Source organism: Streptomyces sp. SP17BM10 (assembly GCF_036322405.1).
Classification (GTDB): domain Bacteria; phylum Actinomycetota; class Actinomycetes; order Streptomycetales; family Streptomycetaceae; genus Kitasatospora.
This window is the reverse complement of the sequence record NZ_JAQYXB010000680.1, coordinates 55,931-168,373: the sequence shown is the minus strand read 5'-3', so window position 1 is coordinate 168,373 and position 112,443 is coordinate 55,931. Positions and strand designations below refer to the sequence as shown.

At 74.1% G+C, this 112,443-nt stretch carries 98 protein-coding genes and 3 pseudogenes (2 of these 101 only partly in view); 60 read left to right on the top strand and 41 right to left on the bottom strand.

The features are described 5' to 3' along the window. From PUR71_RS38890 to PUR71_RS38870, 5 genes are all read right to left on the bottom strand, one after another. Positions 1-799: the 5' portion of a serine/threonine dehydratase gene (locus PUR71_RS38890; RefSeq protein WP_329932005.1), read on the bottom strand. The gene continues 128 nt to the left of window position 1, outside the view; only the first 799 of its 927 coding nucleotides appear in the window; the start codon lies at positions 797-799; the stop codon falls past the left edge of the window. A gap of 324 nt (positions 800-1,123) precedes the next feature. Continuing rightward, positions 1,124-1,708, bottom strand: a complete 585-nt coding sequence (locus PUR71_RS38885) for a hypothetical protein (protein ID WP_329932004.1) — start codon at positions 1,706-1,708, stop codon at positions 1,124-1,126. Positions 1,709-1,737: 29 nt separating this feature from the next. Continuing rightward, entirely contained in the window at positions 1,738-2,481 is a 744-nt protein-coding gene (locus PUR71_RS38880) for a hypothetical protein (RefSeq protein ID WP_329932003.1), read from the bottom strand. A gap of 142 nt (positions 2,482-2,623) precedes the next feature. Then, a complete protein-coding gene (locus PUR71_RS38875) occupies positions 2,624-2,950 on the bottom strand; it encodes a hypothetical protein (RefSeq protein ID WP_329932002.1) in 327 nt (108 codons plus the stop codon). Continuing rightward, on the bottom strand, positions 2,947-3,264 hold the full coding sequence (locus PUR71_RS38870; RefSeq protein ID WP_329932001.1) for an SAV_915 family protein: 318 nt from the start codon (positions 3,262-3,264) through the stop codon (positions 2,947-2,949). The genes PUR71_RS38875 and PUR71_RS38870 overlap by 4 nt, the downstream gene beginning before the upstream one ends. A gap of 237 nt (positions 3,265-3,501) precedes the next feature. Here PUR71_RS38870 and PUR71_RS38865 point away from each other — a divergent pair, with 237 nt between their 5' ends. The 3 genes from PUR71_RS38865 (at position 3,502) to PUR71_RS38855 (ending at position 6,652) form a co-directional block, all read left to right on the top strand. Continuing rightward, positions 3,502-3,921 (top strand): helix-turn-helix domain-containing protein, encoded by a 420-nt coding sequence (locus PUR71_RS38865; RefSeq protein WP_329932051.1) that lies wholly within the window; start codon positions 3,502-3,504, stop codon positions 3,919-3,921. 1 nt (position 3,922) lies between these two features. Then, positions 3,923-4,267, top strand: a complete 345-nt coding sequence (locus PUR71_RS38860) for a DUF4180 domain-containing protein (RefSeq protein WP_329932000.1) — start codon at positions 3,923-3,925, stop codon at positions 4,265-4,267. 165 nt (positions 4,268-4,432) lie between these two features. Further along, on the top strand, positions 4,433-6,652 hold the full coding sequence (locus PUR71_RS38855; protein WP_329931999.1) for an NADP-dependent isocitrate dehydrogenase: 2,220 nt from the start codon (positions 4,433-4,435) through the stop codon (positions 6,650-6,652). A 104-nt stretch (positions 6,653-6,756) separates the two neighbouring features. Here PUR71_RS38855 and PUR71_RS38850 read toward each other — a convergent pair whose 3' ends face one another. Both PUR71_RS38850 and PUR71_RS38845 read right to left on the bottom strand, forming a co-directional pair. After that, a complete protein-coding gene (locus PUR71_RS38850) occupies positions 6,757-7,389 on the bottom strand; it encodes a YdcF family protein (protein ID WP_329931998.1) in 633 nt (210 codons plus the stop codon). Positions 7,390-7,481: 92 nt separating this feature from the next. After that, on the bottom strand, positions 7,482-8,450 hold the full coding sequence (locus PUR71_RS38845) for a cytochrome c oxidase assembly protein (protein ID WP_329931997.1): 969 nt from the start codon (positions 8,448-8,450) through the stop codon (positions 7,482-7,484). Between the two features lie 183 nt (positions 8,451-8,633). Between PUR71_RS38845 and PUR71_RS38840 the strand changes: the two genes are divergently transcribed. Both PUR71_RS38840 and PUR71_RS38835 read left to right on the top strand, forming a co-directional pair. Then, the gene (locus PUR71_RS38840; protein ID WP_329931996.1) at positions 8,634-9,575 is read left to right on the top strand and encodes an NAD-dependent epimerase/dehydratase family protein; all 942 of its coding nucleotides are present in this window, start codon (positions 8,634-8,636) and stop codon (positions 9,573-9,575) included. Positions 9,576-9,681: 106 nt separating this feature from the next. Continuing rightward, the gene (locus tag PUR71_RS38835) at positions 9,682-9,942 is read left to right on the top strand and encodes an amphi-Trp domain-containing protein (RefSeq protein WP_329931995.1); all 261 of its coding nucleotides are present in this window, start codon (positions 9,682-9,684) and stop codon (positions 9,940-9,942) included. 54 nt (positions 9,943-9,996) lie between these two features. Here the strand turns inward: PUR71_RS38835 and PUR71_RS38830 are convergent, their stop codons facing one another. The 5 genes from PUR71_RS38830 to PUR71_RS38810 all read right to left on the bottom strand — a co-directional run bounded on the left by PUR71_RS38830 (position 9,997) and on the right by PUR71_RS38810 (position 15,483). Next, positions 9,997-10,992 carry a 2-hydroxyacid dehydrogenase gene (locus tag PUR71_RS38830; protein ID WP_329931994.1) on the bottom strand — a complete coding sequence of 332 codons (996 nt, stop codon included), beginning with the start codon at positions 10,990-10,992 and terminating at the stop codon, positions 9,997-9,999. Between the two features lie 130 nt (positions 10,993-11,122). Then, positions 11,123-12,148, bottom strand: a complete 1,026-nt coding sequence (locus PUR71_RS38825; protein ID WP_329931993.1) for a 6-phosphofructokinase — start codon at positions 12,146-12,148, stop codon at positions 11,123-11,125. A 341-nt stretch (positions 12,149-12,489) separates the two neighbouring features. Then, entirely contained in the window at positions 12,490-13,218 is a 729-nt protein-coding gene (locus tag PUR71_RS38820; protein ID WP_329931992.1) for a type 1 glutamine amidotransferase, read from the bottom strand. Between the two features lie 46 nt (positions 13,219-13,264). Then, a complete protein-coding gene (locus PUR71_RS38815; RefSeq protein ID WP_329931991.1) occupies positions 13,265-14,527 on the bottom strand; it encodes a MurT ligase domain-containing protein in 1,263 nt (420 codons plus the stop codon). 263 nt (positions 14,528-14,790) lie between these two features. Further along, on the bottom strand, positions 14,791-15,483 hold the full coding sequence (locus PUR71_RS38810; RefSeq protein ID WP_443077727.1) for a GNAT family N-acetyltransferase: 693 nt from the start codon (positions 15,481-15,483) through the stop codon (positions 14,791-14,793). Positions 15,484-15,761: 278 nt separating this feature from the next. Between PUR71_RS38810 and PUR71_RS38805 the strand changes: the two genes are divergently transcribed. The 3 genes from PUR71_RS38805 to PUR71_RS38795 all read left to right on the top strand — a co-directional run bounded on the left by PUR71_RS38805 (position 15,762) and on the right by PUR71_RS38795 (position 23,785). Continuing rightward, positions 15,762-19,646, top strand: a complete 3,885-nt coding sequence (locus tag PUR71_RS38805) for a non-ribosomal peptide synthetase family protein (protein ID WP_329931990.1) — start codon at positions 15,762-15,764, stop codon at positions 19,644-19,646. 112 nt (positions 19,647-19,758) lie between these two features. After that, positions 19,759-19,971: a hypothetical protein gene (locus PUR71_RS38800; protein ID WP_329931989.1), complete on the top strand. Its 213-nt coding sequence runs from the start codon at positions 19,759-19,761 to the stop codon at positions 19,969-19,971. 163 nt (positions 19,972-20,134) lie between these two features. Further along, entirely contained in the window at positions 20,135-23,785 is a 3,651-nt protein-coding gene (locus tag PUR71_RS38795; protein ID WP_329931988.1) for a hypothetical protein, read from the top strand. Positions 23,786-23,800: 15 nt separating this feature from the next. Here the strand turns inward: PUR71_RS38795 and PUR71_RS38790 are convergent, their stop codons facing one another. The 3 genes from PUR71_RS38790 to PUR71_RS38780 all read right to left on the bottom strand — a co-directional run bounded on the left by PUR71_RS38790 (position 23,801) and on the right by PUR71_RS38780 (position 27,106). Further along, positions 23,801-24,349, bottom strand: a complete 549-nt coding sequence (locus tag PUR71_RS38790) for a hypothetical protein (protein WP_329931987.1) — start codon at positions 24,347-24,349, stop codon at positions 23,801-23,803. Between the two features lie 76 nt (positions 24,350-24,425). Continuing rightward, positions 24,426-25,865: a pyridoxal phosphate-dependent decarboxylase family protein gene (locus tag PUR71_RS38785; RefSeq protein WP_329931986.1), complete on the bottom strand. Its 1,440-nt coding sequence runs from the start codon at positions 25,863-25,865 to the stop codon at positions 24,426-24,428. 119 nt (positions 25,866-25,984) lie between these two features. Then, complete coding sequence (locus PUR71_RS38780; protein ID WP_329931985.1) at positions 25,985-27,106, bottom strand: hypothetical protein; 1,122 nt, start codon at positions 27,104-27,106, stop codon at positions 25,985-25,987. 527 nt (positions 27,107-27,633) lie between these two features. On the opposite strand from PUR71_RS38780, the gene PUR71_RS38775 reads away from it, so the two are divergent. Both PUR71_RS38775 and glmS read left to right on the top strand, forming a co-directional pair. Next, positions 27,634-27,921 (top strand): hypothetical protein, encoded by a 288-nt coding sequence (locus tag PUR71_RS38775; protein WP_329931984.1) that lies wholly within the window; start codon positions 27,634-27,636, stop codon positions 27,919-27,921. Positions 27,922-27,958: 37 nt separating this feature from the next. Next, positions 27,959-29,785, top strand: a complete 1,827-nt coding sequence (glmS, locus tag PUR71_RS38770) for a glutamine--fructose-6-phosphate transaminase (isomerizing) (RefSeq protein ID WP_329931983.1) — start codon at positions 27,959-27,961, stop codon at positions 29,783-29,785. A 113-nt stretch (positions 29,786-29,898) separates the two neighbouring features. Here the strand turns inward: glmS and PUR71_RS38765 are convergent, their stop codons facing one another. After that, the gene (locus PUR71_RS38765) at positions 29,899-31,233 is read right to left on the bottom strand and encodes an amino acid permease (RefSeq protein ID WP_329932050.1); all 1,335 of its coding nucleotides are present in this window, start codon (positions 31,231-31,233) and stop codon (positions 29,899-29,901) included. Between the two features lie 213 nt (positions 31,234-31,446). Between PUR71_RS38765 and PUR71_RS38760 the strand changes: the two genes are divergently transcribed. The 9 genes from PUR71_RS38760 to PUR71_RS38720 all read left to right on the top strand — a co-directional run bounded on the left by PUR71_RS38760 (position 31,447) and on the right by PUR71_RS38720 (position 40,203). Then, positions 31,447-31,965, top strand: coding sequence for a flavin reductase family protein (locus tag PUR71_RS38760; RefSeq protein ID WP_329931982.1), 519 nt, complete (start codon positions 31,447-31,449; stop codon positions 31,963-31,965). After that, a complete protein-coding gene (locus PUR71_RS38755) occupies positions 31,962-32,438 on the top strand; it encodes a chorismate mutase (protein ID WP_329931981.1) in 477 nt (158 codons plus the stop codon). Before PUR71_RS38760 ends, PUR71_RS38755 begins: the two co-directional genes overlap by 4 nt. 63 nt (positions 32,439-32,501) lie before the next feature. After that, the gene (locus PUR71_RS38750) at positions 32,502-33,983 is read left to right on the top strand and encodes an FAD-binding oxidoreductase (protein WP_329931980.1); all 1,482 of its coding nucleotides are present in this window, start codon (positions 32,502-32,504) and stop codon (positions 33,981-33,983) included. 58 nt (positions 33,984-34,041) lie between these two features. Next, positions 34,042-35,238 carry an acyl-CoA dehydrogenase family protein gene (locus PUR71_RS38745; protein WP_329931979.1) on the top strand — a complete coding sequence of 399 codons (1,197 nt, stop codon included), beginning with the start codon at positions 34,042-34,044 and terminating at the stop codon, positions 35,236-35,238. Positions 35,239-35,309: 71 nt separating this feature from the next. Beyond that, the gene (locus tag PUR71_RS38740; protein ID WP_329931978.1) at positions 35,310-36,335 is read left to right on the top strand and encodes a methionyl-tRNA formyltransferase; all 1,026 of its coding nucleotides are present in this window, start codon (positions 35,310-35,312) and stop codon (positions 36,333-36,335) included. Positions 36,336-36,349: 14 nt separating this feature from the next. After that, positions 36,350-36,943, top strand: a complete 594-nt coding sequence (locus tag PUR71_RS38735; RefSeq protein ID WP_329931977.1) for a quercetin 2,3-dioxygenase — start codon at positions 36,350-36,352, stop codon at positions 36,941-36,943. A gap of 3 nt (positions 36,944-36,946) precedes the next feature. Then, a complete protein-coding gene (locus PUR71_RS38730; protein ID WP_329931976.1) occupies positions 36,947-38,155 on the top strand; it encodes an MFS transporter in 1,209 nt (402 codons plus the stop codon). Continuing rightward, entirely contained in the window at positions 38,148-38,909 is a 762-nt protein-coding gene (locus PUR71_RS38725; RefSeq protein ID WP_329931975.1) for an SDR family NAD(P)-dependent oxidoreductase, read from the top strand. The genes PUR71_RS38730 and PUR71_RS38725 overlap by 8 nt, the downstream gene beginning before the upstream one ends. A gap of 151 nt (positions 38,910-39,060) precedes the next feature. Continuing rightward, complete coding sequence (locus tag PUR71_RS38720) at positions 39,061-40,203, top strand: acyltransferase family protein (protein ID WP_329931974.1); 1,143 nt, start codon at positions 39,061-39,063, stop codon at positions 40,201-40,203. A 206-nt stretch (positions 40,204-40,409) separates the two neighbouring features. Here the strand turns inward: PUR71_RS38720 and PUR71_RS38715 are convergent, their stop codons facing one another. Beyond that, positions 40,410-41,108, bottom strand: coding sequence for a TetR/AcrR family transcriptional regulator (locus PUR71_RS38715; RefSeq protein WP_329931973.1), 699 nt, complete (start codon positions 41,106-41,108; stop codon positions 40,410-40,412). 212 nt (positions 41,109-41,320) lie between these two features. Here PUR71_RS38715 and PUR71_RS38710 point away from each other — a divergent pair, with 212 nt between their 5' ends. Continuing rightward, positions 41,321-42,784, top strand: a complete 1,464-nt coding sequence (locus PUR71_RS38710) for an MFS transporter (RefSeq protein WP_329931972.1) — start codon at positions 41,321-41,323, stop codon at positions 42,782-42,784. Between the two features lie 94 nt (positions 42,785-42,878). Here PUR71_RS38710 and PUR71_RS38705 read toward each other — a convergent pair whose 3' ends face one another. The 3 genes from PUR71_RS38705 to PUR71_RS38695 form a co-directional block, all read right to left on the bottom strand. After that, positions 42,879-43,280: an Imm7 family immunity protein gene (locus PUR71_RS38705; RefSeq protein WP_329931971.1), complete on the bottom strand. Its 402-nt coding sequence runs from the start codon at positions 43,278-43,280 to the stop codon at positions 42,879-42,881. 40 nt (positions 43,281-43,320) lie between these two features. Beyond that, positions 43,321-43,866 carry a hypothetical protein gene (locus tag PUR71_RS38700; protein ID WP_329931970.1) on the bottom strand — a complete coding sequence of 182 codons (546 nt, stop codon included), beginning with the start codon at positions 43,864-43,866 and terminating at the stop codon, positions 43,321-43,323. Between the two features lie 112 nt (positions 43,867-43,978). Further along, positions 43,979-44,152 carry a hypothetical protein gene (locus tag PUR71_RS38695; protein WP_329931969.1) on the bottom strand — a complete coding sequence of 58 codons (174 nt, stop codon included), beginning with the start codon at positions 44,150-44,152 and terminating at the stop codon, positions 43,979-43,981. Positions 44,153-44,531: 379 nt separating this feature from the next. Here PUR71_RS38695 and PUR71_RS38690 point away from each other — a divergent pair, with 379 nt between their 5' ends. Then, on the top strand, positions 44,532-45,716 hold the full coding sequence (locus PUR71_RS38690) for a M20 metallopeptidase family protein (protein WP_329931968.1): 1,185 nt from the start codon (positions 44,532-44,534) through the stop codon (positions 45,714-45,716). Positions 45,717-45,851: 135 nt separating this feature from the next. On the opposite strand, the gene PUR71_RS38685 is transcribed toward PUR71_RS38690, so the two are convergent. Next, on the bottom strand, positions 45,852-46,733 hold the full coding sequence (locus tag PUR71_RS38685) for a lipase family alpha/beta hydrolase (protein WP_329931967.1): 882 nt from the start codon (positions 46,731-46,733) through the stop codon (positions 45,852-45,854). A 157-nt stretch (positions 46,734-46,890) separates the two neighbouring features. On the opposite strand from PUR71_RS38685, the gene PUR71_RS38680 reads away from it, so the two are divergent. Further along, positions 46,891-47,520 carry a TetR/AcrR family transcriptional regulator gene (locus PUR71_RS38680; protein WP_329931966.1) on the top strand — a complete coding sequence of 210 codons (630 nt, stop codon included), beginning with the start codon at positions 46,891-46,893 and terminating at the stop codon, positions 47,518-47,520. A gap of 106 nt (positions 47,521-47,626) precedes the next feature. Here PUR71_RS38680 and PUR71_RS38675 read toward each other — a convergent pair whose 3' ends face one another. The 5 genes from PUR71_RS38675 to PUR71_RS38655 form a co-directional block, all read right to left on the bottom strand. Continuing rightward, a complete protein-coding gene (locus PUR71_RS38675; RefSeq protein WP_329931965.1) occupies positions 47,627-48,076 on the bottom strand; it encodes a DUF6299 family protein in 450 nt (149 codons plus the stop codon). A gap of 191 nt (positions 48,077-48,267) precedes the next feature. Continuing rightward, positions 48,268-49,173 carry a glycoside hydrolase family 16 protein gene (locus PUR71_RS38670; protein ID WP_329931964.1) on the bottom strand — a complete coding sequence of 302 codons (906 nt, stop codon included), beginning with the start codon at positions 49,171-49,173 and terminating at the stop codon, positions 48,268-48,270. Between the two features lie 751 nt (positions 49,174-49,924). Then, on the bottom strand, positions 49,925-50,653 hold the full coding sequence (locus PUR71_RS38665; protein WP_329932049.1) for a methionyl-tRNA formyltransferase: 729 nt from the start codon (positions 50,651-50,653) through the stop codon (positions 49,925-49,927). Between the two features lie 21 nt (positions 50,654-50,674). Beyond that, entirely contained in the window at positions 50,675-51,847 is a 1,173-nt protein-coding gene (locus PUR71_RS38660; protein ID WP_329931963.1) for an alpha/beta fold hydrolase, read from the bottom strand. Between the two features lie 143 nt (positions 51,848-51,990). Next, positions 51,991-52,536, bottom strand: a complete 546-nt coding sequence (locus PUR71_RS38655; RefSeq protein WP_329931962.1) for an Lrp/AsnC family transcriptional regulator — start codon at positions 52,534-52,536, stop codon at positions 51,991-51,993. Positions 52,537-52,581: 45 nt separating this feature from the next. Here PUR71_RS38655 and PUR71_RS38650 point away from each other — a divergent pair, with 45 nt between their 5' ends. The 3 genes from PUR71_RS38650 (at position 52,582) to PUR71_RS38640 (ending at position 55,916) form a co-directional block, all read left to right on the top strand. Further along, complete coding sequence (locus PUR71_RS38650) at positions 52,582-53,490, top strand: NAD-dependent epimerase/dehydratase family protein (protein WP_329931961.1); 909 nt, start codon at positions 52,582-52,584, stop codon at positions 53,488-53,490. Next, on the top strand, positions 53,487-54,380 hold the full coding sequence (locus tag PUR71_RS38645; RefSeq protein ID WP_329931960.1) for an aldo/keto reductase: 894 nt from the start codon (positions 53,487-53,489) through the stop codon (positions 54,378-54,380). The genes PUR71_RS38650 and PUR71_RS38645 overlap by 4 nt, the downstream gene beginning before the upstream one ends. A gap of 354 nt (positions 54,381-54,734) precedes the next feature. Continuing rightward, entirely contained in the window at positions 54,735-55,916 is a 1,182-nt protein-coding gene (locus PUR71_RS38640) for a lanthionine synthetase C family protein (protein WP_329931959.1), read from the top strand. An 80-nt stretch (positions 55,917-55,996) separates the two neighbouring features. On the opposite strand, the gene PUR71_RS38635 is transcribed toward PUR71_RS38640, so the two are convergent. The 4 genes from PUR71_RS38635 to trpD form a co-directional block, all read right to left on the bottom strand. Then, positions 55,997-58,903: a helix-turn-helix transcriptional regulator gene (locus PUR71_RS38635; protein WP_329931958.1), complete on the bottom strand. Its 2,907-nt coding sequence runs from the start codon at positions 58,901-58,903 to the stop codon at positions 55,997-55,999. A gap of 209 nt (positions 58,904-59,112) precedes the next feature. Next, positions 59,113-59,295 carry a hypothetical protein gene (locus tag PUR71_RS38630; RefSeq protein WP_329931957.1) on the bottom strand — a complete coding sequence of 61 codons (183 nt, stop codon included), beginning with the start codon at positions 59,293-59,295 and terminating at the stop codon, positions 59,113-59,115. Positions 59,296-59,317: 22 nt separating this feature from the next. Continuing rightward, a complete protein-coding gene (locus PUR71_RS38625) occupies positions 59,318-62,260 on the bottom strand; it encodes a type 2 lanthipeptide synthetase LanM family protein (RefSeq protein ID WP_329931956.1) in 2,943 nt (980 codons plus the stop codon). A gap of 360 nt (positions 62,261-62,620) precedes the next feature. Continuing rightward, positions 62,621-63,691: an anthranilate phosphoribosyltransferase gene (gene trpD, locus PUR71_RS38620; RefSeq protein WP_329931955.1), complete on the bottom strand. Its 1,071-nt coding sequence runs from the start codon at positions 63,689-63,691 to the stop codon at positions 62,621-62,623. 259 nt (positions 63,692-63,950) lie between these two features. Here trpD and PUR71_RS38615 point away from each other — a divergent pair, with 259 nt between their 5' ends. Then, positions 63,951-65,339, top strand: a complete 1,389-nt coding sequence (locus tag PUR71_RS38615) for a pyridoxal phosphate-dependent decarboxylase family protein (RefSeq protein WP_329931954.1) — start codon at positions 63,951-63,953, stop codon at positions 65,337-65,339. A gap of 135 nt (positions 65,340-65,474) precedes the next feature. On the opposite strand, the gene PUR71_RS38610 is transcribed toward PUR71_RS38615, so the two are convergent. Beyond that, positions 65,475-66,014, bottom strand: coding sequence for a DinB family protein (locus PUR71_RS38610; RefSeq protein WP_329931953.1), 540 nt, complete (start codon positions 66,012-66,014; stop codon positions 65,475-65,477). 101 nt (positions 66,015-66,115) lie between these two features. Here PUR71_RS38610 and PUR71_RS38605 point away from each other — a divergent pair, with 101 nt between their 5' ends. From PUR71_RS38605 to PUR71_RS38575, 7 genes and pseudogenes are all read left to right on the top strand, one after another. Then, a complete protein-coding gene (locus PUR71_RS38605; RefSeq protein ID WP_329931952.1) occupies positions 66,116-67,084 on the top strand; it encodes a helix-turn-helix transcriptional regulator in 969 nt (322 codons plus the stop codon). A gap of 179 nt (positions 67,085-67,263) precedes the next feature. Continuing rightward, the gene (locus PUR71_RS38600; RefSeq protein WP_329931951.1) at positions 67,264-68,343 is read left to right on the top strand and encodes a TlpA disulfide reductase family protein; all 1,080 of its coding nucleotides are present in this window, start codon (positions 67,264-67,266) and stop codon (positions 68,341-68,343) included. Positions 68,344-68,365: 22 nt separating this feature from the next. Further along, the gene (locus PUR71_RS38595) at positions 68,366-68,986 is read left to right on the top strand and encodes a TetR/AcrR family transcriptional regulator (RefSeq protein WP_329931950.1); all 621 of its coding nucleotides are present in this window, start codon (positions 68,366-68,368) and stop codon (positions 68,984-68,986) included. Positions 68,987-69,026: 40 nt separating this feature from the next. Then, positions 69,027-69,209, top strand: a pseudogene (locus tag PUR71_RS38590) (AAA family ATPase); the annotation flags it as partial. 95 nt (positions 69,210-69,304) lie between these two features. Further along, positions 69,305-71,455 carry a CHAT domain-containing protein gene (locus tag PUR71_RS38585; protein WP_329931949.1) on the top strand — a complete coding sequence of 717 codons (2,151 nt, stop codon included), beginning with the start codon at positions 69,305-69,307 and terminating at the stop codon, positions 71,453-71,455. Between the two features lie 26 nt (positions 71,456-71,481). Further along, a complete protein-coding gene (locus PUR71_RS38580) occupies positions 71,482-71,976 on the top strand; it encodes a hypothetical protein (protein ID WP_329931948.1) in 495 nt (164 codons plus the stop codon). Then, on the top strand, positions 71,969-72,385 hold the full coding sequence (locus tag PUR71_RS38575; protein WP_329931947.1) for a CD225/dispanin family protein: 417 nt from the start codon (positions 71,969-71,971) through the stop codon (positions 72,383-72,385). Before PUR71_RS38580 ends, PUR71_RS38575 begins: the two co-directional genes overlap by 8 nt. 32 nt (positions 72,386-72,417) lie before the next feature. Here PUR71_RS38575 and PUR71_RS38570 read toward each other — a convergent pair whose 3' ends face one another. After that, positions 72,418-73,305 (bottom strand): LysR family transcriptional regulator, encoded by an 888-nt coding sequence (locus tag PUR71_RS38570; RefSeq protein ID WP_329931946.1) that lies wholly within the window; start codon positions 73,303-73,305, stop codon positions 72,418-72,420. Here PUR71_RS38570 and PUR71_RS41430 point away from each other — a divergent pair. Beyond that, a pseudogene (locus PUR71_RS41430) lies at positions 73,223-73,789 on the top strand (DUF6817 domain-containing protein); the annotation flags it as partial. The gene PUR71_RS38570 and the pseudogene PUR71_RS41430 sit on opposite strands and share 83 nt — an antisense overlap. A gap of 219 nt (positions 73,790-74,008) precedes the next feature. Beyond that, positions 74,009-74,923 (top strand): ketopantoate reductase family protein, encoded by a 915-nt coding sequence (locus PUR71_RS38560; protein WP_443077729.1) that lies wholly within the window; start codon positions 74,009-74,011, stop codon positions 74,921-74,923. A 3-nt stretch (positions 74,924-74,926) separates the two neighbouring features. Here the strand turns inward: PUR71_RS38560 and PUR71_RS38555 are convergent, their stop codons facing one another. Further along, positions 74,927-75,835, bottom strand: coding sequence for an EamA family transporter (locus tag PUR71_RS38555; RefSeq protein WP_329931945.1), 909 nt, complete (start codon positions 75,833-75,835; stop codon positions 74,927-74,929). Between the two features lie 68 nt (positions 75,836-75,903). Here PUR71_RS38555 and PUR71_RS38550 point away from each other — a divergent pair, with 68 nt between their 5' ends. The 7 genes from PUR71_RS38550 to PUR71_RS38520 all read left to right on the top strand — a co-directional run bounded on the left by PUR71_RS38550 (position 75,904) and on the right by PUR71_RS38520 (position 81,539). Beyond that, positions 75,904-76,764 carry a LysR family transcriptional regulator gene (locus tag PUR71_RS38550; RefSeq protein WP_329931944.1) on the top strand — a complete coding sequence of 287 codons (861 nt, stop codon included), beginning with the start codon at positions 75,904-75,906 and terminating at the stop codon, positions 76,762-76,764. Positions 76,765-76,942: 178 nt separating this feature from the next. Next, positions 76,943-77,473, top strand: coding sequence for an SRPBCC family protein (locus PUR71_RS38545; RefSeq protein WP_329931943.1), 531 nt, complete (start codon positions 76,943-76,945; stop codon positions 77,471-77,473). A 304-nt stretch (positions 77,474-77,777) separates the two neighbouring features. Next, complete coding sequence (locus PUR71_RS38540; protein ID WP_329931942.1) at positions 77,778-78,203, top strand: hypothetical protein; 426 nt, start codon at positions 77,778-77,780, stop codon at positions 78,201-78,203. A 27-nt stretch (positions 78,204-78,230) separates the two neighbouring features. After that, complete coding sequence (locus PUR71_RS38535) at positions 78,231-79,379, top strand: sensor histidine kinase (RefSeq protein ID WP_329931941.1); 1,149 nt, start codon at positions 78,231-78,233, stop codon at positions 79,377-79,379. Then, on the top strand, positions 79,376-79,984 hold the full coding sequence (locus tag PUR71_RS38530) for a response regulator transcription factor (RefSeq protein WP_329931940.1): 609 nt from the start codon (positions 79,376-79,378) through the stop codon (positions 79,982-79,984). The genes PUR71_RS38535 and PUR71_RS38530 overlap by 4 nt, the downstream gene beginning before the upstream one ends. A gap of 237 nt (positions 79,985-80,221) precedes the next feature. Continuing rightward, a complete protein-coding gene (gene nadE, locus PUR71_RS38525) occupies positions 80,222-81,055 on the top strand; it encodes an ammonia-dependent NAD(+) synthetase (protein WP_329931939.1) in 834 nt (277 codons plus the stop codon). Positions 81,056-81,122: 67 nt separating this feature from the next. Beyond that, positions 81,123-81,539, top strand: a complete 417-nt coding sequence (locus PUR71_RS38520) for a DUF2267 domain-containing protein (protein WP_329931938.1) — start codon at positions 81,123-81,125, stop codon at positions 81,537-81,539. On the opposite strand, the gene PUR71_RS38515 is transcribed toward PUR71_RS38520, so the two are convergent. Next, entirely contained in the window at positions 81,532-82,020 is a 489-nt protein-coding gene (locus tag PUR71_RS38515) for a MarR family winged helix-turn-helix transcriptional regulator (protein WP_329931937.1), read from the bottom strand. The two genes, PUR71_RS38520 and PUR71_RS38515, sit on opposite strands and share 8 nt — an antisense overlap. Positions 82,021-82,143: 123 nt before the next feature. Between PUR71_RS38515 and PUR71_RS38510 the strand changes: the two genes are divergently transcribed. Beyond that, positions 82,144-82,992, top strand: coding sequence for an NAD(P)H-binding protein (locus PUR71_RS38510; RefSeq protein WP_329931936.1), 849 nt, complete (start codon positions 82,144-82,146; stop codon positions 82,990-82,992). Between the two features lie 7 nt (positions 82,993-82,999). Beyond that, entirely contained in the window at positions 83,000-83,404 is a 405-nt protein-coding gene (locus PUR71_RS38505) for a MarR family winged helix-turn-helix transcriptional regulator (RefSeq protein WP_329931935.1), read from the top strand. Between the two features lie 175 nt (positions 83,405-83,579). Here PUR71_RS38505 and PUR71_RS38500 read toward each other — a convergent pair whose 3' ends face one another. After that, a complete protein-coding gene (locus PUR71_RS38500; protein WP_443077725.1) occupies positions 83,580-84,800 on the bottom strand; it encodes a helix-turn-helix domain-containing protein in 1,221 nt (406 codons plus the stop codon). Between the two features lie 260 nt (positions 84,801-85,060). Here PUR71_RS38500 and PUR71_RS38495 point away from each other — a divergent pair, with 260 nt between their 5' ends. The 5 genes from PUR71_RS38495 (at position 85,061) to PUR71_RS38475 (ending at position 92,059) form a co-directional block, all read left to right on the top strand. Further along, on the top strand, positions 85,061-85,270 hold the full coding sequence (locus PUR71_RS38495; protein WP_329931933.1) for a hypothetical protein: 210 nt from the start codon (positions 85,061-85,063) through the stop codon (positions 85,268-85,270). Beyond that, positions 85,234-85,488 carry a hypothetical protein gene (locus tag PUR71_RS38490; RefSeq protein ID WP_329931932.1) on the top strand — a complete coding sequence of 85 codons (255 nt, stop codon included), beginning with the start codon at positions 85,234-85,236 and terminating at the stop codon, positions 85,486-85,488. The genes PUR71_RS38495 and PUR71_RS38490 overlap by 37 nt, the downstream gene beginning before the upstream one ends. Positions 85,489-85,916: 428 nt before the next feature. After that, positions 85,917-88,874, top strand: a complete 2,958-nt coding sequence (locus tag PUR71_RS38485) for an ATP-binding protein (protein ID WP_329931931.1) — start codon at positions 85,917-85,919, stop codon at positions 88,872-88,874. A 270-nt stretch (positions 88,875-89,144) separates the two neighbouring features. Then, on the top strand, positions 89,145-89,564 hold the full coding sequence (locus PUR71_RS38480) for a VOC family protein (protein WP_329931930.1): 420 nt from the start codon (positions 89,145-89,147) through the stop codon (positions 89,562-89,564). Between the two features lie 101 nt (positions 89,565-89,665). Beyond that, positions 89,666-92,059 carry an excinuclease ABC subunit UvrA gene (locus PUR71_RS38475; protein ID WP_329931929.1) on the top strand — a complete coding sequence of 798 codons (2,394 nt, stop codon included), beginning with the start codon at positions 89,666-89,668 and terminating at the stop codon, positions 92,057-92,059. 29 nt (positions 92,060-92,088) lie between these two features. Here the strand turns inward: PUR71_RS38475 and PUR71_RS38470 are convergent, their stop codons facing one another. Further along, entirely contained in the window at positions 92,089-92,589 is a 501-nt protein-coding gene (locus tag PUR71_RS38470; protein WP_329931928.1) for an HPP family protein, read from the bottom strand. A 128-nt stretch (positions 92,590-92,717) separates the two neighbouring features. Next, on the bottom strand, positions 92,718-93,191 hold the full coding sequence (locus PUR71_RS38465) for an SsgA family sporulation/cell division regulator (RefSeq protein ID WP_329931927.1): 474 nt from the start codon (positions 93,189-93,191) through the stop codon (positions 92,718-92,720). Between the two features lie 334 nt (positions 93,192-93,525). Here PUR71_RS38465 and PUR71_RS38460 point away from each other — a divergent pair, with 334 nt between their 5' ends. The 3 genes from PUR71_RS38460 to PUR71_RS38450 all read left to right on the top strand — a co-directional run bounded on the left by PUR71_RS38460 (position 93,526) and on the right by PUR71_RS38450 (position 96,048). Next, positions 93,526-94,557 carry a hypothetical protein gene (locus PUR71_RS38460; protein WP_329931926.1) on the top strand — a complete coding sequence of 344 codons (1,032 nt, stop codon included), beginning with the start codon at positions 93,526-93,528 and terminating at the stop codon, positions 94,555-94,557. Positions 94,558-95,000: 443 nt separating this feature from the next. Then, positions 95,001-95,246 carry a hypothetical protein gene (locus PUR71_RS38455; protein ID WP_329931925.1) on the top strand — a complete coding sequence of 82 codons (246 nt, stop codon included), beginning with the start codon at positions 95,001-95,003 and terminating at the stop codon, positions 95,244-95,246. A gap of 169 nt (positions 95,247-95,415) precedes the next feature. Continuing rightward, positions 95,416-96,048: a DUF6461 domain-containing protein gene (locus PUR71_RS38450; protein WP_329931924.1), complete on the top strand. Its 633-nt coding sequence runs from the start codon at positions 95,416-95,418 to the stop codon at positions 96,046-96,048. 17 nt (positions 96,049-96,065) lie between these two features. Here the strand turns inward: PUR71_RS38450 and PUR71_RS38445 are convergent, their stop codons facing one another. Further along, entirely contained in the window at positions 96,066-96,575 is a 510-nt protein-coding gene (locus PUR71_RS38445; RefSeq protein WP_329932047.1) for a carboxymuconolactone decarboxylase family protein, read from the bottom strand. A gap of 795 nt (positions 96,576-97,370) precedes the next feature. On the opposite strand from PUR71_RS38445, the gene PUR71_RS38440 reads away from it, so the two are divergent. After that, positions 97,371-100,313, top strand: a complete 2,943-nt coding sequence (locus PUR71_RS38440; protein ID WP_329931923.1) for an AfsR/SARP family transcriptional regulator — start codon at positions 97,371-97,373, stop codon at positions 100,311-100,313. 81 nt (positions 100,314-100,394) lie between these two features. Here the strand turns inward: PUR71_RS38440 and PUR71_RS38435 are convergent, their stop codons facing one another. Continuing rightward, the gene (locus PUR71_RS38435) at positions 100,395-102,437 is read right to left on the bottom strand and encodes a serine/threonine protein kinase (RefSeq protein WP_329931922.1); all 2,043 of its coding nucleotides are present in this window, start codon (positions 102,435-102,437) and stop codon (positions 100,395-100,397) included. Positions 102,438-102,824: 387 nt separating this feature from the next. Here PUR71_RS38435 and PUR71_RS38430 point away from each other — a divergent pair, with 387 nt between their 5' ends. The 7 genes and pseudogenes from PUR71_RS38430 to PUR71_RS38400 all read left to right on the top strand — a co-directional run bounded on the left by PUR71_RS38430 (position 102,825) and on the right by PUR71_RS38400 (position 110,100). Then, entirely contained in the window at positions 102,825-103,943 is a 1,119-nt protein-coding gene (locus PUR71_RS38430) for a basic secretory protein-like protein (protein WP_329931921.1), read from the top strand. Between the two features lie 259 nt (positions 103,944-104,202). Then, on the top strand, positions 104,203-105,771 hold the full coding sequence (locus tag PUR71_RS38425) for an alpha/beta hydrolase (protein ID WP_329931920.1): 1,569 nt from the start codon (positions 104,203-104,205) through the stop codon (positions 105,769-105,771). A 68-nt stretch (positions 105,772-105,839) separates the two neighbouring features. After that, entirely contained in the window at positions 105,840-106,445 is a 606-nt protein-coding gene (locus PUR71_RS38420) for a mycothiol-dependent nitroreductase Rv2466c family protein (RefSeq protein WP_329931919.1), read from the top strand. 112 nt (positions 106,446-106,557) lie between these two features. Beyond that, positions 106,558-108,603, top strand: coding sequence for an ATP-dependent zinc metalloprotease FtsH (gene ftsH / locus PUR71_RS38415; protein ID WP_329931918.1), 2,046 nt, complete (start codon positions 106,558-106,560; stop codon positions 108,601-108,603). Between the two features lie 47 nt (positions 108,604-108,650). Beyond that, positions 108,651-108,831, top strand: a pseudogene (locus PUR71_RS38410) (ADP-ribosylglycohydrolase family protein); the annotation flags it as partial. 22 nt (positions 108,832-108,853) lie between these two features. Beyond that, a complete protein-coding gene (locus tag PUR71_RS38405; RefSeq protein ID WP_329931917.1) occupies positions 108,854-109,330 on the top strand; it encodes an SAM-dependent methyltransferase in 477 nt (158 codons plus the stop codon). Continuing rightward, positions 109,330-110,100: an SDR family NAD(P)-dependent oxidoreductase gene (locus PUR71_RS38400; protein WP_329931916.1), complete on the top strand. Its 771-nt coding sequence runs from the start codon at positions 109,330-109,332 to the stop codon at positions 110,098-110,100. The genes PUR71_RS38405 and PUR71_RS38400 overlap by 1 nt, the downstream gene beginning before the upstream one ends. A 64-nt stretch (positions 110,101-110,164) precedes the next feature. On the opposite strand, the gene PUR71_RS38395 is transcribed toward PUR71_RS38400, so the two are convergent. Together PUR71_RS38395 and PUR71_RS38390 are read right to left on the bottom strand one after the other, a co-directional pair. Next, entirely contained in the window at positions 110,165-111,622 is a 1,458-nt protein-coding gene (locus PUR71_RS38395) for a phytoene desaturase family protein (protein ID WP_329931915.1), read from the bottom strand. Beyond that, a protein-coding gene (locus tag PUR71_RS38390; RefSeq protein ID WP_329931914.1) for an ABC transporter ATP-binding protein crosses the window boundary here: on the bottom strand, positions 111,619-112,443 show its 3' portion. The gene runs 330 nt beyond the window's last position; the window shows 825 of its 1,155 coding nt (coding positions 331-1,155); its start codon lies off the right edge, out of view; its stop codon occupies positions 111,619-111,621. Before PUR71_RS38390 ends, PUR71_RS38395 begins: the two co-directional genes overlap by 4 nt.

The following is a 112,443-nucleotide window of genomic DNA, read 5'->3' as shown; positions in this document are numbered from 1 at the left end:
GCTCGTCCCACAGCCGCCGCCGGGCCCGGACGATCGCCTCGTCGGGCACCAGCACCGACCGCACGCCCTCGTGCGCCGCGGCTGCTACGGCGAGGGCGGTCGCCCGGCGGGCGCCGAGCGCGTCCTGGGCCACCGACGCCACCGGGACGTCCACCGGACGGCCCGCCTCCAGCGCCGCGTTGAGCGCCCGGCTGCCCTCCGGCTCCACCGCCACCACGCGGACGCCGTGCTCGCGCGCCGCCACGGCGACTCCGGCGAACAGGCCCCCGCCGCCCACCGAGACCACCACCGCGTCCAGGCCCGGCACCTGGGCGCGGATCTCCTCCAGCACGGTGCCGGCACCGGCGGCGATCAGCGGGTGGTCGTACGCGTGCGAGGCCAGCGCCCCACTGGTCGCCGCGAAGTCCTCGCACGCGGCGAGCGCCTCCGCGTACTCCCGCCCGGCCAGCCGCACCTCGGCGCCGTACGAACGCAGCCGGCCGAGCTTCACCGGCGAGGCCGTCTCGGGCAGGAACACCGTGGCCCGGACGCCGAGTTCGCGGGCCGCCCAGGCGCAGGCGAGGCCGGCGTTGCCGCCCGAGGCGATGGTGACGCCGGAGTCGGGGAGGGTGCCGGCCTCGGCGTGGGCGAGGAGGAAGTTCTGCGCGCCACGGGCCTTGAAGCTCCCGGTGTGCTGCAGGAACTCCAAAGCCAGCCACGTCCGTTCGCCCTCGTCCCCGCGCGCCACGACCACCGGCCGCACCCGCCCGGCGATCCGCTCCCCGGCCGCCTTCACCGCGTCGTACGTCAACTGCTCCATCGCGCCCGTTCCTTCGCATCCGCCATTGCTGCCGGGCACGACGGTACGGCCCGGCGGCGGGCGAGGAAAGATCACGATCATCCGGAGCGAAGGGTTCACGGGGCCGGGCCGGCTTGGCCCCGTGCGTCTCGTGAACCTCCCGCCGCCCGTCCGCTGGCGGGCGGCCCTCTCCACTGATCCACCGCCCGGTGGCCCTCTGCGCGCCGCGGGTCGGTCGGCGTCGCCCGCGTCACCCGCGGACATCGTTCCGGCGCTTCGCCGTCGCGGCGCTCTGCCTCCTGCTCCTGCCGCGCGATCGCGGCCCTCGCCCGGGAGTGACGGGTCCTACCGGGCCGCGACGGGGTACTCCCACTCGGTCGCGGCCGCCCCGTCGACGGTCAGCAGGTGTTCGGCGATCTCCAGGGGGACGGCCACCAGGGGGACGCCGGAGTCCAGGGGGATGCGCACCCGGTGGGCCGTGCCGAGGGCGGTCAGCTCTGCCGCGGCGGTCGTCGCGTCGGTGAGCGACACGGCGTCGAGGCGGGGCGCGAGGTCGGGGCGGCCGACGTCGGCGGGATAGCCGGTGAGCGTGAAGAGGAGGTCGCCGAGGTCGTCCAGGAGGTCGGCCCAGACCAGGAGCGGCGGGGCCGGGGCGACGACCGGGAGCCGGGCGAGGGGCCCGGGGTCCGGTGCGGCCCAGCCGCCCTCGGCGGCGAGGGCGGCGTACAGGTCGTCGCGGCCGGCGGTCACCGGCAGACGCACGGGGGCGCCGGGGCCCGCGGTCGTGACCAGGGCGCAGGGCACCGCGCCGTCGTCGGCCGGGAAGGCGATCCGGGTCAGCCTGCGGGGCCCGTCGGTGTTGGCGCGCTGGAGCGCGGCGGCCTCGCGCAGGAAGCCGCCGCACCGCAGCTGTGATCGGTCGGTCGTCATGGGGGCGATCAGAGCAGGGGAACTGGTCGTCAGGCGCCGTTGACCGCGTTCTTCACCCAGTCCGGGCAGCGGTCGGCGTAGCCGATGCAGTACGCGGTGATGACGCCCTTGACGTTGCCGTAGTTCACCGTCACCTGCACGTGGGTGAAGTCGACGACCTTGCAGGTGCGCCACCAGAGCCAGCCGGAGCACCGGACGTGGTTGACCAGGGTGAGGTAGTTCCACGTGGTCGCCGACTGCTGCTTCGGCCAGCCGGGCTCGGGGTAACGGGTAGTGGCGCGGACCGCGCCGACGTTGAGGTTGTGCTTCTGCTGGATCTTGGTGTAGCCCCAGGTGGCGGTGCCCCGGCGGAGGTTGACCGTGCGGTGGTCCTTGGAGGTCCAGCTGGCCACCAGGTCGTAGGCGGGGTCGCCGGCGAGCTGCGGGGAGAGCGCGGCGGCGCCGTCCGGTGCGTCGTCCGAAGCGGAGTCGTCGGAGGCGGGTTCGTCGGAGGCCGGGTCATCGGCGCCAGAGTCGTCCGGCGTGGTGCCCCGGGCGTACGCCTGGAGGAGGCCGGGGTCGACGCCGTGGTCGCGGGTCAGCTCGTCGACGGTCAGTTGCTGGCCCTCGGCCAGGGTGTCGTCGCCGAAGACCGCGACGGACACGCCGGCGTCGTGGGCCCGGTCCGGCGCCGGTGCGGACGGGGAGGCGGCGAGAGCGGAGGGGGTGGTCAGGATCAGGGCGGCCAGGGCGGCCGCCGTACCGAGGGCGGGGCGCAGCGCGGAGCGGGACAAGTCCTCACCTGTTTCCTTGGGAGACGGTCCTTGGCTGTGTCCATGGCGGACGGTCGCACACTAGGCGCGGTGGACGGCCGCCCGCTACTGGAATTTCTCCCAACTTCCCTTCAGGTGAATGGAATTGACGCCTCCGGTGGCCTCACGTCACCGATCGCAGGGTCGGCGGTCCCGGGGTGAGGGCGCGCAGGACCAGCTCGATGCGGACGCGGGCCGCGCCGGCCCGCTGGAGGGCGGCGGCGACGGCCCGCAGCTCCTCCGGTCCGGTGCAGGCGAGGCGGAGTTCGAGGTCGGCGTCGCCGGCCAGGGCGAGGCCGCTCTGGACGGCCGGGTGTTCGGCCGCGAGGCGGTCGAAGTCGAGGGGGACGGGCCCGAAGCTGACCCGGGCGAGCGCGTGCAGGGCCCGGGTCGGTTCGGGCCGTCCTGCGGCGGGCTCCTCGTCGCCCGGGACCAGTTGGAGGGCGGTCACCGGTGCTGGAGCTGTGCGGTCGGGGCCGGGGCGGGTCGGGTGTCGGGGGCGGCGACGGGCGGGGCCACCAGCCGCGGGTCCAGGACGAGGGCGTCGACGCCGAGCGGGGCGGTGAGCTCGCGCAGGGCGCTCTCGCCGAGCTCGGTGTAGGCCTGGTCCGGTCCGAGGAGGGCGGTGAGCGCCTCGGGGGTGGAGAATCCGACGGCGCAGCGGCGGCCGTCGCGCAGGCGGAAGAGGCGGAGGGCGTTCGTGCTTCCGGTGCCGTGTCCGAGGTGGTGGACGGTGACCGGAACGAGCCAGACGACGCGGGCCATGCGGGTGCTCCCCAATGGAGTGGTGGTGCCTGCCGGAACTGCTTCCTTCGAAGCTAGGCCGGGATCGGCCGGGCGTCGCCGGTCCTGACGCAGCGTTGACCGAATGAGGTGGCGTGTTGACGCACTCCTGACGGGCGACTCACTCAACTGGACTACACCACTCCGTACCCTTCCCCAAAGGCCCCTATCGGGTGATATCTTGCGTGATGATAGGGAAGTCGGGAGGGATGGTTGCAGGTGGCGCAGTACTACTCGGTGGAACAGGTGGCCGAACTGCTGGGCCTCCACGTGCGCACGGTCCGCGGCTACATCCGCGACGGCCGCCTCGCGGCCACCAGGATCGGCAAGCAGTACCGGATCGCCCGCGCCGACCTGGAGGCCCTCACCGGCGCCCCCGTCGTGCCGGAGAACGCCGGGGGGCGCAGCGCCGAGGTGTCGTCCGTCGTCCGGATCGAGGAGATCGACCGCGCGCGGGCGGACCGGCTGACCACCACCGTGCTCGCGGCCATCGCCGGCCCGCGCGAGGACGGCAGGCCGCTGCACGTGGAGACCGTCCTCGACGAGGAGGCGCGGACCCTGCGGCTGGTCATCCTCGGGGATCCGGCCGACACCGCCGCGCTGCTCACCATCGTCCACACGCTGACCAGGGAGCTGTGACATGTCCGACCCGACGTTCCTCCGGCTGACCGCCGACGGCGCCCCGCTGCGCAGCGAGCAGGACGCGATGGACGCGATCGCCGACGCCTGGGGCCGCGAGGCGACCTGGGTGGTCGTGCCCGTGTCCCGGCTGCACCCGGACTTCTTCGCACTGAGCACCCGCGTCGCCGGCGGCATCGTCCAGAAGTTCGTCAACTACCGGATGGGCCTCGTCGTCCTCGGCGACATCGCCCACCACGTGGCCGCGAGCAACGCCCTGCGCGACTTCGTCCGCGAGAGCAACCGCGGCACCCAGCTGTGGTTCCTGGCCGACGAGACCGAGCTGGCGGCCAGGTTTCCGGCGTAGGGCCGCTCCGGTTGCCGCGCGGGCGCCCCGGGACGACGGTGGAACCGACCGCCGGCGCGCCCCCGGGGTGACCGGCGCGCGCTCCGGGGCGGGGGGAGGTGGAGCGAGGGGGCCGGGACGAGATATCTTGACGTCAAGACGTTGGAGACGTGAAGCGGAGTACCGATGACTGACTCGACCATCATCTATACGCACACCGACGAGGCTCCGGCCCTGGCGACCTACTCGTTCCTGCCGGTCGTCCAGGCCTACGCCTCGACTGCGGGCGTGCGCGTGGAGACCCGCGACATCTCCCTGGCCGGGCGGATCATCGCGAGCTTCCCGGAGCGTCTGGCCGAGGGCCAGCGGATCGGCGACGCCCTCGCCGAGCTGGGCGAGCTGGCCAAGACCCCGGACGCCAACATCATCAAGCTGCCGAACATCTCGGCCTCCGTGCCGCAGCTGAAGGCCGCCATCGCCGAGCTGCAGGCCCAGGGCTACGCCCTGCCGGACTACCCGGACGACCCGCGGACCGACGAGGACAAGGACGTCCGCGCGCGCTACGACAAGGTCAAGGGCAGCGCCGTCAACCCGGTCCTGCGCGAGGGCAACTCCGACCGCCGCGCCCCGCTGTCGGTCAAGAACTACGCCAAGACCCACCCGCACCGCATGGGCGCCTGGTCGGCCGACTCCAAGACCAACGTCGCCACCATGGGCGAGGACGACTTCCGCTCCACCGAGAAGTCGGCCGTGATCGCCGCCGACGGTGCCCTGCGCATCGAGCTGGTCGGCCAGGACGGCACCACCACCGTCCTGCGCGAGAAGGTCCCGGTGCTGGCCGGCGAGGTCGTCGACGCCTCGGTGATGCGCGCCGCCGCCCTGAACACGTTCCTGGCCGCCCAGGTGGCCCGCGCCAAGGCCGAGGGCGTCCTGTTCTCGGTGCACCTCAAGGCCACCATGATGAAGGTCTCCGACCCGATCGTGTTCGGCCACGTCGTGCGCACCTTCTTCCCGAAGACCTTCGCCCGGTACGGCGAGGCGCTGGCCGCGGCCGGCCTGAACCCGAACAACGGCCTCGGCGGCATCCTGGCCGGCCTCGACGCGCTGGCGAACGGCGCCGAGATCAAGGCCTCCTTCGACGCCGAGCTCGCCGAGGGCCCGGCCCTGGCCATGGTCGACTCGGACAAGGGCATCACCAACCTGCACGTCCCGAGCGACGTCATCGTCGACGCCTCGATGCCGGCCATGATCCGCACCTCCGGCCACATGTGGGGCCCGGACGGCCAGGAGGCCGACACCCTGGCCGTGCTGCCGGACAGCAGCTACGCCGGCGTGTACCAGGCCGTCATCGACGACTGCCGCGCCCACGGCGCCCTGGACCCGGCCACCATCGGCTCGGTCCCGAACGTCGGCCTGATGGCCCAGAAGGCCGAGGAGTACGGCAGCCACGACAAGACCTTCGAGATCGCCGAGGCCGGCACCGTCCGCCTGGTCGACGCCGAGGGCAACGTCGTGCTGGAGCAGGCCGTGCAGCCGGGCGACATCTTCCGCGCCTGCCAGACCAAGGACCTGCCGATCCAGGACTGGGTCAAGCTGGCCGTCACCCGCGCCCGCGCCACCGGCGACCCGGCGGTGTTCTGGCTGGACGAGGACCGCGCCCACGACGCCGTGCTGATCGAGAAGGTCAACACCTACCTGCCGGAGCACGACACCACCGGCCTGACCATCGAGATCAAGTCCCCGGTGGAGGCCACCAAGTACTCGCTGGAGCGCATCCGCCGCGGCGAGAACACCATCTCGGTCACCGGCAACGTGCTGCGCGACTACCTGACCGACCTGTTCCCGATCCTGGAGCTGGGCACCAGCGCCAAGATGCTGTCGGTCGTCCCGCTGATGGCGGGCGGCGGCCTGTTCGAGACCGGCGCCGGCGGCTCCGCCCCGAAGCACGTCCAGCAGCTGGTCAAGGAGAACTACCTGCGCTGGGACAGCCTGGGCGAGTTCTTCGCGCTGGCCGCGAGCTTCGAGCACCTGGCCGCCAGCACCGGCAACGCCCGGGCCAAGGTGCTGGCCGACACCCTGGACCGCGCCACCGGCACCTTCCTCAACGAGGACAAGTCGCCGAGCCGCCGCCTCGGTGGCATCGACAACCGCGGCAGCCACTTCTACCTGGCCATGTACTGGGCCAAGGAGCTCGCGAAGCAGACCGAGGACGCCGAGCTGGCCCACGCGTTCGAGGGCCTCGCCAAGGCGCTGACCGAGCAGGAGCAGACCATCGTCGAGGAGCTCGTCGCCGTGCAGGGCTCGGCCGTCGACCTCGGTGGCTACTACCAGCCCGACCCGGCCAAGGCCGCGGCCGTGATGCGCCCGTCGAAGACCTTCAACGACGCGCTGGCCAACCTCGGCTGACGACGGCCGAGTCGAACCACCGGGTGGCCCCCGGGTCCCACGCGGACCCGGGGGCCACCCGTCGTCTCACCACCGGTCCGCCGTCCCCCCACCAACCCGTCGTCTCACCACCAGCAGAGGCCGATCAGTGCCAGGAGCGCGACGGCGGTCGCGTGGAGCCGCGGGTACGCCAGAGCCGTCGCCACCGCCTCCCGCAGCAGCAGGTACGGCCCGTGGGCGAGCAGCGCGTCCGCCGCCGCGACCCGGCCCGGCGCACCGGCCCGGCGGGCGGCGGTGGCCGCGCGCAGGACGTGGAAGCCGCTGGTGACGACGGTGCACCGGTAGCCGGGCCGCTCCGCGGCCATCAGCGCCGCGCTGAAGCGCAGGTTCTCGACGGTGTCGGTGGCCCGCTCCTCGCGGCGGATCCGCCCGTCCGGGACGCCCCGGGCGAGCAGGTAGCGGGCCATCGCGGCGGCCTCGGTGCACTCCTCGTGGGGGCCCTTGCCGCCGGTGACCAGCAGCAGGGGCGCGCGCCCGGCGGCCTCCTCGGCGGCGAACCGTCCCAGCGCCGCGTCCAGCCGGGCCGCGAGCAGCGGCGAGACGTCGCAGCCGTGCAGCCCGGCGCCGAGCACGACGACGTAGTCGGCGCCGTCCGGGACGGGCTGCCGGCGGTAGTGCAGCGCCCGGCCGAGGAAGCCGAGCAGCCACAGCAGGGCGTACCCGCCGAGCAGGACGGCGACGATCAGGAGGGCGTGCATACCTCCTCGAACGCGTACGACGGAACCCCCGTTCCGGACGGTGGACCGGGACGGGGGTTCCGTGGTGTGATCCGCGCCGCGCGGCGGGGGCCTCAGCCCGCGTCGGTGGCCGGGCGCTTCCCGCGCTGGTTGAGCGAGGCCAGGTACGCGTTGTACGCCTCCAGCTCGGCGTCGCCGCTGCGCTCCTCGGCGCGGTCGGCGCGGCGGGCCTTGCGCTGCTCGGAGCCCATCCACTGGTAGACCAGCGCGATCAGCACGATCGCGGTCGGGATCTCGCCGAACGCCCAGGTGATGCCGCCGGCGAGCTTCTGGTCCGCCAGCAGGTCGGTGCCGGGCGGGGCGCCCGCCGTGGTGAAGGTGGTGACCAGCTGGTGGTTGGCCATCATCACCGCGACGCCGAAGAAGGCGTGGAACGGCATGCCCATGAACAGCTCGATGATCCGCATCACGTGGCCGGGGCGGTTCGGGCCCGGGTCCACGCCCATGATCGGCCAGAAGAACACCAGCCCGGTGGCCAGGAAGTGCACCATCATGAAGATGTGCCCGGCGCGGTACTGCATCAGGAAGTCGAACAGCGGGGTGAAGTAGACCCCGTACAGGCTCGCGATGAACAGCGGGATGGTGAACGCCGGGTGCGAGATCACCTTGACGTAGCGGCTGTGCAGCAGCGCCACCAGCAGTTCGCGCGGGCCGCGCGGGCGCCCCTTGCCGGCCGGGCGAAGGGCGCGCAGGGCAAGCGTGATCGGGGCGCCGAGGAGCAGCAGGATGGGCGACAGCATGGACAGCACCATGTGTTGGATCATGTGTGCGCTGAACAGCGCCATCCCGTAGTCGTTGAGCCCGCTGCAGGTGACGAGGATCACCGAGCCGACGCCCAGGGCCCAGCCGACGGTGCGGCCGACCGGCCAGCGGTCGCCGCGCCGACGCAGGCGCACGACGCCGACCGCGTAGAGGCCGAGGGCGATCAGGCTGCCGGCCAGGAAGACCCAGTCGGGGGACCAGGTCCACACGGTGGAGAGGGTGAACGGGCCTGGCTGGGTCATCCCGCCGTGGTGGTGCATGCCTGACATTCCGTCGCCCATCGGCGGGTCCCGCTTTCCGTCCTGGTGGCCCCTGGAGGGGTCCGGTTCGCCCGTTTTGCTTGGCATACAGCCTAGGCGGGCCTTACCGCGGCCCGTGCCCCGCCCCCTCCGTCCGGGTGAGGTCGGCTCGTTACAATGAGCGGCCGACGGAGGGGGTGGGCGGTGACCTCGAACACGGGGCCCCGGATCGCGATGACGGGGGCGACGGGCTTCATCGGCTCGGCGGTCCTGGACGCCCTTCGCGGTTTCGAGGTCCGCGCCCTGGCGCGTGCCGTCCCCGACGTGAGCGGCCCGTCCTGGGTGGCGGGTGACCTCGCCGACGGGGAGGCCCTCGCCGAGCTGTGCGACGGCGCCGACGTCCTGCTCCACCTCGCGTCCCGGATCTCCGGCACCGCCGAGGAGTGCGAGGAGGTCAACGTCCGCGGCACCGCGGCCGTCATGGCCGCCGCCCGCCGGGCCGGGGTCGCCCGGATCGTCCACCTGTCGACCGCGGCCGTGTACGGGCGGGGCCCGCACGCGGGCATCGAGGTGGACGGCGTGCCCGCCGCGCCCGTCTCGGAGGCCGGCCGCACCCGGCTGCTCGGGGAGCGGGCCGCGCTGGCCGCCGGGGCCGTCGTGCTGCGGCCCGGCGTGGTGACCGGACCCGGGGACCGCTGGGTGGTGCCCGCCGTGGCCGAGCTGGTCCGCCGGGTGCCGGTGCGCTGGGCGGGCGGCGAGGCCCGGCTCTCGGTGGTCGACCGCGCCGACCTGGCCCGTCTGGTCGTCGCCGTGGCGACCACTGAGCCCGCCGTGCCGCCGGGCGTCCACCACGCGAGCCACCCGCAGCCCGTCCGCGCCGGGGACCTCCTCGACGCGCTGGACGCCCTCGGGCTGGTCCCCGCGCCGGCCGGCCCGGCCGTCCCGTGGGAGGAGTGCCGCCGGCTGCTGGCCGCCGCACCGGGCCGGGTCTCGGAGCGGCAGTTCGCGATGATCGCCCTCGACCACTGGTACCGCAGCGACGCCATCTGGTCCCTGGCCGCCTGCCCGCCCGGCCCGGGACCGCTCGCCCGGCTCGCCGCCGCCGCCGGCTGGTACCGCGCGGCGCTCGGCGGCGCGGCGGGCTGACACCCGCGTGCCCGCGGCCGTCACGACGCCCGCCGGGCCGACGGCGGGCATCGGCGCGAGAATGGGTGGAGCCCACTGTTCCCATCCGCCGGGCCGGGAGGCATCAGTGAAAGACCTTGAGTTCGAACAGAAGCGCACACTCTCACGCACCGAGGTCGCCGATCAGCTCGACGCGCTGGCGGCGGCACTCAGGCGCGGTGGCCAGGCCGAGCTGGACCTCGGCCCCGGGAAGCTGACGTTGCGGATCCCCGACGAACTCCGTACCGAGATCGAGGTCGAGCTGGAGGACGGCGAGATCGAGCTGGAGATCGAGTTGTCGTGGCGCACCGGACAGCCGGAGCGGGCCCCGGACGACGCCGGCGGCTGACGGCCACGCCGCCCCCGGGCGGGGCCGACCGGCGGCCGCGTGGCCCGGAGCCGGTCAGGCCTTCGGCACCAGGACGTTCTCGCTGTGGCGCCCCGCGGCGAAGTCGTCGACGTTGCGAGCGGTGGCGTCGACGATCTGGAGCACGGCGGTGCGGGTGAAGTACGCCTGGTGGCCGGTGACCACGACGTGGGGGAAGGTCACCAGCCGGGCCAGGACGTCGTCGGCGATGCCCTCGATGGAGCGGTCCGTGAAGAAGACGCCGGTCTCCTCCTCGTACACGTCCAGGCCCACGCCCGACAGCCGGCCCGCCCGCAGCGTCTCGACCAGGGCCGCGCTGTCCACCAGCCCGCCGCGGCTGGAGTTCACCAGGATCGCGTCGTCCTTCATGCGCGCCAGTGCCGCAGCGTCGATCAGGTGATGGGTCGACGGGACGAGCGGCACGTGCAGGCTCACCAGGTCGGCGCGGGCCAGAAGGTCGGGCAACTCCGTGTAGGACATGCCGAGTTCGACGCACGCCGGGTTCGGCGCGAGGTCCCAGCCGAGCAGTTCGGTGCCGAAGCCGGCGGCGATCCGGGCGAAGCATCCGCCGATCTTGCCGGTGCCGATCACCCCGACCGTCATCCCGTGCACGTCCCGTCCGAGCAGCCCGTCCAGGCGGAAGTCGAACTCCCGGCTGCGCCCGGCGGCCCGCACGATCCGCCGGTTCACGGCGAGCGCGAGCGTCCACGCGTGCTCGGCGACGGCGTACGGGCTGTAGTGGGACACCCGGGCGACGGTCAGGCCGAGGTCGGCGGCGGCGTCGAGGTCGATGTTGTTGAAGCCGGTGGAGCGTTGGGCGATCAGTTCGGTGCCGCCCGCGGCGAGGACGGCGAGGGTCTCGGCGTCGAGGACGGCGTTGACGCTGCTGCTGACCGCGGGGTGGCCGGCGGCGAGCGGGGCGGTGTCGCGGTTGAGGAAGACGTCCAGGCAGCGCAGCCCGTGGCGCCCGGCGAAGGCCTCCTCCAGCAGCGGCCGTTCGTCGGCCTGTACCCCGTACGCGAGGATCTCCATCGGCGGTCCTTCCCACGCTCGGCTGCGGCCAGGCCACGCTAACCCGGGCCCGCGGTGGAACGCCCGCCGGACGCACGCAGCCCCCGGCGCCGCGGTGGGCTCCGGGGGCTGCGTCAGGACGCCGGGGAGGTCAGAGGACCGTCTCCGCCTCCAGGTAGCGCTCCTGCGGGACGGTCTTCAGCTCGGCGACCGCCTCGGCGAGCGGCACCAGGTTGATGTTGGTGCCCTGCAGCGCCGTGATGTGCCCGAACGCGCCCTTGTGGACGGCCTCGACGGCGTGCCAGCCGAAGCGGGTGGCGAGCACCCGGTCGTAGGCCGTCGGGGTGCCGCCGCGCTGGGTGTGGCCGAGGATCACCGGACGGGCCTCCTTGCCGAGCCGGTGCTCCAGCTCGCGGGAGAGCTGGGTCGCGATGCCGGTGAACCGCTCGTGGCCGTAGATGTCCTTGACGCCCTCCTCCCAGTGCATGGTGCCGGGCTCGGGCTTGGCGCCCTCGGCGCAGACCACGATGGCGAACTTCTTCTGCCGGTCGAAGCGTTCGCGGACGACGGCGGTCAGCTGCTCGATGTGGAACGGCCGCTCGGGGACGACGATCGCGTGCGCGCCCGCCGCCATGCCCGCGTTGAGGGCGATCCAGCCGGTGTGCCGGCCCATGACCTCGACGACCATGACCCGCTGGTGGGACTCGGCGGTGGTCTTCAGCCGGTCCAGCGCCTCGGTGGCGACCGAGACGGCGGTGTCGAAGCCGAAGGTCACGTCGGTGGCGGCGATGTCGTTGTCGATGGTCTTCGGCACGCCGACGATCGGCAGGCCCGCGTCGCTCATCAGCTTGGCGGCCTTGAGGGTGCCCTCGCCGCCGATCGGGATGACGGCGTCCAGGCCGAGGTCCGAGCAGTACTTCTTGGCGCGCTCGACGCCGTCGCGCAGGTGGCTGGGCTGCACCCGCGAGGAACCGAGGATCGTGCCGCCCTGGGCGAGGATGCCGCTCACCGAGTCCAGGGTGAGGGGGCGGTGGTGGCCCTCCAGGAAGCCGCGCCACCCGTCCTCGAACCCGATGATCTCGTCGCCGTGGTCGACCACCCCACGGTGGACCACGGAGCGGATCACCGCGTTCAGGCCGGGGCAGTCACCGCCGCTGGTCAGCACTCCGATACGCATTAGCTTTGCAACTCCCGAGCAGAACCGAGGAACGGCCGGACTACAGGCTGGGACGACGAGCCGTCACCGTAACGAGGCGTTCCCACGGGGAGGTGGCCACGGGGTGAAGGACCGGCCCGAATCGGGCAGAACGCCCGAAAAGGCCGTGGTGTCGAGCATACGACCCCTGGTCCGGCCGGGCAGGAGCCGACGCGGGAGCGGCGCCGTCGGCGCCCCCGCGTGGAAGTGCAGCCTGCTGCCGAGGAGGGTGTGCAGCCGGCAGCCCCCATTGTCGTACGTTCCGGGCCGCCCGTGGACCGGGTGACCGCATGGCGGGCACCCGGCCGGGGCGTACGGGTGTACTACTGGGGGCGCGTCGTGGCGGCGATGCGCTCGGCGCGCAGCGCGTCGTACCAAGTGGTGTCGGCCGGCGGCAGGGCGTTGACGTCCAGCGCCAGCTTGATCAGCATGTCCGCGACCGCGGGGTTGCGGGCCAGCACCGGGCCGTGCAGGTAGGTGCCGAAGACGGTGTCGCGCCAGGCGCCCTCGGTGCCGTCACCGGTGCCGTTGCCCCGGCCAACGGCGACGTTGGCGAAGGGCTGGACGCCCTGGCCGAGGTGGGTGACGCCCTGGTGGTTCTCGAAGCCGGTCAGCTGCGGCAGGCCGAGCCGCGGGTCGACGTCGGCGAGCACGTCGCCGACGCACCGGGCGCCCTCGCCGCGGGTGGTCCAGACGTCGAGCAGGCCCAGGCCCGGCTCGCGCTCGCCGAGGTCGTTGACGAACTCGTGGCCCATGATCTGGAAGCCGGCGCAGACGCCGAAGATGATCGCGCCGTTCTCGGCGGCCCGCACCAGGCCGCTGTCGGCGCGCAGCCGCTCGGCGGCCAGGCGCTGCGGCCGGTCCTCGCCGCCGCCGATCAGGTAGATGTCCCCGCTGGTGGGGACCGCCTGGTCGGAGCGGACGTCGATCCGGGTCACGTTGAGATGGCGCTGGCGGGCCCGGCGCTCCACGACCAGGGCGTTGCCGCGGTCGCCGTAGGTGCTGAGCAGGTCCGGGTAGACCCAGACCACGCGCAGGCTGCTCTCACTCATCCTCGAAGGCCTTCCGTCACGAAAAGAGGGGCGTGGGGGCGCGGCATCAGCCGGCCACGACCTTCCGCAGCTGCTGGAAGGCGGTGTAGTTGGCGATGGCCTCGATCCGGCCGGGCGGGGCCATCCGGACGGCCTGCTCCAGCGTGTCCACCACGTGGAACTGCAGCCCGGCGACCTCCAGGCGGACGGCCAGGTCGAGCTTGCGCTGGCCCATCACGAAGACCGGGTGCCCGGCGAGGCGCTCGTAGTCGACGTCCCACAGCCAGGAGGTGTCGGTGCCGTCGGCGTCGAGGGCGTTGACGGACAGGACGACCGGGGCGGGCGGGCCGTCGATCAGCGAGAAGGTCTCCAGCCAGCCGGCCGGGTTCTTCGCGAGCAGCAGCCGGATGTCGCGGCCCTGGTACTGGACGACGTCGTAGCGGCCGGCGACGGCCGCCACCGAGCGCATCCGCTCCAGCGCGACCTGCGGCGAGACACCGAACACGGCGGCGACGGCGGCCGAGCTGGTGGCGTTGGCCAGGTTGGCCCGGCCGGGCAGCTGGAGCTGGATCGGCCAGGCGCCGCGCTGCGGGTCGATGACGTGGGTGCCCTGGAGCGCCCAGTGCGGGTTGGGGCGCCGGAAGCCGCACTCCTGGCAGAACCAGTCGTCGCCGGGGCGCTGCATGACGCCGCCGCACGCGGGGCAGGACCAGGCGTCCTCCTTCCACGCCTGCCCGGCGGCCACCCAGACCACCTTCTTGCAGGAGGAGGCGGCCCAGGTCACCAGCGGGTCGTCGGCGTTGGCGATGACCACGGCCTCGGTGTCCTGGAGGCCCTCGCGCCACTTCTCGGCCATCATCCGGGTCTCGGCGGCGCGGTCGAGCTGGTCGCGGGAGAGGTTGAGCAGGGCGATCGCCTTGGGGCGGGTGTCGCGGGCGACCCCGGCCAGGTACTTCTCGTCGACCTCGATCACGCCGAAGCGGGCGTCCGAGCCGCCGGCCAGGGCGGAGGTGATGCCGGCCGGCATGTTGGCGCCGAGGGCGTTGGAGACCACCGGGCCGGCGGCGCGCAGCGCCTCGGCGATCAGGCGGGTGGTCGTGGTCTTGCCGTTGGTGGCGCTGACCAGCACGACGTCGAGGTGGTCGGCGAGGGTGGCGAGGAGGTCGGGGTCGAGCCTGAGGGCGACCTTGCCGCCGATCACCGAGCCGCTGCCGCGACCGGCCTTGCGCGACACGGCGGCCGCGACCTTGCCGGCGGTGACCGCGATCTTGGCGCGGGCCGGCAGGGAGGCGTCGCGCGCGCCTGTGGGCTCCGATTCGGTGCCTGCCATGCTCAGTGGTTCCTCCTTGCTGCGGCACCGCCCGGGGGCCGGTTAACGGGCCGTCGGGCGGCGGGGACGGGGCCAGCCTACCGACTCCGCCACCCGGCCCCGCGATCCGGACCCCGCGCCGCCTGCTGCGACGCGCCCGCGCGGCCGGTCCCGGGCGTCCTGACGTGTCGTCAGGGAAGGCGGTGTACGGACGGAGCTCCCGCGGGAAGGAGGACGCCTGCGGGGGCCGGACGGTTCCCGGTGAGAATGTGGTGAAGAAATGATCAGCGGACCGGATGGTGCGGCGCCGGCTCAGCGCCCGCCAGGGTGGCGGTGATCACGAGGGTGCCGTCCTCGGCGCGGAAGTCCAGCGGCACGGACAGCCGCCGCATCGCCGCGATCAGGCCCGCGTTCGAGGCGTGCGTCACCGCGTACACGGTGGCGATCCCGGCCTCCCGGGCCATCGCGACCAGGCGGCGCAACAGGGTCAGGCCGAGCCCGTGCCGCTGCCAGGCGTCCTCCACGAGGAGGGCGAGCTCGGCCTCGCCGTCGTCCCACATCAGGTGCCCGAGGGCGACGATCCGCCCGTCGGCGTCCTCCACCGCGAGGCTGCGCCCGTGCCGCCCGTCCAGCAGGTGGTCCAGGTGGCGGTCGGAGTCGCGCACCGGACCGTGGTAGCGCAGCCGCAGCGAGGCGGGGGAGCAACGCTGGTGCATCGCGCGGGCCTCGGCCTTGTCGCCGGGACCGGCCGGGCGGACGACCAGCTCGGCCGTGCCCACCACGGGGAGCCGGACGGGAAGGGCCTCCTCCACCGCGTGCGCCCGGCCCGTGGCGGGGTGCGCCCGGGCGACCCGGAACGGCCCGCCGACGAGCGCCGGCAGCTTGGCGACCGGTCCGTCGGGCACCGCGCACCTGCGGTCCGACCTGCGGAAGGACCGGTTCCAGAGCCGTTCGGGGCGCGTGTGCGATGCCGTCATGGAGGCGACGCTACCGATACCGCGCTTCGGCGCGGTTACGCGATCGTGAACGCACGACTGCCCGGGACGGACCCGGGACGAGCCCGTGACGGAACCAGGACCGGACCGGGGACGGTCCCGGCGGTAGTCCCCGCCGGGACCGGGACGGATCCGGCAGAGGTCCAGACCGGTGCCTCATGTGACCGGGACGACGGGCGGCCGACGGTGGAGCACGTGCCCGGCGCTCCTGACGACCCCAGGGCGCGGGGACGTGTCAGTCCACGAACGAAGGCTCTCCCATGCGTACCACCCCGTCCGTCCCCGTCACCGCGACCACCGTCCTGCCCCACGCCCGGCGCGCCCCCGCCGCCACCGCGCTGACCGGCCTGCTCGACCACCAGGCGCGCACCCGGCCCGACGCGGTGGCCGTCGTCGGCGAGGGCCGCGACCTCACCTTCCTCGAGCTGCGCGAGGACGCCCGCCGCCTCGCCGCCGCGCTGCGCCGCCCGGACGCCGGGGCCGACACCCCCGTCGGCCTGTTCATCGAGCCGTCGGCCGAGCTGATAGCCGCGGCCTGGGGCGTCCTGTACGCCGGGGCCGGCTACCTGCCGCTGTCGCCCGAGTACCCCGAGGACCGGCTGCGCTACATGATCGAGGACAGCCGCACCCGGATCGTCGTCACCCAGGAGCACCTGCGCGAGCGGCTGGCCGCGCTGGCGCCCGCCGGGACCGAGGTCGTCACCTTCGCCGACGCCCCGGCCGTCCATCCGGACGACGGCGGCCACCCGGCGCCGGAGTCCCTGGCCTACGTCATCTACACCTCCGGCAGCACCGGCCGGCCCAAGGGCGTCGTGATCGAGCACGGCTCCGTCGTCTCCCAGCTGCGCTGGATGCACTCCGCCGGCCACCTCGGCCCGGACGTCACCGTGCTGCAGAAGACGCCGACGAGCTTCGACGCCGCCCAGTGGGAGGTCCTCGCCCCGGCCGTCGGCGCCCGCGTCGTCGCCGGCGCGCCCGACCTCCACCGCGACCCCGAGGCGCTCGTCGCCACCGTCCACCGGTACGGCGTGAGCGCGCTGCAGTGCGTGCCGACCCTGCTCCAGGCGCTGCTCGACACCGACGGCTTCGCCGACAGCCACAGCCTGACCGGCATCTTCTCCGGCGGCGAGGCGCTCTCGCAGCGCCTCGCCCGCGACCTCACGACCGCCCTGCCCCGGGCGACGCTGGTCAACCTGTACGGGCCGACCGAGTGCACGATCAACGCGACCGCGCACGTCGTCGACCCGGCCGCGCTCGGCGACGGCGCCGGGTCGGTGCCGATCGGCCGGCCGGTCGACGGCACCCGGTGCCACGTCCTCGACGCCGGCCTCGCCCCGGTGGGCGAGGGGGAGACCGGCGAGCTGTACATCGGCGGCGTCCAGCTGGCCCGCGGCTACCTGCGCCGCCCCGAGCTGACCGCCGAACGCTTCGTCCCGTCCCCGTTCGCCCCGCACGAGCGGCTCTACCGCACCGGCGACCTCGCGCACTGGAACCCGGACGGCACCCTCCAGTTCGCCGGCCGCGTCGACAACCAGGTCAAGCTGCGCGGCCACCGGGTCGAGCTGGACGAGATCGCCCGCGCGATCGAGGAGCACACCTGGGTCCGCCGCTCGGCCGCGGTCGTCACCGCCGACGAACGCACCGGCCATCAGAACCTGCTCGCCTGCGTGGAGCTGAACCCGCGTGAGGCCGCCCTGATGGACCAGGGCAACCACGGCCGCCACCACCAGTCCAAGGCCGGGCGCCTGCAGGTCAAGGCGCAGCTCTCCGACCCGGGCCTGCGCGACCTCGCGCAGCTGGCCGGCCGCCCGCGCGTCGACCTGCCCGGCCGCCGGGGAACGGCCGCCCAGCGCCGGGAGGTCTTCGCCCGCAAGACCTACCGCTTCTACGAGGGCGGCCCGGTGACCCGCGACGACCTCACCGCCCTGCTCGCCCCGCGCCCCGCGGGCGACGTCGGGCGCGGCCTGGACCTGCTGAGCCTGCCCGAACTCGGCCGCGTCCTGCGCTGGTTCGGCCAGTTCCACAGCGACGAGCGGCTGCTGCCCAAGTACGCCTACGCCTCGCCCGGCGCGCTGTACGCGACCCAGCTCCACCTGGAGACCGGCGGCCTCGACGGGCTCGGCGCGGGCCTGTACTACTACCACCCCGTCGAGCACAGCCTCATACGCATCGGCGATGCCGACACTCGCGGCGAGACGTACCTGACGCTGCACTTCTCCGGGAAGACCGGCGCCATCGCCCCCGTCTACACCGACAACATCCGCGAGGTGCTGGAGTTCGAGACCGGCCACATGCTGGGCGTCTTCGAGGAGGTCCTGCCCGGGTACGGTCTCGACGTCCGCCCGCTCGGCTTCCACCCGGCGGTCAAGGACCGGCTGGACGTGGCCGACGAGGACCACTACCTGGGCAGCTTCGCCGTCGTCCGCGGCGACGGCACGCCGCAGGCCGACCCGACCGAGGTCTACGTCCAGGCCCACGGGGACCGCGTCGAGGGCCTCCCGGCCGGCCTGTATCGCCACGACGGCGGCGAGCTGACCCGCGTCTCGGACGACGTCGTGCAGTCCCGGCACGTCATCGCGATCAACCAGGCCGTCTACGCCCGCTCGGCCTTCGGCATCACCGCCGTCAGCCGGGCCGGCGAGGAGTGGCTGCGGTACGTGGCCCTGGGCACCAAGCTGCACCACCTCCAGCGCAACGGCCTGTCCTTCGGCTTCATGTCCTCCGGCTACAGCTCCACGTCAGGCCACCCGCTGCCCGCTTCGCGCCGCTTCGACGAGATCCTCGGCGCCGCCGGCATCCCCACCGGCCCGACGTACTTCTTCCTCGGCGGAAAGGTGAGCGAGGAGCAGATCCGCAGCGAGGGCATGCACGAGGACACCGTCCACATGAAGGGACCGGCCGAGATCATCAAGGACGAGCTCGCCAACCTGCTGCCCGACTACATGCTCCCCAACCGCGTCCTCGTGCTGGACACCCTGCCGCTGACCGCCAACGGCAAGGTCGACCTCACGGCGCTCGCCGCCTCGGACGCCGTCCGCGACGCCGCCGTCCGCAGCGAGTACGTCGCCCCCGTCACCCCGCAGGAACGGTGGCTCGCCGAGGCCTGGGGAGAGGCGCTGACGTACGAGGACGTCTCCGCGGCCGACGAGTTCTTCGCCGCCGGCGGCAACTCGCTGATCGCCGTCGCCCTCGTCAACCGGATCAACCGCGAGTTCGGCACCGCCCTGCCGCTCCAGGTCGTCTTCGAGTGCCCGAAGCTCGCCGACCTCGCCGCCCGCATCGCCGACACGGCGTCCGGCGCCGCCGCCCCGGCCGCCTCCTCGCGGCTCGTCCCGCTGCACCCCGGCGCCCCCGAGCGCCCGGTGTTCTGCTGGCCCGGCCTCGGCGGCTACCCGATGAACCTGCGCCTGCTCGGCCGCGAGGCGAGCGAGGGGCGTGAGGGGCGCGCCTTCTACGGCATCCAGGCACACGGCATCAACGCGGGCGAGACGCCGTACCCGACCATCCGCGAGATGGCCGCCGCCGACGTCGCCGAACTGCGCCGCGTGCAGCCCGAGGGCCCGTACACGCTGTGGGGCTACTCCTTCGGCGCGCGGGTCGCCTTCGAGGCCGCCTGGCAGCTGGAGCAGGCCGGGCAGCGGGTCGAGGAGCTCCTGCTCATCTGCCCCGGCAACCCGAAGGCGCGGCAGGCCGACGGGCGGCAGCGGGGCCGCGAGGCCTCGTACGCCGACCCCGCGTACGTGACCATCCTCTTCTCGGTGTTCGCCGGCACGATCAGCGGCCCCGACCTGGAGCGCTGCCTCGCCGAGAGCACCGACGAGGACGGCTTCGTCGCCTCCGTCCACCGGCTGCTTCCCGCTCTGGACGAGGAGCTGATCCGCCGCATCACCCGGATCGTCGGCGAGACCTACGAGTTCGAGTACAGCTTCCGCGAACTCGCCGAGCGCCGGCTGGACGCGCCGGTGACCATCCTCAAGGCCGCGGGCGACGACTACTCCTTCATCGAGGGCAGCTCCGGCTACTCCGCGGCCCCGCCCACCGTCGTCGACCTCACCTGCGACCACTACGGCGTCCTCAAGGAGCACGGCGTCCTCGAACTGGTCGCCGCGATCCGGGCCGCGGAGCGGATCCGGCAGGCTGCCTGACCCGGCCGGGACACGCTCACGGATGGCCCAGGATCCGTGAGCCCGCAAGCCCCTTCGGATAGGGATGGCTCGGCTCTCCGCCGAACCCACCTCGATCCGAAGGGGCCTCCCCGTGCTCGCCAAGAAAACCGCCCTCGCCTGCTGCGCCCTGCTACTCGCCGCCCCGATGGCGCTCGCCCAGTCCGCCGCCGCGGACAGCGACAACCACGGCCCGAAGACGCCGGAGGAGGCCGCCGCCTGCAAGTCCGTGACCGGGACCCTGCTCGGCGGCTTCGGCTCGATGCTCGGCAACGCCGTCTGCGTCGTCCAGCCCGACAACGGCTGAGCCGCCGGACCCGCACGCCGGAGCGCTCCGGTGACACGGCTCATCACCCGGGCGCCGGGGCGCCTCCCCGTACGACGCACTGTCATGACGAACCGGCTGTGCGGGGTATCACGAACTGATATGTGTTGTCGGGTCACCAGCGGAGCGGAGGCCAGTGCCCGGCATGAACGACGACTCAGGGGCGGCTCCCGCGCCGCAGGTTCAGCGGCCCACGCCCGCGTTGATGGCCGCCTTCTCCAAACCGGAGCCGGTGCGGCTGGTGGAGCAGCGGACCGGCTCCGCCAGGGTGCCGATGAAGGCCAGCCTCCTGCTCGGCCTCCCACCGGAAGAACTGCTGGAGGAGCTGGGGGTGTTCGACGCGGTCGTGGCGCCCCGGATCGTGGGCGGCGAGGACGTCTGGCGCCGGCTGACCGACCCGCGCCAGCGCGGATCCGCGGTGGGGCCCGCCTGGCAGAACTGCCTGGACTTCCAGTCCGGGTTCGGCCGGGACGAGTCCGATCCGGAGGCGGCGCAGAGCCTCCTCGCGGTCGTGGTCCACATCCGCGCGGCCTTCACGGCCAAGTCCGCCGAGGTCACCCGGTCCCTCAGGAGCAAGGAGATGAGTTGGCCGGCCAGTTGGCGCGAGGTCAACATGCGGCTGGCGGGGCAGCTCTACCGGTACGGCCTCGACCGGTCCCGGCGGGGGCACGAGGACGGTCCGCGGATCGCGTTCCGTGCCGCGTTGGAGTGCTGGGACGTGGTCGAGCTGTTCACGGACCGGGACACCGAGGAGCACCGCCGCCTGTGGCGCGGAATGCGCGGCGTGGCCAGGCTGTTCACCGCTCGTCGTAGCGCGGATCCGCTGCCGGTCCTGCGTGCCGCGGTCGCGGACCTGGTCGCGGCCGAGGAATGCGGCGACCGGACGCCACAGCACTTCTGCGTCCTGGCCGAGGTACACCTCCGCGTCTTCTGGCTCACGGAGGACCAGGACGCCCTCGAGCAAGCCGCCCGGACGTTGCGGTCGGCCCGGGAGCTGGGCCACACGTCGGGCGAACTGGCGAGCATCATCGGGGACGTGCACCGGATTCGGGCGCTCGGGGCGATGGTCCGGGCGGGTCTGCGGCGGCCCGTGGTCGTCACGTTCACCGGGACGGACCTCCTGGACGGTGGTGGGGGCGCCGAGACCGAGTCGGTGGACGACATCGAGCCCGCTCCCGGGCCGGACCCCGGCCCGGGCACGGCCGCGCTGCGGGCGGCCAGGAGCGGATTCACCGCGGCCGCCTCCTGGTACACCCACGCGCTCGGGCTGCCGTTCAGCGGAGGCATGGCGCCCGAGGTCATCCGGATCCGCCGTGGTCAGGCGTTGCTCCGGACCGTCACCTGCCTGAAGCGGCTCGGCCGACCGTACCAGGCGGTGCTGGAAGCGGCGCTGGCGGACCTGCGTCTGTGTCATGACGAAGACAGCCGCATCCGTAGCGACTACCTGGCGTGGGGGCTCGTCGAACTCGGCCGACTGCTCATCCGGAAACCCGACGGCGCCGGTCTGCACGCCGCCGCGCAGGCCTTCCAGGAGGCCGCCGGATTCGTCGAACGGCGGCTGCCCGACGCGACCGACCTCCACCGTCGCGCCACGGTCGGTCTGGTGGAGGTGCGGCTCCGGCTCGCCCTGTCGGGTGCCGACGTGGCCGCGGTACGGGCCGCTCTGTCCGCGGCACTGGACTGTGCGACGGGCGAGATCGCCGTGACCCCGTTGATCTACGCGTGCCGGACGCTGCTGGACGCACGGACCGGTCAGAACCCCGACCCGGTGGACGCCGTCCTGCTTTCCTCGGCCGTCGTACGGCTCGAGGCGGAAATGGCCGCAGTCGACGGCGAAGGGCCGCGCCGCTTCACGGCCGGGCACGTGGCGACCTTGCTGGAACGGGCGCGCTGGGCGGGGGTCGCCGAGATCCCCGGCGTGACGACCGCGCGGATCCTGGAGCTCAACCGGCTTGCGCTCCAGGGCGAACCCGCCCCGGCACCCCTCAGGCTGTACGCCTTTGCCCGGGCCGGTGTTCGTCATGCCCGCGAGCTCATCGCCCTGGATTCCGCCGGGGACAGGCGCCGGGTGGCCGAGGAACTCCTCGGCGAGGCGATCGACGCGTACGGCAGGGTGCACGTCATGGCCGAGCCGATCTGGGCGGAGCAGGCGCCCGCCGGGGACGGGACCGCGAGCCGAGGACCGGCCGAGGACCTCGTCGTCGGTCTCGACGAACGGGACGCGGCCCGCGTGGACGTGCCGGAGGAGCGGGATCTCGCCAGCTATCTGGGTGAGGCGCACCTGCGCCGAGGCGTGCTGGTCTCCGATCCCGATGACCTGTCCCGCGCCATCGAGTGGTTCGAGCGGTCCGTCTCGAGCGGCAACGACACCCCGGAGGTGCTGGGGCTGCTGGGGGACGCCCATTGGCGCCGGGGCCGTCAGCGGCGGCACGTGGCTGACATGCGGCGGGCGCTCCAGCTGAAAGAGGAGGCGCGCCAGGCCGTCTCACTGCGCGCGGAGGGCGGTACGGCCCCGGCCCGGGAGTCGTGGAGCGTGTCCTCGGCGATCGCCCGGCGGATCTGGAGGGTCACGGCGGCACCGGCCGACTTCGCGGAGGCGGCGCGGTTTGCCGCGCTGGCCGTGGCGACCGATCCCGATTGGCCCTGGCCGTGGCTCCAGCTCGCGGATCTCGCCGACGCCCCGGCACGGCTCCGCGCCGGACTGGGGACGACGCCTCCGGCGGACGGCCGGTTCGAGCTGGCGGCCGATCCCGAGGTGTGGCGGTGCCTGGTCGCCGGCGACGCCGCGACGCTACGGGCCACGGCGAGCGAACTGGCGGTGGCCAGTGAGGAGTTCCGCAGGTTCGTGCTCGGCGGCCGTTCGCAGGCCTACGTGCTGGCGGATCCGCACGGGCTCCTGTCCACGACGCTCGTCCTGAAGCCGTTCGACTCCGCCCCGGCGGCCGAGGACGAGCTGCGCCAGACCACGGCCTTTGACCAGTGGCTGGCCGAGCACGCGGTGGGGCCCTGGGCGCGTACCGTCCGACCGGTGGCGACGGTTCCAGCCGGGACGGGGGACCAACGGATCCTGGTCACCCTGCGCGTGACCGGCCGACCGCTGTCGGACCTCGTCAAGGACGCGCTCCTGGCCGGTGAGCGGGCCCCGTACGACGGGTTGCGCCAGTCCGTCGAGCGCTGCCTGCGGCTCCTGGCCGCCGTGCACGCGTGGCGCGGCAGCCCGACGGGCACGCCGGCGCACCGGCTGATGAAGGACGGCCTGAAGCGGGACCTGCGGGGCCTGGGCGTCGCGGAGGCCGCCGAGCTGGCCCAGTCCTGGTGCGGAGCCTTCCCGACGGACCTGCCCTGGCTCGGGAAGCGGGACGCACACGCGGACAACTGGCTGGTGACCGAACGCGGTGACGTCGTCGCCCTCGACCTGGCGGCCACCAGCTGGCTCCCGGTCGGCTTCGAGGTCGCCCAACTGCTGGAGGACACAGGTCTGCTGGGAGTGGATCCGGCCGGTCACCGGGAACGCGAGAGGCTGGCCGCCCTCTATCTGGACACGCTCGCCGAGTTCCTCCCCTCGGTGGCCGGGCGGCTGCCGACGCCTGACGGGCCCGGCTGGCGCGAGGGCTACGCCTGCTTCGCGGCCCGCCGCGCGGTGTTCCTGCTGAACAGGCTCGCCACGGACCGCAACCCGGGGAGCGCGGCACGCCGTCAGCACGCGCGGGAGGTCCTGGCGTGGTCGGCGCGGGTGAAACCTTCGCTGGCGCCGCTCGCGTCTGCGGTGCTCGGATCCGCGACGGGAGCGTCCTGACGGGCGGGTGCCCGGCTACACGACGCGGGTCGGCGCGTCCAGGAGGTCGTGGCCGCCGGTCGTGACGAGGGCGGCCAGGTCGGTGCCGGAGAGGGCGTGCGGGGCGCGGAGGTAGAACTCGTCGACGGCGCCCCGGGGGAGCGGGTGCGACTGCATCGAGACGATCGCGACCTGTTGTTCGGCGAAGGCCGTGCACACCCGGGCCAGGCCGGCGGGGGAGTCCCGGACGGTGGCGCGGACCCGCCACAGCGCGGTCGCGCCGGGAGCGGGCGCGGGCGCGGGGACCGGGGACTCGTGCAGGTGGTGGCGGTGCGCCCACCACGAGTGGAACAGCGCCGTGGCGAGCAGCGCCAGCGCGGAGGCGGCGAGCAGCACCGGCCCGTCGTGTCCCTTCACGACGACCTTGGCGACCAGGTCGGCCGCCGTGACGGAGACGAAGACGGCGGCGAGCTCGACGCTGTCGCGGCGCCAGCGGTGGGTGCGGCGGGCGCGCCGCTGGGCACGGGAGGGGGCGGGCGGTGCGGAGGGGCGGACGGCTGTCGTGGTGTGCTCCGTGTGCTCCATGGCACCACTGTCCCCGCGCGGTGTTTCCCGTCCACGAACCTCCCGTGACCTGGGGGTTAAGGTCTCGGCCCGCGCGTTACTTCCGGAGGTCGGCCGCCGCGGCCCGCACCTCGGCGAGGAGCAGCTCCAGGTCCGCCTCGGTGGTGCCGGCGTTCAGCAGGCAGGCGCGCAGCGTCTCGGTGCCGGCCAGGCGGGCGCCGGTCACGAAGACCGTCCCGCGGCGCTGCACGGCGACGGGCAGGTCCCGGTTGAGCGCGTCGAGGGCCTCCTCGCCGAGCCCGGCGGGCCGGTGGCGGAAGGCGACGATCGAGGTCTGCACCTCGGCCAGCAGCTCGAACTCGTCGTCGGCCTGGACCAGTTCGCCGAGATGCCGGGCGAGCGCGGTGCACCGTGCGATGTCGCGGGAGAGGCCGGCGCGGCCCTTGTGGGCGATGGTGGCCCACACCTTGAGGGCGCGGAACGGGCGGGTCTGCTCGGTGCCGTACTCGGAGAACCACCCGAGCTCGCCCGCGGCCTCGTCGCGCAGGTAGGACGGCACGAGGCTGAAGGTGCCGCGCAGCCCGTCGGTGTCGCGGACCAGGGCGCAGCCGCAGTCGACCGGCACGCCGAGCCACTTGTGCGGGTCGAGGGCGAGGGAGTCGGCGCGCTCCAGCCCGGCGTAGCGGTGGGTGACGGCGGGGTCGAGGACGCCGAAGGCGCCGTACGCGCCGTCGACGTGCAGCCACAGCTCCTGCTCGGCGCACAGGTCGGCGATCGGGCCGAAGGCGTCCACGGCGCCGGTGCCGACGGTGCCGGCCGAGGCGACGACGAGGAAGGGCAGCAGGCCGGCGACGCGGTCGCGCTCGACCGCGGCGCGCAGGTCGGCGGTGTCGAGGCGGCCGTCCGGGCCGGTGGCGACGGTGCGCAGGTGCTTGCTGCCGAGGCCGAGGAGCTCGGCGGCCTTGCGGACGCACGAGTGCGTCTCGCCGGTGACGTAGCCGACCAGCGGGGGCATCCCGGCGAGGCCGTCCTCGCGGACGTCCCACCCGGCCTGCCGGGCGGCGCGGTTCCGGGCGGCGGCGAGGCAGACGATGGTGGCCATCGAGGTGCCGGAGGTGAGCAGGCCGCCGCCGGCCGGGTGCGGGAAGCCGACGAGCTCGGCGATCCAGCGGACGACGGCGCGCTCCAGGTGGACGTCGGCGTGGTCGCCGCCGGCGGAGCTGGGGTTCATGGCGGAGGCGGCGAGGGTGGCGAGGACGCCGGCGGGGGCGGGGGCGGAGTTGACCCAGCCGAAGAAGCGCGGGCTGCCGTTGCCCATGGGGTGGGGCAGGACGTCCCGGCCGATGGCCTCGACGAGTTCGGCGAGCGGGCGGCCTTCGGCGGGCAGCGGGGCGTCCAGGAGGGCGCTGCGGGCCGCGTCGTCCATGGGCTGCCAGACGGGGCGGTCGGGCAGCCCGGCGAGGTAGTCGGAGACGAGGTCGGCGGTGGCGTGGGCCGCGCCGCGGAAATCGGTACCGGCGAAGTCCAGGGGGTCCATCGGGCGTGCTCCAGCGGTGCGGAGGGGGCGCGGCGTCCTCGGCGCACCGGGTGATCAGCCGATGGTACGGAAAGGGGCCCGCACCCTGCGGTGCGGGCCCTCCTCGTGAGACGGCCGGGTCAGTCGAGCGAGGCGGAGAGCCCGCTCGCGGAGCGGCAGTAGCCCTGCATCTCCTTGTTGGTGATCTTGGCGCAGAGCCGGCCGGCGGCGCCGCCGTCCGTGTAGTTCACCGTGTAGTAGCTGACCAGGCCCTCCGTGCAGGCCTTGCGCTGCCAGCCGTCGGCGGCCGTGGCGCACTGCTGGGCGGCCCAGTCCTCGCGGTCCAGGTTGTACTTCATCGTCCGCGAGCCGACGCCGCGGCTGCAGTCGACGGCCCCGCCGCTCGCCTTGCCGTTGAGGCACCACTTGAGGGCGTCGGCGTACACCTCGGGGTGGTTCGGGTAGTCGTGCGAGGAGAGGTAGAAGGTCGGCGCGTAGAAGTAGCACGCGGACTGGAACAGCGACGGCTGGTCCTTGCACGGGTAGAGCGGGTCCTGGGCGAGCTTGTCGGCGGGCAGGTTGGCCTTGGCCAGCTCGTCCTCCTCGTCCGGGCCGAAGAGCTGCATGAACAGGCCTTCGGAGCAGCGGATCCGGTTCTGGTCGGTGGTGAACTTGTTGCACAGATCGCGGGCCTTGGCCACGTCCTGCTTGGCGACGAACATCGTTCCGTGGCCGACGCCGTGGATGCACGGGCCGGTGTTCTTGGGGGCGCACAGCTTGAGCAGGTCCACCTCGGGCTGGGTGGAGGCGTTCAGCATCTCCTCGACGGCGCCGTGCAGGTAGCCGGCCGCGCAGGTCTCGTGCGGGAAGGAGATGACCTTCTGGAAGTCGGCGTTGAACCGCTTGACGGCCGCGTGTCCGAGCTCGTGCGCGATCGGGTGGCAGAACCGCACGGTGTACGGCTTCTCCTTGGTGATCCTGTCGAGGTCGGCGAGGGCGACGCCGGGGTCCGTGGCGTCCATCTCGGCCATCAGCTTGTTGCGCAGCGTCGAGCGGGTCCAGACCGCCGGGTCGCCGGTCGGGGTGGCGCTCGCCGCCCCCGCGGTGCCGGCCGGCGCGGGCGTCCCGGCGTCGCCGCCGGCGGCCGCGGGGGCGACCGCCGCCGTGGCGGTCGCCGGGGACCAGTCGGTGACGGCCACCGATCCCAGGCCGAGGACGCCCAGGAGCAGTGCGGTGAGAATCGCGAACGCTCGCGGTTGCATGACGGGATCCCCCGGCGGATCGAGTGCGGACGGTGCACTCCCATCCTGACGCGCGAAGCGGCCGCAGTCCGCGTTTTCGCCCGCCATCCGGGAGTGTCGGCGACGCTACCGCACCGTCCGCACCCCGCCCCGCACGGGATGGCCCCCGGGGGCCGTTCGGGCTCGCCCGGACGGCGCGGCGGGCCGGGGCGCTCCGCTGCGCCGCGCGGGGGAGGGAACGCCCGGACATCCAGCCCGACCTGGTACCCCGTCAGCCGGGCGGCGAGGTCCGGCGCGAGGTCGACGCCGAGCCGCACCGACCGCGGGCCGGCGGTGGTCGGAGGCGACCCGTGCGGTGATGCCGCACATCAGCGGGCCTCCGGTCGCCCGCCACGTGTGGAGACGGTCACGCCACGGGGCGTCCGGGCGAGCGACAGGGTGTGTCGAAAAGGTGAAGGGAGGCGTTCCGCATGGTTGTCTGGACTGAAAGTCGGAATGTCTGCCCGATTCCGGGCAGAAATATTGGCTTCCGGGTCGTCGTCCGCCTAATGTCTTCCTCCGTGCCGAGCTCACCCCACCCTCATGACGACCTCGTCGCCCATCTCGCCCGGACCAGTCCCCTCGGGCCCCGGGAGGCGGCGCGGGTCGTGGCGGAGGTCCTGGCGTACTTCTCCGAGAGCACCGAGGAGTACGTCCGCCGCCGCCACGGTGAGCTCCAGGCGCGCGGACTGACCAACGAACGGATCTTCGCCCGGCTCGCCGAGGAGCTCCCGGCCCGCCGCGTCGCGGCACCGGAGCTCTCCGCCCGACAGCTGCGCCGGATCGTCTACGGCTGAGCCGGCCCCCCTAGCCTTCCTTCACGAGGAGTCCACCATGTGCGGAATCGTGGCCTACGTCGGCCCCAAGGACGCGACCCCCTTCCTGCTCGAAGGTCTCGCCCGGCTGGAGTACCGCGGCTACGACTCGGCCGGCGTCGCCGTCGCGGGGCGCACCGGCGGCATCAAGCTCCGCAAGGTCAAGGGCCGGGTAGCCGACCTCGCCGCCGCCGTCCCGGCCCGTTTCAAGGGCGCCACCGGCATCGGCCACACCCGCTGGGCCACCCACGGCGTCCCCAGCGACGAGAACGCCCACCCGCACTTCGACAACGCCGAGCGCATCGCCGTCGTCCACAACGGCATCATCGAGAACGCCGACGAGCTGCGCGCCCGGCTCACCGCCGACGGCGCCGTCTTCCGGTCCGAGACCGACACCGAGGTGCTCTCCCACCTCATCGCCGCGCACGCCGCCGAGGGCGTCGAGCTGGAGGAGGCCGTCCGCGCCGCCCTCGGCAAGGTCGTCGGGACCTACGGCATCGCCGTCCTCGACGCCGAGCAGCCCGACCGCATCGTCGTCGCCCGCAACGGCAGCCCGATCGTCCTCGGCATCGGCGAGAAGGAGATGTTCGCCGCCTCCGACGTCTCCGCCCTCGTCCGCTACACCCGCCAGGTCGTGCACCTGGAGGACGGCGAGCTCGCCGTCGTCCGCGCCGACGGCTTCCGCACCTTCACCGAGGACGCCCGCACCACCCACCGCCAGCCGTCCACCGTCGACTGGGAGATCGACTCCTACGACACCGGCGGCTTCGAGCACTTCCTGCTCAAGGAGATCCACGAGCAGCCCGGCTCGGTCGAGCGCACCCTCAGCGGCCGCCTCGACGAGCGCTTCGCCACCGCCCACCTCGGCGGCCTCAACCTCGACGCCCGCGAGCTGCGCGAGATCCGCCGGGTCAAGATCCTCGGCTGCGGCTCCGCCTACTACGCCGGCGAGATGGGCGCCCAGCTGATCGAGGAGCTCTCCCGCATCCCCGCGCACAGCGAGCCCGCCTCCGAGTTCCGCTACCGCAACCCGGTGATCGAGGCCGACACCCTGTACGTGGCCGTCAGCCAGTCCGGCGAGACCTACGACACGCTGGCCGCCGTCCAGGAGATCAAGCGCAAGGGCGGCCGCGTCCTCGGCGTCGTCAACACCGTCGGCAGCGCCATCGCCCGCGAGTGCGACGGCGGCATCTACCTGCACGCCGGCCCCGAGATCTCGGTCGCCTCGACCAAGGCCTTCACCTCGACGGTCGTCGCCTTCGCCCTGCTCGCGCTGCACTTCGGCCGCATCCACGACCTCTCGCCCGCCGACGGCCGGCGCATCGTCTCCGCCCTCAAGGCGCTCCCGGACCAGATCCGCGAGGTGCTCGACCAGAGCGACGCGATCGCCGACCTCGCCGCCGAGTACGCCAAGTCGGCCGGGATGATGTTCATCGGCCGGGTCCGCGGCTACCCGGTCGCCCGCGAGGGCGCCCAGAAGCTCAAGGAGATCTCCTACGTCCACGCCGAGGCCTACCCGGCGAGCGAGCTCAAGCACGGCCCGCTGGCGCTGATCAGCCCCGAGCTGCCGACCGTCGCCCTCGTCCCGGACGACGAGCTCCTCGACAAGAACCTCACCACCCTCGGTGAGATCAAGGCCCGCTCCGGCCGCGTCATCGCCGTCGCGCACCGCCGCCCCGAGGACAAGCTCGCCGACCACTGCATCCTCGTCCCCAAGAGCGAGCCCGAGCTCGACCCGCTGCTCCTCAACATCCCGCTCCAACTCCTCGCGTACCACGCGGCGGTGGCCCTCGGCCGCGACGTCGACAAGCCGCGCAACCTGGCGAAGAGCGTGACGGTGGAGTAGTCGTCCGGCGTCCCGTGAGCGAGCGGACCCCTGGTCGGGGGTCCGCTCGCTGTTTTCACGGGGTGACCTTCACGGAGCGACCTTCACGGAGCGACCTTCACGGGGCGACCGTCCTACGGGGCGACGCGGGTCTCGACGAGTGCTTCCGGCGTCGGGGCCCGGCGGCGTGAGAGGGCCGCGCCGGTGGCGGCCAGAGCGGCCGTGAGAGCTGCGGAGGTCAGGAGTTGGGGGCGCGTGGTCTCGGAGGTGGTCATCAGCAGCATCAGGGTGCCGATCGCCGCGATCACCGCGCGCGTCGTGGCGGGGAAACCCCGGGTGCGGAGCGGGAGTCGGTCCGCCGCTTCGAGCGAGCGGCGCAGGACCAGGTGCGAGCACGCGACCGCCAGCCACATGAAGAGCATCGCCGCGCCCATCGCCTTCGCGAGCAGCGGCAGTGCCGTGCCCGGCGAAAGCGCCTCGGGGACGACCGCGGCGAAGCCGACGGAGGCGGCGGCGACCACCGCGCGGGCCGGTGCGCCCCGGCGGGTGCGGCGGGCCAACGCGCTTGGGGCGTCACCGCTTTCGGCGAGGGAGTGCAGCATGCGCGAGGTGCCGTACAGGTTCGCGTTGAGGGCGGAGAGCAGGGCCACGACGATGACGGCCTGCGTGACGGTGGCGGCGTGCGGGATGCCGAGCCGGCCGAGCGCGGCGACGTACGGGCTCTCGTCGGGCCGGGCGTCGCGCCACGGCAGGAGCAGGACCAGGACGGCCACCGAGCCCAGGTAGAACAGGGCGATCCGCCAGATCGCGGAGCGCACGGCGGTGCGGATGCTGCGGCCGGGGTCCCGGGATTCGGCCGCGGCCATGCCGATGACCTCCATCCCGCCGAACGCGAAGACCACGCCGAGCAGCGCCGTGACGATGCCGGACAAGCCGTTGGGGGCGAATCCGCCGTCACCGGTCAGGTGGGAAAGGCCCGGTGACGCGGTGCCGGGCAGCAGGCCGAGGAGCGCGGCCGCGCCGAAGGCGATGAAGGCGACGATCGCGAGGACCTTGAGCGAGGCGAACCAGAACTCGGCCTCGCCGAAGGTCCGGACGTCGGTGGTGTTGACGGCGGTGAAGACCGTCATCGCGGCGAGGGCGAACGCCCAGGAGGGTACGGCCGGCCACCACGCGTGCAGGATCGCCGCGGCCGCCAGGGCCTCGACGGCGATGGCCACGGCGGTCACCCACGTGTACAGCCAGCCGGTGGTGAACCCGGCCCACGGTCCCAGCGCGCGACGCGCGTAGACCGAGAAGGATCCCGACTCCGGTAGCGCGGCGGCGAGTTCGCCGAGCATGCGCATGACCGCGAGGGCGAGCACGGCGGCCAGTAGGTAGGAGACCAGCACGGCCGGCCCGGCGGCCGCGAGCCCCGCGCCGGAGCCGACGAACAGGCCGGCGCCGATCACCCCGCCGAGCGCCAGCATCGCCAAGTGGCGTGAACGGAGTGCGGCTTGGGCGGTTCGGGCAGGTGAGGAGGTCACGGTTCTCCCATGTCGAAGCGGCTCTCCGAGGTGGTCGCGCTTGACCCGCGCTTGACCAACGTGGCGAGATCTATGTTAGAAAAGCTATCAGCGTTCACAAGTCGCGCTAGCGTTTAGGCAGCAACAAGATTCGCACTACCGTGCGAAGGGGGAGTCATGCCTTCACCGTCCATCACCCGTGCCCGCGGACAGTCCGCGGACCTGCGGGACGTCATGCGCCGCTATCCCACCGGGGTCACCGTCCTCAGCAGCGGCCGCGAGGACACCGCCGTCGCCATGACGGTCAACTCGTTCACCTCGATCTCGCTCGATCCGCCGCGCGTCCTGGTCTCCGTCATGCGGACCGCCCGCGCGCACCCCGTGATCACCGCCAGCCGCCGGCTCGGCATCCACCTGCTCGCCGCCCACCAGGGCGACGTGGCCAAGCTGTTCGCCTCCCGGGAGAAGCCCGCGGGACCCGGCCTGGGCGCCTACCTCGACCGCACCGCCGAGGGGCACGACGTGCTCCCCGGCGCCCTGGCCTCGCTCGCCTGCGAGGTCGAGGACACCTACCCCGGCGGGGACCACGACCTGTTCCTCGCCCGGGTGCTGCACGCCACCTGTACCGAGGAGTCGCAGGACGCCCTGGTCTTCCACCAGGGGCGCTTCACCTCCGCCGCCGCGGACGGGAGTTGAGCCCGGCCGGGGGCGAGGGCACTTCTGCTCCTGCCGGTACTGCCGGTACTGCCTGTAGCGCCGTTACTGTCGGTTCTGCCGGTCGGTCCGGTGCCGCCGGCACTCCCGGGGCGGTCCGCACGATCCGTACGCTCGCCGTCCGCGGCGGCATCGCCGTGCCCGCCGACACCGTGCCCGCCCTCACCCGCGCCACCGAGGACCTGCTCGCCGGCCTGCTGGCCGCCAACCGCCTCGACCGGGCCGACCTGGTGAGCCTGGTGTTCACCATGACGCCGGACCTCACCGCCACCAACCCCGCGCTCGTCCTGCACGAGGCCGGCTGGGAGCTGCCCGCCCTCTGCGCGCAGGACGCAGCCTTCGCCGGAGCCCCGCCCCGCACCCTGCGGGTGCTGGCGCACCTCTCCTGGGACCGGCCCGGCCGGCCCGTCGCCGTCTACCTGGGCGGCGCCGCCCCCACCAAGCCCGCGGCCTGAGGCCTTCTCCCTCCTCCCCGTCACCCCTCCGTGCCGTTCGCACGCACCTTCCGAGGACCAGCCATGCCCGAAACCGCCTCCCGCACCGCGCTCGAAGCGGTCCTGGACACCGTCGCCGCCGCCATCGGCCCCGACCACGTGATCCGCTCCACCGACCCGGCCGAGCCGCTGCCCGCCGAAGCCAACGTCTCCGCCTTCGCCGCCCGCCCCCTGAACGCCGTCCTGCGTCCGGGCAGCGCCGAGGAGGTGCGGTCCGTCGTCCGCGCCTTCGACGAGCGCGGCGGCACCCGGGCCGGCCTGCCCGGCCTGCACACCGTCTCCACCGGCCGCAACTGGGGCCTGGGCTCCAAGGAACCGGCCGTCGGCCCGGTCGTCCGCCTCGAACTCGACCGCCTCGCCGTCGTCCGCAGCCTCGACGTCGACGCCGGCTACGCGGTCGTCGAGCCGGGCGTCACCCAGGCCGCCCTCGCCGCCCGGCTGGCCGGCACCGCCCGGATGCTCAACGTCACCGCCTCCTCCGGCCACACCTCCCTGCTCGGCAACCTCGTCGACCGGGGGGTCGGCCTGCGCCGCCAGCGCACCGAGGACCTCCTCGGCCTCGAAGCCGTGCTGCCCGACGGCCGCCTGGTGCGCACCGGCTGGTGGCCGGACACCTCCGCCGGACGCGCCGTCAACCCGTACGGCCTGGGCCCGAGCACGCTGCACCTGTTCACCCAGTCGCCGCTGGCCGTGATCACCGCAGCCGTCGTCCGGCTGCTGCCGCGCCCCGAGGCGCAGCGCGTGGTCCGGCTCTCCTTCGGCCGGGAGAAGCTGCCCGCGGCCGTGGACCTCATCCGCCGCTGGCGGGCCGGGAACGTGGTGTCCGGCGTCGTGAAGATCTACGACACCGCCTCCACCGCCACCTACGGCGGCGAGAGCGGCCACGGCTACCTCGCCCACCTGTGCGTGGACGCCACCGCCGGCACGCTCGACGCGCTCGCCGGCGCGCTGGTCGAAGAGGCCCGCGCCGCAGGCCTGTTCAGCCGGATCGCGGCGGGGGAGGAACCGGCCGACGACGACACCGTCTCCAAGGTCGTCCAGGCCGCGTACGCGGGCTCGGTGGAGTTCAACGAGGACATGCTCGCCTCCGCCACCGGCACCCGCGCCGACCTCGTCGACGCCGAGGGCAAGGGCTGGATCTTCTTCCTGCCGCTGATCCCCTTCACCGGTGCCGACACCGCACGTGCCCTGGCCCTCCTCGACACCGTGCACGAGGAGACCGGGATCCGCCCCGGCGCCACCGTCAACGCCCTCGACGCCGACGTCATCGACCTCGTCGTCTCCTTCCCGTTCGACCGGGCCACCCAGGCCGGGGCCGCGCACCGTGCGCTCGACCGGGCCTACGCGCTCTTCGCCGGCGCCGGCTGGGCGCCGTACCGGCTGGACTCCGCGCACGGCGGCTGGGGGCGCGAGCACGCCCCGGACGCCGAGAACGCCGCGCTGGTCCTGGACGTCGCGCGCCTCCTCGACCCCAACGGCACGTTCGCGCCCGGCCGTTACCTCTGACGTCACCGACTCCCGCGTGACCGTCACCGACTCCCGAGAACCCCGAAGGACCCGCACCATGACCACCAGCACGACCACCGAAGCCGCAGTCAACGTCCCCGACACCGCCGAGGCGATCCTCGCGCACGCCCGCACCCTCGTCCCGCAGCTGCGCGAGGCGGGCGCCCGGATCGAGCAGAACCGCACCCTGCCCGCCGACATCGTCGACCTCCTGCGCGACGGCGGCGTCTTCCGCGCCGCCATGCCCAAGACCTGGGGCGGCCCCGAGCTCACCTCGATGCAGCAGTGCGAGCTGATCGAGATCCTCGCCACCGGCGACGCCTCCACCGCCTGGTGCGCCATGATCGGCATGGACTCCGGCATCTACTCCGGCTACCTCGACGACGACGTGGCCCGCGAGATGTACCCCACCCTCGACCTCGCCAACTCCGGCTGGATCTACCCACAGGGTCGCGCCGTGCGCGTCGAGGGCGGCTACCGCCTCACCGGCCGCTGGAAGTTCGGCTCCGGTTCGGCCCACTGCGACTGGCTGGGCGCCGGCTGCCTGATCGTCGACGAGGACGGCAGGCCCGAGCCGGACCCTGTCAGCGGCGAGCCCACCCACTGGCGGGTGCTGATCTCCAAGCCGGAGGCCTACACCTTCCACGACACCTGGCACACCACCGGCCTGGCGGGCTCCGGCAGCCAGGACTACTCCTGCGAGGACCTGTTCGTCCCCGAGGAGCGCTCGTTCAGCTTCTCCGACCCGCGCCGCACCGGCCCGCTGCACGCCAGCCCCGACACCATCCTGCGCAAGATGTCCGGCATCCCGCTCGGCATGGCCCGCGCCGCGCTGGACCACGTGCGGGAGCTGGCCGCCCACCGCACGGACCGCGAGACCGGCACCCCGTGGGCGCAGGACCACCGCGTCCAGAGCACCATCGCCCGCCTCGAGGGCGAACTGCTCGCCGCCCGCTCCGGCGTGTACGCGAGCCTGGAGCGCCAGTGGGACGCACTGACCGGCGGCGCCGAGCTGACCGACGACGCCCGGGTGGCCACCGCCATCGCCCGTCGGCACGCCTTCCGCACCGCCCGCGACATCGTGCAGACCCTGTTCGACCTGGTCGGCGGCTCCTCCGTCTACAAGCCCTCGCCGCTGGACCGCTGGCTGCGCGACGCCTGGACGATGAACCAGCACGCCGTCGCCCAGGATTCGATCCTCCAGCTCACCGGCAACGTGCTGCTCGGCGGGAAGTCGACGAGCCCGTTCTTCTAGGCCGGTCCGTTCCGTTCGAACGTCCCCGTCCGGACGGGTTTCACGCCAGACACAGAGAGGTTTCCCGACCCATGGACCGCATCCGCGTCGTCCTGTTCTCGGAAGTCAACTCCAAGCTCGGTTCGCCGTTCCTGAGCATGCTGCACGGCCACCCGCAGGTCGACCTCGTCGCCGTGGTCACCTCCCCGCACGGCAAGCGCTGCTCGTACTTCACCGACGACCCCGAGCAGGTCGACCTGGTCACCCAGGGCGCGGCCCTCGGGGTGCCGGTCCTGCGGCCGGCGTCGGTCAACCGGCCCGAGTTCGTCGAGGAGTTGGAGGGCTACGAGGCGGACTACTTCGTCGTCGCCAACTTCCAGCAGATCCTGCGCGAGCGGCTGCTGTCGCTGCCCAGGGTCACCGCCGTCAACTTCCACCCCTCGCCGCTGCCCGCCTTCGCCGGCCTCGCGCCCTTCTACTGGATGATCCGCGAGGGCGCCACCGAGTCGGCCGTCTCCGCCATCGAGATGGCGCCCGTCCTCGACAGCGGCGACCTGATCATGCAGCACCAGGTGCCGCTGACCGGCCGGGAGACCGCGCTGGACCTGCGCACCGCCCAGGAGCGGGCCAACGTACTGATGCTGCTGGAGCTCATCCCGCAGCTGGCCGCGCGCAGCTACCGCCCGATCGCCCAGGACCCGGCGCTGCGTTCGTACTTCGGCCGGCCCTCGGACGACGACCTGCGACTGGACCTGCGCGCCCCGCTCGCCGTCGTCGACCGCCACGTCCGGGCGGGCTACCGATCGCCGGGCGCCTGGACCGCCGACGAGGCCGGCAGACGGGTGCGCATCCTGTCCGCCGACCCGGAGCCGGCCGGCGCGCCCGACCGGGCGCCCGTGCCCGGCCTCGTCGTGCACGGCGAGCGGGGGCGGGTGTTCGTCGGCTGCGCCGACGGCTGGCTCGAGGTGCTGACCACCGAGTGCGACGGGCGGGAGGTCGCGCCCGCCCGCACCGGGCAACTGCCCGACGGCGCCCTGCTGGCGCAGCCGCCCACCCCTCCGCCCGCCCCTTCCGTCCCGGGTCCCGTTCCCGTGTCCGTTCCCGTCCCCGCTTCCTGAGGTCCACGCACGCCATGTCACTCAACGAACAGCTCCGCAGCGATCACCCGCCGGCCCTCGGCAAGGTCCTGCACGTCCCGGCCGGCCAGGGCCCCTCCGTCTGGCTCAACGGCGACGTCTACACCGTCAAGGTCGACACCGCGCAGTCCGGCGGGACGATCACGCTGCTGGAGGCCTCCGTGCCGCCCGGCGGCGGCCCGCCGGCCCACGACCACCGCAACGAGGACGAGGCCTTCTACCTCCTGGAGGGCGAGTTGGAGTTCTTCGCGGACGGGCAGACCTACGACGTCCGCGCGGGCGACTTCGTCTTCGTCCCCAAGGGCACCGTCCACCGCTTCCGCAACAAGGGCCTGCACGCCGCCAAGCAGCTGCTGATCTTCACGCCCAGCGGCTTCGAGGAGTTCTTCCTCCAGGCCGGCGTCGACGCCCGGCCCGGCGAGCCGATCCCGGTCTTCGACCCGGCCGACAACCCGCGGGCCAAGGCGATCGCCGAGTCCCTGGGGTCGTTCCAAGCCCCTGAGGTCCAGGCCGCCGAGGTCCAGGCCGCCGAGGTCCTGGCCACCGAGCCGGTCGGTTCGCCCCACACCGTCGAGACTGTCGAGGTCTGAGCCGTGCCCTTCGCGATCTACGTCCTGGGCCTGGGCATCTTCACCATGGTGACCAGCGAGTTCCTGGTGGCCGGCCTGATGCCGCAGCTGTCCGAGGACCTCGGTGCCGGCATCCCCCAGATCGGCTTCCTGGTCTCGGTCTACGCCGCGGCCATGGCCATCGGCGGCCCGCTGCTGACCGCCGGTCTGCTGCGGCTGCGCCAGAAGACCGCCCTGATCTGCCTGTACGCCGTCTTCCTCGCCGGGCAGGCGCTCGGCGCCCTCGCCGACGGCTACGCCCTGATGGTCGTGGCCCGTCTCGTCACCGGGGCCGCCTCCGGCGCCTTCTTCGGCGTCGCGCTCGCCATCTGCGTGCGCGTCACCGGCCCCGAGGTGCGCGGCCGGGCCACCTCGATCGTGCTCGGCGGTCTGATGGTCGGCACCGTGCTGGGCCTGCCGCTGTCCCAGCTGGCGGGCGAGCACTACGGCTGGCGGTTCGCCTTCTGGGCGGTCGCCGCGCTGGCCGCGCTGGCCCTCGCCGTCACCCTGGGCGCGGTCCCGGCGCTGCCCAAGGAGGAGTCCGACGGCTCCGACGGCTCCGGCGGCTCCGTCCGCGCCGAGCTGGGCGCCTTCCGCAACGCCCGGCTGTGGGCGGCCTTCGCCACCAGCATGCTGATCATCGGCGCGACCTTCGCCGCGTTCTCGTACTTCGTGCCGATCCTCACCGACGTCACCGGCTTCGCCGCGGGCACCGTCCCACTGCTGCTGGTCGTCTACGGCGCCGCCACCGTCATCGGCAACGCCGTCGTCGGCCGCCTCGCCGACCGGTACACCCTGACGGTGCTCGGCACGGGCCTGGCCCTGAACACCGTGTTCCTGACGGTCTTCGCGCTCGGCGCCGGCAACGCGGCCGTCGCCCTGGCCGCCATGACGGGCATCGGGCTGGTCGGCGTGACGATGAACCCCGCGATGGTCACCCGCGTCATGCGCACCGCCAACGACCGTCCGCTGGTCAACACCGTCCACACCTCCTTCATCACGCTCGGAGTCGTCGTCGGCTCCTGGGTCGGCGGGATCGGCGTCTCGCACTGGGGGCTCCGCGCCCCGTTGTGGACGGGCGCGGCCATGGCCGTGCTCGGGCTGCTGACGCTGGCGCCCGAACTGCTGCGCCGCACGGCCGTGCCCGCCGCCGAACCGTCCTCCACCCCTTCCGAAAGGCCGTCCCATGTCTGACACCGTCATCCGGCCCGCCGAGGACCGGGTCGCCCTCGTCACCGGCGCCAGCCGCGGCATCGGCGCCGAGATCGCCCGCCGCCTCGCCGGCGCGGGCATCAGGGTCGCTCTCACCTACACCCGCGGCGCCGAGGCCGCGCAGGCCGTCGTCGCGGAGATCGAGCGCGCGGGCGGCAAGGCCCTGGCCGTCCGCGCCGACGCCGCCGACCGGGCGGAGCCCGCCGCCGCCGTCGAGGCCACCGTCGCGCACTTCGGACGGATCGACATCCTCGTCAACAACGCCGGCTCCATGGACGTCAGCGGCACCGCGCTGACCGACGTGTCGCTCGACGTCATCGACCGCACCCTGGACGTCAACGTCCGCGGCGCGCTGCTCACCGCCCAGGCCGCCGCCCGCCACCTGCCCGAGGGTGGCCGGATCGTCAACATCGGCTCCTGCCTGGGCGAGCGGGTGCCGGGCGGCGGCATGACCCCGTACGCGGTCAGCAAGGCCGCGATCCTCGGCCTGACCCGGGGCCTGGCCCGGGACCTCGGCCCGCGCGGGATCACCGTCAACCAGATCAGCCCCGGGCCGATCGACACCGACATGAACCCGGCCGACGGCCCCTCCGCCGACTTCCAGCGGGCCGGCACCGCCCTCGGCCGCTACGGCGCACCCACCGACATCGCCGAGGCGGTGGCCTACCTGGTCTCGCCCGGCGCGGCGTTCGTCACCGGCGCCACCCTGGCCGTGGACGGCGGCACGACCGCCTGACGCGCGTCCTCCGAGAAGGGGCCGGGCCATCGGGGATGGCCCGGCCCCTTTCGCGCCCCTTTCAGTCCAACTCCCTTTATTCCTAGGGAAGTTGTCTCCATTCCGTTGCAGGCCGACCGGCCCGCACCCGCTCCGAAGGATCCGACCGCACGTGTCCCGCGTCCTCGCACTCGCGCCAGCACCCGCCGCTACCGGCAGTCCTGTCCTCCCCTCCCGGCTGCCCTCGCTCACCGGGCTGCGCTTCTTCGCCGCCCTCGGCGTGTTCTTCTTCCACAGCTCGCTCACCGGCCCGCCCGCGCTGACCCCGTTCGACGGGCGCGCCCGGGAGATCTGGGCCCGGATCTGGTCGACCACCGGCTCGATCGGGGTGTCGTTCTTCTTCCTCCTGTCGGGCTTCGTCCTGACCCACGCCGCCCGGCCGGGACTGAGAAAGCGGACCTTCTGGCGCCGCCGCGTCGTCAAGCTCTTCCCCAACCACGCCGTCACCTGGGCGCTCGCGATGGTGCTGTTCGCCGCCGCCACCTCGACCTGGCAGCAGTGGCTGCCCAACCTCCTGATGGTGCACGCCTGGTTCCCGTACCTGGACGTCTACCTGTCGGTGAACCCGCCGAGCTGGTCGCTGGCCTGCGAGCTGTTCTTCTACCTCTGCTTCCCGTTCCTGCACGCGCTGCTGCGCCGCGTCGACCCGGCCCGCCTGTGGGCGCTGGCCCTGGTGCTGACCGCCGCGATCGCGCTGGTGCCGGCCGCCGCGTACGGGCTGCTGCCGGGTGGCACGACGCCCAACGGGTTCCCGGTCTCCGCCGAGCAGTTCTGGGCCGTCTACATGTTCCCGCCGGTGCGCACCCTGGAGTTCGCACTCGGCATCGTCACGGCACTGATCGTCGCGGCGGGGAAGCTGCCCCGGATCGGCGTGCCGGCGGCGTCCGCGCTCGCGCTGGCGGCCTGGATCGGCTCGATGAACGTGCCGTGGCTGTACTCGCACAGCGCCGTGACGGCGCTGCCGCTGGCCCTGCTGATCGCCGCCATCGCGGTGCGGGACCTCGGCGGCGCCGGCTCGGTGCTGCACCACCCGGCGCTGCTGTGGCTGGGCGAGGTGTCCTTCGCGTTCTACATGGTGCACGGGACGGTGATCACGTCCGTGAAGCAACTCATGGGCTTCGAGCGGTCGTTCGCCGTCTGGCAGGGCGCGGCGATCGTCGTGCTGTACCTCGGCCTGAGCCTGGCGCTGGCGTGGCTGCTGTACGCGGTGGTCGAGAAGCCGGCGATGCGGGCCTGGTCGCGCTCGCGGCGCTGACGCTGTGGTGACGGGGCGTCGTTCGAGGTGCTGACACCGTCGTGACGGGGCGCCGTTCGAGGCGCTGCTGCGGGGCCGGTCGTCGCGCGGGCCCGCACCCGCTCGCCGTACGACCGGCCCTCGCTTTATGTGAAGGGTAAACCGTTAGGATTGTTTCCTAAAGATTATGAGGCCTCGTCGAGGAAATAGGGAATATTCCCAGGTGGCTACTCGCTGATGCCGAGCATTTCAACGATGGCGTCCACCTCGCGCCGATAGACCTCCGCCGGATCGTTGATCTGCTGCCCGAGGTGGCCGAACACCTCCAGTGCCACCGGTCCGTACATCCGCCCCCAGATCCGCAGGCTCACCCCGAGTGCCTGCGGGGACAGGTGGGGGAACTGCTCGCGGGCCGGGCCGGACAGCGACTCGTGGAAGTCCGACCACCTCGCCTCGCCCTCGCGCAGTGCCGCCGGCGCGTGCTCCCACGCTCCGTCGACCACGTCCAGCACCGTCATGCAGCACCGCCGGGCCGCCGCGGCGACCTCCTCGGGCGGGGTGAACCCGGGGAGGCCGTCCCCGTAGATCAGCCGGAACGCCGCCGGATTCTTGACCGACCAGGTGCGGAAGGTGTCGCACACGGCACGCACCCGACGGGCCGTCTCCCCGTGCGGCAGGGCGGCCAGGGCGGCTTCGTGCGAGTCGGCCAGCTCGTTGTAGGCGTCCGCCGCGAGGGTCGAGATCAGCTGGTCGCGGGTGTCGAAGTAGCCGTAGAGGGCTGCGGCCGTCATGCCCAGCTCGCGGGCGATCCCGCGCAGGGTGATGCCCGCCGGGCCCGCCTCGGCCAAGGCCTTCAGGGCAGCCTCCTTGATCTCGGCGATCGTCTGCTGGCGGAGCCGCGCGCGGCGGGTGGGTTTCGTGTCCATGCTGCTGTCCTCCGGGTCGGTGGCAGAACTATACGGCGTTTTGTTTGGAGCGTACTCCTGCTAGAGTAAACACCGTTAAGAAGCTGAGCACCGTTCGGTGCGGGCTTTATTCCGCACGTGTGCTTTCCGTGCGAGCCCTGTGCCGACTTCGTTCTCACCTCGTCCTCGTCTCGTCCCACGCCGTTCCCACGTCGTCCCCAACGGGAGTAACCATGTCTGCCACGGCCCCTGCCCGCAGAGCGGGAATCACCCTTTTCCTGCTCGCCTTCGCGCAGTTCATCGTCACCGTCGACTACAACATCGTGTATGTGGCGCTGCCCGACATCGGTCGGGCGCTGGGCTTCTCCGCCCAGTCCCTGCAGTGGGTCGTCTCCGCCTACGCCGTCTCCTTCGGCGGCCTGCTGCTGTTCGGCGGCCGCGCCGTGGACCGCATCGGCGCCCGCCGCCTCTTCCTCGCGGGCCTGAGCCTGTACGCCGTCTCCTCCCTGGTCGGCGGCATCGCGACCGGACAGGGCGTCCTCATCGGCGCCCGCGTCGTGCAGGGCGTCGGCGGCGCCCTCCTCTTCCCCGCCGTCCTCGCCCTCATCGCCACCTCCTTCGACGGACAGGCCCGCATCAAGGCCTTCGGCGTCTGGGGCATGGCCGGCTCGCTCGGCCTCGCCGCCGGCGCCCTCCTCGGCGGCGTCCTCACCGACCTCGCCTCCTGGCGCTGGGTGTTCTTCATCAACGTGCCGTTCGCGCTGGCCGTCCTCATCCCGGCTCCGAAGGTCCTGCGCCCGGACCCGGCCGTCCGCAACCGCGGCGGCTTCGACCTGCCCGGCGCCCTGCTCGCCACCGCCGGCATCTCCGCCGTCGTCTTCGGCCTCGTCACCGGCCCCGAGGACGGCTGGCTCAGCCCCACCCCGCTCACCGCGCTGCTCCTCGGCGCCGCGCTGCTCGTCGCCTTCTTCGTCACCGAGGCCCGCACCCGCGACCCGCTCATGCCGCTGCGCCTGCTGAGCAACCGTCCGCTCGTCGTGGCCATGGCCGTCGTCTTCGTCTTCCAGACCGGCCTGTCCGGCGGCTACTACGTCTTCACCACCTACATCCAGCCCGTCCTCGGCTACACCCCGCTCCAGGCCGGCCTCGCCTTCCTGCCGCTCACCCTGGTCTCGATGGTCGGCGCCGGCCAGCTCGCCCCGAAGTTCATGCAGCGCTTCGGCATGCGGGCCACCCTCGCCACCGGCATGGCCGTCAACGGCGCCGGCATCGCCCTGACCGCCGCCGTCATGACCACCGGCGGCTCCTTCCTCGCCCTGCTCCCCGGCTCCGTCCTGTGGGGCCTCGGCGGCGGCCTGGTCTTCGTCTCCGTCTTCGCCTCCGCCGGCTCCGGCGTCGCCCCGGAGGAGCAGGGCGTCGCCGGTGCCATGGCCTCCACCGCCCAGCAGGTCGGCGGCGCGGTCGGCCTCGCGGCCCTGGTCGCGGTCGCCAACTCCACCTTCACCGGCACCTACGCCACCGCCGCCAAGGAGGACGTGGTCGAGGGCCTGCGCACGGCGGGCATCGCCGGCGGCGTCCTGCTGATCCTGGGCGGCCTGCTGGCCCTGGCCCTCAAGAAGCAGTCCCCGGCGGCCGACGCTGCTGCGGAGGCCTCCGACACCGAACTCCCTGCGCAGCAGCAGTCGGTGGGCGTCTGACCCCCAGCCCCACCACCCCATGACTCCGGTCCCGGAGCGGCCTCCCCCGTAGCCGCCCCGGGGCCGGACATGTGCGTGGCCGAAGGCGGCGCCCCTAACCCGGGTACGGGTCCTCCAGGACGGGGATGCACGGTGACAGCAGCGGTTCCGTGTGCGTGCTCAGCCGGCCGCGGACCATGCGGATGACGGTGACCTCGTTCTCCCGGTCCGGCTCCTCGTCGTCGCGGACGTGCAGCAAGCCGTAGGAGCCCGGCGCCAGTTGGCCGACCTCGCGGAAGAACGCCACGATCGAGTCGTCGCGGTGGTTCGGACAGCCGCCGAGGTGGACGAAGGCGCCGGCGTTCATCCAGCGGAGGTCCACCAGGTAGGGGCTGTCGAGCTCCCGGATGCGCTCGTCGATGCGCTCGACGATCAGGCGCAGGCGCGCGTCGTCGTGGGAGCCGTCGTCGGCGTCGGCGCTCTCCAGGACGTTGATCCAGCCGTGGTACTCGAACATGCGGCGCAGCGTACCGCTCGGCGGCTCCGCACCCCGTGGTTCATCCGGGGCTGGAGCGGGGCGGGAGATCCCGGCCGAGCGCGACGAGGGCCGGGGCGGGGACCCCGTACGTGAACACCCGGTCGGCGTCCCGGGTGTGCTGGACGGCGGTATCCAGCACACCCGGGAACCGCGTCCGCGTACACGTGCGCTGCTGGAACGCCGCGACCCACTCCGCGGCCATCCCGACCCCCGCGTACGCCAGCGCCCGCCCGTCCCGCCACGTCGGATCCAGCGCCCGCCCCTCCTCGTCCGCACACCAGGCGCGCCGCGTCACCACCCCGCCGTCCCCCAGGACGAACCCCTCCACGTACACCAGCCCGGCAGGCTTCAGCGCGATCCGCCACGCGTTGCGGAAGCAGTCGCCCCCGTCACTGCGCCGCGGCAACCCCGCCGGCCACCCGCACGGTTCCTGCAGCCGCCCCTGCGCCAGGACCACGGCCTCGGCCGACAGCCCACCGCCCGCAGCGCGGGCCCGGGCCCGCAGCGCACGGAGGAGGTCCAACTCGTGGGAGGAGATCGGCAACGCGATCGTGGTGGAGGACACGCGGCCAGTTTTCGCAGCCCCGCCGGGCTTCGCGACCCCGGCTAGCCCGTCCGGTGCGGCGAGGTGTCGCGGCGGGCCCGGCGCGAGGTTTCCATCGACCCGCTCAGCGTCGTCAACGCCGTTCGTCGGCGGGGCCGGTGGCCATGGTGGACGTTCGGCCTGTCAGGGTTCCGGTCAGCCAGGCCATGAAGGCGTCGTCCTCGGCCTCGAAGCTCCATCGCAGCGGGATGCCCTCCTCGCTGACCGCCGGGCCCAGGCCTTCAACTCGGTGACGGCCCTCGACCACGTCGCCCCGTGCCTGCTCGGAGGTGCGGCAGGTGAACGTCAGCGGGGAGTTGCGACACCACGAGCTCGCGGGCGTCGCCGAGCGCTTCGGCCATCCTGGACAGCTGGGAGCACGGCGACCGCCGCCGCGACGTCCCCCGCGTCGACCGGGCCCGTCTCCCGGGCCGGCCACGCGTCGGCGACGTTCTCGTAGGCGGCTTCATCGGCGCGAGGCGAGTTTCATCGGCGCGAGGCGAGTTTCATCGGCGCGAGGCGAGCCTCATCGGCGCGAGGCGGGGAAATCGGGAATCCGAGGTTCCTCCGGCGGCCGCTCGTAGGCCGGTGGTGCGGTGGGTATGCTCCCCGCCGCACCCCGGCCCCGGCTTCGATCGGAGGTACCCGTGTCCCTGCACGACGACGCGCTCGCGCTGGCCCCGGACCTGGTCCGGCTCCGCCAGGACCTGCACCGCCACCCCGAGGTGGGCCTCGACCTGCCGCGCACCCAGGAGCGGGTGCTGGCGGCGCTCGACGGGCTGCCGCTGGAGATCGGCCTGGGCTCCGCGCTGAGCTCGGTGACCGCCGTGGTGCGCGGCGGCCGGCCGGGGCCGACGGTCCTGCTGCGCGGCGACATGGACGCCCTGCCGGTCGAGGAGAAGGCCCCGGTGCCGTTCGCGGCCGGGAACGGTGCCATGCACGCCTGCGGGCACGACCTCCACACGGCGATGCTGGCCGGCGCCGCTCACCTGCTGGCCGCCCGGCGTGAACGGCTCCAGGGCGACGTGCTCTTCATGTTCCAACCGGGGGAGGAGGGTTGGGACGGCGCCGGCGCCATGCTCGCCGAGGGCGTGCTGGACGCGGCCGGCCGCCGCCCGTCCGCCGCGTACGGGGTGCACGTGGTGGCGACGATGCCGCACGGGGAGTTCACCGCCCGGCGCGGTCCGATGATGGCAGCCTCGGCCGCGCTGCACGTCACCGTCCACGGCGCGGGCGGGCACGGCGCGGCGCCGCACCGCGCGAAGGACCCCGTCCCGGCGGCCTGCGAAATGGTCACCGCCCTGCAGACCATGGTGACCCGCCGCTTCGACGTCTTCGACCCGGTCGTGGTCACGGTCGGGCTGTTCCGGGCCGGTGCCCGGCGCAACGTGATCCCCGAGACCGCCCACTTCGAGGCGACGGTGCGGACGTTCTCCGCCGAGGCGCAGTCCCGGGTCGCACGGACGGCGGTGGAGTTGATCAGGTCCGTCGCCGCCGCCCACGGCCTGCGGGCGGAGGTCGAGTTCCGTCCCGAGTACCCCGTGACGGAGACCGACGTGGCCGAGACGGACTTCCTGGCGGACACCGTCCGGGAGGTGTTCGGTGAGGAGCGCTTCCGGCCGATGGTGAACCCGCTGACCGCTTCGGAGGACTTCTCCCGGGTCCTGAACGCCGTCCCCGGCTCGTTCGTGATGCTCGGCGCCGCCCCGAAGGGCAGCGACCCCGAGGACCGCGCGCCCAACCACTCCCCGTACGCGGAGTTCGACGACGCGGTGCTCGCCGACGGCGCCGCGCTGTACGCCGAACTCGCCGTCCGCCGCCTGGCGGTGTGACCGGGGCGGGTCCCGTGGCCACGGGACCCGCCGCAGGAGTCAGGTGCAGTGCACGGTGCCGGCCGCGACGACCCCGGCTCCGGAGAGGGCGCGGGGACCGTTCACGGCTCGGCGCCGTACGGGTCCCGGCGCCGCTCAGACGCCGAAGTCGAAGAACGGGAGGCAGACGAAGGGTGCGGCGTGGGCGGGATCGAGCCTGTTCAGGACCAGTTGGGTCACGTTGGGGTCGACGGCCTGGCCGACGTGTCCGGTGAAGTCCAGCCCGCAGACGTCCTGGAGGACGATGTTCGTGGTGTTCGGCCCGTCGAGGAGGCCGCTCGTGTACGGGGTGACGACCTGGTCGTACCGGGACACGATGCTGGTGTAGACGGGGCCGGGCACGGCCACGGGACCGTCGTCGAGCCTCGCGAGGAAGGCGGAGCCGGGCAGGAAGTCCGAGCAGGCGCCGCAGCCGACGCCGTCGAGTATCGCCTGCAGGTGGACCGCGGAGGCGAGCGCGCCCAGGCCGTCGAGGGTGGTGCCCCGGAAGTTGGACCCGAAGCCCACGAACCGGTCGACCTTGGCGGCACCGCCGAGGACCTTCATGTAGTAGGCGGGGACGGTGGTGCCCTCGGAGTGGCCGACGATGTCGACCTTGGCGGCACCGGTGGCGGCGCGGACCTTGTCGACGAAGGCGCCCAGCTCCGCCGCGCTGCCGGCCATCGGGGCCAGGCCGCCCGCGAGCGGGCCGAGAACGGTCTGCCCGTACGTCTCGGAGTAGGCGCAGTAGCCGTGTCCGACGAGGGCGGGGGCGAGGGTGAGGAAGTTGTCGACTCCGTTGCCGCCCATGCCGTGGACGAGCACGACGGGTTCGGGGTGGGCGGCGCCGGGGCGGCAGGACCAGTCGTTCCAGCCGGCGTTGGGAGCGGAGCCGGGGGCGGGGTTGGAGGCGGCGGCGGCCGAGGCGGTGGGGGCCGCGACGGCGACGGTCAGCGCGCAGACGAGCGCGGCGACGGTGCTCCTGAGTCGGTTGCGCATGGGGGAACTCCCTCGGGTGGAAGTGGGGAGAGACCCGATGTGAAAACGGTGCGCTTCACATGAGTCCCTACCGGAGAGTAGGAGCAAGTCGGTTGCACGACAAGGGATCTGGCAATGACCGTTTTCAAAGATCAGTGCGGCCGGGATACTTGGTGCCATGAGAGCCGAGAGCCGCTACCGAGGTCGGAGCGTCGACGAGCGCCGCGAGGAGCGGGAGCGTCGACTGCTCGACGCCGCACTGGAGTTGATGGGCGGCGAGCCCGGGTACCGGGGGACCACCGTGGCGGTTCTGTGCGGAGCGGCAGGGCTGTCGACGCGACAGTTCTACGAACACTTCCGGACGTTGGAGGAGGTCCTCACCCGCCTCTACACCTCGGTGAACGAGCGGGCGGAGGCGGCGGTGCTGGAGGCGTTGGGCGCACTCGACCCGGTGACGGCACCACTGGCCGACCGGGTCCGGGCCGGCCTCGGTGCCTACGCGCGGGTGACGGCGGGCGACGCCCGCTGGGCACAGATCGCCTACGTCCAGATCGTCGGCGTCAACCCGACGCTGGAACGGCTCCGCGCCGACCGCCGCGCGCACTGGGCGGCGCTGCTCGCCGCCGAGGCGGACCAGGCCGCCGATCGCGGTGAAGTGTCGCGCAGGGATTGGACGTTGACGACCGCCGCATTCATCGGCGCGGTCAACGCTCTCCTGCACGATTGGGCGGCGGGCTACGTCACCGCCGGGTTCGACGAGGTGGTGGCCGAGCTGACGGATCTCCTCCTCGCCCGGCTCACCTACTGACCGGATGGCCCGCCGCCTGACAACGGGCCATGTGGTGCCCGTGTCGGCCCTCGGTGGTCGCGGCGGGCCTTCCGTGCGGCGGGCCCGACGGCCGGCTGCGGGCCCGCTACCCCGCCAGCAGCTCGACCGGGCTCTCGGCGGTGGCGATGGGCTGGGGGAGCGGCATGCCGTTCGGACCCATCGTGAGCATGGTGGCCTTGACGGTGGCCGGGCCGGTGCGCAGGAGGGGGCTGGGGCGGCGGCCGTCGGTCATCGGGCGGCCGGTGTTGGTCCACGTGCGATCGGTGCCGTCGCACTGCGCCTTGAACCCGCCGATCGACTCGGGGTGACCGTCCTGGATGACGTTGCTGCCGATCAGGACGACCTTGCCCGGGCGCTCGGTGCAGCGGTAGCCGCCGGTCAGGGTGACGGTGCCGTCGTCGGCGAGCGTGCCGCCGGTGACGCTCACCGCGTCGGACGGGACGGCCGGCGCGGTGGCGGCCGTGGCGGCGGCGCCGGGGGTCGCGAGGCCGATCATCGCGGTGGCGACGGCGGCCAGCGTGCGGAGCTTGCGCATGGTGATGGGTTCCTCCGGAGGTGTGGTGCGAGTGCACCGACGTACCTACCGCGCACCGGTGCCCGGGTGCACGCCGCCACCCGCCGTCCGACGCGGCTCCACCCGGATGGCGGCGCCCGGATACCCGGTGGGGCCAGTGCGCCCGGGCGTCCACTCCTCTGCGCCCGGGCACGCGGAGTCCGCGGAGCCCGTCAGTGCCCGGGGAAGTTCGCGGGGCGCTGCCAGGCCCGCACGTAGTCGACCAGCAGGTGGCCCTGGCTGCCGGGGGCCGGCGGGATCTTGGAGTAGACGAAGTTGTCGAGGAGGACGTTCACCGGGCCGCTCGACGTCCGGCTGCTGTGGTAGACCATCCGGCCGTCGATCCACCAGTCCGTTCCCGACGGTTCGATGTCGACGCCGTAGGTGTGGAAGTCGGCGGCGGGGTCGAACGAGGGCCGGTGCACGGTGCCGGCGACGTTCGGGCCGGGGCGGGTGAGCCCGGGCCAGGAGAACGCGGGCGGGGTGTCCTGTCGGCCTCCGGCCGGGTTGTGCTGGGTGAGGTGGAGCCGCGAGTGGTCGTCCGAGTAGAACTCGAAGGCGTCGGTCTCGCCGTGGGCCGGGATGTCGGTGCCGGGCGCCGCCCACGTCCACAGGGCCGACCAGAAGCCCTTGGGCGCGGGGAGCTTCGCCCGGATCTCGGTGTAGCCGTAGCGGAAGGCGTAGGACGGCGAGGTGTTGATCATGCAGCTGGACCAGGCGTAGTGCCTGCCGCCGGCGCTGGTGATGGTGTCCGGCTTCGCCGTGATGTCCAGCAGGCCGCCGGAGACGCCGCAGTTCGCCGGCTGGTCGAACTCGAGCTGCTGGTTGCCCGGGTTCCCCGTCCCGAGCGGGGCCGCCGACCAGTCGGCCTCCGCCTCGGACTGGTACGACCACTTCGCCCGGTCCAGCGCCGTACCGTCGAACTCGTCGGCGAACTTCGGCTCCCACGGCCCCGCGGGCCCGACCGGCGCGGGCCGCGACGAGGTGGTCGGCGGCCACGGTAAGGGGCCGCCGGGCGTCGGCGCCGTGGGGGGCGACGGCACTGCGGGCAGGGCCGGCATCGAGGGGAGGGTCGGCATCGAGGGGAGGGTCGGCCAGTCGCCGGGGAACGGCCACGAACCCGCCCCCGGTGAGGGCCAGGGCCACGGCCAGGGTTGGACCACGGCACTCCGGTGCGCCGCCTGGGCAGCCGGGGGGACGAGCGCGCACAAGGCGGCTCCGGCTACGGCGGCAGCGGCCAACTTCAAGGGTTTCACGGGGGATCCGCCGTTCTGCGACAGGTCACGGCCGTGGACGGAACCGCCCGAGGACGACGGCCGGACGTTGGGGGCCGGGGCGTCGGCCCTGAAGTGGTGAGCGCGCTACCGACGACTCTGGCACCCGCCCCGAGGGACCGCCCGTCGTACGGGCCCGGGTGGGTGAGCCACCGACAACCACGGCTCGGGCACCGGCCGGTGAACGGCCATCCAGTCCGTCGGACTCACCGTCACCCCGCGCCGTCCCGTGCCCGGCAGCCGGGCCGACGCGGTCCGCCGGGGGCAGCGGGCATCGCAGGTGAAACGTTCACTCGGCGGCGGACCGGGTACGGCGCGACTTTGTGGATTTCCAAATTCCGTCAAGCGCATGAGAACAGGAGTCGCAGGCCGTCTCTTCCGACAAACTCCCTTGACCGCCGCGAGTGAGCTGCGCCACATTGTGTCACCCCGATTCTCGACGGGGCGGGCCGCGAGGACGAGGCCCGCCGCCATCGGTCCGAGGCGCTGGCCCTCCTTGCGGACTTCGACGATCCGCGGGCGGCCGGGCGACGGGAGCGGATCAGCCGGGAAGGGGTCAGCCGGGGGCCGACTCCGTGATCCAGAGCGGGCCGTCGGCGCAGTCGAGGCGGATGCCGTCGGCCGGGGTCAGCGCGGTCCGGAGCACCCGGAGGGCGCGCCCGTCGATGTCGAGCGTCGGACCGAGTCCCGACCCCATGAAACGGAATGTGCGGACCTGGTTGTGGATCTCGCGTGCGGTGCGGGTGCGATCGACGACGGAGAACTCCGCTTCCATCAGGCCCGCGCGGCCCGCGCGGGCCTCGTCCTGGGGGAATCCGGGAACTCCGGCCGAAATGCGGTCGATCGATTCGGCGAGCAGCCGCTGAATGACCGGTCGGAGCCGTGGCCAGAGGATGTCCGGGGTGACGTCGTCGGGAATCGGAATTCCGTCCTGCTGGGCGAGCACCGGACCGGTGTCGAAGTCCTCGTCCATGCGGTGAACCGTCACACCGAGGTGGGGGTCCCCGTTGCGGATCGCCCACAGCACGGGCGCGGGCCCCCGGTAGGCGGGCAGCAACGAGCAGTGGACGTTGATGACGCCGAGCCGGGGAACGGCCAGGACCGACGGCGGCAGCTTCCAGTTGAAGCCGTAGACGACGAGGAGCGAACCGCTGGTCGTCCGGTTCGAGCGTGGGCGACGGGGAACTCCCGTTCGCCGAAGAGCCGTTGACGTGGCCGTTCGCGAGCCCTTCGGGCTTCGTCCGGCGCACCCCGGGGGCCCCGAGCCCCCTGCCGTGGTCGGCAGGAGGCTCGGGGGTGCTCGGGGTCAGGGGACGGGGATGTAGGTGCCGTCGGTGTCCAGGGCGTAGCTGCCGCTCTTGAGGCCGTCGACGGCGGTGTGCTTGAGCCATTCGCGGGCCATGTGGTGCAGGTCCTTGGCGCGGTTCTCCCAGACCATCTGGTGGCCGGCGCAGGCCACTCTGATCATCAACTTGTCGGTGCCGGGAATGGCGGTGTAGAGGGCGGGGACCGAGAAGTCGGTCCGGGGGTCGGTCGAGGGGTGGATCGCCTGGGTGTCGTCCTCTCCGTAGACGAGGAGGACGGGCACCACCGTGCCGAGGGTGTTGTCGAGCGGCACCGTCATGTCGTTCCAGCCCCACCAGAAGGAGTTGCGGAACCGGCAGATGCCGTCCGGCACACCGGAGTTCAGCGGGCCCCAGGTCTTGCCGAGGGCGTCGTTGTCCAGGATGGCCGCCCACACCACGTCGAGCATGCCGCTCTCGCGCTGGTCCGGGCACTTCAGCTCGGGGTCCCACACGTGGGCCAGGTCGGCCTTCGTGAGGAGGTTCATCGGGAAGCCGAACTGAGCGGCCGGGGAGGTCAGGGGCAGTGGGTGCGGCGCGCCGAAGCGGGTGCCCGGCTTGCTGGCGTTGCCGCCGGGCGGGTAGATCGGCGCCAGGAACATCAGGCTGCTCACCTTGCCGGGATGTTGAATGGCGTACGGTCCCATCACGAAGGCGGCGGCGGACCAGCCGACGAACGCGACCTGGGGCACGTGCCGCAGCTGTCTGATGAATTCGACGACCGTGTCCAGCTCGTCCCACTCGCTCTGCGAGTTGCCCAGCTGCTTCGGGTACGCCGGAGGGCACGGGGCGGCCAGGGGATTGGGGACCAGGTCGGCCTTCTGCTGGCCGGGGTTGGCGTTGCAGGGGTTGTCCATCTCCGGGCGCGGTGAGCGGCCGGAGCCTTGGAGGTCCATCACGAACACGTCGTAGCCCGCCTGGGCCAGGTTCTGGGCCCAGCTGTACCCGTCGTGCTGGAGGTCGAGGCCGGCGAGTGCCGGGACGCTGCGGCCGTGCAGCATCAGGACGGGTTCGGGGTCGTGGTGCGGCCTGGTCCCGTCGTACTCGCGGACGAAGAGCTCGACGTGCTCGTTGGCGTTCGCGGGGATGGTGGAGACGTGCGGGACGGCGTGGTCCTGGGGAGGGATGTTGGGCATCGTTCGCCCTCCGATCCGTGGGCTCGGCCCCGGCTGGGTGGCCGGGGCCGTCTCAGGCAAGGGTCCGACGGAGGGTGGTCCGGCGCTCATCGGGTTGGGCCGCTCGGACGACGTGGGGCGGTGCCCGCGGTCGAGTCCCGGGGCTACGGAGCCGGCGGCGGGAGGAGGACCTGCTGGGTGACGGGGGAGGAGAGGATCACGGACGTCGTGGTGCGGCCGAGGGTGGAGATGAGTTCGATGAGCTCCTCCAGGTGGGTCGTGTCGCGGGCGGCGATCTTGAAGACCCAGCAGTCCTCGCCGATGACGTGGTGGACCTCCAGGACCTCGGGGCGGTGGACGAGTTCCTGGCTGCGGAGGTACGTGACGGTCACGCGCGCGTGCGGGGAGACCCGGACGAACGCCTGGATGCCGTAGCCGAGGCGGGCCGGGGAGACCCGGGCGGCGTAGCCGGTGACGGTGCCGTCCGCTTCCAGGCGGCGGACGCGTTCGCCGACGGCGGCGGGGCTGAGGTTGACGCGCCGGCCGAGTTCGCTGAGCGTGATCCGGCCCTCGGTCTGGAGGAGCTCCAGGAGGTGCAGGTCGACGGCGTCCAGGGCGCTCTCGGGGCGCGGGGCGGGCCGTCCTGAGGAATCGTCGGTGGCCGGGCCCGTCTGCCGTCGGTCTTTCGGTCGCGGCGCCTGAACTCCCATGATCTCCCCTTCATCAGATGACGCCGCACCGTAACACTTGTGGGCATGGAAAACGTGCTGGTCATTGGGGGGAATCGCTACTTCGGGCGGCGGCTGGTCACCCGGCTGCGGGACTCGGGAGCCCGGGTGAGCGTGCTGAACCGCGGGTCGACGGCGCCGCCGCCGGGGGTGGAGCACCTGATCGCGGACCGGGAGGACACGGCGGCGCTGGGCGCGGTGCTCGCGGGCAGGGAGTTCGACGTCGTGGTCGACCAGGTCTGCTACACGCCGCTGCACGCCGAGGGCGCCGTGCGGGCGTTCGCGGGGCGGGTCGGGCGGTACGTCATGACGTCCACCATCGAGGTGTACGACACCGGGGAGGACCGGCCGGTCGGCGAGCCGCTCGGGGAAGACGTCGTGGATGCGGCGCACTGGCCGGTTCGGCTCGAACTGCCCTGGGGCGAGGAGGGGTTCAGGGCAGGGCAGTACGGCGAGGGCAAGCGGCAGGCGGAGGCGGTGCTGGCCCGCAGCGGCGCGTTCTCGTTCGTCGCCGTCCGGGCCGGGCACGTGCTGGGGGCCGCCGACTTCACCGGGCGCCTCGCGCACTACCGCGAACGGATCGCGGCCGGGCTTCCGGTGGCCGTCCATCCGGCGAACCTGCCGTCCTCCTACACGCACGAGGCCGAGATGGCCGACGTCCTGCACTGGGCGGCCGGGGCGCGTTTCACCGGGGCCCTCAACGCCTGCTCGCACGGCGAGTTGACGGCCACGGATCTCTGCGACCTGCTGGCGCAGGGGAGTCCGTACCGGACGGCCGCACCCGAGCCCGGCGCCGAAGCCTCGCCGTTCTCCTTCGACCGCTACTACGGCATGGACAACTCCCGCGCCGAGCAGCTCGGTCACACCTTCTCCCACACCCGCGACTGGCTGCCCGGGCTCGTCGCCGACACGCTTCGACGAGGAGCCGCCGCATGACCGCCACCCGCCGCCTCGGCACCCTGGACGTCAGCGCCATCGGCCTCGGTGCCATGCCGCTCTCCGTCGAGGGCCGCCCCGACGAGGAGCGCGCGGTCGCGACCGTCCACGCCGCGCTCGACGCCGGCCTCACGCTGATCGACACCGCCGACTCCTACCACTGGCACGCCGACGAGTACGGCCACAACGAGCGCCTCGTCGCCCGCGCCCTGGCCGCGTACGGCCCCGGCGCCGACCGCGTGCTGGTCGCCACCAAGGGCGGCCGCGGCCGCCCCGGCGACGGCTCCTGGACCGTCGACGGCGACCCGGCCCACCTCAAGCGGGCCTGTGAGGGCTCGCTGCGCCGGCTCGGCGTCGAGGCGATCGGGCTGTACCAGCAGCACCACCCGGACCCCCGCGTCCCGTACGAGGACTCGCTCGGCGCGGTCCGGGAGCTGTACGACGAGGGCAAGATCCGGGCGGCCGGCATCTCCAACGTCTCGGTGGAGCAGGTGCGGCAGGCGCGCGGGATCCTCGGCGACGCCCTGGTGTCCGTCCAGAACCGCTACTCGCCGACGTTCCTGCAGCACCGGCCGGTGCTGGACCTGTGCACCGAGCTCGGCCTCGCCTTCCTGCCCTGGAGCCCGCTCGGCGGCATCGGGCGGGCGGACGCGGTCGGGGGCGGCGCGGTCGGGGGCGGCGCGTTCGCCGAGGTCGCGGCCGGGCGCGGGGTGAGCCCGCAGCGCGTGGCGCTCGCCTGGCTGCTGGCCGCGTCGCCGGTGATGCTGCCGATCCCGGGCGCGAGCCGGCCGGAGACGATCCGCGATTCGGCCGCCGCAGCCGAACTCGTGCTGACGGAGGAGGAGTTGGCGGTGCTCTCGGTGGTCGGTGGAGCTGCTGCGCGCGGTTGAGCCGCGAGGCGGGGCCGTCGGGTGAGGGATTCGTGGGTGGGGACGGGCGGAATTCTGGGGTCCGATCCCTCATGCGGGCGGGCGGCGGACGGTGTTGGCTCTGCATGGGCCGGAGAGCAGCCGGTGCGTGGCAGCGTCCCCACCACACGCTGTCGCTCCGGCGGATCCGTGCGGGGGCAGCGGGCAGCGTCCCCGCACGGGTCGTGCCGTCCTGTCCGGCCGTCCCGCCCAACCGTCCTGCCCAGCCGTCGAGGGCGCCTGAGGGTGACCGCTCGCACGAACCGAAGAGGGAGACATGCGCCACGAACACCGGGTCGACCGCCCTTCCTCCACCCGGATCGACGCGGTCGGCCGGTGATCGGCCACCTCGGCCGGGCGGGCGGGACCCACGAACAGCTCCCCGAGCCCGCTGAGTTCGGGGAGACGGCGGCCGGGGTCGCGGCCTTCGTCGCGGCCGTCGCCGACCCCGCGCGCAGCACGCTGTTCCCCACGGACCCGTTCGCCCACATCACCAACCCGCTGAGCCTCGGCTTCGGCGCGAGCGGCGTCCTGTGGGCGCTGGACGCCTCGGGCGTCCCGCTGCGGCCCGGCTGGCGGGAGTGGCTGCGCGAGCGGCTCGACGCGGTCGACCCGTCGACGTACCCGGGCGGCCTCATGAACGGCCTGGCCGGCCTCGCCTGGGCCTCCGACGAGCTCGGATTCCGCGGCCAGGCGCGGACGTTGCTCGCCCTGGCCAACCGCCGGGCCGCCGAGACGGGCGACCACACCTTCTACTACGGCCTGGCCGGCGTCGGCCTGACGAACCTGCGCTTCTACGTGCGCGGTCACGACGAACGCGACCTCGCCGCGGCCCTCGACTGCGCCCGGGCGCTGCACGGGACCGCGCGGCGTGACGGCCGACTCGCCTACTGGATCAACGAGTTCTCGCCGGACGGTCCGCTCGCCGGCCTCGGCTTCGGTCAGGCCGGCGTGGCGGTGTTCCTGCTCAGGACGTACCAGGTGACGGGCGACGAGGTCCACCTGGAGCTCGGCCGCGCCGCCCTCGCGTGGGAGCTGGCGCAGGCGAGGCTCGTCGACGGCATCCCCATGTTCGAGCACGACGGCACCCTGGAGCCGTACGTCGAGGTGGGCAGCGCCGGCATCGCCAAGGTCCTGCTGCGCTACGGCGACCTCGACGACGCGCGGGCCGTCCTGCGCGCCCTGGACGCCGGCCGGTCCGTCCTGCCCGGCTACGGCTTCGGGGCGGCCGGCATCGCCGACGCCCTGCTCGACGCCGCCGAGATCACCGGCGACCCGGTCTACCGCCGAGCCGCCCTGCGCCGGCTCGACCACGCCCGCAGCGCCTTCCTCGTCGAGCCCGTCGAGTGGGCGGGCCTCCCGCGCGGCGACGGGCCCGCGCCCCTCGGTGTGCCCGGCGAGGGGCTGCTGCGCTGCGCGTGCGACTACCTGACCGGCTCGGCGGGCGTGCTGCGGGTCCTGCACCGCGCCCAACACGGCTGCTCGGCGGACTTCCTGCTCGACGAGGTGTCCCGGTGACGGTCCCGCGGTGACCGCCTTCAGCCGGGGAGGGCCAGGTCAGCGCCGGTCTTGCCGCGCCGTCGGGCGAGTCACCGATGTCAGCCGGGGAGGGCCAGGTCCGCGGCCAGCCGGCAGAGTGCGGCCCGGTCGGGGCGGCCGGTCTTCTGGATCAGGCTGGCCAGGTGCTTCTCGACCGTGCGCGGCGAGATCGACAGCAACCGGGCCAGGTCCTGGTTGCCCGGGCGGTCGACGAGCAGTGCCAGCACCTCGTACTCGCGCGGCGTGACGCCCTGGGCGCGCAGCCCGGCCGGGATCAGCTCGCGGCCGCGGCGGCGCTGGGCGACGTTCGCCCCCGCCTGCCGCAGCAGCGCCCGGCAGGCGCCCGCCACCGGCGGGACGTCGAGCGCGTGGAAGTACTCCTCGGCGGCCCGCAGCCAGGCCACCGGGTCGCCCCAGCCGTCGGCGAGCGCGGCCTCGGCGACCAGGCGCAGCCCCAGGTGGTGCCCGGTGGGGAAGCGCCCGGGATCCCGCCGGACCCGGGCGACCGCCTCGGTGGCCTCGGCGGCCCGGCCCTCGCGGCCCAGCAGCACCGCCTCGGCGAGATCCAGGAACTGCCGGTTCCAGGCGAGTTCGGCGCCCGGCGACGCGGCGACGACGGCGTGCTCGGCCCAGCCCGCCGTGCCGGCCAGCACGGCCAGCAGCGGGCGCAGGCCGTACCGGCCGGCCAGGAAGTAGACGTTCGGGTGCTCGGCCTCCCAGGCCGCCGCCGCCGCGAACTCGGCGTCGGCGGTCGCACGGTCCTCCTCCAGCAGCGCGCACATGGCCCGGCACAGGCCGAGCATCACCGGTGTGAGCAGCGATCCCTCGCCGCCCGCCCGCCGGAACGCGCGCAGGACGTGCTCCATCGTGCGCCGCCGCCCCTGGTGGGCGGCGAGGGTCGCGGAGGTCAGCAGCAGGTAGCGGTGCGTCGCGTGGTTGCGCATCCGGCCGGCCGCGTCCAGGCAGCGCCCGATGATCTCCTCGGCCGTCGCCGGGTCGCCCGAGAGGACGGCGTGCATCGCCAGGAACCCCTCGGTGCGCTGGCTCAGCACGATCGAGCCGAGGTCCTCGGCCGCCGCCCTCGCCTGCTCCAGCCGCCGCGCCTCACCGGTGCGCATGAACGCGTTGCCGCCCAGCCGGATCAGCGCCTCGAACCGCCAGCCCGGCAGGCCGTGCGTCTCGGCCACGGCGAGCATCCGCTCCAGGCAGCCGTCGGCGACGTCGAAGCCGCGCGTGCGGGAGAGCATCGCCAGCACCTGCCAGGCCTGGCAGGCCAGGACCGGCAGCCCGGCCCGCTCGGCCATGTCCGCGGCCTCCTCGGCCAGCCGCTCGGCGTCCGGCAGCCGCTCCTCCTCACCGGGCAGCAGCGCCAGGTGCGCCTCCACGACCGCCAGCGCGGCGGCCTGCTCCGGCGCGCCCCCGTCGTGCAGCCGGGACCGGGCCGCGGCCACCTGGGCGACCGTCTCCGCGCTGCGCTCGGCCACGACGGCGGCCCACGCGAGCCGCGTGTGCAGGGCGACCATGCGATCGGCGGACAGCGTCGTCGAACCGAGCGTCGGCAGCGTGCCGGCCAGCGCGAACGCCCGGTCCAACTGGCCGTCCTCGGCGAGCGCGTGGGCCAGCGACTCGGTGATCTCCGCCCGGTGCGCCGGTCCCGCCAGCGACTCGGCCCGCTCCAGCAGCAGCACCGCCGACGCCGAGGCGCCGTCGGCCATCGTCAGCCGCCCGGCCTCGGCGAGCAGCAGCGCCGCGCCCGGGCGGTCGTCCGCGGTGACGAGCAGGTCGGCGACGAGCTGGCACCGGTCGGGGGTCGGTGGCCCGTCCTCGCGCAGCGCGTCGGCGGCCCGGCGGGCGAGCGCGGCGCGCTGGGCGGCCGGGATGCCGGCGAGCACGGCGTCGACGGTGATCGCGTGGCGGAACGCGTAGTCGTGCGGCGAGGAGTCGTCGGGGACGAGGAAGTGCGCCTCGGTCGCGGCCCGGAGATGGGCGAACAGGGTCGGGTCGTCGAGCCCGGTGACGGTCCGCAGGGCGGAGACGCAGCAGCGCGGACCGATGGTGGCCGCCAGGAGGAGGAAGTCGCGCAGCGGGGCGTCGACCTGGAGGAGGCGGTGGCCGAAGCTCTGCACGACGGTGGTCGGCACGGTGGTGTCCAGGTCGCCGGTGACCTGCCAGCCGTCGGTGGCGGTGGTGAGCAGCTCCGAGTCGACCAGGTCGGCGAGGAGTTCCTCGACGAGGTACGGGTTGCCGTCGCTGCGGGCGACCAGCCGGTCGACGACGGCGTCCGGTACGTCGTGCGCCGGGGCGTCCAGGCAGCCGGCCACCAGGGCCCTGACCTCGGGGGCGTTCAGCGGCGGCAGCGTCGCGACGGTGGCGACGCGGCGGCGCTCGGCGCTCCGCGCGAGGGTCAGGGCGTTGCCCGGGTCGGTGCGGACGGTGGCGAGGAGCAGGACGGGCAACTGGGCGAGGTTGTCGGCGAGGTACTCGGCGACGGCGACGGACTCGGAGTCGGCCCAGTGCAGGTCTTCCAGGGCCAGCACGCAGCCGGTGCCGCGGCCGATGACGGCGAGCAGGCGCAGCAGCGCCTCGGCGAGTTCGACGACGCTCTCGGTCCGGGCCTGCGCGGCGGTGCTGCGCCACTCGGGGATGACGCGGGCCAGTGCCGAGCGGTAGGGGAGCAGTTCGGCGTCGGTGGGTGGGGCGGTGGTGCGGAAGTGCGAGGACAGTGCCTCCAGGATCGGGCGGAACGGAGTGCCGCCGCCGGTCATGCTGCCTCGGCCGCGCAGCACCGGCATGCCGCGGTCCGCCGCCTGCCGGAGGCAGTGGTCCACCAGCCGGGACTTGCCGATGCCGGGCTCGCCGATCAGGAACACCGTGCGGCCGGTGTTCTGCCGAAGCTGCGTCAGGGATCTCTCGAGCAGGGAGATTTCTTCCTGGCGGCCGATGGTGACCGGCGAAGTGATGCGCATGTCGGCAGGGTAGTTGATCGTATGAACAAGTTGACAAAACGATAGACAAAATCCCCGGGCGGCACGACGACCAGAAGGCCAGAAGGCCAGAAGGCCAGAAGGGCATGAAGGTCAGGAGGTCAGAAGGTCGGAAGGTCGGAAGGACAGACGGCGACGGCCGGCGAGCGGGGAGCGCGGGCTCCCGGCTCGCCGGCCGTCGGGTGGGGGCGTCAGCGGAAGGTCACGGTTTCTATCGTGCACTTGCTGCGGTCACGGGTGCCCATCAGTTCGGCGCGGCGGGCGAGCAGGCCGGTGGTGGGGCGCAGGCGGATGGCGCCGATCGGGTCGTCCTGCGTCGCTTCCTGGGCGACGGTCGGGGACGTGTGGCGACGGACGGTCTCGTGGATGTCCATAGCTCTTCCTCTCGTGGGTGGGTCACGGCGTCCGGTGTGACGGCCGTGGGTGGATCGGCGCTTGCAGCAGCAGCGCCGAAGGCGTGTGCTCGGGGAACGCGAGCCGCAGCAGCCCGTGGCCGATGCCGGCCAGGCCGGTCAGCAGGCCGGGAGCCGGGACGGCGGACGGGGTGCCGCAGATCGGGCCGGTCCGGTCGAGGGCGGCGAGGAGGGCGGTGGTGCGGCCGGCGAGGGCCGGGTCCTTGGTGTGGGCGAGCAGTTCGAGGACGCCCAGTTCGCCGTGGCACGGGCTGTGGGCGGGGAGGGGGCCGGCTGCGACCGTGTGTTCGGTGGTCGCCTTGAGCTGGCGGCTCAACCGGTCGTCGGTCGACGCGGCTCCGCTGTCGGCGATGGCGAGGGCGATGCCGGGGCTGCCTTCGCACCACGTCCTTCGGGGAGCCGACGAGGTGGCGGCGGCGTGCAGTGCGGCCAGCCCGGCTCGTTCGTGTTCGGTGCCGCCGTCCTCGGTGCCGGCGAAGCGGAGAAGTGCCCATCCGATGCCTGCCGTTCCGGCGAGGAAGCCGTGTGCGGTGGGGAACGGCCGGGAGAGGAGCGCGTCCGCGCAACGGCGGGCGCCCCGGCGGGCGGTGGCGTCGCCGCTGGCGCGGTGGACGGCCAGCAGCGCCGTGAGGCCGCCGGCGGTTCCGTCGGCGAGCGCGGGGGAGTGCTCCTCCTCGGCCGCGGTGGCGGTCAGCTGGACGGCCTCGGCGAGCCAGGTGGCGATCTCACGGTCGTCCAGGAGGACGGCGAGTCGGCTCAGCGCGTAGGTGAGGCCGCCGAGGCCCGCGAACGCGCCGGAGCCGATCAGGGGCAGTGCGTCGGGTCGGTCCGCGAGCCGGTCGAGGAGCTCGGGCACCGGTCGCAGGGCGAGTCGGGCGGCTTCGGCGTAGCGGTCCGTGCCGGTGAGCTCGGCGAGTTGCGCGAGGAACAGCGCGGGGCCGGGGTAGCCGCCGCCCAGGTCGGCGCCGGCGGGGGCGGGCTGCCAGTAGCGGTCGCCCAGGAGTTCCAGGCTGATCCAGTTGACCCGGCCGGTGGTGCGGTGGGCCTGGGCCAGGAGGGTGTCGGCGATGGGGCGGGCGGCGTTCAGGATCTGTTCGGGGGAAGGGGCTCGGGCGGCGGGTCGGGGGAGTCCAGGACTGGGGCCGGGCTCGTGGGGCGGGGTGGTCGAGCGGCTCGTCATGGTGGCCCGGATGATCCACTCCTGGTCCGCCCGGTCCACCTGGTCCGCCTGGTCCGCCTGGTCCGCCTGGTCGGTGTCCGCCAGCCGGTTCGCCACGCGCGTCAGGCCGTCGTGGTCCGACGCTCGGCCTACGCGTCGGCCCCGGGTGGTCCACAGGTCCGTCGTGCCCGGGCGCGTGGTGAACAGCGGGACGTCGCCGTTCCAGAGGTCGGCCACCTCCTCGTCGAGCACGCCGGTCCAGCCGGGGCCGTCGGCGTCCAGGCCGCGCAGCAGCGCCTCCCGGTCGGCCGCGTCGCGCAGGACGCCGGGGTGGGTGGACTCGTCGAGCAGCGTGGCGTAATCGGCGGTCGCGCGCACGACGACGCGGGTCTCGTCGTCGGCGAACGCGGGGAGCAGGGCGAGCAGTCCGTCCCGGTCGTCGGCGAGGATGCGGCGGGCCAGGCGGAAGCCGTCGAGCAGGGCGTCGACGTGGTCGGCCGGGTCCGCGTGCGTGCCGGCGAGGGCGGGGCGGTTGGCGCCGCCGTGGAGTTCGCCGGGGCGGCGGACGAGCCGCATCCGGTCGGTGCCGGCCTCCTCCCAGCGCACGGACTCCCCCGGCACGGCGGCCCCGGCGTCGCCGCCCAGGCCGGAGGCGTCCACGGCCCGGTCGTCGCCGAGGATCAGCCGGGGCAGCAGGCCGGTCCGGTGCACCGAGGCGGCGAGAGCCACGGCGGCCGGATCGACGGACCCGCCGGGCTGCTGCGGTGCGGGCGGGTGGAAGAGCGTTTCGAGGTCGACCGGTACGGGGTGGTCCCCGCACGCGATGAGGTTCTCGAAGTGCAGGTCGGTGCAGTCGAAGGCGTGCAGCAGCGCCAGCCACGCGCCCTGCCGGAGGTAGAAGCGCCGCACCTCCTCGGGCGTCGTGCACTCGCGGCGGTCGACGAACTCGGTCCAGCCGTAGTCGTTGCGCTGGATCACGGTGACGGCCCGCAGTCCCGGGGAGCCGGGCTGATCGTTGAACCGCTCGATGACGGCGTTGAAGTGCTGGTGCGCCCGCAGCGGGCGTGGCTTGTAGACGACCCGCTGCGCGTTCGTGAAACCCAGGACGGCGACGCTGTGGCCGCTCCGGTGCTGGTCGCCGGTGCGGTGGACGGCGGTCAGCCGGCCCGGGTCGGCGCCGCCGAGCAGCGTGGCGACGATGTCGGCCCGGTCGGCGGCGAAGCGGCGGAGGAGGTCGGTGAGTGCCTCGGCGGCGGCCAGGCAGGTCCGGGCCAGGATCCTCGCCAGGACGGGGTAGGCACGGAAGAGGCCTGAGAGGCCGGGTCGGCCGGCCGTCGCTTCGACGTAGGAACGGAATCGCTCTTCCGGGGTGGAGCCCGTCAAGTGGCCGTTCGTCCGGGCGGCGTGGAGTTCCAGGACGAGCGTGCGGGCGGCCTGTCGGGTGAGGGTGTCCGCCAGGTCGTCGTGAAAGCGGTTCCTGATCGCGGGTAAGTCGGCGAGCTCCGGCGGGATCCCGCAGTGCACGCGGGTCAGTGCCGCCTGGACGAGCGGTGCCACGACCGGGCGGAATCCCGTGGTGCCGGGCAGCGGGCCCGTGGGCACCTGCGGTGCGCCGGCGCGGGCGAGCGCCTCCTCGGCGAAGGCGGCCCACGCGGGGCGGCCGTCGCGCGCGGGTTCGCCGGGGCGCAGGCCGGGCTCCCACCAGTGCCCCGGCGCGGCGCCGGTCGGCACGGCGCGCGCCGTCATGTCGCTCCGCGGAGTGGTCACAGCGCAGAGCGTGGCAGCCAACCGTCCGCTCGCACAAGAGTTTGATCAAGCCGGGTGGGTGCGGGGGATCCGGGGCGCGCGAAGAACTTGGGGGCCGGTCCCCCATGCGGGGGTGGGGGCGGCGTGCCCAGAATGGCGATCGCGGCCGCGGTTCTCCGCTTCCGTTCCCGGCCAGACCGTCTCCGATCAGGGCAGCGGCGGTCTCCGGGGCGGCACCACAGGTGGACGGTTCGCCCGCGTGGGGGCGGGGGTTCCGGCCCGGGGGGAGCCGGAACCCGCCGGTCACCCGGCGCGCGGACGTCGTCCGCCCTTACCCCCGTGGGGCGGGCGATGTCCTCGCGCCGGGTGGCCGAATCGCCGCTATCGGGCCGTCCGCACGTCCTGGACCGCCGTGAGCCATCCGTCGAGCGCCTTCAGCGCCGCCCCCGACTCCACGGCCTGCCGCGCCTCCTGAAGGGCCGCCGGGAACCGCGGCACCACCGGGCCCGGCGAGGGCCGGGCCGCGATCAGGGCGGCCGCCGCGTTCAGCAGGACGGTGTCCAGCACCGGGCCGGTCGCGCCCGCCAGGACCTCCCGCAGGATCCGCGCGTTGTGCTCGGGGCCGCCGCCGACGAGCGCCCCGGCGGGGGCGGGCGCGAGCCCGAGGACTTCGGGATCCAGCCGTTCCTGCGTCACGGCGCCGTCCTGGACCGCCCAGATCCGGGCCGGTGCGGTCGTCGTCAGCTCGTCCGTACCGTCCTCGGAGCGCACCACCAGGGCCGATGTGCCGCGGGCGGCCAGCAGGCCGGCGATCGCGGGGGCCGCCCGCAGGTCGGCGACGCCGACCACCTGGTGGCGCGGCCGGGCCGGGCCGATCAGCGGCCCGAGCAGGTTGAAGGCCGACGGCACGCCCAGCACGCGGCGCACCGGTGCGGCGTTGCGCAGGGCCGGGTGGAAGACCGGCGCGAAGCAGAACGTGATCCCGGCCCGGCGGGCGACCTCGGCGACGGCCGCGGGCGGCAGGTCCAGCGGGATGCCGAGCGCCTCCAGGACGTCCGCGGTGCCGCACTTGGAGGAGGCCGAGCGACCGCCGTGCTTGACGACGGGCACCCCGCAGGCGGCGACCACGACGGAGGCCATGGTGGAGATGTTGACGGTCGATCCGCCGTCGCCCCCGGTGCCGGCGAGGTCGACGCACCGGCCGCCGTCGACGTCCAGCGGCACCGCGTGGTCGAGTGCGGCCGCGACCAGGCCGGACAGTTCGGCGGCGCTCTCGCCCTTGACCCGCAGGCCCATCAGGAAGGCCGCGAGCTGCTCGGGCCGGAAGTCGTCGTCCAGCACGCGCTCCATGGCCCACCGCGCCTCGTCGGCCCGCAGGTCGCGGCCGGCCGCCAGGGCGGCGAGCAGCCGCGGCCAGGTGAGGTCCGGGGTGTGCGTGAGGTTCCTGTCCACTGGTTCGCCGTCCTTGGCGTCGAGTCCAGCGGGGGCCCGGGAAACGCGAATCGGCCGCCCACCGGACGGCCGATACATGACGCGCTGCGCTGTCAGGCCACCCGATCGGGGGCCCACCAGGATCCGCGGCACGTCGTCATGGCGGCCATGCTAGCGCAGTCGCCGCAGCAGGCCACTCGGGTCGAATTGGACCGGGACGGCCGGTGGGTCGCTCGATACGCTCGGGGCCCAGTCGATCTTCCCTACCACGGAGTGACCCATGCACCCTGAACTCGCCGCCGACCTGGACCGGTTGCCCGCGCTGCTGGAGGAGACGCGGCAGCGGGCCGTCGCCTTCCTGGGCGGCCTCGACCAGCGGCCGGTGGTCACGTCCGCCGGGGCGCCCGCGCCGGTGTCGTTGGGCGACGGCGGCGGGATCGGGCTGCGGGCGGCGCTGGCGGAGTTCGCCGAGCGCTGGGAGCCGCGGCTGAGCGCGAGCGCCGGGCCGCGCTACTTCGGGTTCGTCACCGGCGGCGCGACCCCGGCGGCCCTCGCGGGGGACTGGCTCACCGCCGCCGCGGACCAGAACTCCAACTCCTCGCTCGACCCGGCCGGTCAGCACCTGGAGCGCGAGACGGTCGGCTGGCTGCGCGAGCTGTTCGGCCTCTCCGCCGCGCACACCGGCACGTTCGTGAGCGGCGCCACCATGTCGAACACCGTCGGCCTCGCGATCGCCCGCGAGTGGCTGGGCGAGCGCCTCGGCGTGGACGTCGCCGAGGACGGCGCCGGCGCGCTCGGCCGGGTGCGGGTGCTGTCCGGCAGCGCGCACTCCAGCATCGCCAAGGCCCTGTCCGTCCTGGGTCTCGGGCGTTCGGCGCTCACCGCCGTGCCGACGCTGCCGGGCCGCGAGGCGGTCGACCCCGCCGAGTTGGAGCGCGCGCTCGCGGAGGCGGACGGCCCGTGCGTCGTGGTGGCCAACGCCGGTACGGTGAACACCGTCGACTTCGACGACCTGCGGGCGATCGCCGCCCTCCGCGAGCGGTACGACTTCTGGCTGCACGTGGACGGCGCGTTCGGTGCCTTCGCCGCCCTGACGCCCGAACACGCCGGGCTCGTGGCCGGATTGGACCTCGCCGACTCCGTCTGCGTCGACCTCCACAAGTGGCTCAACGTGCCCTACGACAGCGCCGTGCAGTTCACCCGCCGCCGCGACCTCCAGGCCCGCGTCTTCCAGAACGCCGCCGCCTACCTCGGCCCGCTCGGCGAGCACCCCGACCTCGTCCACCTGACCCCCGAGAACTCGCACCGACTGCGCGCGCTCGCCGCCTGGTTCACGCTGCGCGCGTACGGGCGGGCCGGCCACCGCGAGATCGTCGAGCGCTGCGTCGCCGGGGCCCGGGCGCTCGGGGAGGCGGTGGCCGGGACGGACGGGCTGCGCCTGCTCGCGCCGGTGCGGCTGAACGTCGTCTGCTTCACGCTGGCCGAGGACCCCACCGCCGAGCGGCTCGCCGATCTGGCCGCCGAGGTCGCGGGGGAGGCCTTCTTCACACCGACCCGCTACGCCGGAGTCCCGGCCCTCCGGGCGGCGTTCAGCAACTGGCGCACGACGGAGGCGGACGTCCGCCGGACGGCCGAGGCGCTCGCGCGGGCGGTGGTGAAGTCGGCCTGACGCCACCTCAGCCGTGCCGGGGGCGCGGTGGTGGGACACCGGACGACGAACGCGACGCCGCCGCCGGCGGTGGCGGTGGCGGTGGCGGCGCGGCCTCGCCGCCACCGGCTGCGGTCCGGCGCCCCCGTCGGGTCGTCAGCCCATGCTCTTCGCGCCGTCGATGGCCTCGCGGATGATGTCGGCGTGGCCCGCGTGCTGGGCGGTCTCGGCGATGATGTGGAAGAGGACGCGGCGGGCGGACCAGGCCTCGTCCTTGAACCAGGGGGCCTTCGGCAGCGGCTGGACCGCGCCCAGGTCGGGCAGGGTGGAGACCAGCTCGTCCGTGCGCAGGGCCACCTCCCGGTACGCGGCGAGCACGCCGTCCAGGGTCTCGCCCGGCAGCATGCGGAACTCGTCGGCACGGCGGGCGAAGTCCTCCTCGGTGAAGGCCGAGACGTCGGGCATCGCGGACGGGCCCTCGACGATGAAGGCGGCCCACAGCCTCTCCACCACCGTCACGTGCTTGATCAGGCCGCCCACGCACAGCTCGCTGACGGTGGTGCGCTGCCCGGCCTGCTCGTCGGTGAGGTCGCGGGCGGTGAAGGTCAGGAAGTGCCGCTGCTTCGCCAGCGCCACGAGGAGGTCGGCGCGCTCGCCGGTGGTGACGGCGGTGCTGGTGGTGGAGGTGGTGGTCATGGTGATCGCCTTCCGCGTAGCTTCCTGCTCTCTCGGACAAGAACCACGCTAGGAGCCATTGCGGCCACTTCCTGACCTGAATCGCGGAGAGAATCGACGTCATGGCGAACACCAGCACCCGGACCCTGCGGCTGCTCTCCCTGTTGCAGACGCACCGCTACTGGCCCGGCGAGGAACTGGCCGAGCGGCTCGGCGTCTCCGTGCGCACGCTGCGCCGCGACATCGACCGGCTGCGCGAGCTCGGCTACCCCGTCGAGGCGCAGCGTGGTGTCGACGGTGGCTACCAGCTCGCCGCCGGTGCCGCGCTGCCGCCGCTGGTGATCGACGACGAGGAGGCGGTCGCGCTGGCGGTGGGCCTCCAGTCGGCGGCGGAGAGCCCGGTGGAGGGGATCGCCGAGACGTCGGTGCGGGTGCTGGCGAAGGTGGTGCAGGTGATGCCGGCCCGGCTGCGACGGCGGGTCGAGGCCCTGCGGGCGATGACGGTGCCCGTCGACTGGGGCGGCCGGCCCGCCGCGGCGGTCGACCCGGACGGGCTCACGGTGGTGGCGCTGGCCTGCCGGGACACCGAGCGGCTGCGCTTCTCGTACACGGCGGCGGACGGCCGGCGCGCGGACCGGCACGTCGAGCCGCACCGGCTGGTGTGCCTGGACCGCCGCTGGTACCTCGTGGCGTACGACCTCACCCGGCAGGACTGGCGCACCTTCCGGCTCGACCGGCTCACGGCACCCGAGGGCGGCGGGGGCCGCTTCGCCCCGCGCGCGCTGCCGGCCGCCGACGCCGCCGAGTTCGTCCGGGCGGGCGTCAACGGCCTCATCCGCCCGTACCGGGTCGAGGCGGTGGTGGCGGCGCCCGCCGCGGGCGTGCGCGAGCGGATCGGCCGGTGGGGCGCGATCGAGGAGGTGGACGCGGGGCGCTGCCGGATCGTGATGAGCGCCGACGACCTCAGCTGGCCGATGATGGCACTCGGTTCGCTCGGCGCGGAGTTCACCGTGGTCGAGCCGCCCGAACTGGTCGAGCGGCTGGACGAGTGGTCCACCCGCTTCGGGCGGGCGGTCCGGGCGTCGCGGTAGCCGGCCGTCGGGGCGGCGGGACGGACTTGATCGCCTTGCGCAACCGCCGTGGCCCCCCTCGCCGACGGACGGGATGCGGGACGGGCTGCGGCGCTTCCTCGACCGGTAGGTGGTTGCACGGGTCTGAATAACGCCGTTATTCTCAAGTAACGGCGTTATTTCGATCGAGGAGGCGTGCCATGGACGGCACCGTCGAGCTGACGATCCTGGACGACCACACCGAGACCCGCGTCCCGGCCGAGCTGCGGCCGGCCCCGGACAGGCCGGACGGCACGGACCCGCACGTCTGGCTCGCCCGCGCGGACGTCGAACGCGCGCTGGGCTTCACCCGCAAGCCGCAGGGCTGGTGCCGGGGCGACGCCTGCGTCCCGGCGGCGGCCGTCGCCCGGATCGAGGACGCCGGTCGGCTCGACGTCACCGCCTTCGCCGCCCTGCTCGGCCGGCCGGTGGCCGCCGAACCCGCCGCCCGCGTCCTCGCCCTCGGCGCGTGCGCCGCCGACCGCTCCGCCGCCCTGATCGCCGGCGAGGCCCCCGACTTCGCCCTCCCGGACGTCCACGGCGTCCGGCACGCGCTGAGCGACCTGCGAGGACGCAAGGTCGCGCTGGTCTTCTGGGCCTCCTGGTGCGGCTGCCGCTACGACCTCCCCGCGTGGGAGCGCCTGCACGCCGAACTCGCCGCCGACGGCTTCTCCGTGCTGAGCGTCGCCGTCGACCGCAGGCTCGAGGACGCCGCGCCCTGGATCGCCGAGGCCGCGCCCACCCACCCGGCGCTGATCGACGTCGACGGCCGGGTCGCCGACCTCTACCAGCTGCTCAACGTCCCCACCGCGGTCTGGATCGACGAGGACGGGCGCATCGCCCGGCCCAACGACACCCAGTTCGCGACCGACCTCTTCCGCTCGATGAGCGGCCTCGACTCCGGGAGGACGCTCGCCGCGCTCCGCCACTGGGTGGCCACCGGGGACGCGGGCGTCGACGCCGGCGCCGTCGCCGCGCTGACCGAGCCGGGCACCCCCGCCCGCCAGCGCGCCCGCACCGAGGCCGCACTCGCCCTGTGGCTGCTGCGCCACGGCCACCCGGACGCCGCCGGACGGCACTTCGCGACGGCCGCCGACCTCGCCCCGGAGGACGTCACGACCTGGCGCAGCGCGATGCCGCTGCTCGGCGTCGACCCGATGGGTGACGCGTACTTCGCGCGCCGGGCCGCGCTGGAGGAGGCGGGCGTGCCGATCTACCGTCCGCTGCCGGACCGAGCGTAGGACGTCCGGGAGAATCGTCCGCATGCCCGCCAAATCACCCACCGGCGCCTTCGCCCGGGCCCAGGCCCTGGGCGAGGCCGCGCTGCGCACCGCCCTGCTGGACATCGCCGCCGGCCTGCTCGCCGCCGAGGGCCCGGCCGCGCTGAGCATGCGCCGCGTCGCCGCCGCCGCGGACTGCTCCACCACCGTCCTGTACCGGCACTTCGGGGCCAAGGACGGCATCACGCGGGAGCTCTACCTGGAGGGCTTCGCCCGGCTGCGCCGCCGCCTGGACGCGGTGCCCCGCGGCGACGACCCGGCCGCGCACCTGGCCGCCCTCGGCCGCGCCTACCGGGCCAACGCGCTGGAGGAGCCCAACTTCTACGGCGTCATGCACGGCGAGGGCGTGCCCGGCTTCGTCCCGGACGACGAGTGCCGCCGGGCCGCCGCCGCGAGCCTCGACGTCCTGCGGGAGGCGGCGCGGGCGTGCGTCGGGGCGGGTGTGCTGCGGGCGGACGCCGATGTGGACGAGGTGACGGACACGCTGTGGGCGGCCGCGCACGGCGTGATCAGCCTGGAACGCGGTGGCCACTTCCCTGGCGCCCTCGGCGAGCAGCGTTTCCGGACGCTGACGCGGGCCGCGGTGGGGGCGTTCCTGCCGTAGAAGCCGGCCCTACGGGGCCTCACCCGGCCACCGTCCAGGAGTGACCACGGTGTTCATGATGGTCGTCCTGCCCGGCGCCGGTGAGACGACGCGCGCCCGCCAGCTCGCCGCTGAGCACGGCGCGCTGCGTCTGACGCCGGACGACTGGATGATCCCGCTGTTCGGTGAGGCGGAGGCGGAGGGCGAGCGCGACGCGCCGGAGCGCCGGATGTTCTGGCTCGCCTCGTCGCCGGGCTCTCGCGGATTCCCTGGCGGAACACTAGCCAGCGGCGAGTGAGAGGTGTGGACTGGGAACAGGGCACCGGAGGTGAGCCCGACATGGAAACGGTGCCGTTTCGGTTAACGATCACCGAGGCCGGTGACAGCTGGGTCGTCTCCTGCTCCTCGCGGAGCGGAGAGGCGCATGAGAGCGTGCCGGCACCGTACACGACCGATCAACTGCGGATCGTGCTCCTGGAGGTCGAGAGGTCGCTCATGCGGTCGTGCAGCCCCGTGGTCACGAGGCGCGCGTCGCTGATGGAACGGGCCGTGCGCGACTTCGGCGAGAACCTCTCCGGCGCCGTCCTCGCCAAGAAGATCGGTTTCCAGTTCGACCGGTGCAGGAGTGCGGCCCTGTCCGACGGTGCACCGATGCGGGTGCTGATCCGGACTTACGGGCCGAACGTGTCCCGCATTCCCTGGGAATACATCGTCGACCCCGCACGCGACGACTACCTCGCGCTCCGTGTCCCCATCGTCCGGAACCCCGACTTGATGGATCCCGTGCCCCCGCTGGAGGTCACGCTCCCCCTGCGGGTCCTGGGCGTCTCGGCGGGGCCCGCTGACCTCCCCGTCCTGGACTCGCACGCCGAGCGGGACCGGATCGCGAAGGCCCTGCAGGGGGTGCACTCGAAGAACGTCGACGTCCATTGGCTCCCGAGCGGTCGCTGGAGCGACCTCGCGCGGGCGGTGCGGTCAGGGGAGTGGCACGTCCTGCACTGCGTGTGCCACGGCGGCTTCGACAGCGAACAGAACGAGGGGTTCATCGAGCTGGTGGGGGACGACGGCCGGGCGAGGCAGGTCTACGCCAGCGATTTCGAACGGCTCGTCGCCGAGAGCCGGACGCTGCGGCTCATCGTCCTGAACGCCTGCGAGTCCGCGGTGTGCGGCGCGGACGACGTTTTCAGCGGCACGGCCGCCAACCTTCTGCGCGCAGGGGTGCCGGCGGTCGTGGCGATGCAGTACGAGATAACCGACCAGGCCGCGATCGTCTTCGCGTCGGAGTTCTACGAGCGGATAGCCGAGGGCATTCCGGTGGACCGCGCCGTGACGCTCACCCGGGAAGACGTGAAGATGCGCATGGGCAGCCTGGAATGGGCGACGCCGGTTTTGTTCCTCGCCTCGGACAAGGCCCGGGTCTTCACCGTTCCCGGCGGGGGGCCCGAGCATTCCGCTCCCGGCGGGCGCGACCACCAGACCGCCTCCGGCGGGGCACCCGACGGGAGCGTTCCCGGCGCCGCCACCGACGAGGCGGAGCCCGGCGCGCCGGGGCCGAGGCCACACCGGCCGAGGAGGGAGGAGCCCCGTCAGCCGTCGCTGCGCCGCGTCAGGGCGGTCCCTCCGCTCGGATCCTGTCACCAGCTGGCGCTCGGCCCGCGTGACCTGCTGGCGGTCGCCGACGCCGACAGCGGCACCCGGGTCTTCCGGCTCGCCACCGGGCGGCTCGTCGCCCAGTGCTTCCCGCCGGAGCCTGACGGCGTCGTACAGCTGGCGTGGAGCCCCTGGCCGCGGCACGTGGCCAGCCGGCACGAGAGCGGCAGCGTGGTGATCTGGGACGTCGAGACGGAGGTGCCCGCGAAGGTCATCAGCGTCGGTGCCCGCACGGGCGAGGCGGTGGTGTTCAGCAATGACGGACGGTGGCTCGCGGTGGCGGTCAAGAACCGCGTGCAGGTGTACGACGCCGCGGGCAGGGTGCGTGCGGACATCACCGTCCGCAGGCGGCAGCAGCGGCCCGGGGCGTGGTCCGTGGCGGCGCCGGACCTGATCGGGCCGCTGGCCTTCGCGCCCTGGGACCGGCACGTCCTGGTCGCCTGCGGCGACGGCCTGGTCCGGCAGTTCGACTTCGGGGGGCACGAGGTGATGGGGTGGCCGCATCCGCGGGCCGTCGTCTCACTGGCCGTCGGCGCCGACCGTCTGGTCACCGGCTGCGCGGACGGCCGGGTGCGCATGTGGTCGTGGGACGGTCACCTGATCCAGCACACCGCGCACGGACCGCGGCCCGTGCACCTCGCCTTGTCATCCGACTCGGCGCTGCTCGCCATCGCCGGTGACGACGCCAGCCTGACGGTCTGGGACGTCCACCGGCAGCGGACCGCCGCGGCGGCGCAGCTGGCGGACCGGCCGGTCGGTGCCGGATACCTGTCCGGTGCCGGGGAGTTCGTCACCGGCACGGCCAACGGCGTCGTCGAACGTTGGGCGTTTGAGCCCTGAGGCGTTCCCATGGGAGGAGGACTCACATGACCGGGACCCGAGTGGAGATCTTCTGGCCCGCGTCGCTGCCGGTCGAGGCGGCCACCGGAGCCGAGGAGATCCTTCGTCAGGCCGGCATCGAGACCGCCTGCATGGTGCGACCGGTCCGTCGCGGTGTGGACTCGTACGTCTACGTCCTCATCAGCACGGCCGTGGTGCAGCCGTTCATCAGCACCGTCTTCAGCCGGCTCGCGGAGGATGCGTACTCCGGACTCCGCCGTTTCGTGCACAGGCTGCTCGGACACCCGGACGAGGGGGCGGACGTCCGGGACGCGGCGAGCGGGGGAAGCCGGCCGGACGGAGTCGTGATCGAGTGCCCGGCCGGTACGCAACTCGTCTTCACCCACGACCTTCCGGCGCAGGCGTACCAACGGGCGGTCGACCTCGATCCGGCGGCCGGCCGCTGGATCTGGGACCCGTCGGGAAACCGCTGGACTCCGGTCCCGAGCGGCCCCGGCAGCAAGGAGCGCAGCCATGAGTGACAGGTACGAAGCCCCGCCGCCCGACGAGGACTGGGGGCCGGAACAGACGCCCTGGACGGCGTCGGACCGGAATCAGACCCACCACCGCGGCGGCCCGCAGCCGTCGAGCCCGCCGTGGAGCGGGCAACCGCCCCACTGGCAGCCGGCGCCCGAGCAGGCACCGAGTTCGGGGGCCTATCTCGTCGGCGCGATCCTGGTCACCGTTCTCTGTTTCCCTCCGACCGGAATCGCGGCGATCTACTTCGCCGCCCAGATCTCGTCCCGGACGGGGGCGGGGGACGTCTACGGGGCCGTGAGCGCATCGAAGAAGGCCCGCCTCTGGATCATCGTCAGTCTGGTGATCGGAGTCCTCGTGTGGATCGTCCTCATCGCCTCCGCCTCGTCCACCCCGCCCAGCACCTCGGGGTAGCCCTCGTCCGGTTCGCCCGCCACTCCCCCCGGTCACGGCCCGCAGTGCTCCGCGACGGTGTCCGCGAACGCGCGGGCCAGCGGGGAGAGGGTGTCCCAGCGGCGTACGGCCCAGCCGGCGGTGAGGACGGGCAGAGCGGGGAGGGGGATCAGCCGCAGGCCCGGGTGGCCGGGGCCCTGCCACTCGGGGAGGGCGGGCACGACGGCCTGCCCGAGGCCGAGTTCGGCGAGCAGGATCGCGGTGTCCCAGTCCGCGACGCTGGTGTCGAAGACCGCCCGGATGCCCGACCGGGCGAGCCAGGCGTCGAGCTGGGAGCGCGAGATCGAGTTCTGCGGCAGCCCGATGAGCCGGGCGTCCTGGAGGTCGACCGGGTCGACGTGGGCGCGGCCGGCGAGCGGGTCCCCGGCGGCGACGGCCAGCACCCACGGCAGGCTGAGGACCGGCCGCTGCTCGATGCCGCGCCCGGGGGAGCCGAGGGTCGTCCAGGCGAGGTCGACGCGCCCGGCGGTGAGCGCCTCGAAGCAGCTGCGGCTGGACACCTCCGTCTGGAACTCCAGGCTCACCCCCGGGAAGCGGTGGCGGAAGTCGACGACGGCCGCCGACATGAAGTGCCGGATGCTGGTGGCGCCGGTCGTGATCCGCACCGATCCGCCCTCCCCGCGGGCGAGTTCGTCGATGCCGCGCAGCGCGTGGTCGATGCCGCCGAGGCTGTCGACGGCCGCCGCGCGCAGCAGGTGCCCGGCCTTCGTCGGCACGACGCCGCGCGGGTGGCGTTCCAGCAGGACGACGCCGAGCTCCCGTTCGAGCCGCTTCACGTGCTGGCTGACGGCGGACTGCGTGCAGGACAGCCGGCGGGCGACGGCGCTGAGCGAGCCGGCCTGGCACACCGCGGCGAAGACGCGGAGATCGTCGAGGGTCACGGCGGTCACGGTACGCCCGCGCCGACCCAAGCTTTTGCTTGGGGGTTCCCCAGTGAACCCGTGGATTGACTTGGGTGTCCGCCCGGCTCGATCATCGCTGCAGGGCCCTGGGCGGCAACCCGCCGGCAGTCCTCGCGCGTTCCGGACGCAAGGCGGGGGCACGGCGGGTGCCGACCCGCAACGCGCCGAGAGGAAAACCGACTTGTCCACCCTTCAGGCCACCACCCGTCGGGCCGTCGAGCTGCTGACCGAGCTCGGTGCCGACGTCGTCGAGCACCCCGGTGGCACCCTGCTCGCCCACCTGGAACGCGTCCGCCGGCAGCTCGCCGACTGGGGCGCCCGCCCGGAGCTCCAGCTCGCCGGGCTCTGCCACGCCGCCTACGGGACGGACGGCTTCCCGGCCGCCCTCCTGCCGCTCGACCGCCGGGCCGACCTGGCCGCCGTGATCGGTCCCGGCGCGGAACGGATCGTCCACCGGTACGCGAGCTGCGACCGCCGCGCCACCTACCCCGAACTGCCCGGCCCGGACGCCGTCTTCCACGACCGCTTCACCGGCCGCGCGTCCACCCCGGACCCGTCCGACCTGCGCGACTTCGCCGAGCTGAGCTGCGCCAACGAGCTCGACCTCGCCCGGATCGACCCCGCCTTCCGCGAGCGGTGGGGCGCGGACCTGCTCGCCCTGTTCACCCGGCTGCGCCCGCTGCTGAGCCCGGCCGCGTGGGAGGCCTGCCAGGCCGTCCTCGGCTCCCGCCGGACGGTCGCCGTGCTCGGCCCCGGCGGGGTCGGCGGGCTGCTCGCCGCACTGCTGGCGCGGGCCGGACACCGGGTGATCTGCCTCGCCGGGGACGCCACCGCCGAGACGCTGCGCCGGGACGGGATCCGGGTGCGCAGCGCCCAGTTCGGGGAGTTCACCGCACCCGTGGAGGCGGACACCGAACTGCGCGAGCCCGTCGACCTGTGCCTGGTGACCGTCAAGCACACCCACCTGGCGGAGGCACTCGAACGGGTGCCGCCCGCCCTCGTCGCGGACGGTCTGGTGGTCCCCCTGCTGAACGGCGTCGAGCACCCGGCGCGGCTGCGCGCGCGGTTCGGGGCGGAGCGGGTGGCCGGGGCCGTCGTCCGGGTCGAGTCGGCCCGGGTGGCGCCGGGCGTGATCGAGCACGGCAGCCCGTTCACCGAGATCGACCTCGCCGGCCCGGCCGACCGGCTCGCCCCGGTGGCACGCCTGCTCGACGGCGCGGGCGTGCGCAGCCGGCTGAACGAGGACGAACCGGCCGTGCTGTGGGCCAAGCTCGCTTTCCTCGCGCCGTTCGCGCTGCTCACCACCCGCTACGGGATCCCGATCGGCGGCGTCCGCGCCGAGCACCGCGCCGAGCTGGAAACCCTCGTGGCGGAGGCCGCCGCCGTCGCCCGCGCGTGCGGCGCCCCGACGGACCCGGCGAAGTCCCTGGCCCTCTACGACGCGTTCCCGCCCACCGCGAAGTCCTCCATGCAACGCGACGCCGAGGCGGGCCGCCCCCTGGAACTCGACGCCATCGGCGGAGCCCTCCTCCGCACGGCCGCCCACCACGGCGTCCCCGTCCCGCTCGCGACCCGCCTGGTGGGCGAGCTGGGCTGAGGGCTACGCCCGGCCCGTGCGGACGGCGCCCGCGCTGGCGGCCATCACCAGGACGATCGCCGCGCACTGCGACGCCGACAGGGTCTGGTCCAGGACCAGGAAACCGGCCAGGGCGCCGACCGCCGGGGCGAGGCTCATCAGCACCGCGAAGGTCGCCGCCGGGAGGCGTCGCAGGGCGAGCACCTCCAGGGCGTACGGCAGGCCGGAGGAGAGCAGCGCCACGGCCAGCCCGAGTGCCAGCACCCCCGGGGAGAGCAGGGCGGTGCCGGCGGCGGCGAGCCCCAGCGGCAGGCTCATCAGCGCCGCCACGGACATCGCCACCACGAGCCCGTCCAGGCGCGGGAAGCGGGCGCCGGAGCGGGAGTTGAGGACGATGTACGCCGCCCACAGCGCCCCGGCGGCGAGCGCGAACCCGGCGCCCGTCGGGTCGAGCCGTTCGAAGCCGTCCCGTCCGAGCAGGAAGACGCCCGCGAGCGCGAGCGCCGCCCACACCAGGCTCACCGCCCGGCGGGCGGCGACCACCGACAGCACCAGCGGGCCGAGCACCTCCAGCGTCACGGCGGGGCCCAGCGGGATCCGGTCGATCGCCTGGTAGAAGAGGATGTTCATGCCGCCGAGCGCCACCCCGAAGGCCCCGGCGACGGCCCAGTCCGTACGACTGTGGCCGCGCAGCCGGGGCCGGCAGACGGCCAGGAGCAGGACGGCCGCGATCGTCACCCGCAGCGCGACCGTCCCGAACGGCCCCACGCGCGGGAACAGCAGTGCGGCGACGGCCGAGCCGAACTGCACCGACAGCGTGCCGCCCAGCACCAGCCCGATCCCGCCGAAGCCGGCCCCGGTACGGCTCACCGGGGCGCTCGGGACGGCCGTGGCCGCCGCCGGCCGGGACAACCCGGACATCGTGTTCGTCATGCCCCCACCGTAAGGAGTCGTTCGTGCGCCGGGAAATGCCGATCGCCGAGCCGTTATGCTTCCGAAGCATGACCATCGAGCTGCGCCACCTGCGGGCCTTCCTCGCCATCGTCGAGGAGGGCACGATCACCCGCGCCGCCGCCCGCCTCCACACCGGTCAGCCCGCGCTCTCCCGCACCCTGCGCCAGCTTGAGGACCACCTCGGCGTCCGCCTGATCGACCGCTCCACCCACCACCTGGAGCTCACCGCCGCCGGCCGCACCTTCCGCGACCGCGCCGCCGCCGCGCTCGCCGCCGTGGACAGCGCCCTCGACCCCCGCACGCTCGCCTCCCCACCGCTGCGCCTCGGCCACCCCTGGGCCGCCCTCGGCGACCACACCATCCCGCTGCTGCGCCGCTGGGACGAGGAACACCCCGACGTGCCGCTCGAACTGCGCCGCATCGACGACCGCACGGCCGGCCTCACCCAGGGCCGGGTCGACATCGCCCTGCTGCGCGGCGAGGTCACGGCGCCCGGCGTCGTCGTCGAACGGCTCCTGGACGAGGAGCGGGTGGCGGTGGTGCCCGCCGCGAGCGACCTCGCCGACCGCGAGGTCCTCACCCTCGCGGACCTCGCGGCCTGGCCGGTCGCCCTCAACACGGTCGCGGGCACCACGACCCTCGACCTGTGGCCGGCCGGCCACCGCCCGGCCGCGACGATCGAGGTCGCCAACACCGACGAGTGGCTGACCGCCATCGCCGCCGGCCGGGCCGTCGGCATCTCCACGGCCGCGACGCCCCGGCTGCACAAGCACCCCGCGATCGCCTACCGCCCGCTCGCCGACGCCCCGCCCGTCCCGCTGTTCCTGGCCTGGCGCCGGGGCGTCCCGGCGCACCCGGCCATCCCGGACCTGGTCCGGCTGGCGCGCGCGGTGGTGACCGGGAACTGACGGTCTGCGAACGGTTTGTCCGTAGGGCGGCGGCCGAACGTCGAGGGTCCGGTGAGCGGGGCGGAGAAGATCGCCGGTGTTTCGTCCGGCACCTGTCGAGGTCCATGACAACTCGCTAGCATCACGGACGGTAACCATCCGGGAACCGTGACGGTCCCGGCGACGGAGGGGAAGCGCCATGCGATACGCGGACGGACCGCGGACGTACTGCGAGGTGCACATCAAGGCCACGGTCGAGGAGGTCTGGTCGCTGGTCACCGACATCGCCCTGCCCGCCCGGCTCAGCCCCGAACTCCGGGGCGTCGCCTGGCTCGACGGCGCGGAGGGGCCCGCGGTCGGGGCCCGCTTCGAGGGCCACAACGAGAACGAGCGGCTGGGCAACTGGCGCACGGTCTCCCACGTGACGGAACTGACCGACCGGGAGGTGTTCGCGTGGATCGTCACCGACGCGGACGGCCGGTTCGGCAGCCCCTCGGCGGACCCGGAGGCCTCGCTCGCCTCCTGGCGCTACGAGCTCACGCCGGAGGACGGCGGCACCCGGCTGCGCCACTCGGTGCTGATCGGGCCCGGCCGCAACGGGGTGACGGCCGCCATCGACCGGTGGCCGGACCGCGAGGAGCAGATCATCGAGGTCCGCCTCGGCGAGCTGCGCACCGGCATGACGGCCACCCTCGACGGCATCAAGACCCTGGCAGAGCAGGGGAGTTAGCCCTGCGGCCGGAACCGTCCCACAGAGCAGGGACATCGGGCATCACCTTGGCAGACCGCACCGTGCACGGTCGCACGTCGGAAGACCGCACCGTGGAAGACCACGCCGAACTCCTCGACGCCGTCCGCGCGTCCGCCGCCCGGTTCGCCGCCTCCGCCTCGGCCCTGACCGGGGCGGAGGCGCGCGGGCCGTCGGCGCCGCCCGGCTGGAGCCGGGCGCACGCGGGGACGCTGACATTTGTCACGCCCCATCGGTGTGCGAGCACACTGCCCCGCGCGGGGTGCCCCCGGCCAGCATGAATGCCATGACCTCGACCGCTCTGAACCACCCCGAGACCCTCCGGGCCTTCCGCACCGTCCGCCGCCTCCTGGCCGCCTACCTCGCGGTCAGCCTCGGCACGATGGCCGCGATCGTCGCGCTCGCCGCCCACCCCGATCTCGTCAACGTCGCCGTCTGGATCCGCGGCAGCGCCGTCGCGGCCAGTTCGCTGATCACGCTCGTCCTGGCCGCCAAGGCGGCCGGGGGCTCGACCGGCGCGTTCCGCCGGCTGCGGATCATCTCGACCGCCATGCTCGTCGCGATCGTCGTGATCATCGCGATGCCGGGCACGTTCCCGCTCTGGATGAAGGCCGAACAGGCCCTGTGCGGGGCCCTGCTGCTGGGGGTGGCGGTGATCCTCAACGGGCGCCACCTGCGTACGCTCTTCGCGGCCGGCACCCCGGCTGCCTGAGACCCGACGGACGGAGAGGGCGCGCCCGTGACCGACCAAGGCCCCGAACCCGGCTCGCACCGGTGGGCGTACGGCTGGCGGCGCATCATGCTGGCCACCGGGATGCTCGTCTACCCGGCCCTCACCGCCCTGGGCGTGTCCCACACCGTCGCCGGTGCGTGGGCCGTCGCGGGGCACGCGGTCGTCGCCGCCTTCACCGTCTGCTATGCGGCCGGCGGCATCGCGTTCGCCCGCGGCCGGCGGCGGCAGGCCGAGCTCCTGACGGCAGGGCAGGCGGCGCTGTTCGTCGCCGCCATGCCGTTCGCCCACGCCGACGCGTTCTTCCTCGGCACCGGCGTCGTCTCCTTCGTCGCCGTGCTGTTCCCCGCCCGGGCCACCGCGGCCGTGGCGGCCGGGACGGTCGGTGCCCTCCTCCTGCCGTGGGCGGTGCGGCCCTGGCACGCCGGGCCAGGCTGGTTCCAGGCGCTGGCCTTGCTGTTCAGCACGCTCACCGTGCGCGGGTTCTCCGAGATCGCGACCACCAACCAGGAACTCGTCGCCGCCCGGGCCGAGGTGGCGCGCCTGGCCTCGGAGGCCGAGCGCAACCGGATCGCCCGGGATCTGCACGACCTGCTCGGGCACTCGCTCACCGCGATCACCGTCAAGTCCCGCCTGGCGCAGCGGCTCGCCGCCAAGGACCTCGCCCTGGCGGTCGAGGAGATGGCCGCCGTGGAGGACCTCTCCCGCCAGGCGCTCGCCGACGTCCGGGCGGCGGTCTCCGGCTACCGCGAGGTGACGCTGGCCGCCGAACTCGCCCGCGGACGCGAGCTGTTGCGCGCCGCCGGGGTGGTCGCCGACCTGCCGGGCGCCACCGACGCCGTGGCCCCCGCGCACCGGGAGCTGTTCGGCTGGGTCGTCCGGGAGGGCCTGACCAACGTCGTCCGGCACGCCCGGGCCGAGCGCTGTGCGGTGCTGCTCACCGGCACCTCGGTCGAGATCCGCGACGACGGGCCCGGCAAGGGTGGGGGCGCGGGCCCGGGTGACGGCAAGGGTCTCGCGGGACTGCGCGAACGGGTCGCCGCGGCGGACGGTAGCGTCGAGGCCGGCCCGCTGGGTCAGCGCGGATGGCGGTTGAGGGTCACCGTCCCCGCCGTCCCCGGCAGGCCGCACGCACCCGCCGGGGAAGGAAGCCGATGACGATCCGTCTGCTGCTCGCGGAGGACCAGGAGCTGGTCCGCACCGCCCTGCGCACGCTGCTCGACCTGGAGGACGACTTCACCGTGGTCGCCGCCGTCGGCCGCGGCGACCAGGTCGTGGACGCGGCTCGCGAGCACCGGCCCGACGTGGCCCTGCTGGACATCGAGATGCCCGGACTGGACGGCCTCGCCGCCGCCGCGGTCCTCGCCCAGCAGGTGCCGGACTGCCGGGTGGTGATCCTCACGACCTTCGGACGGGCCGGCTACCTGCGGCGCGCCATGGAGGCGGGCGCGGTCGGCTTCGTCGTCAAGGACGCGCCGGCCGAGGTGCTGGCCGACGCGATCCGGCGGGTCGACGCGGGGGAGCGGGTGGTGGACCCGGAGCTGGCCGCCGCGACCCTCGCCGCGGGCGCCTCGCCGCTCACCGCGCGCGAGCGCGACGTCCTGAACGCCTGCCGCTCGGGCGCGGACGTGGCCGAGATCGCCGCCAAGCTGTACCTGTCGGAGGGGACGGTCCGCAACTACTTCTCGTCCGCGATCGCCAAGACCGCCAGCCGCAACCGGCTGGAGGCGCTGCGGGTGGCGGACGAGCGCGGCTGGCTCTGAGACCGGGTACCGGGGGCGGCTCCCGGAGGGCGGGCGCAGGGTGACGGTGGTCGCACCGGGGCGGAAGGCCTTGGCCGCGCCGCCGGAACGGATCATGCTGGCACCCGGAAGCACGTCCGAAACGCGCCCCGGGCACGCCCGAAACGCGCCCCGGGCACGCCCCGAGCGCGTCCCGGGCACGCCCCGAGCGCGTCCGAAGCACGCTCCGGGCACGTCCGAAGCACGAGGAGTCCCGCCATGTCCGAACCCCTGCCCGCCGACGTCCAGCGGGAGGTCGCCCGCGCCCTGGGCGTCGCCGCCGTCCCGAGCGCCGAGCAGGAGGCCGAGCGCCGGATCGCCTTCCTCGTGGAGCAGGTGCGCGCGGCCGGTGCCCGCACGCTCGTCCTCGGCATCAGTGGCGGCGTCGACTCCACGACCACCGGACGGCTCTGCCAGCTCGCCGCCGAGCGGCTGCGCGCCGAGGGCCACGAGGCCGAGTTCTGGGCGATGCGGCTGCCCCACGGCGTGCAGGCCGACGAGGCGGACGCCCAGCTGGCGCTGGACTTCATCCGGCCCGACCGGGTCCTCACCGTGGACATCAAGCCCGCCACCGACGGCGCGATGGACGCCCTGGCGGCCGCCGGTCTGACCTTCCGGGACGGCGCCCACGAGGACTTCGTCCGCGGCAACACCAAGGCCCGGCAGCGGATGATCGTCCAGTACGCCGCCGCCGGCGCGTCCGACGGGGTCGTGATCGGCACGGACCACGCGGCGGAGGCCGTCACCGGCTTCTTCACCAAGTTCGGCGACGGCGCGGCCGACCTCATGCCGCTGTCAGGCCTGACGAAGCGCCAGGTGCGCGCGCTGGCCGAGCTGCTGGGGGCGCCGGCGGCGCTCGTCCACAAGGTGCCCACCGCCGACCTGGAGACGCTCGCGCCCGGCAAGCCCGACGAGGACGCCCTCGGCGTCGGCTACGACGCGCTGGACGACTTCCTGGAGGGGCGCCCGGTCAGCGAGGAGGTGTTCCGCACGGTGCTCGGCCACTACCGCCGCACCGAGCACAAGCGTCGCCTGCCCGTCGTCCCGTCGTAGCGGGCACCGGTCCGGCGGCGTAGCCTCACAGAGGGGGTCTCGCCCGCCGGCGGAAGGGGACTCGGCCATGAAGCACGACGAGATCATCGCCACCGTCCAGGACCTCGCCGGGCTCCCCGACCGCGCCGCCGCCGAGCGCGCCACGAAGGCCGTCCTGCTCACCCTCGGCGAGCGGCTGCCCTCCGGGCTCGCCGTGCACGTCGCCGCCCAGCTGCCGCCCGAGCTCGCCGCCGCCGTGCGGGAGGCGGTCCGGGAGGCCGACGAGGAGGGCCGCACCCACGCCTCCGGCGAGCGCTTCGGCCTGCCCGTCTTCGCCGGCCGGATCGCCGGCCGGGCCGGCACGGGCGAGGACGGCGGCATCCGCGAGGCCGCCGCCGTCCTGGAGGTCCTGGACGCGGCGCTCGCGCCGGACCTGATGGACAAGCTGGCCGCCGTCCTCCCGCGCGACATCGCCGAGCTGCTGCCCTCGGGGCGCGCTACGTAGTGGCTTTGCGCTCGGCCAGCCGGTCGAGGGAGTCGACGTACTTGAGCATCAGGCGGGCGAATTCGAGCCGGTCGCGCTCGGCCCAGTCGGCGGTGATGAAGTCGTACGCGTTGCGCTGGTGGCGCCGCAGCCGGGCGATCAGCTCGGTGCCGGCCGGGCTGAGGTGGAGGACCGTGCGGCGGCCGTCCTGCTGGGAGGCGGCGCGGGTCAGGTAACCGGCCTTGATGCTGTCGCCCACCATGCGGCTCGCGACGGACGGGTCCACGCCGAGGAGTTCGGCCACCGCGCCGACGGTGATCTCGGCCTCGGAGTCGCGGGTGTGCTGCTCGACGAGGTTGAGGACGAGGGTGCGGCTGAGGTCCTTGGCCGAGATGGGGTTCTCGACCTCCAGGAGCGAGGTGCGGCGCAGCTTGCCGAACGCGGGGCCCACAGCGTTCAGCAGTTCCTCGGCCGTGAGGTCGGCCGGGTCGTTCGTCGTCATGGCGTCCATCCTAAGGTCCATGAGTGACGGAAGGCATGTGTTGACTTCCAATTGCATGCATGTGAGCATGCATATGTGTCACAGCAAGGAGCTGTGCACTCTCATGCAACGGGGGGACCCTCCATGACCGTCCTCGTCACCGGCGCCCGCGGCAAGGTCGCCCGCGCCGTCCTCGACCGCCTGCACGCCGCCGGCTTGCCGGTCCGCGCCGCCAGTGCCAGGCTCGCCGACCTGTCCGTCCCGGCGGGCGTGGGCACCGTCGAGCTCGTCCTCGGCAGGCCCGAGACCTTCGCCGCCGCGCTCGACGGCGTGCGCCAGGTCTTCCTCTACCCCGAGCCGGCCGGCATCGGCGCCTTCGTCGAGGCCGCCCGCGCGGCCGGCGTCGAGCACGTCGTGCTGCTCTCGTCCTCGTCCGTCCTCGCGCCCGGCGCCGAGGCCGACCCGCTCGGCTCGCACAACCTCTCCGTCGAGCGTGCCCTCGCCGCGAGCGGCCTGTCGTGCACCTTCCTGCGCCCCGATGCCTTCGCCACCAACGCGTTCGCCTGGACGCACCCGATCGGCCGCGCCCTTCCGGTCGAACTCGCCTACCCCGAGGCGTCGTTGGCACCGATCCACCCCGAGGACATCGCCGACGTCGCGGTCGAGGCGCTGACCGGTACCGCCCTGCGCGGCCACGCCGTCACCCTCACCGGCGCCCAGGCGCTGACCTTCCGCGAGCAACTCGCCGTCCTGTCGGAGGTGCTCGACCGCGACATCGCCGTCAAGGCCATCGGCCGGGCCGAGGCCGAAGAACAGATGGCGCGCTTCATGCCGCCCGCGATGGCCGGCTCCCTGCTCGACGTCTGGGCCGCCGCCTCCGCGACGCCCGCCACCATCGCCGACACCACCGAAACCCTGCTCGGCACGCCCGCCCGGACCTTCCGCCAGTGGGCCGCCGAGAACGCGCCCGCCTTCACCGCTCCGGGGGAGTGACCTCGACATGAACCCCATCGGCTACTGGCTCAACCGCACCGACCAGGCGCTCACCGCCCACATGAACGGCATGCTCGCCGATTTCGGCCTTACCCGGACGGCGTGGCAGGTCCTCAACGTGGTCGGTGACACCCCGGATGCGCGCGACACGGACGTCCACGCCGCCCTCGCCGCGAACGCCGACGGCCCGGCCCGGACGGCCGCCATCGCCACCGTCCTCGCCGACGGCTGGACGACCCGCCCGGCCCCCGGCCGCCTCACCCTCACCCCGTCCGGCCGCGACCGGCTGGCCTCTGTCGAGCAGAGGGTCGCCGCATTCCGCGAACTCGCCACGGCGGGGATCACGTTGGACGAGTACCGCACGGCCGTCAGCGTCCTCGAACGGATGACCCGCAACCTGGAGGTGCAGTAGGGGCGGGCCGCGCGCGATACTCGTCCATGCCGTCCGTCACCGGGGGGCGAGACGGGTGGCTCGACACAGTGTGCGCTGACGAACTCGCGCCGTTCGTCGACGAGTGGGTGTTGGCATGCCCGGAATTCTCGGTGGACCGGACTGCCCGCGCTCCACGTCGCTTGACCAGTGGCGCCTACGCGACGCCGGTGCGTGCAGCGAGCTCCCGGACGCCGGCCACTGCCACCGGTGCGTAGAGCAGGTCCGCTGTGAGCGCCCGCAACGCCGGTCGGCGCACTTCCTCGGGGGCCACCTGTTCGGTGAACCGCAGGGCCGCGAACGTACGGCGGTGGTCGCCGAGGTGGTGCCACATCCGGGCACAGTCGGTGCCGTACCGGGCACGCCGCTCCGCTGTGGGCAACTGCGCGGACTCGATGCGCGCGGCGTACGGGATGCCTTCGTCAGGAGTGCCCAACGCGGTGTGCACGCCGATCCAGTAGAGGTCGGCCTGCGCTCTCGTGGCGTCGACAGTGAATAGCGCAGTGGCCGGGCGGATCCTCACGTCGGCGAGGCGGTCGACTGCATCTCCAGCGCCCGTCATCAGCTCAAGGGCTTCGCCTCGGCGCTGGCCGCATGCGGCCGTGTAGGCGGCCGTCATCAGCAACGTAGCTGCTACCGCCCGAGGCACGTCTCCGTGGTCCCGTGAGAGCGAGTCGGCGGTACGGCGTAGAAGGTCGACCGCGGCGGCCGGCCGTCCGGCACGCCGCATCGTGATCGCCAGCACCCGGGCCGCCTCCCCGTGCACCACCGGGTCCCCGCTGGACTGCGCTGCGGCTAGCGCCCGGTCTGCGGCCGGCCACGCGACGTCGGAGTGGATCTTCAATGCGACCTCCGTCGCGAGGACCCAGCCGCGGGCCACGTACGCGTGCGCCTCCTCCCGCGCCCGGCCGGAAAGCATGTCGCGGGTTGCCTGGGCCGTGCCCAGAAGGTCAGGCAGAGCCTCGCCGAGGTCCTGGTAGCGCGCCGCCGTGAATTGCGCGCGTGCCGTACCCAGCAACTGCGCGAGCTGCCGCAGAGACGTGGGCGCTGTCGCCGAGGTCTCGTACAGTGCTCCGACGATCCGAGCCGATGCGTCCGGACGTCCCGCAGCCGTCGCTGAGGGCGGGAACATCGACGCCCCGGTCGCCGCCATACCGGCCACGAGCAGCTGCCTGCGGAGCATGGCGTCCTCCTGGTCAGGGGTCACATCCCTGGCCAGACTAGCCGGTCGGCCCACACCGATGGCGTCAAGCGACAGGTGTAACGCCTTGGCGATCAGCAGGAGCGGCTGCTCGGCCGGCTGCAGCAGGCCCGCCTCGATCCGGCTGATCGCGGACGCCGAGTAGCCGCACGCACGACCCAGTTGGGCCTGAGTCATCCGCTGTGCGCACCGGGCCGCTCTGATGATCGTCCCGAGCTGACGCTGACGTGACACGGTGCCGCCCTTCGACTGCGCGCGGTGGCCACCGTACCGACGGGGCGGTACTCGCGGGCAGGGCGTGCATGGCCCGTGCGGGGCGCGCACAGGGCGTGCGGGAGGGCCCTCCAAGTCTCCCCAGGCGGCTGTCGGCGGAGTTGTCTGGTGAGTGCCCCGGCCGGGCGTTTCCCCATCCGATTCTCATCAGAGGAGAGCGCATCATGAGCGCGACGCCGCTGCTCGACCGGGCCGACGTTCAGGACCAGCCCACCGGCCAGAACCTGCCCACCGCGGCCTTGGAGCCCAGTACCCTGCTGGGGCGGGACCGCGAGCCGAGCGCCCGCACCTGCCCGGTCCGCGGATCGGGCGCCACCTACCAGACCATGGACGGCCGATGGGGCTGCACCTCGTGCGGCTCCACCTGGGCCTGACACCCCGGGAGGACCCGATGGCGAACTGCGCGCAGTGCCATGCTGCTGCGGTGATGGAAGACCTCGACGTGCAGCCGCCGCAGCCCTGGTGCCTCGGGTGCGCCACTGCCCTCGTCCGGGCCGGTGACCCGGTGGTCAACTACCGTCCGTTCGATGCCCGGGACGAGTACGCTCGCGTGCTCGCCGGTGGCAGCACCGCGGCACTGCCCTTCCGTTGATGGACACGGTAGCGCCTCCCGCTCGGCACGAGGTCGAGCGGGGGCGGGTGGTCGGTTCTGGCTATCAGCGGGTGGGGCGACCGGGGGTGCGGCGGGCGCGGACATCCTGAGCCGACTGGGGGCCAGGGCGAACTCGTCCGTGACGGCGGCGAGTTGGTCGCGATCTTTGAGGAGGGGCGTCAGGCGTTCGGAACTCGGGGCCCGGCGGACGGCGATCCGTGCAGGGACCTGGTGCCCGACCACCGGCATTTGGCAAGCCCCCACCTGCGAGGCGGCGGCGGAACGTGCGCTCGATCGCCGGGCCTGTCCATGAGCCGGTGCGCCGGTTGGGTCGGTACGGTGGCCGGGAGCGTTGCTCGGTGTCCGCACCACTGTCATGATCACGTGGGCGGGGGCAGCGCGGGCGTGAGCGTGAGGGGCTGGAGCCGATGGGCATGACGTTCGGGGTGCTGGGTCCGCTGGTGGTCGCCGTGGACTCGGAGCCGCAGGCGTTGCCCCGGGCGGCGGTGCTGCGCGGGCTGCTGGGGGCGCTGCTGCTCGCCGAGGGCGAGCGGCTGTCGGCCGGGCGGCTGCTGGAGCTCGTGTGGGCCGGGCAGGCCGACCGGGTCGGCCGGGGCGCCGTGCACACCGGGGTGTCCCGGCTGCGCGGGTGGCTCGGGACCTTCGGGGACGACGCCGTGGTGCTGGACTCCGACGGCGAGGGCTACCGGCTGGCGCTCCGCCCCGAGGCCGTCGACCTCGGGCGCTTCCGTCTCCTGGCCGCCGACGGGGACCACGCCGCCGCGCTCGACCTGCGGCGAGGCCCGGTGCTGGCCGGGCTGGACCGGATCAACCGCGAGGACCCGCTGGTGACGGCCGTCGAGGAGACCGTCCGCTCCACCGCCCTCGCCCTCGCCGCGACCGCCGCCCCCGGCTGCGCCCTCCCGGCCGTCACGGCGCTCGCCGAGGAGCACCCCTTCGACGAGCCCGTGCAGGCCGCCCTCCTCGAACTGCTCGCCGCCGACGGCCGCCCCGCCGAGGCACTGCGCCGCTTCCAGGCGCTGCGCCGGCGGCTGGCCGAGGAGCTCGGGATCGAGCCGGGCGAGCAGGTCCAGCGCGTCTTCCTCACCCTGTTGGCCCGCGACCACGAGGGCGCCCGCCCGGTCCGCGCGCCGAGTCAACTCCCCTCCGACCTGCCGGACTTCACCGGCCGCGAGGAGCATCTGAGGCTGATCCTCACCGCCCTCGCCGACGGCCGCGTGCCGGTGGTCTCGGGCATGGGCGGCATCGGCAAGACGGCCCTCGCCGTCCACGCCGCCCACCGCGCCGCCGCCGACTACCCCGACGGCCGGCTGTACGCGGACCTGCGCGGCGCCGACGACGAACCGGCCGACCCCGCCCGCGTCCTCGCCGCCTTCCTGCGCGCCCTCGGCGCCGACGCCCGGGAGATCCCCGAGTCCCTCGACGAACGCGCCGCCCACTACCGCACCCTGCTCACCGGCCGCCGCGTCCTCGTCGTCCTGGACAACGCCGCCGGGGAGGCCCAGCTCCGGCCCCTGCTCCCCGGCGCCGCCGGGGCGGCGGAGGGCGGGCCGGCCGCCCTCGTCACCAGCCGCGCCGTCCTCACCGCCCTGCCCGGCGCCCGCCTCGTCGACCTCGGCGAGTTCGACCCCGCCCACGCCGAGACGCTGCTGCGCCACATCGTCGGCGACGCCAGGGTGGCGGCCGAACCCGTCGCCGCCGGGCAGATCGCCGACCTGTGCGGTGGCATGCCGCTCGCCGTCCGCATCGCCGGCGCCCGCCTGGCCGCCCGCCCCCGCTGGAGCCTCGCCCGCCTCGCCGAGCTGCTGCGCGACGAGCGCCGCCGCCTCGACGAGCTCGCCGCCGGCGACCTCGCCGTGCGCGCGGGCTTCGCCGTCGGCTACACCCGGCTGTCCGAGCCCACCCGCCGCACCTTCCGCCTGCTCGGTCTGCTCGACGCCCCCGACTTCGCCCCCTGGGCCGCCGCCGCCCTCGCCGACGTCCCGCTGGAGGAGGCCGAGCGGCAGCTGGAGGAGCTCATCGACGCGCAGCTCCTCCAGGAGACCGGCGCCGAGCCCCACCTGCGCTATCGCTTCCACGACCTCGTCCGCCTCTACGCCCGCGAGCACGCCCAGGCCACCGACACCCCCGCCGACCGCGCCGACGCCCTCGAACGGGCCTTCGGCGCCTGGCTCTGGCTCGCCGAACAGGCAGCCGACCAGGTGCCGGGCCCCTGCTTCGCCGCCATCCACGGCCCCGCCCCGCGCCGCCCGCTGCCCGACGGCCCCGCCGCCCGGCTGCTCGACGACCCCCTCGCCTGGTTCGACGTCGAGCAGCCCGCGCTCAACGCCTGCGCCCGGCAGGCCGCCGCGCTGCGCCTCGTCCCGACCGCCTGGGACCTCGCCGCCTGCCAGGAGAAGTACTGCGACGTCCGCGGCCTCTACGACGACTGGCGCACCACCAACCTCGCCGTCCTCCAGGTCTGCCGGGCGGCTGGCGACGTCGTCGGCACGGCCGTGCTCACCCGCGGCCTCGTCGAGGTGACCACCTGGGCGACCCCGGCCGACGGCACCGAGACGATGGTCGCGCTGGACGGCCGCGCGCGGCAGCTGCTCGACCTGTTCGAGCAGGTCGGCGAGCCGCGCGGCGCCGCCGACGCCCTCGTCCTGCTCGCCTGGAGCCTGGTCGCCCAGGGGCGCGCCCGCGACGCGCTGGACGCCGCCCGCCGCGCGCTGGACCTCGCCGCCGCCCACGACCACCCCGGCGGGGTGGCCAAGGCGCACCAGATCATCGCCGTCGCCCACGGCGAGACCGACCTCGCCCGCACCATCGAGCACCTCACCGAGACGCTGCGCCTGGCGCGCATGATCGGCAACGTCCGCTTCGAGGCCACCGCGATCCAGTTCCTCGGCGCCGCCCACGGCCGCGCGGGCGACGTCGAGCACGGGCGCAACCTGCTCACCAGCTCGCTCGCGATGGCCCGCTCGCTCGGCGACAGCTACGCGGAGGCGTTCTCCCTGCTCTACCTGGCCACGCTCCACGCGGCGACCGGCGACGGCCGGGCGCGGGAGACGGCGGAGGCGGCGCTGGCCATCGCGCGGCGCTTCGAGCTGGGCCACCACCTCGCCCAAGCCCTGGGCATCCTGGGCGAGTTGGACCTCGCGGAGGGGCGCCACGACGCGGCCGTCGCGCACCTGGAGGAGTCCGTGCTGTTCTGGCGGGTCCGTGGCTGGCGCTCGTTCCTCGCCGAGGCGCTGCGGGCGCTCGGGCGCGCGTACGAGGCGGCGGGCCTGGACGCGCCCGCCGAGCGCGTGCGGCGCGAGGCACGGGAGCTGGGCGAGGGACCGGCGAACGGCGACGCGGACGCGCTGTCGCACGACGGGTGAGACGCGGCCGGCGGGTGAGACGCGCCGGCGGGTGCGGTACGCCGACGGGTGCGGTGCAGCGGGGGTGCGGTGCAGCGGGCGGTACACACCCGCGGCCGGGTCCGTCCCCTGCGCGGACCCGGCCGTCCCCCCATGCGGGTGTGTGCATCGAACGTAGGCAGCGGCCTCTTACCGATCGCTTACGGCTTCGACAGGCGCCCGAAAAACCGGCTCCGGACCGATCAGGATCGGAGAAGCCCGGGCCCGGCGCCCGCGCCTAGCCTGGCGGACATGGAGACCAACGACCTCAGCATCCACTGGACCTTCCTCCCCCACACCGACCCCGACGCCTCGCTCGCGTTCTACCGCGACCTCCTCGGCTTCGAGGTCCGCAACGACGTCGGCCAGGGCACGATGCGCTGGATCACCCTCGGCCCCGCCGGCAGCCCCGGCACCTCCGTCGTCCTGGAGCCCCCGGCCATGGACCCCGGCATCACCGAGGACGAGCGCCGCACCGTCACCGAGATGATGGCCAAGGGCACCTACGCCCGCCTCACCCTCGCCTCCGCCGACCTCGACGGCGTCTTCGACCGGCTGACCGCCGGCGGCGCCGAACTCGTCCAGGAGCCGACGAAGCAGCCCTACGGCGTCCGCGACTGCGCCTTCCGGGACCCGGCGGGCAACCTGATCCGCATCAACGAGCTCGGCTAGCCGCGCCCCCGGCAGCAGCCGCGCTCCCGCCCGCCCGGTGCGGTTGGATGGAACGACCGCACCGGGCGGCCCCGCCCGACAGATCCGGAGAGACGACGACCATGGCCAAGAGGACGGACGCGCACGTGCCGGTGCCGCACGACGCCGACAGCCACGACATGATCCGCGTGCTCGGTGCGCGCGAGCACAACCTCAAGGACGTCAGCGTCGAGATCCCCAAGCGCCGGCTGACGGTGTTCACCGGCGTCTCCGGCTCGGGCAAGAGCTCGCTGGTGTTCGACACCATCGCCGCCGAGTCGCAGCGGCTGATCAACGAGACCTACAGCGCTTTCGTCCAGGGCTTCATGCCGTCGCTGTCGCGCCCCGACGTCGACGTCCTCGACGGGCTGACCACCGCGATCATCGTCGACCAGCAGCGGATGGGCGCCGACCCGCGCTCCACCGTCGGCACCGCGACCGACGCCAACGCGATGCTGCGGATCCTGTTCAGCCGGCTCGGCGAGCCGCACATCGGCTCGCCCAAGGCGTACTCCTTCAACGTCCCCTCGGTCAGCGGCGCGGGCGCCGTCACCGTCGAGCGCGGCGGCCGGACGGTCAAGGAGCGCCGCTCGTTCAGCGTCACCGGCGGCATGTGCCCGCGCTGCGAGGGCCGCGGGAGCGTCTCCGACATCGACCTCGCGCAGCTCTTCGACGCCACCAAGTCGCTCGCCGAAGGTGCGCTCACCATCCCCGGCTACACGCCCGGCGGCTGGAATCACCGCCTCTACAGCGAGTCCGGCTTCTACGACCCGGAGAAGCCGATCCGCACGTACACGAAGAAGGAACTGCACGACTTCCTGTACCGGGAGCCGGTCCGGATGAAGATCGCGGGCATCAACATGACCTACGAGGGTCTGATCCCGCGGATCCAGAAGTCCTACCTGGCCAAGGACAAGGAGGCGATGCAGCCGCACATCCGGGCCTTCGTCGACCGCGCGGTCGCCTTCACCACGTGCCCCGACTGCGACGGCACCCGGCTCACCGAGGCGGCCCGCTCGTCGAGGATCGGGAAGATCAGCATCGCCGACGCGTGCGCCATGCAGATCAGCGACCTGGCGGCCTGGGTGCACGGGCTCGACGAGCCGTCGGTGGCGCCGCTGCTGACGAGCCTCCGCGAGGCGCTCGACTCGTTCGTGGAGATCGGCCTCGGCTACCTCTCGCTCGACCGCCCCTGCGGCACGCTCTCCGGCGGCGAGGCGCAGCGCGTCAAGATGGTCCGCCACCTCGGCTCCTCGCTCACCGACGTCACGTACGTGTTCGACGAGCCCACGGTGGGCCTGCACCCGCACGACATCCAGCGGATGAACGGGCTGCTGCTGCGCCTGCGCGACAAGGGCAACACGGTGCTCGTCGTCGAGCACAAGCCGGAGACGATCGCGATCGCCGACCACGTCGTCGACCTCGGCCCCGGGGCGGGCGGCGCCGGCGGCACGGTCTGCTTCGAGGGGACGGTCGAGGGCCTGCGGGCGGGCGGCACGATCACCGGGCGCCACCTCGACGACCGGGCCCAGGTGAAGAAGACGGTGCGCACGCCGACCGGCAGGCTGTCGATCCGCGGCGCGTGCACCCACAACCTGCGCGACGTCGACGTGGACATCCCGCTCGGTGTGCTCGCCGTCGTCACGGGCGTGGCCGGCTCCGGCAAGAGCTCGCTCGTGCACGGCTCGCTCCCACGACAGTCGGGGGCCGAGGGCGTGGTCCGCGTCGACCAGGCCCCGATCCGCGGCTCGCGGCGCAGCAACCCGGCGACGTACACGGGCCTGCTCGAACCGGTCCGCAAGGCCTTCGCCAAGGCCAACGGCGTGAAGCCGGCCCTGTTCAGCGCCAACTCCGAGGGCGCCTGCCCGACCTGCAACGGCGCGGGCGTGGTCTACACGGACCTGGCGATGATGGCCGGCGTCGCGAGCGTGTGCGAGGACTGCGAGGGCAAGCGCTACCAGGCGTCGGTGCTGGAGTACCGCCTCGGCGGGCGCGACATCAGCGAGGTGCTGGCGATGCCGGTGACGGAGGCCGAGGAGTTCTTCCGCGAGGGCGAGGCCCGCATCCCGGCCGCGCACGCGATCGTGAGCCGGCTCGTGGACGTCGGCCTCGGCTACCTGAGCCTCGGCCAGCCACTCACCACGCTCTCCGGCGGCGAGCGCCAGCGCCTCAAGCTCGCGACGCACATGGCCGACAAGGGCGGCGTGTACGTCCTCGACGAGCCGACGACCGGCCTGCACCTGGCCGACGTCGAGCAGTTGCTCGGTCTGCTCGACCGCCTGGTCGACGCGGGCAAGTCGGTCATCGTCGTCGAGCACCACCAGGCGGTCATGGCGCACGCGGACTGGATCGTCGATCTCGGCCCGGGCGCCGGACACGACGGCGGGCGGATCGTCTTCGAGGGCACCCCGGCCGAGCTGGTCGCCAAGCGGCACACCGTCACCGGGGTGCACCTCGCGGCGTACGTGGGCGCCTGAGGGGCCCGGCCCGGTCCGAAGGAGACGCCCTACCGGGGGACGGCCCACCAGGCGACCGGGTAGCGCACCGGGTGGCCGCCGATCCGGCCCGGGAGCAGGCCGATCGCCACCAGCAGGACGGTGGCCAGCGCGAGCAGGGGCAGGAACGGCAGCGGGTGCGGCGCCTGGAGCACCACGATGACGGCGGTGGCGGCGGCGGGCGAGTGCGAGAGGTGCGTGAGCAGCATCACGCCGAGCGAGATCCCGGCGGCCACCGCCGCGCCCCACCCGGTACTGCCGGTGACGGCGAGCGTGGCGTAACCGATCAGCGCGGAGACCAGCTGGCCGCCGACGAGGTTGCGGGGCTGCGAGATCGGCAGCCCGGGTGCGCCGTGGACCAGCGCGGCGCTCGCGGCCAGCGGCGGGATGAGCAGCGGCTGGTGCAGCAGGACCCCGGTCCCGACCAGGAGGAGCAGGGCCGCGATGGCGAAGGCGGTGGCCCTCAGCACGTGCAGCGGGTGCGGCCTGGCGGCGGACGGGGGTCTGGGCATGCGGGAGCTCCGGGTGAAGGGCGGTGGAACGGCAGCGCCTTCCACAAAACGTTGATTTTCTGATCGCCATCGTGCCCCGCGGGGGCCCCGGTGGCCCCGGCGTTCCGGCATCCGGACGGCGGGTCCCGTCAGATGAGCGGCGGCTCCTCGGTCTCGAACAGGCGCAGGATCAGGTCGTCGACGTCGAGGTGGAGCGTCTCGGTGCCGTAGGGCACGACGTGCTCGGTCGCGTCGAGGAAGGTCTGGACGAGGGCGGCGGGCGCGCGCAGGACGGCCGTCGTGTCGTCGGCGCTGAGCGCGATGAAGAGCGTCGCGGAGGCGGGGCCGGTGCCGCGGTGGACGGTGACGTCGCCGAGGCCGGCCCAGCCGGTGAGGCCGGTGGCGAGGAGTTCGCGGGCGAAGATCCAGGTGATCGGCTCGTCGAGGTCGATGTGGGTGTCGAGGCTCACCGCGTACGGGTCCTCCCGACGGTAGCGCAGCCGGGCGGGGAGGGCGACGAGGAGGCCGGGGCAGGCGACCGCCTCCAGGTCGATGTACAGCGCCAACTCGTCGCCGGCGCAGGCGTTCTCCTCCGGGGCGCCGGGCAACTCGTGTTCGCTCATGGGCTCTTCCTGTTCTCTTCCTCGGGGGTTCCGGGGGGTGGTGGGATGTCTTCAGGGGAGCAGAATCGTTTTTTCTCGGTCGGCTTCGGCGGTGGGGCGGTGCAGGGGTACGGAGTTGCGGCGGTGCGGTGCGACGTTACGGCTTCGGCGTGCGGGGCTTCCGGCTGGAGAACGAGCCGGCCCGTCCCGGGTAACCGTCCGCGACGATATTCGGGCGACGGCGCCCTGTCCCGGCCTGCGGCATTGCGGTTCGGTCTCCGTGGGGGCGGAATTGTGCATGATCGCTCCGTTGGTGTCAGAGTGTCACCGTCTTCTTTTCCGATCGGGGGGTTCGATGACAGCGGGGGACGGGTCCGATCTCGTCGCCATGGTGGTCGAGGCGCTGGTGCAGTCCGCTTCGCACACGGTGGGCGCGGCCGGGGCCGCGCTCGGCGGCGAGGCGGTCGCGCGCGTGCGGGACTCGCTGCGCCGGTGGCCGCAGTGGGCGAACGCCCTCGACCGGGTGGAGGCCAACCCCGGCGACCAGCAGGCCCAGTGGGACCTGGCCGTCGCGGTGGGCCAACTGCTCGCCGGCGACGCGGGTCTGGCGGCCAATCTGCGGGCCCGGCTCTCCGTCGCCATGACCGCGCCGCCGCCGATGGCCGGGGCTCCGATGTCCCCGGCGGCCCCGGCGTGGCAGGGCGGCGACGGCGGCGACTGGCCCGGGTACGGCCCCGGAACGGTCCAGGGGACGTCGGCCCGGCGCAGCCGCGCCTGGGCGGTGACCGGCGGGGTCATCGTGCTCGCCGTGATCGCGACGCTGACCGGGCTCGGTCTCTACCTCGGCTCCGGCCCGGACGGCCCGAAGCCGCTGGCCAACCTGGACCAGGTGAAGTCCGTCCTGCCCGACCTGCACGCCGTACCGGACGGCTGGACCCAGGAGAAGGCGCCCTCCGCCCAGCCCATGGACGCCTGCGGCGGCGACGGCATCGCGCCCGAGCAGGCGGCGCTGTGCCCGCAGGCGGTCGGGACGGGCAGTTCGCGCTTCCACGGCGACAACGGCAAGACCCAGGTGGTGTTCCAGATCATCGCGGGCCCCAGCACGGCGTGGGCCGACAAGATGTACGACTTCGCCAACGCCGGTTCGAGCGCCCTGCCCGAGAAGCCGCCGATGGACGCCCCGAAGGCCGGCGAGCGGTCCGCGATCTCCGTGGACCGCGAGTGCCTGGCCATCCTCGTGGAGTCCGGGAGCAACGTCCTGCGGGTCTCCTACTGCCCGGAGAACCTGAACGCCCCGAACGTGGACGTGGTCAACCGGATCACCCGCATGTTCGCCGCGCGTTCGCAGCAGGCGCAGGACGGCAAGACCCCGGACGCCGCGGCGTAACGACGGCCGGACAGGGGTGGAGCCGAGCGCCCGGCTCCACCCCTGTGTCTGTGGGCCGCTCAGGCCTTCGCACCCGCGACGGTGCCGGCGGCGGGTGCGACCGTCGGCGGGCCCGCGGCCGGTGCGTTCGCCCGAAGCTTCATGCCGTGTCCTCCCGAGGCGCGGCGGGCGCGCGCTCGGCGCCCGTACCACTTCGGTCATCGGCCGTTCGGGTGGCGGCCGTGATCGGGTTGACCCTTTCGGGGGGGCGCGGCCCGTCCGGTACGCGCCCCTCGTCCTGGGGCACGCACCACGCGGGTCCGGCGTTCAGCCGGCGCGGTTGTCCGGGTCCTCGAGCCTCGCGATCACTCGACCGGGTGAGCCGGTGCCGAACCGGCGCGGACGCGGGCGGGCGCGCCCTACGGTCGGAGCCGTCATCCGCCGTTCGGACCGGAAGGAAACCCATGCGCCGTACCGTCGCCGTCCTCCTCGGAGCCTCCGCCCTCCTCGCCGCCGCCGCCCCGGTGGCCGGCGCCGTCACCGCCCCTGCGGCCGCCCCCGCCGCGCCGTCCGCCGGGCGGGACGGCGCGGCCGACCTCAAGCAGGCCGGCGCGCAGGCCGGTGCCCCGCTGTTCGGGATGCTGGGCAGCGCGAGCGCGATGGTCTTCGGGGCCGTCGACGCGCTCAAGGGCGCGGTGAAGCTGCCGTAGGGCGCCGCTTGCGACGGCTCCCCCACCGGCCTGACCCGGGGCGGGAGCCACGCCGTTCCGCCCCCGCGGGGCCCCGCCGTCTCCGGGGAGGTCCGTTTGTCGGTGGGGCGCGCTAGGGTGCCGTCCGGAAGCCCGACCAGGACGGGTCGGTGCGACGGGGGAGGGCGTCATGAGCGACGGCATCCGGTGGCTCGCCGAGGGCGGCGACCGGCTCAGCGGCGTCCTGTTCGCGCGTGGGATCCCGCCGGAGGAGGTGGCCCGGCGGATGGGCGCGTCCGCGCCCGGCGCCGCCGGCCCGGTCAGCGGCGCCGAGGTGTGGGACCTCGACATCGAGACCTACCGGCCCAGCGAGGACGGCGACGGCGTGGTCCGCGTCGGGGCGTCCGGCGGCTGGTCCTTCGCGATCGAGTACGGCGACTCCACCGGCGCCGACCTGCTCACCGAGATAGCGCGCGACGGCGTCGAGGTCGTCCACTACCGCCCCATGGCCGACCACCCGCCCGCCCTGCTCGACTACGCGCGCGACGGCGCCGTCCTGTGCGGGTTCGGCCTCGCCGAGGAGCGCTGGCGCTGGGGCAGCGAGCCGGACCTCCTGCTCCCCGTCCTCGTCGCCGCCGGCGTCCTCCACCCCGACGGCATCACCCGCGCCACCCCCGTGGGCGAGCCCCTCCCCGCCGCCCACCGCCGCACGCTCGGCGCGGTCGAACGCCACTTCGGCCTCAGCCTCCCCCAGGCCGTCCTGGACGGCGCACGCCTCCCGGTGTACGCCGTCCGCGGCACGCCGGACCTGATGCTGCGCTAGGCGCTCCCCACGAGCCGTCACGCCCAGGGGTCGGAGAACGACCTCCCCGGGACGGGCTTGGCGACCAGGGCGATCGCCGTGAAGAAGTTGACCTGCCCGATCGCCAGCGTCAGTGTCGTGAGCGCCGTCTCGTCGTAGTGCCCGGCCACCTCGGCGTACAAGGCGTCCGGCACCCGCTCGCCGCCCCGCGGGGCCGGCTGGAGCACCGCCTCCACCAGGGCGAGCGCGGCCCGCTCGGCCGGGGTGAAGTACGGCGAGTCCCACCACGCCGCCACCGAGTCGATCCGCTCCTGCGTCTCCCCGGCCTTGCGCAGGAAGCCCGTGTGCAGCACGGTCAGGTACGTGCTGCCGGCGATCTGCCCGGCGCGCAGCTGCACCAGGCCGATCGTCGTCCGCGGCACCGACCGGTTGCCGGTGGCCCTGAACAGCGCCGCGGACACCTCCGCCAACTCGGGCACGAGCGCCCCGGGATCCGTCGCCAGCCGCGGCCGCGGCGGGACCTCGGCGGTGATCGGTCGCGGCTCCATCGTCGTGTTCTCGGACATCGTGTTCCCCTCGGTTTCTACGGGCCGTGTCTCGGCGCCTTCACCGACTCGACCCGCCCCGGGGAGGATTCGTGACAGCCGGAGGAGAATTTCATCGACTTCTTCGCGACGTCCGGTGCGCGGCGGAGCGACGCCGGTGCCACGGCGCGGATGCGGGAGAGCACGAACACCCGGTTGTCGGAGCGGAGGTGGCACCACGCGTGGAGGTACGGCGGATCGAGTTCTGAAGCGCCACACCGAGGCCGTCCCCCGGGACTCGCGGTCGGCCGTGGAATCGAGCAGAACAGCGAGCCTGGTGGACGGTGCGCCGGTCGCGACCGCGGTGAGATCGGAGCCGATGCGCCCCCCCCGTGGACCGCGGGCGGCGGCAACCGTCGGGTCTGCTCGGCGAGTCGGTCGAGATCACGATCCGCCGGCGCGGCGCCCAAGGGCGAGAGCGCGCCCCGGGCGAGGACGCCGAGCAGGCTCGCCTCGCGAACGAGCGTGGCGAACGGCGTCGCGGACGGCGGTCTCGTACGGCGTCCCGCCCTCCCGGGGGTCGCCCGCTCCGGGGTGCCCGGACAGCGGGCCCCAGGAGCAGAACGCCCTGGTGGCCGGTGGTGATGACGATGCCCACGCTGTCGGACTCGTTGGTCAAGGGTGTTCCCGTCCCGTTCGTGCCCGTGTGACGGTCCTATCCCGGATCGTCCCCGGGGGCCCCGGTAGGGGTCTGACCAGGGGGAATGCCGGTCGGTATCATGCGGGTGGGGGATTGTCGCGGGGTGGAGGGGATGTCGGTTGGTCGGCGAGGGCGGGAGTTCGGGCGGGCTGCGGTTCGCGGTGCTCGGGCCGCTGCGCTGTTGGCGGGACGGGGCGGAGGTGCCGCTCGGTTCGCCGCAGCAGCAGAGCCTGCTGCTGGCGCTGCTGTTCCGGGCGGGCCGGCACGTGTCGGGGGCGCAGCTGATCGACGACCTGTGGGGTGACGAGCCGCCGGCCAGGGCGACGGGCGTCGTCCGGACGTACGTGCACCGGCTGCGGCGGGTGCTCGGGGCCGAGGCGCTGGCGTCGGTCGGCGGCGGGTACCTGCTGGCCGTCGGCGGCGGGGGCCTGGACACCGCGCGGTGCGAGGAACTGCTGGCCGAGGGCCGGGCCCGGCGCGCCGACGGCCGGAACGCCGACGCGGCCGCCGCGCTGCGCGGCGCGCTCGCGCTGTGGCGCGGCGAGTCGATGCCCGGACTGCCCGGCCCGTACGCGCAGCGCCAGCGCAGGGAGTGGGAGGAGCGGCGGCTCGCCGTCCTGGAGCTGTGCCTGGAGGCGGAGGTCGAGGGCGGCCGGTGCACCGAGTCGGTGGCCGAACTCGCGGCCCTCGTGGAGGAGCACCCGCTGCGCGAGCGGCTCTCGGAGCTGCTGATGCTCGCGCTGTTCCGCTCCGGCCGCCAGGCCGACGCCCTCGCGGCGTACCGGGCGGCGGACCGCCGGCTGCGCGACGAGCTGGGCGTCGGTGCCGGGCCCGGCCTGCGCGACCTGCACGGCCGGATCCTGGCGTCCGACGAGACGCTGTCGGCGACCACCGAGTGGGTGCTCACCGAACCGGACGTCCCGGCCGTCGGAGCCGATCCGGCCTCCACCCTCGTCCCGGCCCAACTCCCGGCGTCTGCAGCGGACTTCACGGGACGTGGCGCGGAGGCCGAGGCGCTGCGCGCCGCCCTGCGGGAGCCGGGCAGCGTGCCGGTGGCCGCCGTTGCGGGCATGGGCGGGGTCGGCAAGACCGCGCTCGCCGTGCACGTCGCCCACGGCCTGGCCGCCGAGTTCCCGGACGGCCAGCTCTACCTCGACCTGCACGGCGCCGACGGCCGCCCCACCCGGCCCGAGGAGGCCCTGGCCGCGTTCCTGCGCTCCTTCGGCGTCGTCGGCGACGCGATCCCGGCCGGCCTCGCCGAACGCTCCGCCCGCTACCGCTCGTTGCTCGCGGGCCGCCGCGTCCTCGTGCTGCTGGACAACGCGCGCGACGCCGAACAGGTCCGCCCGCTGCTGCCGGGCAGCGCCGGCTGCGCCGTCCTCGTCACCAGCCGCACCCGCCTCGGCGCCCTGCCCAACGCGAGGTTCACCGAGCTCCCCGTGCTCCCGGCCGAGGACGCCGTCACCCTGCTCACCCGGGTGGTCGGCGCCGAGCGGGTGGCCGCGCAGGCGGAGGCGGCCGGTGAACTCGTGAGGCTCTGCGGCCAGTTGCCACTCGCCGTGCGGATCCTCGCCGCCCGGCTGGCCTGCCGCCCGACCTGGACGATCACCCGGCTGCTGGAGCAGCTCACCGGCGACCGCTACCGGCTGGACGCGCTGCGCAGCGGCGACCTGGCCGTCGAGTCGTCGTTCCGCTTCGGCTACGACCAGCTGGACGACGAACAGGCGCGCGCCTTCCGGCTGTTGGCCGTCCCCGAGGTGCCCGACCTGTCGCCCGGGGCGGTCGCCGCGGTGCTCGACCTGCCCGAGCCGGACGCCGTCGAGCTCGCCGAGTCGCTGGTGGACTGCTCGATGCTGGAGAGTCACGCCAGCCCCGACCACTACCGCTACCACGACCTGCTGCGGGCCTTCGCCCGGCGGGCCGGCGGGGGCAACGACCCCGACGAGCAGCGGGACGAGCAGCGGGACGCGCTGAGCCGCCTGGTGGACCACCACCACGCGCTGGTGACGGCGGCGCTCGGGGCGTCCGCCGCGCGGCGCGGCTTCGCCGTCGGCTCGTCCCCGGCCGTCGGCGCCCTGGTGAGCCAGTGCGCCAAGCTGCCCGGGCGCGCCGCCGACACCGCACCCGCCCTCGGTCGGCTCGCCGAACTCCTGCTCGGCTGCTGCCTGTTGGCCGACTCCGGGCACGCCACCCGGCCCCTCGGCCATGCCGCCAACGCGCTCCTGCACGCGAGCGTCGAGCAGGGCGACCGCGCCGCCGAGGCCCGCGCCCGGCTCGTCCTCGGCCGGCTGCTGACCGAGGTCGGCTCGGTGCCCTCGGCCCTCGCCGAACTGCTCCGCGCCCGCGACCTGTGCGCCGCCTTCGAACCGGCCCGCCCGCTGCTGGCCCTCGCCCACAGCTCGCTCGCCGCCTGCTTCCTCCAGGCCGGCCGCCCCGACGAGGCCGTGACCGGCTTCTCGGCCGCCGCCTCCGCCTGGGACCGGGCCGGTGACCGCCGCTCGCTGGCCGCCGAACTCCTCAACCTGGCCGGCGCGTTCGCCCGCCAGGGCCGCCACGACGCGGCGCACCGGGTGATCGACCAGTCCCTGGTGATCAGCCACGAGCTCGCCGACCGCGAACTGGAGGCGCTCGCCCGCGACGCCCTCGGCACGATCGCCGACGACCGCGGCGACCTCGCCGAGGCCGCCGCCCACCGCCGCGCCGCCCTCGCCCTCACCGACCCCGCCGACCACCGTCGCACCGGCAGGCTCCTGCTGGGCCTCGCGGGGTCGCTGCGGGCGGCCCGGTGCTGGGAGGAGGCGGTGGAGACGGCGGGCGGGGCCGTCGACGCGCTGACCCTGGACGGCGACCACCGCGGCCGGGGCCTGGCTCTGGCGGCCCTGGGCGACGCGCTGGCGGACAGCCGGACGGACCTGCCGCGGGCCCGCGCGTGCTGGGCGGAGGCGCACGGGATCCTGGCACCGATCGGCTCCCCGGAGGCGGAGCGCCTGGTGCCGCTGCTGGGCGGCGACCACGCGGCGGGGCCGGCCCGCCCGCGCTGGCCGTCCTGGCTGCCGGGGTGAGGTGACGCCCGGGACGTACGGCGAAGGCCGGGCCCGCGGGCCCGGCCTTCGTCCGTTCCTGTGTTTCGTCCGTTCACGTGTTCAGACCGCCGCGACCGCCCACACCTGGTCGGCGCCGCCCGTGCACTGGCCGACGACGGCGGGCACGTTCGGGCCCTTGCCCGTCAGGCACAGCCAGGTCTTCCCGGTGAGCGCCAGCAGGTAACCGCCGGACGTCGGCATGAAGGACCAGACCTGGTTCACGCTGTACGAGGGCGAGGCCCAGATCTGCGCCTGGGACGTCTCGTTGCTGGCGTCCAGGCGGCTCTGGTACCCGGTGGCGCCGTTGTTCAGGAAGTAGCCGCCCCCGTCCTGGCGCGGGACCAGTTGCCAGACGGAGGCGGCGCCGGTGTCGGGGGCCTGGACGACCGGGTTCTGGTTCCGGGTGCCCGAGTTCTGGTCGGTCAGGGCGAGTCCGCGGTTCGTCAGCCGGCCGTACGGCGGGAGCCCGGTCGCCCCCTCCGTCGGCGGCCGGACGGGCGGCTTGGCGGTGTTGGTGTCCGGGGGCGGCGGCGGGGGCGCGGCCGTGTACGGCGGCTTGGGCGCCGTCGTCGTCGGCTTGTCGGACGGCGTCCCCGGCTGGTAACCGCCTTGGTCCCCGCCCGGGTCGCCCGTCCGGTAGCCCGGCACGACCGGGCCCGGGGTGTACGCCGGTCCCGGGGCGACGGCACTGGGCGACGGCGCCGGAACGGCCGGACCGGGGACCGGAGGACGCCCGGGGGCGTTCGACGCGGACGGGGCGTCAGGCAGGCTGCCCGCACTGCCCGCCCTGCCCGTACCGCCCGCGCCGGCGATCCCGCTCTGGCCGCCCACCGGGACCGGCCCCATCGGGGCGCCGGGCGCGGTCGGCAGGGGTGACCCCGGGGCCGTGGGCGCACTAGGCGACGGCGTGCCCGTACCGGTGGGCGCCCGGGAGACGTCCGCGAGCGGGATGACCGTCGGCTGCACGGCCGCCGTCGGCCCGCCGCCGGCGAGTGCGGCGTCGGCCGTCGCCCGGCCGGCGTCCCGGCCGAGGGTGGTGGCCGTGGCGGCGGTGATGGCCGAGCAGAGCGCGAGCACGCCCGCCGCGATCAGCAGCCGGCGGCGCCCCCGCAGCGCCGCCCGCAGCCGACCGGCGGCCGGGCGGGTTCCCGTCGGGGCCGCCGCGGCGACCATGACCGGCCGCGCCGCCGTCCGGATGGCGGTGCCCGAGGGCGCGACCGGCGCCGCGGCCTCCACCGCGTCCACCGGCTCGCCGTCGAGCGCGGCCCGGGCGGCCGCCGCCATGGTGGCGGCGTCCGGCCAGCGTTCGGCGGGGTCCTTCGCCATCGCGCGGGCCACCAGCGCCCGGACCGGGGCCGGGACGTCCGCCGGCAGCGGCGGCACGGGGGTGGTCAGGTGCTTGAGGATGACCTCCAGTGCCGTCTGCCCGTGGTACGGCAGTTGCCCGGACAGGCACTCGTAGAGCACGACGCCGAGCGCGTACAGGTCGGCCGCGGCGCTGACCGCGCCGGTCGAGGCCTGTTCGGGCGCCTGGTAGGCGGCGGTGCCGAGGACCATGCCGGGCACGGTCAGCCGGGTGTCGCAGCCGGGGCGGGCGATGCCGAAGTCGGCGATCACGACGCGTTCCTCGCGGACCATCAGGTTGTCCGGCTTGATGTCCCGGTGGACGACCCCGGCCTCGTGCGCGGCCGTCAGCGCCTCCAGCACCTGGAGGGCCAGGCCGAGCGTCTCGGGGGCGTCGAGGCGCCCGCGCCGCTTCAGGACGTCGCTGAGCGGCTCGCCGTCGATGAGCTCCATGACGAGGTAGGCGATCGGACGCCCGGTGCTGCCCCAGGCGGTCGTCCAGGAGTGGCCGCCGTCGAGCCGGCCGGAACCGAAGTCGTGCACGCCGACGATGCCCGGGTGGCGCAGCCGGGCCATCACCCGGGCCTCCTCGTGGAAGCGCTCCGCGAAGCCCGGTTCGTCCAGCAGCGCGGGCTTCAGGACCTTGACGGCCACCCGGCGCCCGAGGACCTCGTCCTCCGCGAGCCAGACGTCGCCCATCGAACCGCCACCGAGCCACTCGTCCAACCGGTAGCGGTCACCGAGCGTGGTGCCACGCATGATCCTCCTCGACCCCGTACATCGTCGCGTCCCGCCGCCGTGGGCCCGGGCCGGGACCTTCGGTCGCGTTCAAACCGACCCTCTCATCAGCCTATAAACGCCGACTTGACGCGAGCACGGAGGGGTCCGCTGAGCGGTCTGCGGGGCGGGCGGTTCGTTGACGACCTCACCGAGTGTCGATCGCCGCGCGCGCACCTCCGTCAACTCGCCCGCAGGAGCCTCCGGCCGTGCCTCCGTCCACGTCCTCGTCAACGCCTTCGTCCACGTCGGCGTCCACGTCCTCGTCAACGCCTCCGTTGACGGGCCGTCGACGCCGCGTACACCGCCGGGCGGTGGCATGTCCCCGCGGGCCGGTCCACCGGGACCGGCCGGGAGGAGAGCTTCGACATGATCATCCGTCGGGCGGCCGCGGCCGCCGTCCTGTCCGCGACCGTGGTGTCCGGCATGGCCCTCGGCGCCCAGAGCGCGAGTGCGGCCGAGCCGCTGCCGACCAGCGGCGCCGACTACCGCATATCCAGCTACGCGGGCGGCGCCCTGCAGTGGGACAGCACGAACACCGGCGGCAAGGTGCTGATCCGCGACTGGAACCAGTCGTCCGCCCAGCAGGTGTGGACGGTCCGGGACGAGGGCAACGGCACCTGGTCGATCAAGGTGCCCGGCACCAACAACGCGGTCGACCGCGACCGGACCTACAACACCGTCGGCTCCTGGAACGACGTCGGTGCCGCCAACCAGCGCTGGTGGCTGGAGAACACGTCGACGGGCAACGGCCGCGCGTGGCTGCTGCACAGCGTCTCGGACGGCAACCTCTGCCTCACCCGCGGCGCCGACCTCGGCGTCCGGGTGGCCGGCTGCAACGCCGGCGACCCGGCGCAGTCCTGGAACCTCGACAACAACACCGGCACCACCCCGCCCACCGCCGGCCGCCCGGCCATCGACCTGGACTATTCGCAGGCCCCGGACCTCGGCCCGTGGCTGGAGCAGCAGAAGCGGACCGTCGCGGACTACTACCCGCAGATCTCCAACCTCCTCACCGAGGGGGCGTTCCCCGCGCCCACCTACTTCCGGATCATCATGGACCCGGCCCTGAAGGACCACCCCGCCTACGCGACGTACGCCAACGGCGCCAACGAGGTCCACGTCAACATCGACTACACCCGGAACAACCGGGGCGACACCGGCTTCCTGGTGCACGAGGCCGTGCACGTCGCGGTCTGGAACAACCCCCACGGCCCCGACAAGGAGCACTGGTGGGTCGGCGAGGGCCTCGCGGACTGGGTGCGCGACTACAACTTCCAGCCGGGCACCGGCGCCCAGCACTTCGGCCCGAACGACCACTACGACAGCGGCTACCAGGCCACCGCCCGGTTCATCGACTACGTCTCCCACGCCTACGACAAGCCCGACCTGGCGTACCTCGTGAACATGAACCCCGACGACGACGGCATCTGGGCCCGCCTCACCGGCAAGGGCCCCGACCAGCTCTGGAACGAGATGCCCAAGTAGCCCCCGCCGCCGTCCCCGCTGCGCCCCGGCACGAACGGCGTCGCGGCGCAGCGGCGTGCCCGCCCCACCCGGACGGCCGGTGGGACGCCGGGCGGCACGCGCCCCCCGACGGGGGAGCCCGGACGGCGCGCGTGGTCGGGCGCACCTAGGGTGAGCGAACGGGCGCGGGGCGTGTGCGGCCCCGGCGCGCGCCCGTTCGCGCGCCCGTTCGTCCGGGCACCGAAGCGCCGCGTCCGGCCTTTCGAGAGGTGGAGTCCCCATGCACACCGTCGTCCGCGGTGCCGGAGCGCTCGGGCTGAGCGCGCTGCTCCTCGCCTCCTCGGCCGGCTGTCAGGGCGGGGCCGGGACCGTCGCCGAGCCCGCGCCGGCCGCGCCGCTGACGGCGGAGCCCGCGGCGGTCCAGCAGCTCGACTGGCACGCGTGCGGCGCGCCGGACGCCGCGCAGGGCGGCGGCACGCCGCCCGCGGGGGACTGGGAGTGCGCGACGCTCAAGGCCCCGCTGGACTACGCCAAGCCGAACGGCACCACGATCGACCTCGCGCTGATCCGCTCCCGGGCCAAGGACGAGCAGCACCGGATCGGCTCGCTGGTGTTCAACTTCGGTGGCCCCGGCGGCTCGGGCATCACCACGCTGCCGGCGCTGGCGGAGACCTACGCCTCCCTCAACACCCGCTACGACCTGGTGAGCTTCGACCCGCGCGGGGTCGGTGCGAGCGCCGGGGTGAATTGCCTGGACGACAAGGCGATGGACGCCGCCAACGCGATCGACGACACCCCCGAGACCCCGGAGGCCGTCAAGGCGCTCGACGAGAGCACCGCGCAGTTCAACGCGGCCTGCGAGCGCAACTCGGGCGCCGTGCTGCCCTTCGTGGACACCGAGAGCGCCGCCCGCGACATGGACCTCATGCGGCAGGCCCTCGGGGACCAGCAGCTGCACTACTTCGGCATCAGCTACGGCACCCAGCTCGGCGGCGTCTACGCGCACCTGTTCCCGCAGCAGGTCGGCCGCGCCGTGCTGGACTCGGTGGTGGACCCGACGAAGGACCCGGCGCAGTCCTCGCTCGGCCAGGCCAAGGGCTTCCAGCTCGCCCTGGAGGACTTCATGAAGGCCTGCGCCGCCGGTGTGCCGGACTGCCCGACCGGCAGTGGCGGCGCCGACGGCACCGCGAAGGTCACCGGACTCCTGCAGTCGCTGCAGCAGAATCCGCTGCCGACCGACAGCGGGCGCCGGCTGACCGAGAGCCTCGCCGTCACCGGGATCGCGGGCGCCCTGTACAGCCAGGAGACGTGGCCCGCGCTGGCCGCCGGGCTCACCGAGGCGATGCAGCGGGGCACCGGCACGATGCTGCTCCAGCTCGCCGACGGCCTCCTCGGGCGGGACCCGAGCGGCCACTACAACAACCTCAACGCGGCGAACCGGGCGATCAGCTGCGTGGACGCCAAGCAGCGCTACTCGGACCAGGACGTCGAGCAGCAGCTGCCGCAGTTCAAGGAGGCCTCCCCGGTCTTCGGCGCGTTCACCGCGTGGGGCCTGACCGGCTGCACCGGCTGGCCGGTGGCCGGCAGGACCGACCACCCCGAGGTCGCCGCCGCGGGCGCCGCGCCGATCCTGGTGGTCGGCACCACCGGCGACCCGGCCACCCCGGTCGAGGGCGCGCGGACGATGGCGCAGCAGCTGGGCGGGGGCGTGGGCGTCACGGTGACGCTCCAGGGCGAGGGCCACGGCGGGTACAACACCGGCAACCCGTGCCTGAAGACGGTGGTGGACGCCTACCTGCTGGACGGCAAGGTGCCGGCGGACGGCACGGTGTGCGGCCCGAGCGAGTAAGTGGCCCATGCGAACCCGCTCTGATTGGCACTGTCCGGCGGTCCACTCGGCCGCCTAGGCTCCTCTCCATGACCACCAGAGTTGACTTCTACTTCGACCCGATCTGCCCGTTCGCCTGGATCACCTCCCGGTGGATCCTGGAGGTCGAGCGCGAGCGCGAGCTCGACCTGACCTTCCGCGTGATGAGCCTGTCCGTCCTCAACGAGGGCCGCGAGGGCCTGCCCGAGCGTTACCAGCGCCTGCTGACCACGGGCTGGGGCCCGGTCCGGGTCTGCATCGCCGCCGCCGAGCGGTTCGGCGAGCACGTGCTGCGCGACCTGTACACCGCGCTCGGCACCCGTCTGCACGACCAGGACCGCGAGGCCGACGCGACGGTCATCCGGGAGGCGCTCGCCGAGGCCGGCCTGCCGGAGGACCTCGCCGACGCGGCCGGGAGCACCGCGTACGACATCGCGCTGCGCAAGAGCCACCACGAGGGCATGGACCCGGTCGGGGAGGAGGTCGGCACGCCGACCATCCACGTGGACGGCGTCGCGTTCTTCGGCCCGGTGCTGACCGCGATCCCGCGCGGCGAGGACGCGGTGAAGATCTTCGACGGGGTCCGGGCACTGGCCGCGTACCCGAAGTTCTTCGAGCTCAAGCGCACCCGCACGGGCTCGCTCGACTTCTCCTGACCGATCGGGGGAGAGCCTCCCCCTCCCGTCCGGGGCCGTCTCGTCCGACCATGGAGACGGAGGCCCCGGCGGTCACCCCGCCCGGCCGCCTCCGGAGAGGCGGTGAGCGCAGATGACCGGACGGATCCGCCTGCGCGCCACCCGGCACCAGGCCACTCGGGACCAGGCCACCCGGCACCAGGCCACTCGGGACCAGGCCACTCGGGACCAGGCCACCCGGCACCAGGCCACCCGGCACCCGGCCACCCCGCCGGGGCCGTCCTCGTCCGGCGGCCCGGAGCAGGGACCATCCGGGCCGGGCCCGTTCAAGCCCAGGCCGCCGCAGTCCAAGCCCCCGCCGCCCCCGGGTGTCCGCCGCTGGCTGCTGCCCGTCGGCGCCCTGCTGGCGCTGATCCTGCTGCTCGTCGTCCAGGCGCCCGGTCCGGCCGGCACCCGGTACGGGTACTCCGACTTCGTCGGCCGGGTCGACGCCGGCCAGGTCAAGACGGTGAACGTGACCGACACCGGCGGCGTCAGCGGCACCCTCAAGGACGGCACCCGCTTCACCAGCCAGATCCCGACCGCCCTCGACACCACCAGGCTCAGCCAGTCGCTCGCCACCCAGCACGTCGACGTCACCGGCAGCCGCACCGGCGGCAGCTCGATCTGGTCCACCCTGCTGCTGTTCCTGCCGCTGCTGGTCTTCGGCGGGCTCTTCCTGTGGTCCGGCCGGCTCGCCGCCCGCACGATGACCGGCGGCCTGAGCGCGATCGGGCGCTCCCGGGCGAAGATCATCGAGGCCGAGCGGCCCGCCACCGGCTTCGCCGACGTGGCCGGGTACGAGGGCGTGAAGCAGGAGGTCAGCGAGGTCGTCGACTACCTGCGCAGCCCCGGGCGGTACGCCGCCGCCGGGGCCAAGGGACCGCGCGGCGTGATCATGGTCGGGCCGCCGGGCACCGGCAAGACCCTGCTGGCCCGCGCCGTCGCCGGCGAGGCCGAGGTGCCGTTCCTGTCCGTCACCGGCTCCGGCTTCGTCGAGATGTTCGTCGGCGTCGGCGCCTCCCGCGTCCGCGACCTCTTCGACGACGCCCGCAAACGCGCGCCGTCCATCATCTTCATCGACGAGATCGACGCCGTCGGCGGCCGCCGCGCGGGCGGCTCCCGGCTCGGCGGCAACGACGAGCGCGAGCAGACGCTCAACCAACTGCTCGCCGAGATGGACGGCTTCGACCAGAGCACCGGCATCGTCGTCATCGCCGCCACCAACCGGCCCGACGCCCTCGACCCGGCCCTGCTACGCCCCGGCCGCTTCGACCGGCAGGTCACCGTGCCGCTGCCCAACCAGCGCGAGCGGGCCGCCATCCTCGCCGTCCACGTCCGCGGCAAGACCCTCGCCCCGGACGCCGACCTCGACCGCATCGCCCGCGGCACCCCCGGCTTCTCCGGCGCCGACCTCGCCAACCTCGTCAACGAGGCCGCCATCAACGCCGTCCGCGCCGACCGCGCCACCATCACCGCCGACGATCTCGACACCGCCCGCGACCGCGTCCTGCTCGGCCGCCGCGAGTCCTCCAACGCGCTGCTGCCCGAGGAACGGCACGCCGTCGCCGTCCACGAGTCCGGACACGCCCTGATGGCCGCGCTGTGCGAGCACGCCGACCCCGTCGCCAAGGTCACCATCCTCCCGGCCGGCGTCGCCCTCGGCGCCACCGAACAGCTCCCCGAGGCCGAGCGGCACCTGTACAGCGAGAGCTACCTGACCGACCTTCTCACCGTCCAACTTGGCGGAAGGGCAGCCGAGTTGGTCGTCTTCGGCGAGGGCTCGACGGGCGCGGCCAACGACCTCGCCAACGCCACCTCCGTCGCCACCCGGATGGTCCGCGAATTCGGCCTCTCCCCGGACCTCGGCCCGGTCGGCTACGCCTCCGGCTCCCCGCGCTACCTCGGCGAGAGCCCCGAGGACCTGCTCCGCCGCCCCTACTCCGAGGAGACCCAGCGCGCCATCGACGAGGCCGTCGCCGCCCTGCTGCGCCGCGCCGAGCAGCGCGCCATCGGCCTCCTGCGCGAACACCGCCACCACCTGGACGAGTTGGCCGCGCTCCTGGTCGCCCAGGAGACGGTGAACGGTGCGGTGGTGCTCGACATCCTCCGCCACCCGGCGGTCAACCTCCCTGAATGACCGGACGTGACTGGCAGGACCGCGCGGCGGGCGTGGTGATCGGCTCCGCCGTCCGCGCCGCGATCGACCTCGGCGGGGACGCCGACACCGTCGCCGCCGTCACCGGAGGCCTGGACCGAGCCGCTGCACGTGCCGCTGCCCGGGTTCGGCGGGAGGGTGCTGCGGACGCCCGACCTTCTGCTACTCGCCGGTGGGCTCGCCGTCGGAAGCCACTACGATGCCAGGTGATCGCACGACGAACGGGGGGCTCATGGACGTGACTTCGAGGCCGGTGGCGCAGGTCGTCGGCGGGCGGGACGAGGTGGTTGACGACCGCTGGGGCGCGGTCACCGCGATCGTCCGGCTGGACGGCGAGCAGTTCACCGAGGAGGCGCTGTACGGGCTGGCGGACTTCTCCCACCTGGAGATCGTCTACCACTTCGACCGCGTGCCGGTGGAGAAGGTCGAGACCGGCGCCCGCCACCCGCGCGGCAACACCGACTGGCCGCTGGTCGGCATCTTCGCCCAGCGCGGCAAGAACCGGCCCAACCGGCTCGGCGTCTCCCGCTGCCGGCTGCTGCGCGTGGACGGCCTGGACCTGCACGTCGCGGGCCTGGACGCGGTGGCCGGCACGCCGGTGCTCGACATCAAGCCCTACCTGGCCGAGTTCGGCCCGCGCGGCGAGGTGCGCCAGCCCGCCTGGTCGAGCGAGCTCATGCGCGACTACTACGAGGGCGCGGGCCACTGATGGCGGCGACCGAGCGGCTCGCCGTGGTCTCCGGCGGTGGCACCGGCATCGGCCGGGCGATCGCCGCCAGGCTCGCCGCCGACGGGAACCGGGTGGCGATCCTCGGGCGGCGCGCGGCCGTCCTCGACGAGGCCCGGGACGCGATCGAGCGGACCGTCGGGGCGGGCCGGATCCTGCCCGTGCCGGTCGACCTGACCGACCCCGGTGCGGTCGAGGCCGCCGCCGCGCGGATCGCCGAACTCGGCCCGGTGGACGCCCTCGTGAACAACGCGGGCGCCATCGTCACCCCGCCCGCAGACCGCGGCCTCGCCGCCCTCGCGCAGTCCTGGCGCCAGGACCTGGACGGCAACCTGCTCTCCGCCGTCCTCCTCACCACCGCCCTGCAGGACCACCTGCGCAGGCCCGGCGCGCGCCTGGTCGTCATCAGCTCGGCCGCCGCCCAGCGCGGCGGCGCGGGCCCGCACTCGCTCGGCTCGTACGCCGCCGCCAAGGCCGCCCTGCACGGCTGGGCCTTCGGCCTGGCCCGGCAGTTGGGCCCGGACGGGATCACCGTCAACGTCCTCGCGCCCGGCTACGTCGAGGACACCGAGATCTTCGGCGACGGCTGGACGGAGGCCTTCCACGCCCAGAAGGTGGCCGACACCCTGGTGGGCCGCGCCGGCACCCCGGACGACGTGGCCGAGGCGGTCTCCTACCTTGCCTCCCCGGCGGCCGGGTACGTGACCGGGCAGGTCATCGGGCTGAACGGCGGCGCGGTGCTCGGCCGCTGAGCCGATGGGCGACGCCTCCGCTCCCGGAAGCCGGCTGCGTGGCCGGGTCGAACGGGCGGAGCGGCTAGGCGTCCGGTCCCAACTCCGGTGCCTCCCGCAGCCCGTGGTGGCGTCGCAGTGCCGCCAGGGCCGCGTGGTGGCCGCACATGCCGTGGACGGACGGGCCCGGCGGCGTCGCGGCCGAGCACAGGTACACACCGGGCAGCGGGGTCTCGTACGGGTTCCAGCGGGCCACCGGGCGGGCCAGGGACTGGCGGAGCGTGAGGGCGCCCGCGCCGATGTCGCCGCCGACGTAGTTCGGGTTGTACTCCTCGTACTGCCGCGCCGACAGGCCGCGCGAGGCGACGATCGTCTCGCCGAAGCCCGGCGCGTACTCCTCGATGCGGCGGCGGATCAGGTCGACGGGGTCGCGCGGGTCGCCGTGCGGGACGTGGGCGTAGGCCCAGACCGGGCGTCGGCCGCCGACCTCGCGGGTCGGGTCGGTCACGGCCGGGTCGACGACCAGCACGAACGGGTCCGCGACCGGGAGGCCGGCGGCCGTCGTCGTCTCCTGGCGGACGACGTCGGCCCGGGTGCCGCCGAGGTGGACGGTGCCGGCCCGGCCCACCAGCGGGTTCGTCCAGGGGATCGGCCCGTCGGTGAGGAAGTCCGCCTTCGCCGCCCCCGGCCCGTACCGGTAGCGGCGCAGCGCGCGCCGGTAGCGCTCGGGGAGCCGGGGGCCGGCCAGGGCGAGGAACTCCTTGGGCCCGACGTCGAGCAGGACGAGCGGGACGTCGCCGAGTTCGGCGAGGTCGCGGATGCGCTGCCCGGTGTGGAAGACGCCGCGGTGGGCGGTGATGTCGGCGGCGAGGGCGTCGGCGATGCCGGCGCTGCCGCCCTCGGGGAGGGGCCAGCCGGTGCTGTGCGCGGTGTGGGCGAGCAGGAGCGCCACGGCGGCCGAGGTGACGGAGGGGAGCTTGCCGACGGCGTGCGCGGCGACACCGGTCAGGAGCGCCCGGGCGGGTTCGTGGCGGAAGAGCCCGAAGGGCGTGAGCCGGGTCGCGAGCGTGGGCACCCGCGCTCCGAGGAGCAGGGGCGCGAGGAGGTCGCCCGGTACGCTGCGCTGGTCGGACAGGAGCAGGTCGACGACGGCGGGGGAGCGGTCGGCGAGCGGCCCGAGGAGCTGCATCCAGCGGCGCCCGTCGGGGCCGAGGTGGGCGGCGGTGCGGCTCAGGCTGCGCCAGGCCGCGGCGGCCCGCCCGCCGGGCAGCGGGTGGGCGTAGGGGATGTCGGGCTGGAGCAGCCGGACGCCGCGCGCGGGCAGGTCGAAGCGACGGAAGAACGCGGAGGCGGCGGCCATGGGGTGGACGGCCGCGCAGACGTCGTGCCGCACGGCGCTGTCGAACAGCGCCGTGGTGCGCAGCCCTCCGCCGATGGTGTCGGCGGCCTCGAAGAGGACCACGCGCAGCCCGGCCCGGGCGAGGGTGACACCGGCGGCGAGCCCGTTGGGCCCGGTGCCGACGACGGCGGCGTCGAACGTCATGCGGCGACCCCCTGGTGTTCGGCGAGGCGCCGGTACAGGCCGCTGTCCTCGCTGAGGCCGGCGTGGGTGCCGACGGCCTGCACGCGGCCGCGGTCGAGCACGATGATCCGGTCGGCCTGGGTGATGGTGGAGAAGCGGTGGGCGATGGCGACGACGGCGCGGTCCCGGGCGATGGCGGCGATGCTGTCGCGCAGCGCCGCCTCGGAGGCGCCGTCGAGGCTCGCGGTGGCCTCGTCGAGGAGCACGATCCGGGGCTTCTGCAGCAGGGTGCGGGCGCTGGCCAGGCGCTGGCGCTCGCCGCCGGACAGGCCGGTGCCGCGCTCGCCGAGCTCGGTGTCGAGGCCGTCCGGGAGGGCGGCGACGACGTCGGTGAGGCCGCGTTCGGGGACGGTCAGCGACACGTCGTGGAGGACGGGGGCGTCGCTGCCGGGGTAGGCGAAGGTCACCCCGTCGAAGACGAGACCGTGCCCGTCGACGGCGGCGTGCGCGGGCGGTCCGGCGTCCTCCTGCTCGATCGCCCCGAGTTCGGAGAGGCGGTCGAGGGAGGCCCGGCCCTGCTGGAACTGGGCGATCGACATGAAGAGCATCACCAGCGGTGCGACCAGGTAGAACAGGTACATCATGAACGACATCAGGTCGGCGGGCGCCATGGCACCGGTCGCGACGCGGGCCATGCCCCACGCGATGACGACGGTCAGGGCGATCTGGGTGCCGACGTTCATCGCCGGGGTGAGCAGCGCGGACAGGGCCGAGACCCGCACGCCGGAGCGCCGGGCGCGGTCGGCGAGGACGCCGAGGTGCTCGGTCTCCCGGTGCTCGGC

Bases quoted from the DNA above. Each gene is read 5' to 3' on its own strand.
- PUR71_RS38885 (WP_329932004.1), bottom strand. From the start codon at position 1,708: ATGACGACCGACCGATCACAGCTGCGGTGCGGCGGCTTCCTGCGCGAG.
- PUR71_RS38870 (WP_329932001.1), bottom strand. From the start codon at position 3,264: ATGGCCCGCGTCGTCTGGCTCGTTCCGGTCACCGTCCACCACCTCGGA.
- PUR71_RS38860 (WP_329932000.1), top strand. From the start codon at position 3,923: ATGTCCGACCCGACGTTCCTCCGGCTGACCGCCGACGGCGCCCCGCTG.
- PUR71_RS38855 (WP_329931999.1), top strand. From the start codon at position 4,433: ATGACTGACTCGACCATCATCTATACGCACACCGACGAGGCTCCGGCC.
- PUR71_RS38850 (WP_329931998.1), bottom strand. From the start codon at position 7,389: ATGCACGCCCTCCTGATCGTCGCCGTCCTGCTCGGCGGGTACGCCCTG.
- PUR71_RS38845 (WP_329931997.1), bottom strand. From the start codon at position 8,450: ATGCACCACCACGGCGGGATGACCCAGCCAGGCCCGTTCACCCTCTCC.
- PUR71_RS38830 (WP_329931994.1), bottom strand. From the start codon at position 10,992: ATGGAGATCCTCGCGTACGGGGTACAGGCCGACGAACGGCCGCTGCTG.
- PUR71_RS38825 (WP_329931993.1), bottom strand. From the start codon at position 12,148: ATGCGTATCGGAGTGCTGACCAGCGGCGGTGACTGCCCCGGCCTGAAC.
- PUR71_RS38820 (WP_329931992.1), bottom strand. From the start codon at position 13,218: ATGAGTGAGAGCAGCCTGCGCGTGGTCTGGGTCTACCCGGACCTGCTC.
- PUR71_RS38815 (WP_329931991.1), bottom strand. From the start codon at position 14,527: ATGGCAGGCACCGAATCGGAGCCCACAGGCGCGCGCGACGCCTCCCTG.
- PUR71_RS38810 (WP_443077727.1), bottom strand. From the start codon at position 15,483: ATGACGGCATCGCACACGCGCCCCGAACGGCTCTGGAACCGGTCCTTC.
- PUR71_RS38805 (WP_329931990.1), top strand. From the start codon at position 15,762: ATGCGTACCACCCCGTCCGTCCCCGTCACCGCGACCACCGTCCTGCCC.
- PUR71_RS38795 (WP_329931988.1), top strand. From the start codon at position 20,135: ATGAACGACGACTCAGGGGCGGCTCCCGCGCCGCAGGTTCAGCGGCCC.
- PUR71_RS38790 (WP_329931987.1), bottom strand. From the start codon at position 24,349: ATGGAGCACACGGAGCACACCACGACAGCCGTCCGCCCCTCCGCACCG.
- PUR71_RS38785 (WP_329931986.1), bottom strand. From the start codon at position 25,865: ATGGACCCCCTGGACTTCGCCGGTACCGATTTCCGCGGCGCGGCCCAC.
- PUR71_RS38780 (WP_329931985.1), bottom strand. From the start codon at position 27,106: ATGCAACCGCGAGCGTTCGCGATTCTCACCGCACTGCTCCTGGGCGTC.
- PUR71_RS38775 (WP_329931984.1), top strand. From the start codon at position 27,634: ATGTCTTCCTCCGTGCCGAGCTCACCCCACCCTCATGACGACCTCGTC.
- glmS (WP_329931983.1), top strand. From the start codon at position 27,959: ATGTGCGGAATCGTGGCCTACGTCGGCCCCAAGGACGCGACCCCCTTC.
- PUR71_RS38765 (WP_329932050.1), bottom strand. From the start codon at position 31,233: ATGCTGGCGCTCGGCGGGGTGATCGGCGCCGGCCTGTTCGTCGGCTCC.
- PUR71_RS38760 (WP_329931982.1), top strand. From the start codon at position 31,447: ATGCCTTCACCGTCCATCACCCGTGCCCGCGGACAGTCCGCGGACCTG.
- PUR71_RS38750 (WP_329931980.1), top strand. From the start codon at position 32,502: ATGCCCGAAACCGCCTCCCGCACCGCGCTCGAAGCGGTCCTGGACACC.
- PUR71_RS38745 (WP_329931979.1), top strand. From the start codon at position 34,042: ATGACCACCAGCACGACCACCGAAGCCGCAGTCAACGTCCCCGACACC.
- PUR71_RS38740 (WP_329931978.1), top strand. From the start codon at position 35,310: ATGGACCGCATCCGCGTCGTCCTGTTCTCGGAAGTCAACTCCAAGCTC.
- PUR71_RS38735 (WP_329931977.1), top strand. From the start codon at position 36,350: ATGTCACTCAACGAACAGCTCCGCAGCGATCACCCGCCGGCCCTCGGC.
- PUR71_RS38725 (WP_329931975.1), top strand. From the start codon at position 38,148: ATGTCTGACACCGTCATCCGGCCCGCCGAGGACCGGGTCGCCCTCGTC.
- PUR71_RS38715 (WP_329931973.1), bottom strand. From the start codon at position 41,108: ATGGACACGAAACCCACCCGCCGCGCGCGGCTCCGCCAGCAGACGATC.
- PUR71_RS38710 (WP_329931972.1), top strand. From the start codon at position 41,321: ATGTCTGCCACGGCCCCTGCCCGCAGAGCGGGAATCACCCTTTTCCTG.
- PUR71_RS38705 (WP_329931971.1), bottom strand. From the start codon at position 43,280: ATGTTCGAGTACCACGGCTGGATCAACGTCCTGGAGAGCGCCGACGCC.
- PUR71_RS38685 (WP_329931967.1), bottom strand. From the start codon at position 46,733: ATGCGCAACCGACTCAGGAGCACCGTCGCCGCGCTCGTCTGCGCGCTG.
- PUR71_RS38680 (WP_329931966.1), top strand. From the start codon at position 46,891: ATGAGAGCCGAGAGCCGCTACCGAGGTCGGAGCGTCGACGAGCGCCGC.
- PUR71_RS38675 (WP_329931965.1), bottom strand. From the start codon at position 48,076: ATGCGCAAGCTCCGCACGCTGGCCGCCGTCGCCACCGCGATGATCGGC.
- PUR71_RS38670 (WP_329931964.1), bottom strand. From the start codon at position 49,173: ATGCCGACCCTCCCCTCGATGCCGGCCCTGCCCGCAGTGCCGTCGCCC.
- PUR71_RS38660 (WP_329931963.1), bottom strand. From the start codon at position 51,847: ATGCCCAACATCCCTCCCCAGGACCACGCCGTCCCGCACGTCTCCACC.
- PUR71_RS38655 (WP_329931962.1), bottom strand. From the start codon at position 52,536: ATGGGAGTTCAGGCGCCGCGACCGAAAGACCGACGGCAGACGGGCCCG.
- PUR71_RS38650 (WP_329931961.1), top strand. From the start codon at position 52,582: ATGGAAAACGTGCTGGTCATTGGGGGGAATCGCTACTTCGGGCGGCGG.
- PUR71_RS38645 (WP_329931960.1), top strand. From the start codon at position 53,487: ATGACCGCCACCCGCCGCCTCGGCACCCTGGACGTCAGCGCCATCGGC.
- PUR71_RS38635 (WP_329931958.1), bottom strand. From the start codon at position 58,903: ATGCGCATCACTTCGCCGGTCACCATCGGCCGCCAGGAAGAAATCTCC.
- PUR71_RS38630 (WP_329931957.1), bottom strand. From the start codon at position 59,295: ATGGACATCCACGAGACCGTCCGTCGCCACACGTCCCCGACCGTCGCC.
- PUR71_RS38615 (WP_329931954.1), top strand. From the start codon at position 63,951: ATGCACCCTGAACTCGCCGCCGACCTGGACCGGTTGCCCGCGCTGCTG.
- PUR71_RS38610 (WP_329931953.1), bottom strand. From the start codon at position 66,014: ATGACCACCACCTCCACCACCAGCACCGCCGTCACCACCGGCGAGCGC.
- PUR71_RS38605 (WP_329931952.1), top strand. From the start codon at position 66,116: ATGGCGAACACCAGCACCCGGACCCTGCGGCTGCTCTCCCTGTTGCAG.
- PUR71_RS38600 (WP_329931951.1), top strand. From the start codon at position 67,264: ATGGACGGCACCGTCGAGCTGACGATCCTGGACGACCACACCGAGACC.
- PUR71_RS38595 (WP_329931950.1), top strand. From the start codon at position 68,366: ATGCCCGCCAAATCACCCACCGGCGCCTTCGCCCGGGCCCAGGCCCTG.
- PUR71_RS38585 (WP_329931949.1), top strand. From the start codon at position 69,305: ATGGAAACGGTGCCGTTTCGGTTAACGATCACCGAGGCCGGTGACAGC.
- PUR71_RS38580 (WP_329931948.1), top strand. From the start codon at position 71,482: ATGACCGGGACCCGAGTGGAGATCTTCTGGCCCGCGTCGCTGCCGGTC.
- PUR71_RS38575 (WP_329931947.1), top strand. From the start codon at position 71,969: ATGAGTGACAGGTACGAAGCCCCGCCGCCCGACGAGGACTGGGGGCCG.
- PUR71_RS38555 (WP_329931945.1), bottom strand. From the start codon at position 75,835: ATGACGAACACGATGTCCGGGTTGTCCCGGCCGGCGGCGGCCACGGCC.
- PUR71_RS38550 (WP_329931944.1), top strand. From the start codon at position 75,904: ATGACCATCGAGCTGCGCCACCTGCGGGCCTTCCTCGCCATCGTCGAG.
- PUR71_RS38545 (WP_329931943.1), top strand. From the start codon at position 76,943: ATGCGATACGCGGACGGACCGCGGACGTACTGCGAGGTGCACATCAAG.
- PUR71_RS38540 (WP_329931942.1), top strand. From the start codon at position 77,778: ATGACCTCGACCGCTCTGAACCACCCCGAGACCCTCCGGGCCTTCCGC.
- PUR71_RS38530 (WP_329931940.1), top strand. From the start codon at position 79,376: ATGACGATCCGTCTGCTGCTCGCGGAGGACCAGGAGCTGGTCCGCACC.
- nadE (WP_329931939.1), top strand. From the start codon at position 80,222: ATGTCCGAACCCCTGCCCGCCGACGTCCAGCGGGAGGTCGCCCGCGCC.
- PUR71_RS38520 (WP_329931938.1), top strand. From the start codon at position 81,123: ATGAAGCACGACGAGATCATCGCCACCGTCCAGGACCTCGCCGGGCTC.
- PUR71_RS38515 (WP_329931937.1), bottom strand. From the start codon at position 82,020: ATGACGACGAACGACCCGGCCGACCTCACGGCCGAGGAACTGCTGAAC.
- PUR71_RS38510 (WP_329931936.1), top strand. From the start codon at position 82,144: ATGACCGTCCTCGTCACCGGCGCCCGCGGCAAGGTCGCCCGCGCCGTC.
- PUR71_RS38505 (WP_329931935.1), top strand. From the start codon at position 83,000: ATGAACCCCATCGGCTACTGGCTCAACCGCACCGACCAGGCGCTCACC.
- PUR71_RS38500 (WP_443077725.1), bottom strand. From the start codon at position 84,800: ATGACTCAGGCCCAACTGGGTCGTGCGTGCGGCTACTCGGCGTCCGCG.
- PUR71_RS38495 (WP_329931933.1), top strand. From the start codon at position 85,061: ATGAGCGCGACGCCGCTGCTCGACCGGGCCGACGTTCAGGACCAGCCC.
- PUR71_RS38490 (WP_329931932.1), top strand. From the start codon at position 85,234: ATGGGGCTGCACCTCGTGCGGCTCCACCTGGGCCTGACACCCCGGGAG.
- PUR71_RS38485 (WP_329931931.1), top strand. From the start codon at position 85,917: ATGGGCATGACGTTCGGGGTGCTGGGTCCGCTGGTGGTCGCCGTGGAC.
- PUR71_RS38480 (WP_329931930.1), top strand. From the start codon at position 89,145: ATGGAGACCAACGACCTCAGCATCCACTGGACCTTCCTCCCCCACACC.
- PUR71_RS38475 (WP_329931929.1), top strand. From the start codon at position 89,666: ATGGCCAAGAGGACGGACGCGCACGTGCCGGTGCCGCACGACGCCGAC.
- PUR71_RS38470 (WP_329931928.1), bottom strand. From the start codon at position 92,589: ATGCCCAGACCCCCGTCCGCCGCCAGGCCGCACCCGCTGCACGTGCTG.
- PUR71_RS38465 (WP_329931927.1), bottom strand. From the start codon at position 93,191: ATGAGCGAACACGAGTTGCCCGGCGCCCCGGAGGAGAACGCCTGCGCC.
- PUR71_RS38460 (WP_329931926.1), top strand. From the start codon at position 93,526: ATGACAGCGGGGGACGGGTCCGATCTCGTCGCCATGGTGGTCGAGGCG.
- PUR71_RS38455 (WP_329931925.1), top strand. From the start codon at position 95,001: ATGCGCCGTACCGTCGCCGTCCTCCTCGGAGCCTCCGCCCTCCTCGCC.
- PUR71_RS38450 (WP_329931924.1), top strand. From the start codon at position 95,416: ATGAGCGACGGCATCCGGTGGCTCGCCGAGGGCGGCGACCGGCTCAGC.
- PUR71_RS38445 (WP_329932047.1), bottom strand. From the start codon at position 96,575: ATGGAGCCGCGACCGATCACCGCCGAGGTCCCGCCGCGGCCGCGGCTG.
- PUR71_RS38435 (WP_329931922.1), bottom strand. From the start codon at position 102,437: ATGCGTGGCACCACGCTCGGTGACCGCTACCGGTTGGACGAGTGGCTC.
- PUR71_RS38430 (WP_329931921.1), top strand. From the start codon at position 102,825: ATGATCATCCGTCGGGCGGCCGCGGCCGCCGTCCTGTCCGCGACCGTG.
- PUR71_RS38425 (WP_329931920.1), top strand. From the start codon at position 104,203: ATGCACACCGTCGTCCGCGGTGCCGGAGCGCTCGGGCTGAGCGCGCTG.
- PUR71_RS38420 (WP_329931919.1), top strand. From the start codon at position 105,840: ATGACCACCAGAGTTGACTTCTACTTCGACCCGATCTGCCCGTTCGCC.
- ftsH (WP_329931918.1), top strand. From the start codon at position 106,558: ATGACCGGACGGATCCGCCTGCGCGCCACCCGGCACCAGGCCACTCGG.
- PUR71_RS38405 (WP_329931917.1), top strand. From the start codon at position 108,854: ATGGACGTGACTTCGAGGCCGGTGGCGCAGGTCGTCGGCGGGCGGGAC.
- PUR71_RS38400 (WP_329931916.1), top strand. From the start codon at position 109,330: ATGGCGGCGACCGAGCGGCTCGCCGTGGTCTCCGGCGGTGGCACCGGC.
- PUR71_RS38395 (WP_329931915.1), bottom strand. From the start codon at position 111,622: ATGACGTTCGACGCCGCCGTCGTCGGCACCGGGCCCAACGGGCTCGCC.